The 100,306-nt window shown below is 44.3% G+C and carries 73 protein-coding genes, 2 rRNA genes and 1 pseudogene; 33 read left to right on the top strand and 43 right to left on the bottom strand.

What is annotated here, in order from left to right:
- The first annotated feature begins 236 nt into the window (after positions 1-236).
- Both rrf (L3V43_RS19910) and rrf (L3V43_RS19905) read left to right on the top strand, forming a co-directional pair.
- Positions 237-350 (top strand): 5S ribosomal RNA (rrf, locus tag L3V43_RS19910).
- 41 nt (positions 351-391) lie between these two features.
- A 5S ribosomal RNA gene (gene rrf / locus L3V43_RS19905) occupies positions 392-505 on the top strand.
- 332 nt (positions 506-837) lie between these two features.
- Here rrf (L3V43_RS19905) and L3V43_RS19900 read toward each other — a convergent pair.
- From L3V43_RS19900 to ettA, 8 genes and pseudogenes are all read right to left on the bottom strand, one after another.
- Positions 838-2,295 carry a HAMP domain-containing sensor histidine kinase gene (locus L3V43_RS19900; protein WP_235368991.1) on the bottom strand — a complete coding sequence of 486 codons (1,458 nt, stop codon included), beginning with the start codon at positions 2,293-2,295 and terminating at the stop codon, positions 838-840.
- The gene (locus L3V43_RS19895; protein ID WP_102056367.1) at positions 2,292-3,023 is read right to left on the bottom strand and encodes a response regulator transcription factor; all 732 of its coding nucleotides are present in this window, start codon (positions 3,021-3,023) and stop codon (positions 2,292-2,294) included. Before L3V43_RS19895 ends, L3V43_RS19900 begins: the two co-directional genes overlap by 4 nt.
- Positions 3,024-3,075: 52 nt before the next feature.
- On the bottom strand, positions 3,076-3,783 hold the full coding sequence (locus tag L3V43_RS19890) for a spondin domain-containing protein (protein WP_102056368.1): 708 nt from the start codon (positions 3,781-3,783) through the stop codon (positions 3,076-3,078).
- A gap of 10 nt (positions 3,784-3,793) precedes the next feature.
- The gene (locus L3V43_RS19885; RefSeq protein WP_235368990.1) at positions 3,794-4,492 is read right to left on the bottom strand and encodes a spondin domain-containing protein; all 699 of its coding nucleotides are present in this window, start codon (positions 4,490-4,492) and stop codon (positions 3,794-3,796) included.
- A gap of 239 nt (positions 4,493-4,731) precedes the next feature.
- Positions 4,732-6,699, bottom strand: coding sequence for an FAD-dependent L-amino acid oxidase (locus L3V43_RS19880; protein ID WP_235368989.1), 1,968 nt, complete (start codon positions 6,697-6,699; stop codon positions 4,732-4,734).
- 364 nt (positions 6,700-7,063) lie between these two features.
- Positions 7,064-8,227, bottom strand: a pseudogene (locus L3V43_RS19875) (glutathionylspermidine synthase family protein).
- 53 nt (positions 8,228-8,280) lie between these two features.
- Positions 8,281-8,646: a PilZ domain-containing protein gene (locus L3V43_RS19870; protein ID WP_010378318.1), complete on the bottom strand. Its 366-nt coding sequence runs from the start codon at positions 8,644-8,646 to the stop codon at positions 8,281-8,283.
- Positions 8,647-9,138: 492 nt separating this feature from the next.
- Entirely contained in the window at positions 9,139-10,803 is a 1,665-nt protein-coding gene (gene ettA / locus L3V43_RS19860) for an energy-dependent translational throttle protein EttA (RefSeq protein ID WP_010604458.1), read from the bottom strand.
- A gap of 462 nt (positions 10,804-11,265) precedes the next feature.
- Between ettA and L3V43_RS19855 the strand changes: the two genes are divergently transcribed.
- Positions 11,266-13,206, top strand: coding sequence for a LodA/GoxA family CTQ-dependent oxidase (locus tag L3V43_RS19855; RefSeq protein WP_237117249.1), 1,941 nt, complete (start codon positions 11,266-11,268; stop codon positions 13,204-13,206).
- Between the two features lie 11 nt (positions 13,207-13,217).
- On the top strand, positions 13,218-14,297 hold the full coding sequence (locus L3V43_RS19850; RefSeq protein ID WP_237117248.1) for a tryptophan 7-halogenase: 1,080 nt from the start codon (positions 13,218-13,220) through the stop codon (positions 14,295-14,297).
- Between the two features lie 156 nt (positions 14,298-14,453).
- On the opposite strand, the gene L3V43_RS19845 is transcribed toward L3V43_RS19850, so the two are convergent.
- The 5 genes from L3V43_RS19845 to L3V43_RS19825 form a co-directional block, all read right to left on the bottom strand.
- A complete protein-coding gene (locus tag L3V43_RS19845) occupies positions 14,454-15,749 on the bottom strand; it encodes an ATP-binding protein (RefSeq protein WP_237117247.1) in 1,296 nt (431 codons plus the stop codon).
- A gap of 8 nt (positions 15,750-15,757) precedes the next feature.
- On the bottom strand, positions 15,758-17,128 hold the full coding sequence (locus L3V43_RS19840; protein ID WP_235368985.1) for a sigma-54 dependent transcriptional regulator: 1,371 nt from the start codon (positions 17,126-17,128) through the stop codon (positions 15,758-15,760).
- A gap of 65 nt (positions 17,129-17,193) precedes the next feature.
- Positions 17,194-19,581, bottom strand: a complete 2,388-nt coding sequence (locus L3V43_RS19835; RefSeq protein ID WP_237117246.1) for an FtsX-like permease family protein — start codon at positions 19,579-19,581, stop codon at positions 17,194-17,196.
- Positions 19,578-20,285, bottom strand: coding sequence for an ABC transporter ATP-binding protein (locus L3V43_RS19830; RefSeq protein ID WP_237117245.1), 708 nt, complete (start codon positions 20,283-20,285; stop codon positions 19,578-19,580). Before L3V43_RS19830 ends, L3V43_RS19835 begins: the two co-directional genes overlap by 4 nt.
- Positions 20,286-20,303: 18 nt before the next feature.
- Positions 20,304-21,551 (bottom strand): HlyD family efflux transporter periplasmic adaptor subunit, encoded by a 1,248-nt coding sequence (locus L3V43_RS19825; RefSeq protein WP_237117244.1) that lies wholly within the window; start codon positions 21,549-21,551, stop codon positions 20,304-20,306.
- Between the two features lie 265 nt (positions 21,552-21,816).
- Here L3V43_RS19825 and L3V43_RS19820 point away from each other — a divergent pair, with 265 nt between their 5' ends.
- Positions 21,817-24,288: an ATP-binding protein gene (locus tag L3V43_RS19820; protein WP_235369030.1), complete on the top strand. Its 2,472-nt coding sequence runs from the start codon at positions 21,817-21,819 to the stop codon at positions 24,286-24,288.
- Here the strand turns inward: L3V43_RS19820 and L3V43_RS19815 are convergent.
- The 7 genes from L3V43_RS19815 to L3V43_RS19785 all read right to left on the bottom strand — a co-directional run bounded on the left by L3V43_RS19815 (position 24,285) and on the right by L3V43_RS19785 (position 30,050).
- Positions 24,285-25,343, bottom strand: coding sequence for a hypothetical protein (locus tag L3V43_RS19815; protein WP_237117243.1), 1,059 nt, complete (start codon positions 25,341-25,343; stop codon positions 24,285-24,287). The genes L3V43_RS19820 and L3V43_RS19815 overlap by 4 nt on opposite strands.
- Before the next feature lie 18 nt (positions 25,344-25,361).
- The gene (locus L3V43_RS23850; RefSeq protein ID WP_237117242.1) at positions 25,362-26,315 is read right to left on the bottom strand and encodes a tyrosine-type recombinase/integrase; all 954 of its coding nucleotides are present in this window, start codon (positions 26,313-26,315) and stop codon (positions 25,362-25,364) included.
- Positions 26,316-26,475: 160 nt separating this feature from the next.
- The gene (locus L3V43_RS19805) at positions 26,476-26,994 is read right to left on the bottom strand and encodes an ester cyclase (protein ID WP_237117241.1); all 519 of its coding nucleotides are present in this window, start codon (positions 26,992-26,994) and stop codon (positions 26,476-26,478) included.
- A gap of 12 nt (positions 26,995-27,006) precedes the next feature.
- Entirely contained in the window at positions 27,007-27,945 is a 939-nt protein-coding gene (locus L3V43_RS19800; protein ID WP_102056382.1) for a polysaccharide deacetylase family protein, read from the bottom strand.
- A gap of 2 nt (positions 27,946-27,947) precedes the next feature.
- Entirely contained in the window at positions 27,948-28,499 is a 552-nt protein-coding gene (locus tag L3V43_RS19795) for a YbhB/YbcL family Raf kinase inhibitor-like protein (protein ID WP_102056383.1), read from the bottom strand.
- The gene (locus L3V43_RS19790) at positions 28,496-29,617 is read right to left on the bottom strand and encodes an alkene reductase (RefSeq protein ID WP_102056384.1); all 1,122 of its coding nucleotides are present in this window, start codon (positions 29,615-29,617) and stop codon (positions 28,496-28,498) included. Before L3V43_RS19790 ends, L3V43_RS19795 begins: the two co-directional genes overlap by 4 nt.
- Before the next feature lie 13 nt (positions 29,618-29,630).
- On the bottom strand, positions 29,631-30,050 hold the full coding sequence (locus L3V43_RS19785; protein ID WP_102056385.1) for a lactoylglutathione lyase: 420 nt from the start codon (positions 30,048-30,050) through the stop codon (positions 29,631-29,633).
- A gap of 112 nt (positions 30,051-30,162) precedes the next feature.
- Between L3V43_RS19785 and L3V43_RS19780 the strand changes: the two genes are divergently transcribed.
- Both L3V43_RS19780 and L3V43_RS19775 read left to right on the top strand, forming a co-directional pair.
- Positions 30,163-31,089, top strand: coding sequence for a LysR family transcriptional regulator (locus tag L3V43_RS19780; RefSeq protein WP_102056386.1), 927 nt, complete (start codon positions 30,163-30,165; stop codon positions 31,087-31,089).
- A gap of 96 nt (positions 31,090-31,185) precedes the next feature.
- Positions 31,186-31,803 carry an HAD family phosphatase gene (locus tag L3V43_RS19775; RefSeq protein WP_102056387.1) on the top strand — a complete coding sequence of 206 codons (618 nt, stop codon included), beginning with the start codon at positions 31,186-31,188 and terminating at the stop codon, positions 31,801-31,803.
- A gap of 46 nt (positions 31,804-31,849) precedes the next feature.
- On the opposite strand, the gene L3V43_RS19770 is transcribed toward L3V43_RS19775, so the two are convergent.
- On the bottom strand, positions 31,850-32,062 hold the full coding sequence (locus tag L3V43_RS19770; RefSeq protein ID WP_010604115.1) for a hypothetical protein: 213 nt from the start codon (positions 32,060-32,062) through the stop codon (positions 31,850-31,852).
- Between the two features lie 32 nt (positions 32,063-32,094).
- Positions 32,095-32,277: a hypothetical protein gene (locus L3V43_RS19765; RefSeq protein WP_010604114.1), complete on the bottom strand. Its 183-nt coding sequence runs from the start codon at positions 32,275-32,277 to the stop codon at positions 32,095-32,097.
- A gap of 303 nt (positions 32,278-32,580) precedes the next feature.
- On the opposite strand from L3V43_RS19765, the gene ggt reads away from it, so the two are divergent.
- On the top strand, positions 32,581-34,323 hold the full coding sequence (gene ggt, locus L3V43_RS19760) for a gamma-glutamyltransferase (protein ID WP_237117240.1): 1,743 nt from the start codon (positions 32,581-32,583) through the stop codon (positions 34,321-34,323).
- 226 nt (positions 34,324-34,549) lie between these two features.
- On the opposite strand, the gene L3V43_RS19755 is transcribed toward ggt, so the two are convergent.
- On the bottom strand, positions 34,550-35,023 hold the full coding sequence (locus tag L3V43_RS19755) for a hypothetical protein (protein ID WP_102056389.1): 474 nt from the start codon (positions 35,021-35,023) through the stop codon (positions 34,550-34,552).
- A 6-nt stretch (positions 35,024-35,029) separates the two neighbouring features.
- Positions 35,030-36,184 (bottom strand): PepSY-associated TM helix domain-containing protein, encoded by a 1,155-nt coding sequence (locus L3V43_RS19750; RefSeq protein ID WP_102056390.1) that lies wholly within the window; start codon positions 36,182-36,184, stop codon positions 35,030-35,032.
- A 327-nt stretch (positions 36,185-36,511) separates the two neighbouring features.
- Between L3V43_RS19750 and L3V43_RS19745 the strand changes: the two genes are divergently transcribed.
- From L3V43_RS19745 to L3V43_RS19735, 3 genes are all read left to right on the top strand, one after another.
- On the top strand, positions 36,512-38,638 hold the full coding sequence (locus L3V43_RS19745; RefSeq protein ID WP_102056391.1) for a TonB-dependent siderophore receptor: 2,127 nt from the start codon (positions 36,512-36,514) through the stop codon (positions 38,636-38,638).
- Between the two features lie 109 nt (positions 38,639-38,747).
- A complete protein-coding gene (locus L3V43_RS19740) occupies positions 38,748-39,329 on the top strand; it encodes a hypothetical protein (RefSeq protein ID WP_102056392.1) in 582 nt (193 codons plus the stop codon).
- A gap of 14 nt (positions 39,330-39,343) precedes the next feature.
- Positions 39,344-39,880, top strand: coding sequence for a hypothetical protein (locus tag L3V43_RS19735; RefSeq protein ID WP_102056393.1), 537 nt, complete (start codon positions 39,344-39,346; stop codon positions 39,878-39,880).
- Positions 39,881-39,909: 29 nt separating this feature from the next.
- Here L3V43_RS19735 and L3V43_RS19730 read toward each other — a convergent pair whose 3' ends face one another.
- Positions 39,910-40,488: a TetR/AcrR family transcriptional regulator gene (locus L3V43_RS19730; RefSeq protein WP_102056394.1), complete on the bottom strand. Its 579-nt coding sequence runs from the start codon at positions 40,486-40,488 to the stop codon at positions 39,910-39,912.
- A gap of 108 nt (positions 40,489-40,596) precedes the next feature.
- Here L3V43_RS19730 and L3V43_RS19725 point away from each other — a divergent pair, with 108 nt between their 5' ends.
- Complete coding sequence (locus tag L3V43_RS19725; protein ID WP_102056395.1) at positions 40,597-41,796, top strand: MFS transporter; 1,200 nt, start codon at positions 40,597-40,599, stop codon at positions 41,794-41,796.
- 17 nt (positions 41,797-41,813) lie between these two features.
- On the opposite strand, the gene L3V43_RS19720 is transcribed toward L3V43_RS19725, so the two are convergent.
- From L3V43_RS19720 to L3V43_RS19710, 3 genes are all read right to left on the bottom strand, one after another.
- Positions 41,814-43,259 (bottom strand): metallophosphoesterase, encoded by a 1,446-nt coding sequence (locus tag L3V43_RS19720; protein WP_102056396.1) that lies wholly within the window; start codon positions 43,257-43,259, stop codon positions 41,814-41,816.
- An 89-nt stretch (positions 43,260-43,348) separates the two neighbouring features.
- On the bottom strand, positions 43,349-45,337 hold the full coding sequence (locus L3V43_RS19715) for a hypothetical protein (protein WP_237117239.1): 1,989 nt from the start codon (positions 45,335-45,337) through the stop codon (positions 43,349-43,351).
- A gap of 49 nt (positions 45,338-45,386) precedes the next feature.
- Positions 45,387-46,988: a hypothetical protein gene (locus L3V43_RS19710; RefSeq protein WP_237117238.1), complete on the bottom strand. Its 1,602-nt coding sequence runs from the start codon at positions 46,986-46,988 to the stop codon at positions 45,387-45,389.
- 368 nt (positions 46,989-47,356) lie between these two features.
- Here L3V43_RS19710 and L3V43_RS19705 point away from each other — a divergent pair, with 368 nt between their 5' ends.
- The gene (locus L3V43_RS19705) at positions 47,357-47,830 is read left to right on the top strand and encodes a hypothetical protein (RefSeq protein WP_237117237.1); all 474 of its coding nucleotides are present in this window, start codon (positions 47,357-47,359) and stop codon (positions 47,828-47,830) included.
- Positions 47,831-47,861: 31 nt separating this feature from the next.
- Here L3V43_RS19705 and L3V43_RS19700 read toward each other — a convergent pair whose 3' ends face one another.
- On the bottom strand, positions 47,862-49,478 hold the full coding sequence (locus L3V43_RS19700) for a tetratricopeptide repeat protein (protein ID WP_102056399.1): 1,617 nt from the start codon (positions 49,476-49,478) through the stop codon (positions 47,862-47,864).
- 227 nt (positions 49,479-49,705) lie between these two features.
- Complete coding sequence (locus L3V43_RS19695) at positions 49,706-50,596, bottom strand: DMT family transporter (RefSeq protein ID WP_102056400.1); 891 nt, start codon at positions 50,594-50,596, stop codon at positions 49,706-49,708.
- Between the two features lie 177 nt (positions 50,597-50,773).
- Here L3V43_RS19695 and metA point away from each other — a divergent pair, with 177 nt between their 5' ends.
- The 17 genes from metA to L3V43_RS19610 all read left to right on the top strand — a co-directional run bounded on the left by metA (position 50,774) and on the right by L3V43_RS19610 (position 74,073).
- Positions 50,774-51,721 carry a homoserine O-succinyltransferase gene (metA, locus tag L3V43_RS19690; RefSeq protein WP_102056401.1) on the top strand — a complete coding sequence of 316 codons (948 nt, stop codon included), beginning with the start codon at positions 50,774-50,776 and terminating at the stop codon, positions 51,719-51,721.
- A complete protein-coding gene (locus L3V43_RS19685) occupies positions 51,711-52,790 on the top strand; it encodes a homocysteine S-methyltransferase family protein (protein ID WP_010604097.1) in 1,080 nt (359 codons plus the stop codon). Before metA ends, L3V43_RS19685 begins: the two co-directional genes overlap by 11 nt.
- Positions 52,791-52,799: 9 nt before the next feature.
- On the top strand, positions 52,800-55,427 hold the full coding sequence (metH, locus tag L3V43_RS19680) for a methionine synthase (protein WP_102056403.1): 2,628 nt from the start codon (positions 52,800-52,802) through the stop codon (positions 55,425-55,427).
- Between the two features lie 475 nt (positions 55,428-55,902).
- The gene (locus tag L3V43_RS19675; protein WP_102056404.1) at positions 55,903-56,787 is read left to right on the top strand and encodes a hypothetical protein; all 885 of its coding nucleotides are present in this window, start codon (positions 55,903-55,905) and stop codon (positions 56,785-56,787) included.
- Positions 56,787-58,655, top strand: coding sequence for a GGDEF domain-containing protein (locus L3V43_RS19670; protein ID WP_102056405.1), 1,869 nt, complete (start codon positions 56,787-56,789; stop codon positions 58,653-58,655). Before L3V43_RS19675 ends, L3V43_RS19670 begins: the two co-directional genes overlap by 1 nt.
- A 76-nt stretch (positions 58,656-58,731) precedes the next feature.
- Entirely contained in the window at positions 58,732-61,242 is a 2,511-nt protein-coding gene (gene hrpB / locus L3V43_RS19665) for an ATP-dependent helicase HrpB (RefSeq protein WP_237117236.1), read from the top strand.
- A 76-nt stretch (positions 61,243-61,318) separates the two neighbouring features.
- Positions 61,319-62,122, top strand: coding sequence for an MBL fold metallo-hydrolase (locus L3V43_RS19660; protein WP_102056407.1), 804 nt, complete (start codon positions 61,319-61,321; stop codon positions 62,120-62,122).
- A gap of 64 nt (positions 62,123-62,186) precedes the next feature.
- On the top strand, positions 62,187-63,287 hold the full coding sequence (locus L3V43_RS19655) for a hypothetical protein (protein WP_102056408.1): 1,101 nt from the start codon (positions 62,187-62,189) through the stop codon (positions 63,285-63,287).
- Positions 63,288-63,605: 318 nt separating this feature from the next.
- A complete protein-coding gene (locus L3V43_RS19650; RefSeq protein ID WP_010604090.1) occupies positions 63,606-63,833 on the top strand; it encodes a DUF1496 domain-containing protein in 228 nt (75 codons plus the stop codon).
- A 324-nt stretch (positions 63,834-64,157) separates the two neighbouring features.
- A complete protein-coding gene (locus L3V43_RS19645) occupies positions 64,158-65,351 on the top strand; it encodes a biotin/lipoyl-binding protein (RefSeq protein WP_233525214.1) in 1,194 nt (397 codons plus the stop codon).
- A gap of 11 nt (positions 65,352-65,362) precedes the next feature.
- The gene (locus L3V43_RS19640) at positions 65,363-66,085 is read left to right on the top strand and encodes an ABC transporter ATP-binding protein (RefSeq protein ID WP_102056410.1); all 723 of its coding nucleotides are present in this window, start codon (positions 65,363-65,365) and stop codon (positions 66,083-66,085) included.
- The gene (locus L3V43_RS19635; RefSeq protein ID WP_102056411.1) at positions 66,085-68,511 is read left to right on the top strand and encodes an ABC transporter permease; all 2,427 of its coding nucleotides are present in this window, start codon (positions 66,085-66,087) and stop codon (positions 68,509-68,511) included. The genes L3V43_RS19640 and L3V43_RS19635 overlap by 1 nt, the downstream gene beginning before the upstream one ends.
- A gap of 40 nt (positions 68,512-68,551) precedes the next feature.
- A complete protein-coding gene (locus tag L3V43_RS19630) occupies positions 68,552-69,886 on the top strand; it encodes a sigma-54 dependent transcriptional regulator (RefSeq protein ID WP_102056412.1) in 1,335 nt (444 codons plus the stop codon).
- The gene (locus L3V43_RS19625) at positions 69,879-71,147 is read left to right on the top strand and encodes an ATP-binding protein (RefSeq protein ID WP_102056413.1); all 1,269 of its coding nucleotides are present in this window, start codon (positions 69,879-69,881) and stop codon (positions 71,145-71,147) included. The genes L3V43_RS19630 and L3V43_RS19625 overlap by 8 nt, the downstream gene beginning before the upstream one ends.
- A 111-nt stretch (positions 71,148-71,258) precedes the next feature.
- On the top strand, positions 71,259-72,632 hold the full coding sequence (locus tag L3V43_RS19620; RefSeq protein ID WP_010604084.1) for an MATE family efflux transporter: 1,374 nt from the start codon (positions 71,259-71,261) through the stop codon (positions 72,630-72,632).
- Positions 72,616-73,590: a helix-turn-helix domain-containing protein gene (locus tag L3V43_RS19615; RefSeq protein WP_010604083.1), complete on the top strand. Its 975-nt coding sequence runs from the start codon at positions 72,616-72,618 to the stop codon at positions 73,588-73,590. Before L3V43_RS19620 ends, L3V43_RS19615 begins: the two co-directional genes overlap by 17 nt.
- Positions 73,591-73,656: 66 nt before the next feature.
- Complete coding sequence (locus L3V43_RS19610; RefSeq protein ID WP_010604082.1) at positions 73,657-74,073, top strand: GNAT family N-acetyltransferase; 417 nt, start codon at positions 73,657-73,659, stop codon at positions 74,071-74,073.
- Positions 74,074-74,081: 8 nt separating this feature from the next.
- On the opposite strand, the gene L3V43_RS19605 is transcribed toward L3V43_RS19610, so the two are convergent.
- A complete protein-coding gene (locus tag L3V43_RS19605) occupies positions 74,082-74,534 on the bottom strand; it encodes a pyridoxamine 5'-phosphate oxidase family protein (RefSeq protein WP_102056414.1) in 453 nt (150 codons plus the stop codon).
- A 198-nt stretch (positions 74,535-74,732) separates the two neighbouring features.
- Here L3V43_RS19605 and L3V43_RS19600 point away from each other — a divergent pair, with 198 nt between their 5' ends.
- Positions 74,733-76,757, top strand: a complete 2,025-nt coding sequence (locus L3V43_RS19600; protein WP_010604080.1) for a methyl-accepting chemotaxis protein — start codon at positions 74,733-74,735, stop codon at positions 76,755-76,757.
- Between the two features lie 15 nt (positions 76,758-76,772).
- On the opposite strand, the gene L3V43_RS19595 is transcribed toward L3V43_RS19600, so the two are convergent.
- From L3V43_RS19595 to L3V43_RS19560, 8 genes are all read right to left on the bottom strand, one after another.
- Positions 76,773-77,162, bottom strand: coding sequence for a YbaN family protein (locus tag L3V43_RS19595; RefSeq protein WP_010604079.1), 390 nt, complete (start codon positions 77,160-77,162; stop codon positions 76,773-76,775).
- Positions 77,159-77,749, bottom strand: coding sequence for a biliverdin-producing heme oxygenase (locus L3V43_RS19590; RefSeq protein ID WP_102056415.1), 591 nt, complete (start codon positions 77,747-77,749; stop codon positions 77,159-77,161). The genes L3V43_RS19595 and L3V43_RS19590 overlap by 4 nt, the downstream gene beginning before the upstream one ends.
- Before the next feature lie 67 nt (positions 77,750-77,816).
- The gene (locus L3V43_RS19585) at positions 77,817-80,546 is read right to left on the bottom strand and encodes a TonB-dependent receptor (RefSeq protein WP_102056416.1); all 2,730 of its coding nucleotides are present in this window, start codon (positions 80,544-80,546) and stop codon (positions 77,817-77,819) included.
- Positions 80,547-80,630: 84 nt separating this feature from the next.
- Positions 80,631-81,596, bottom strand: a complete 966-nt coding sequence (locus tag L3V43_RS19580) for a FecR domain-containing protein (RefSeq protein ID WP_102056417.1) — start codon at positions 81,594-81,596, stop codon at positions 80,631-80,633.
- Between the two features lie 10 nt (positions 81,597-81,606).
- On the bottom strand, positions 81,607-82,077 hold the full coding sequence (locus L3V43_RS19575; RefSeq protein WP_010604075.1) for a sigma-70 family RNA polymerase sigma factor: 471 nt from the start codon (positions 82,075-82,077) through the stop codon (positions 81,607-81,609).
- Between the two features lie 208 nt (positions 82,078-82,285).
- Positions 82,286-83,488: an iron-containing alcohol dehydrogenase gene (locus L3V43_RS19570; RefSeq protein WP_010604074.1), complete on the bottom strand. Its 1,203-nt coding sequence runs from the start codon at positions 83,486-83,488 to the stop codon at positions 82,286-82,288.
- Between the two features lie 78 nt (positions 83,489-83,566).
- Positions 83,567-85,924 carry an alpha-glucosidase gene (gene ygjK, locus L3V43_RS19565; RefSeq protein WP_237117235.1) on the bottom strand — a complete coding sequence of 786 codons (2,358 nt, stop codon included), beginning with the start codon at positions 85,922-85,924 and terminating at the stop codon, positions 83,567-83,569.
- 76 nt (positions 85,925-86,000) lie between these two features.
- Positions 86,001-86,747: a transporter substrate-binding domain-containing protein gene (locus L3V43_RS19560; RefSeq protein WP_010604072.1), complete on the bottom strand. Its 747-nt coding sequence runs from the start codon at positions 86,745-86,747 to the stop codon at positions 86,001-86,003.
- 180 nt (positions 86,748-86,927) lie between these two features.
- On the opposite strand from L3V43_RS19560, the gene L3V43_RS19555 reads away from it, so the two are divergent.
- The gene (locus L3V43_RS19555; RefSeq protein WP_102056419.1) at positions 86,928-87,443 is read left to right on the top strand and encodes an acyloxyacyl hydrolase; all 516 of its coding nucleotides are present in this window, start codon (positions 86,928-86,930) and stop codon (positions 87,441-87,443) included.
- 169 nt (positions 87,444-87,612) lie between these two features.
- Positions 87,613-88,848 carry an MFS transporter gene (locus L3V43_RS19550; protein ID WP_237117234.1) on the top strand — a complete coding sequence of 412 codons (1,236 nt, stop codon included), beginning with the start codon at positions 87,613-87,615 and terminating at the stop codon, positions 88,846-88,848.
- 64 nt (positions 88,849-88,912) lie between these two features.
- Here L3V43_RS19550 and L3V43_RS19545 read toward each other — a convergent pair whose 3' ends face one another.
- From L3V43_RS19545 to L3V43_RS19530, 4 genes are all read right to left on the bottom strand, one after another.
- On the bottom strand, positions 88,913-89,983 hold the full coding sequence (locus L3V43_RS19545; RefSeq protein WP_237117233.1) for a hypothetical protein: 1,071 nt from the start codon (positions 89,981-89,983) through the stop codon (positions 88,913-88,915).
- Positions 89,984-90,058: 75 nt separating this feature from the next.
- Positions 90,059-91,111: a hypothetical protein gene (locus L3V43_RS19540; RefSeq protein WP_102056422.1), complete on the bottom strand. Its 1,053-nt coding sequence runs from the start codon at positions 91,109-91,111 to the stop codon at positions 90,059-90,061.
- A 191-nt stretch (positions 91,112-91,302) separates the two neighbouring features.
- Positions 91,303-92,541, bottom strand: coding sequence for an NAD(P)/FAD-dependent oxidoreductase (locus tag L3V43_RS19535; protein WP_174168504.1), 1,239 nt, complete (start codon positions 92,539-92,541; stop codon positions 91,303-91,305).
- A 128-nt stretch (positions 92,542-92,669) separates the two neighbouring features.
- Positions 92,670-100,289 (bottom strand): non-ribosomal peptide synthetase, encoded by a 7,620-nt coding sequence (locus L3V43_RS19530; protein WP_267135092.1) that lies wholly within the window; start codon positions 100,287-100,289, stop codon positions 92,670-92,672.
- Positions 100,290-100,306: the final 17 nt, after the last annotated feature.

Below are 100,306 nucleotides of genomic sequence, written 5' to 3'. Positions count from 1 at the left end.
TGAGGCATTAAGCTAACTCGTACTAATTACCCGTGAGGCTTAACCATACAACGCCAAAGTGGTTTATAAGCGACAGAAGTTAATAGACTAAAGTAGACAAAGAATTTAATAGCTTTTTCCGGATTTAAGAATTAAACAAGGTGACCAACCTCAGCGGTATCGCGAAATCGGTTCACCTTGCGCAAATGGAATGCTCGTGCGATGCACGATGTCATTAAACATTTGCCCCCAGTTTTCCTGGTGACTATAGCGTTTTGGACCCACCTGACCCCATGCCGAACTCAGAAGTGAAACAAAACAGCGTCGATGATAGTGTGGATTACCCATGTGAAAGTAGAACATCGCCAGGGCCAAATTTAATATAAAAATAAAAACTAAAAAACAGTATTTTCCTGATGACCATAGCGTTTTGGAACCACCTGACCCCATGCCGAACTCAGAAGTGAAACAAAACAGCGTCGATGATAGTGTGGATTACCCATGTGAAAGTAGAACATCGTCAGGGCCCAATTAAAGAAACCCATTACATTAATGTAATGGGTTTTTTGCATTTTTAGTTCAATACATCGCGAGATAAACTCGCTCCCACCTCTACATAAGCACAGTGCGACGTGGTAGGCGGTTTACCCGCCGATTTGTATGCATACACATCCAAGTCGAAAACGCTGAAGGCTTTCCCAATCTACAAAGTGATCACCTTCTCGAGATAAACTCGCTCTCACTACAGCATAAGCAAAGTGCAATATGGTAGGAGGTGGTTTATCCACCGATTTGTATATCTATACGTCTAGAATATGCTACTTTCCTTTAGGTACCTAAAGAAGGAGAATTAGCAAATCAAAGTGGCAGTGAAATTGTAAATTTACAACCTCGGTTTAGCTTGCTTGATACGCTAATATTTCCTTTTAATAATTTAACGAGCTCGTTTGTGATCGCAAGGCCTAGCCCTGCATTGTGTTTGCGGTTACTTAGGCTATTTTTGGCCTGAAAGCTAGCGTCGAATATATAGGGAAGATCAGCGGCGCTTATCCCAATGCCAGTATCATTAACACTCACTAAAGCAATATCTTGTTGCTGCTGTAATGTGAGCTGTATTTCGCCACCAGCATCAGTATGTCTGATAGCGTTATCGATGAGGTTTGATAAAATCCTGTCTAATTTCCCGATATCACTGTATACACTAACTTCGCTTGCTTTCGGGCTTATTGAGATGGTTATTCCGCGCCGTTTAGCTTGCAATGTAAATTTAGCCGCAACGTCATACATAAGTTCAAGTAGATTAAAGGGCTCAATATGAAGTTTGGTATGTCCAGCTTCTAGATGGGCGAGTTCAAAAATTTGCGCGATAAGATGATTGAGCTGATTTATATTTTTGCTGGCAATTTTGATGTGTGAAACGATATTTGTGTCACTCGTTTGTTTTTCTATCAGTTCGATGTAACCTTTAAGCGAGGCAAGTGGTGTGCGGAGATCGTGGCTTAGCTGTGAAAGTAGTTCTTTACGTTGTTCATCTTTGAGGTTAAGTGTGGTTAATTGCTGCTGAATTTTATCCAGCATAGCATTGACGCTGCGACCCAGCTGATGGATCTCATCATGTTCTTCGGGCCAATTTATTTGAGCATCACGACTAATATTAAACTGGTTTTGGCTGACATGATCTATATATTGAGTCAGTCTGGACACGGGCTTAGTGATTTTATTAAGTAGTAGCAGGACAACAACCAGCAAAAAGAACAAAGTGCCTAATAACCAACTTACACCAAGCATCACCTTGTCTGAATTTTTTAGTTGCTCAATAATGCTATCGTATTTTGATGAGCCGATGATGATATATAGATAACCCTGCAAAATATCTTGATTAAATACAGGGGCTACAGAGAAAATTTTACTGCCGTTAACGCTTCTCGGATCATCTCCAAATACAGGTAGTTGGCTATTGCTCTTTAGGAGTTTTTTTAAAGGGGTAACATCAATTTGCTGACGTTTAACCTCTCCAGGGGCGGCAGAGTAAGTTAATAACTTACCTTCAGGGGAGACGAAGTAAAACTCGAATGAGGGGCCTAAGATCATCAAGGTGTGAAATAGATTACTCAAACCGTCATAGTCGTACACTCCCTCTTTTATTAGGGGATTATCGTCAACAAGATGGGTTGCAAGTGCGAGGTGTAATTGTTGTTCTGCTTGAGACTTAGAGACTTGAGATAGCGCTTGGGTCCACCAAACAAAAATCGCTGCAATGACAACGAAAGTGACAAATAAGATCAGTGCGAGTTTTTTGTAGAGTGAGAGCTTCATACGCTTTGCCCGCAAAGAGAGGCTGAATTTAATTTGTAACCAACACCCCATACTGTTTCTATCACCGTATTATTTGAAATAGCTTCAAGCTTTGCCCTCAGACGATTAATATGGGAGTTAACGGTATGCTCGTATCCTGAGTGTTGGTAGCCCCATACTGATTCTAATAACTGGGTTCGAGAAAACACGTGATTTGGGTGTTTAGCAAAAAACTGCAGCAGCTCAAATTCGGTTGCAGTAAGGTCTAATCTAACATTAGCCAACGAAATTTCATGACAACAGGCATCGATAACTAAGTTTCCAACTGCAATTTTATCGCGTGGGAAGTCCGCATTTTCAGTCTGCATTGATTGCTTAAGTTGCCTGACATGACGTAGCTGCGCTTTCACCCTTGCTTGCAACTCTCTCGTATTAAAAGGCTTGCATATATAGTCGTCCGCACCAACTTCAAGTCCAATGATCCTATCGATATCGCTACTTTTTGAGGTGACGATGATGACACTACTCATAGGGTAAAGCGCCTTAAGCTCTCGACAAAGGGTTAGTCCATCCATATTAGGTAGCATTAAATCCAGTAAAATCACGGCAAAATCGTTCGCTTTAGCAGCCGATAATACTTGGCTGCCGTCGGCAACATGCGTTACCTCTAAAGCTAACTCCTCTAAATGCACTTGGAGCAATCTCGCTATGTCTAAGTCATCTTCAACTAGCAACACGGTTTCTAACATAAATAGCCCTTTATGAAAGCGCAAACGCCTATGGCAGACGTTTGCGCATAGGCTATTTAATTCTCTCGATAGTGACTGCAAGCAGCGGGTTATCAAATTTATGGATACTAGTGAGCGTTGAACTTTGGAGTCCATCATCACTACCAACTACACCACTGTGCATCGTCACCATGTTGTGATTATCGTTGCGCTCTGCGTTAAAGCCCTCACCGCTGTCTGCTGGGCCTGGTATGGTTCCCGCGGCTTCACTATTCAGCTCAGTGCCAGCATCGTAGGCAAGTGTTCGATACATTTGCACCTCACCTACGGGCAACGCAGAGACGTCTATAGCATTTAGACCGGAGAATCCATCATTGGTATTCACCATCATGGTTAATAGCGATAACTTAAGCTCAGAAAGGTCTGTAGTTTTGATGGAAAGGTTGGTTGTCGCACCGGGGCCTAAAGGTCCATCTGTTGAGACGGATGCTTGTGTCATCTCATCGGCTATAATATCGCTGTTATTTCCGCCCTCTGCAAGTTGCTCTAATGCTTCACTTGCTGGCATGCCGACAGTAAAGTAATGACCAGACTGATGAAGCAGCGCTGCAATTGGTGACATAGGCTGTGCGTGTGTAAGGTTCGTGATAGTGATGGCAAACTCATACTCAACTGGCTCCGGCTCAACCGGAGGCTCTGGCATCACCATATTATTGTCATTGTCTCCACATGCACTGAGTAGGAGCGCAGACATGGCAATTAATGCTAATTTCGCTTTCATAGCTCCCCCCTTATTTTACGGTTATTGTTACTTTTGCCACAGGATTTAACCAACGGTGCACGGTGTTATGCAGATCGCTATTACCGCCGACTTGCTCGTTGTCACCTACGTTGCCTCTGTGAATATGGACCATGGTGTTTTCTTCACTTGCTGTGACGCCAGCTCCTTGAGTGCCAGGAGCCGCACCTGGCGATGCTGGGATCCCTAAAATACCGGGTGCACCAGAGCCTTCGACAACTAATTCATTATTCGCTTCAGTACCTGCATCATAGGCATTAAGGTAAACTTCATAGGTGCCGGCAGCGCTTGGAATAGGCCACGCATTTAATCCTACAAATCCATCATTGGTAGGAAGTAGCATCGCCACAATTGAAAGATGCGTATTTCCTTCACTCGTTGATATCATCGCCATTGTAGAGCCTGCGGGTGCAAGTAGCCCCTCAGCTGGGTTGGCGACCATATTGGCGTTTGAGCTTTCGAGGATTTGTCCTAAAGCTGAAATGTCACCGCCTTCGGCCATGGCTTGCAATGCTTCAGAAGCTTGCTCGCCGAGTTTAAAAAGAGCGGTATCTTGATTATGAGCAGCCACCAGTAAAGGCGTATAGTAAATACCGTGAGTGAGGTTAGTGATTTTTACTTCAAGGTCTTGTGCCAGCGCAGCGCTTGATAAACACGTTGCGACTAATGTTGTCAGGATTTTTGCTTTCATGATGTACTCTTCTTATTAGGATTAACAGTCTCCTTATCATGGCCGCAAGATATTGAGATAGGCTCACGGAGTTATCACGTTTTTATCACAAAAGCGTAGAATACTTATCACAGGGCTCAGAGCAGCTTGGATTAACTTGAAATACGCCTGAACGGTTCTTGTTGATCGAAAACTATCAATTAGTTCTGCAAGGTAGGGATAATGAGGAGTAAAAAACTCCTCGTTACTAGAGAAGCGGGTTAGGGCTTATCGAAATAACTGAGGTTGACGCCAAGCACACTATTGGCATCAGCAAGCGTTACTTTGTCTTTAGTGTTTGGCGAAAAGTTAGGATCGATATATTCCATAATCATTTCATTAGCAATTTTTCGATAGGCGATTTGTATTGCTTCTGAAGAGCTACAGCCTTGGTCTGTTTCAAAGACTTTGCTTAGTGGCGCTAAGCCAAACCCTTTTTGTAGCACTAAATCTGTCGAACGTAATGCACCTTCTACCCAGCCCTGATAATCAGAGTAAGCTTCACCGCAGGTAAATAGATTTGGCAACGGCTCTACTAAACCTTCGATGACGTCTTTATCATTCGCTCCAATCGCCCATTGATGTACACCAAAACCAAATTGAAGATTTTCAGGGACATTGAAATTCACATTCCCTTCCCAAATTCGAGCGCTTGTGAGGGTGGGCTGTGGAACATAATGTGTATTAAAAATGTCTTTAAAGAATTGTGTCGCTTGTCGTACAACCGCTTCCGAGGCTGGAAATATATCACTGGGAATAGATTCAACGAGTTCCGACTCACGAGGGTGATGATAAAGCTCACCTTTATTTTGCAGTGCACTCCAAAAATTAATATTTAAATAATCACAGTAAATAGTCAATGCGGCTGGGCGACTGTATTTAGCTGCTTCTATCCCTTCGAGTTTGTGTTGGGTTTCAGAGTTAGGCTCGGCATGACGCTCGTTATACATAAGCGCGGCTGCGAGTTCATCATCTAAAGCATAAAAGGGATAAACAGAACCTGTTGGTAAATCGGCAAAGTTAGGTCCAAAGCTGACAGCTGGGCGGCCTGTCATGCCGGTTCCCCACCATGCAGTGTCGTAATATAAATTAATCTTCAGGAGCGGTTGGTTGCTTGTGCTTTGCAATGTATCCCATAACGCATCGCGCCGCTGCTTTGGTAGCTGTTTGAATACATCTGACGCTATGAACAACTTTTCAAGCGCGAGCCTTGGCAGCCCTAAAATAAGCTTTTCGGCTTTAAATGTTCCTTCGCTTATCTGTCCGTCTTGCTCGGTTTTGGTGTACTTAAGTACATAAAGATTGTCTGCTTTATCAAAGGCGATGCTATCGATGCTCGTTTGCAGGTAAATCTTCTCTTTACCTATTTTATCCACCAGCGCGTTTGGCAGGGTGCTAAAGCCGTCTTTAAAGGTTCTAAATTCGACATCTGCAGGAAAGTCTTCCAAAAGCTGATAGGCAACCCCCGCATTCATTTTCGATAAGAAGGTGCCATTAAAGCCCAAAACACGATACAGCATGGTGATACATTCTTGGCTATAACCCATATCAGTGAGTAAATCCCACAAAGACCAATTATATAGCGGTTCACCTTGCCATTGACATTGCAGACGGAAATCCTGCCAAAACTCTGGACCGCGAACCTCTGGCCTTGAATCGAACTGTGGATTCACTTGCAAGATACGATTAAAAACAACATTAATAATGTCTTTGGGATTAACACCTTGTTCGTTTGGGTCGAGGTTATAAAGTGCCGACCAAATATGATAGTCGTCTTGTTCAGCATCGTTTACCGAAAAGCTGGTACCGCGAAAGTAGAGCCGGTTATTGCCGCCGCTATTCATGGGGAACGGGACTATCTGATCTTCTAGGCCTAACTTTAGAAAGAGGGCCATTAGGTCATCCATACCCTCAAATAGAAACCGCATACCACCTTGTTCTTCTTTGACTGTAATGGTGCTGTCAGGCTTTGCTCCTGCGCGGTTATCTCTGAAATGGATAAGATCTGAGTCCAATCTTCCACCTGTGCGGTTGCTGCGCTCAAAAATGGCGAAGTCATCAACGTCTGTTTCGCACTGTAATCGCCAAGCGCTATACAAACCAGACATGCCAGCCCCTATCACTGCGACTTTGACTGCTTCTGGAATGGGTTTTTGACTAATGTCTGTACCTATTTTGTAGTGAGTCATGTGAGTTCCTTAGTCGACGATGTCTCACACTTTTGAGGCTGACTGCTTTTATACCAATTGGTATTACTTCCTAGCTCGCTAAGTGATCTTTAACGTATTTATGCACTCCAACCTGTTGAGTGCACTTTCCAAAAATTTGTTGCAACAAGCCAAGTATTGTTTTCTCAACTTGATGCAAAACCCAGTTACTACTTTAGTACACTAGTTAGGTTTGTGTTAATTTTTGCGGTGGTTTTTGCCAAGTGTTTGTCTAAAAAGTACGAATGGCATGAATTTAATAAGTTTTTATTCTCGGCTGAACATTAATTTGAGAGATGGAACACATTTGTTCCATACCGACTAAGTCTTTTAGTGTTCAAAGAGTTTAGCCAACAATTATATGGGGTAAGAAACGGCTAAGATCTTGGGTGATCAGACTTTTATCTTCACGGACACCAATTCCAACTGCTTTATCACCGACAATCCATGAGCCGATGAGCGTATTGAAGCCTGCAAATTTGGGTAAAGGTGAGTAAGCTTGATAAATATAACCTTCTTCGCCATATCCACCTGCAGACTGTGCAAACAGCTGTTGATCTTTTCGGATCTCAATATTCGCGCCTTCACGAGAAAATAGCGGCTTCTTCACATAGCCGGACTCGCTGCTTGCAATTTTATGCTTGTCCTGTTCAAAGTATGCCGGTAACAGATTTGGGTGATTGGGAAAGATTTGCCATAGCAAAGGTAAGATTGCTTTATTAGATAAAATCGCTTTCCTTGGAGGCTCTAGCCATTGCACTTTTGCTTCCGATAATTGTTCGCTATATTCATCTTGAAACATAAATTCCCATGGGTATAGCTTAAACATCCATTGGATTTTCGAATCATCAAGGTCGACAAAGTGTTGGTTATCAAATCCGATATCTTCGATAAAAACTTGTTTCGTTTTGAGTCCAGCTTCCATCGCGCAACTGCGCATATATTGAATGGTGCCCAAGTCGTCAAAGCTTTCTTTGCAGCAAGAAAAGTGTAGGGGAGCACCACGGTAGCATTTATGCAGTTGATAAAAGCGCTCTATCAGCGCTTCTTGAAGGTCATTTAATTGATCCGCATTACGTGGTAACTTACCGGCTTTTACCTGTTCTTCAAGCCACTACCAGTAATCCGTTTCGAATAAGCTGGTGGGCGTGTCGAAATTGGCCTCCAGCAGCTTGGCTGGTGACTTTCCATCGTAACTAAAATCAAAGCGACCATAGAGCGCTTGGTCTCGATGACGCCATGAGTGAGTCACTAATTCCCATTGAGACTCAGGATTAGCAAACGGTTGCAGAAGAGACTCGTCATTACACACTAAATCGACAAGGTGTAAGCGCATTTGGTGGAGTTCGTCACTTGGATCTTCCAAGTCTTGCTCAATTTGCTTTAACGTAAATTGATAATATGCACTTTCGTCTCAATACTTTTCACCATACATAGTATGAAGCTCAAAGCCGTGGGCTTTTGCTTGTTCACGCCAGTGTGGGTGTTCATCAACAGAAATTCTTAACATAAGTGTAAAATCGATCCGTCTAATATCAATTAGCTTAATTAAGCGAATTGGTATTAATCATCATCGTAGGTGAGCTGCTCTAGCTCGCGATGAAGTATATCATCATCTCCCAGGTTAAGTTCAATAAGGCGCTTTAAATGCGTCACACTATCGAGATCGATTTGGCGGCAATGTACACCTAGATGACCTTCTTCAACGTGACGAACCTCTACCTCCATTGTAATTTGAATATCACTACCAGGTAGATAAAAGTTTAAACTTGCAGGGTCGTTTTTAAGTGGCACATAGCCATCGGGCAGGGTGAGTAACGCGCCATTGAGCGACAAATCCAAGATTTCGCAGCTAAAATCACCGCTTGAGGCCATAAACTGTGCCTCGTTTGAAAAAATAACTCTGGAAAAACGTCGACGTTCTTTCATTACTGATCCTAATAGTCCGTATAGGTAAAGAATAGCTTATATCATTGTGCTCGCTACTAACAATGACAATAAATTACGCCGCTTGGATGGGATTGCTACTGCAATTTGATTTGCGACTTGCCTCCACAGTGCGGCATGAATAAAGCTAAGCAAGTATTAAAAAATAAAAAAGGCTCCTAACGAAGAGCCTTAGATTATCTATCGTCGATAGACTAGGGCTTGTTGACCTTTGCTGTTTGATTTTTGTTCTTCTGAGTGTGTTTTGGTCGCGACGCTCGACTTGCCGCCTAGTAATCTAGGCAAAAGTTGAGCAACAATGAACAAAGCGCACTCAGGTCAACCCAAAGGGCAGCGCTTGATTGGCATTTCTACTGCGTTATCGCCAGACTTACGTAGAATGACTACGCTACGCTGGCTCTGCCTTGTATAAATACCAATCAAACTGCTGCAAAAACAAACTTGAAAGATCAACAGGCCCTAATGTTTTAGTTATTAGCCAATCTTCTTATATTTGATACGTTTAGGCTCTGCCGCCTCAGCACCAAAGGTCTTCTTCAACCATTCTTCGTATTCAGTGTAGTTGCCATCAAAGAAGTTGATTTGGCCTTCATCACGGTAGTCTAGAATGTGGGTCGCGATACGGTCTAGGAACCAACGGTCGTGCGAGATACACATAACGCAGCCCGGGAATTCTAAAATCGCATTTTCTAGGGCTCGTAACGTTTCAACGTCTAGATCGTTGGTTGGTTCATCCAGCAACAGTACGTTACCGCCTGCTTTTAGTAGTTTTGCTAAGTGCAGACGATTGCGCTCACCACCAGACAGCTCTTTTACAAACTTTTGTTGGTCATTGCCCTTAAAGTTAAAGCGGCCAACATAGGCGCGGCTTGGTACTTCAAAGTTACCAATTTTAAGAATGTCTTGGCCGTTAGAGATCTCTTGGAATACGGTGTTATTACCGTCCATGTCATCACGGAACTGTTCAACAGTGGCGATTTCAACCGTTTCACCAATAGTGATGTTACCACTATCTGGCTGCTCTTGACCGCTTAGCATTCTAAACAGCGTTGACTTACCCGCGCCGTTTGCACCGATGATCCCAACAATTGCACCTTTAGGTACGTTGAAGTTCAAATCGTCAATCAACAATCTGTCACCGAAGCTCTTACGTAAGTTGCTCACTTCAATCACTTGGTCGCCTAAGCGAGGACCAGGTGGAATGAATAGCTCGTTGGTTTCGTTACGCTTTTGATAGTCGTTTTGCTGAAGCTCGGTAAACTGCGCCATACGTGCTTTAGACTTAGCTTGACGACCTTTTGGATTTGAGCGTACCCATTCAAGTTCTTTTTCAATCGACTTCTGGCGTGCTTTCTCTGATTTTTCTTCTTGCTTCAAACGTGCATCTTTTTGCTCAAGCCATGAAGAATAGTTACCTTCCCACGGAATACCATGGCCACGGTCAAGCTCTAAAATCCAGCCTGCTACATTATCTAGGAAGTAGCGGTCGTGGGTGATCGCTACCACTGTGCCCTCGTAGTCATGAAGGAAGCGCTCCAACCACGCAACCGACTCGGCATCTAAGTGGTTAGTCGGTTCGTCAAGAAGCAGCATATCTGGCTTTTCAAGTAACAGGCGGCAGATAGCAACACGGCGTCTTTCACCACCTGATAGGTGCTCAATTTTCGCATCCCATTCTGGTAAACGAAGCGCATCGGCAGCGCGCTCAAGCGCATTATCTAGGTTGTGACCGTCATGTGCTTGGATGATAGCTTCTAATTCGCCTTGCTCTTTAGCTAGCGCATCAAAGTCAGCGTCTTCCATCGCGTACTCTGCGTACACTTCGTCTAATCGATTCAGGGCGCGTTTTACTTCGCCAACTGCTTCTTCAATCGTTTCACGAACGGTTTTGCTTTCGTCTAGTACAGGTTCCTGCGGTAGGTAACCGATCTTAGTACCAGGTTGCGGACGAGCCTCGCCCTCGAATTCGTTATCCACACCCGCCATAATGCGAAGTAAGGTCGATTTACCTGCACCATTAAGGCCTAAAACACCAATTTTAGCGCCCGGGAAAAAGCATAAAGAAATATCTTTCAGAATAGTGCGCTTAGGTGGCACAACTTTGCTCACCCGCGACATGGTATAAATATATTGAGCCATGAGTTTCCAATCTCTTTTTTAAGTTAGATGTATTTTAGAGAAAGCCTTCCTGTGCTGCAATGTTGTGGACTACATGATATAAAAAATATAAGTTCCTTCGCTAATTAACTTGAGTTGTGGATAGTTAATACCTTTCTAGCAGTCAGTTCCAGTGCAAACGGTGTTTAATTACTAACCAATAGCTATATTGGTTAGCAAATTCGCCTTGCTTATAGGAAGCTGGCACCATAGCGAGAGCAGGATGCGGAAGCGGTGTTTTCCCTAAAATTCTCTGGTTAGACAAGGAGGTAAATTAAGTTGTACTTTAACAACAATGAGTTAGAACATTCCCTATCCAAATCTTAGATTAAGCAAAATATTTTCGTGTTTAAGTTGTAATTCGATGTAATGGTTTAAGTCAGAAATAGCTTCTACACTGCAGTAATGCTTCATGAATTGAACCACTGTAAAAAGGATTACAACATGTCACATCACTGCAATCAAAACCCCATTGTTTCAGCTGCCATATACCCACCCATAGGTGTAATGCGGGTTGGTAACAGCCCTGAAGAATTTTTTATTGGCCCTGAGGTCGATACCGCCATTCCAAGAGATATGAATTACTATCGCGATAGCACGGGGGCGTTGAAGCGCCAAGCCGCGCGTTTTCGTATTTATGGATTGGACGCCGAGGGCAACATCGTTAAAGAACTCACTTGCGACGATGGCGCTTCTATCATTTGGCATGCTCGCTTGGCTAATCAAAAAGCATCTTGGTATGAGTTTCAATTAGCGTTGGATATTCCAGAGGCGGCTGAAGCCGAGCCGAGTTTACTGCGCAACCTCAATGTAAACGACCGTGACAGCTTGCTCATTGATGGTGGGGCGCAGCAGATCAGTGGTATTGCTTCTGGGTGTGGTTGTAGTCGCTTTGAAGGATGCTTTGCCGGTAAAAAAGTGTACTTAGGCGAAATGCGTACCGATGATAAGGGCCGCTTACTTATGCTTGGTGGGCACGGGGTGTCAGAAAATCCTCAAGGCCACGAGGCGATCACGTTCGGTAATAATGAAGGCTGGTACGACGATACTTCGGACGGTCCTGTAACTGCTGAGGTGAAATATCAAGGCAAAGCACTTGATGTGAAACCTGCATGGGTTATTTGTGCGCCACCAGATTACGCACCAATGCAAAAATCTCCGCGAACCATGTGGGATTTAATGCGTCAGGTTGCAGTTGACGCCAAGATGCTACCTGCACCTAAGGGTAAGCCTTCCTTTAGTAAAGACATTCTGCCAATTTTCCAAAGGTTAACCGATTTACAATGGGTTAATGCGGGATTTGCCGCAGGGTTTGGCTGGAATAGCCCCTTTGATTTTACTTCAGAGACTTGGATCAGCCGTTTAAATGACAATTCACGTACATGGCAAGAAGCAAGACGTAATCTCTTTAATAACTTTAGACAGATAGAAAAAGTCACCACGGCGGATGAAAAACATAGTTGGAACCCTAAATTTGCCGCTACCGCACCGCAGTTGTGGCCTTGGTTGTACGGCGATGCGATGAGTGTAGATGCCGATGACTCGCCAAGGCAGTTTGTCACCCTGACAGAAATTCAGTTGAATATGTTACAGCAGTGGTCGAATGGCGAATTTGACTCTGATTACGACCCTTGTTATCGCCCCCCAACCAGCATTGATGAAATTCCGGTTGCTGAGCAACCAGAGATGTTAACTAAAGCGGCGATGGAGTTCTGTTTAGCGGATGCTTTCCACCCTGGATGTGAAATGACTTGGCCAATGCGTACAGCGGGCATGTATAGCGAGGCTTTCCGTCTTAAACATTCAGAAGATACTGCACCGACCCACGGCACCAATTATGGCGTGGAAATGACATCAGAAATCGCGCTGCATTCGAGCGGCCCATTAAAAACGGGGCAGGTTGCTGGTGGCATTACACGTTGGATGGCCATTCCTTGGCAAACAGACACCGCGAGTTGTCGCGATGGCTACAATGAAGCTTACGACCCTTATTTACCGACCTTTTGGCCTGCACGAGTGCCAAATAATATGCTTAGCGAGCAAAATTATCACCGGGTAGTCGATGAAACTAAACCATTTGCAGAGCGACAAGCAGCATTTAATGACCGGGAGCTGTGGCTAAACGATTTGCCGATAGGCCCTTCAACCAACTATATTGAGCAGATCAACAGTATGATCACTGGGTTTGGTCAACTGGCGGTGGTATTACCGAAAACAGAAAAAGGCGTAACTGGTTTTCCAACCACCATGCAAGTAGGATTAACACCAGCCAAAGCGGATCACAAAGCAGAAAAACTGCTGACAGCAAGTCGTAATGAAAGCATGCGAGATTGTCGTCCTGATTTGTCACAAACCGACAAAGCACACCGCCGGAATCGCAAATAATAAGGGCTAATATGGCTGAAAGGAAATCGGATATTGTAATTGTAGGTGCAGGCATTGCAGGATGCATTGCTGCACTTGCCTTGCATCCTCACTACCAGGTGATAGTAGTCGATAAGCTCGCCGTAGCTAAAGACAAAGTGGGCGAGTGTTTACCGCCAGCGGCGTCTAGAATTCTCAAAAAGCTTAATTTGTTGCACTTACTACAAAGCCCGGAACATCTCACTTGTCACGGTATGATTTCGTTTTGGGGTAGTGAATCGCCTACCATAGTGGATAACGTTAAAAACCCCGATGGTTTGGGATGGCACATTCATCGGCAGCATTTTGAACAGCAGCTTCGTGATCAATTAGTGCTTCGTGGTATCCCTTTGTTATCTTCTACAAAGCTTACTGATGTGGTGCAAACACAATCAAGTTGGCAAGTTAGGGTTGAAGGCCGCGACACTGACATGTCTATCACGACAACACTGCTTATTGATGCCACCGGTCGCGCCTGTCATCTGGCGAGGCGACTCGGTGCAAAACTACAACAGTTTGATAAGCAAATGGCACTGTGGCTTACCGCAGAGGTTGCCACGACGAAACAGTTTGCGGTGATAAGCGATGAAGAAAATGGCTGGTGGTATAGTGCGCCGAGCGCGGCATGCTCTTCACTCGATCCTAATATGCAGCCTCGGGTGTTTTCTTGGCAGGCTTGCGCTGATGCGATCAAAAAGTGCAACATCACCAACGCTCAAGATTTTTTAGCCAAAGTAAAGCAGGTGAGGGGATTTAGCACCTTAGTGGACTTGGTGAATATAGAAACAGCATACCTGCGCCCAATGGTAAGTGCAAATTCGGCCCGTTTGGATAGTTGCGCAGCAAAAGGCTGGTATGCGGTGGGTGATGCGAGCATGAGCTTTGATCCGCTCTCTTCGCAAGGTATGTTGCATGCCATGACCAGCAGCATGCAACTTGCGGATATGCTGCTGTTGCACGGTACGGATTACAAACATGGCGCAAAACTATATCAGTCGCAAATGGATAGAGTGTGGATGCGCTACCTTGAGCATCGACAGCACTTTTACGAGGGCTCAAAGTTAATCGGTTAACACTTATTATTACTTGTTTGGATTAAAGAAGTGTTTGGATCGAAAGAATGCGACAACATCTATAGTGGTGAAACCAATACCATTGCTGCTGGCCGTCAGTTGATTGCGATGCTTAAAATGTCTGAATAAATGTTGCCTAGCAGTGGCGGTGAACACTCACTTATTCGCTGCCACCAGTGGAAGCTGAATATGAGCAATTGCACCTTGTGCATCCTTACGATTGGTTAAGCTCAGTTTTCCGTTATGCTGTTCAACGATATTTTTAGCTAAGATGAGCCCAATCCCTTTACCCGCTGCTTTAGTGGTGTAAAAAGGTACAAATAGGTTGTCAGCGTTCTTTATGCCATGCCCTTCATCGAGTACTTCAATACCTGCGAATTTATGATTGTGATACGCTTTGACGTAAACAGCATTGCGCTCACCTCCAGCTTCCAAGGCATTTTTAATCAGGTTTACAAGTGCCTGCTCAAGTAAGCTTTGATCAATTTGCAGCGTAAAGTCCTGTTCAATGGTTAATCTCACGCGATTGTCAAAAAGCCCTACGAGCGGCGTTAGTAAGTCACTTATGGATATCGCTTCTATATGAAGTTGATGCTGTTTTGCAACGCTTGCATAGCGATTAACAAATGACATCAGGCCATCGCTGCGCTGCACAATCACGCCAAGCGCTTGTTCAAAATCGGCTTGATTTTCTTGCGTGGTGGGAATTTCTATCAAGGTTTGAGCAAGTGACTTAATCGGCGAGAGAGAATTATGAATTTCGTGGCTGAGCACTCTGATCATTTTTTGCCAAGCGTCGCGCTGAGCTTGACTGACAACCGCTTGCACATCGGTTAAGATCACTAAGTGCGCCTGCATGCCTGCAATGGTAAGCTCGCTATAGCGAAGTTGCCACTCATCACCTAAGGTGGGGTGGTTAAAGTGCCAATGTCCACTATGATATTCAAGGCTAAACTTATGCGCTTTTAATAAACGCTGGCTTTGCCATGGTTTGCCAATCCAATTTGAGAAGGCTTCATTGGCATGCACCAGTGCAGTGTCGTTATCGAAAATCGCGATGGGGCTGGGCAGTTGTTCAATGAGCCTAAATAGTAATATGGCTTGGTGGTCTCGCTCTGATTTGAATGATTGCAGCTGTTCACACAATTGCTGTGTTTCCTGCTGCAAACTGTGAAGAATGCCTGAGCTGTCAGAGGTGTACAAGCGCTGTCCATACTCTTCGTTTTTAATCGCCTCTATGGTGGTTGAGAGGTGATAAAAAGGTTGTATCAGGCGCTGTTTAAAATGATACAGCAGCAGTGCGAGCGGACAAAGGACAAGGATAAAGTAGGTGATAACACTGAGTGTTGAGACCTCAAGGATGACCATAAAAAAAGCGCTGAGCACGGTGAACAGCAACCAAATAACCAGACAAAAAATCTCGATAGTCTGTTCAAAGTTAGGCTTTTTCATAGGCAAGCTCATCGCGTTTTAATATCGAACTTATCAAGGCGACGATATAGGGCACTTTTACTGATCCCAAGTAAAACCGCAGCATCTTCCACATTATCATGGCATTGGCACAGCGCCATTTTAATCAATTTTTGCTCGGCTTGATCTAGCGTCATCATTTCAGGCTCACTCTGCTCTGTGGTTACCACAGATTTTAAAGAAAGCGCGCTTTCTTCAATTTCAGTGCCATCACACAGTAAAATCGCACGTTCCATCATATGGCTAAGTTCACGGATATTACCCGGGAATGCGTAACTTTGTAGTCTTGTTTTCGCTGCATGAGACAAAGGTTTTACGTCTAATTCATAGGCCGTTGCGTGCTTTTGAATAAAAAAGTCGGCCAGTGGAACTATCTCAGTGCGACGCAAGCGCAGTGGTGGGATCTCAAACTCCATTGTATTTAGTCTGAAATACAGGTCACTACGAAATTGACTTGCTTGTTGTTGCGACTCTAAATCTGCATTAGTTGCGCTAATGATTCTACAGCTTGCATGCTGCGTTTTGCTCGAGCCAACAGCTTCATATTCCCCTGTTTCTAATACTCGTAGTAGCTTCGCTTGTTGAGGCTCTGTGAGTGTGCCTACCTCATCCAAAAACAAAGTCCCTTGCTCAGCCATTGAGAAACGACCTTGTCTATCCTGTTTAGCGTCAGTAAACGCACCTTTCACATGGCCAAACATTTCGCTTTCAAACAGTGACTCTGGAATGGCCGCCATATTGGTGCTCACAAAGTTGCCTGTGATGTTACTTTGCTGGTGGATGTAGCTGGCAATTTGTGATTTTCCCGTACCATTTTCCCCTCTAAGCAATATATTCGCTTTGGTTTTGGCAATGCGATCAAGTTGGCTTTTTAGCGCTTGCATCGTAGGGCTTAACCAGAGTAACGCATCAGCATGGTCTACATTTGGCGCTATTTTAGCTGTGGTTAGTAGGGGGGAAGCCGATTGTTGTTTTGCAGTGATTTGCTTTAGCCCTAAATGCTTTTTCACCATCATTACTACAGCGTGGTTGTCCCAAGGCTTGGCAAAAAAGTCTTTGGCGCCGCGCTGCATGGCTTCGACGGCGAGTTCGACGCTAGACCAAGCGGTCATCGCAATAAAGGTTGCGCTACTTTGGCTTGCATACTGACTCAAAAAAGCGAGACCTTCATCGCCGGATGTCGTATCGAGCTCATAGTTCATGTCTAGCAGTACAATATCAATGTCGTGCGCATTGAGCTGCTTAGCGGCACAATCAAGACTACTACTTTGGAAAATGGTAAAACCGTGGTTTTTTAGTAAAAACTGTAAGCTAAGGCGGATATCGGCCTTGTCATCAACGATTAAAATTGAACCTTGCATAGTGTGTTGTAGGCAAAGAGCGTTTACACGCCACGCTTTGCCTACGCATTCCTGTTGTTATTAACTTATTCGTTTCTTAGCGCTTTAATGGGATCTTGCCTTATCACCCTTTGCACAGGTAAATAGCTTGCGATGAGCGCAATCAGCAGCATGATAGGGATTGTCACGATAACAGCGAACCAGCTCACGGAAATAGCTGTTGTACTTATCTTTGTCAGTATCCCATATCCGATTGCAACGGTTAATGCACTCACTCCAAGGCCAATCATTACCGGTGTTAGACTCTGCTTGAGCACTTGTGCTATCAGTTTGTGTGTATGTGCGCCCAACGACAAGTGAATGCCAAGCTCATAGCGACGCATTTGTACGCTGTAGTTGAGCACGCCGTAGATCCCAGCGCCAGCTAGGCTTAAGGTAAGGGCTAATAGAGCGACAGTCAACATTGCTTGCAGCCAAGTTTGTCTTAACCTCTGGGTTAGCATGCCATCTACAGGCTCAAAAAAAGCAAAGTTTAGACTCGGATGAATGACCTTGAGAGCATGAGTTAATTGGACTTTTGACAGTGCAGAATTCCCCTTGATAATAAAAGATGTGCTGCCTTCAGTGACAGGCAAGTAATAGCGCTCTAAGGTATAGCCTCGGTTGCCCGTAGGTACGTAAATATCACTCACAACCCCAACCACTTTTCTTGGCACCTCTCTGTCAGCATAGAGGGTTTGACCGATTGGATTTTCATCTTTGTACAAACGCTTAGCGAGTGAGGCCGAGAGAATTATTTCATTGTTGTCTGAGCCTGAGGCCATGATCGGTGTAAACCGGCTTCCTTGCTCAAGTGGTAGTGAAAGCGCAGTGAAACCGTCTTCGTCGTAAAAGGACAAACTGACGATACCGATCAGCGCAATATTTTGGTCATACAAATAATTTTGCCATCCCATTTGCAAAGGCGAAGCATAACTTGCCGATATCGATGTGATGCTCGCTTGATTGGCTAAAAGCTGTTTGATTTGCTTGCCAAGCTCAAAGTTATCGATTCCTGTGGCACTGCCGTCGATACGGACATAGTACAAATGCTCAGTATCAAACCCTGTGGGATGGGTCATTTGCGCGTATGCGGGAACTAATTTGTTGGCTGCAAGAAAGAGTAAAATACTGGCAAAGCACACTTGTAATGCCACCAACACTTGACGAGTACGCTTGGAAATTTGCGCGCCAGTGCCTTTACCGCTGCTGTGTAGCGCATCTGTCAGGGCATGATAGTTTATTTGTCTACTGGTAAACCAGGCGATGAGTAGCGCCATTATCAGACTCAGTGCACAGGCAACCACTATGGTCGGCCAATCTAGAGTTAAGCTCTGCATGCGACTAAATAAATAGCTCAAGTCGTTTGCTAACCAAACATTCAACCACTCGGCAAGCAATAACCCGAGTATAGTCGCTGCGCCCACTAACAGGACGCTTTCGCAAAACATACTGACAAAAATGTGAGTAGGCTTTGCCCCCAGTGCCGCTTGAATTGCCATGGTGCGCTGTTTTTGCGCAGCCCTTGAGAGAAATAAATTAACCACATTGGTCAGCGCAATGAGCACCAAAACCGCTGCTGAGAACAACAACGTAATGGCGAGCTCATCACTTCGTGCAACGATTTTGTCGCGCAGTGGTGTAAACTGAGCGCCAATTCGCGTGTTAGGCGCTACGTTTTCACGGGATTGGTAAAGCGTGTTAATCTGTTCGCCCAGCGCATGATTCATCTGCTCTATGTTTACACCCGCTTTCAGTCGAGCGATACCGTTAAACTGGCTACTGATGTTATTCCAGTGCGAGGTGGTGGTGACAGGCTCCGGAAAGCTACTAAAGCCGCTAACGGGAAAGCCACCAAAGATCTCAGGCACTTCAAACGCTTCTCCCGTTACTCCGATAATTTGATAGCGTTCACGATCTATGGACGTGTAGCTACCAACGATATCTGGATCGGCATTAAAGTGCGTTATCCAAGACTGGTAACTCAGTACCAAGACTTTTTGTTCGTCGCTGACACCTTCATCTTTTTTTAGCGTGCGACCAAGATGCAGTGGCGTGCCTAACAACTCAAAGAATTCGGGAGTCACTCGAATAATGTCTACCGTGGGCATATCCTTAATGTCCATAAAACGAGATGATACCAAGTGCATCATCGTCATTTTGTCGATAAATTGCTTATCTTGATATAGTCGAAACTGGGTGGAGAGCAGTTGGAATCCATATTGGGTTTCTCCATTAATGGTTTCGCTTTGATCGGTCACCCACAGCTTATCTGCATCAGGGTAGGGGAGCGGTTGCGTGATCAATCTATGGTTGATATTAATCACTACCGTTAGCGCTGCTAAGGTTAATGCTAGGGTGACAAGTACGGTAAGACTAAATCCCGGAAGCTTCCTCAGATTTGACAGTGCGAGCTTAAATTCCTCTTTTATCATCCCACCATCTCCAAATTCATTTCATCCACCATCACCCCATCTAACAAGAACAGTTTACGTTTTGCCATGTCTGCATATCTCGGGTCGTGGGTAACCATACACATGGTTGTGCCTTGGGCGTTTAGGTCGCTCAGTATGTTCATTACGGCATCGCCATTTTTTGAGTCCAAGTTCCCTGTAGGTTCGTCAATAAGCAGAATATCTGGCTGATTGGCGAGTGCACGGGCGATGGCGATACGTTGCTGCTGTCCGCCTGACAGTTGATTGGGCTTATGTTCTGCTCTGTGGGTCATTTGTACTAACTCCAAGCAAGTCATTACCCGTTCTTTTAACGCAGTATTTGAGAGTGCAGTGCTACTGTACTTGATAGGTAAGGCGATATTGTCAAAGACGTTCAATTCATCAATGAGATTAAATGACTGAAACACAAAGCCAATATGTTTATTTCTTAGTGTGGCTCTTTGGTTGACGTCAAGGTTACTGACATCGTTACCCGCAATTGTGTAGGTGCCGGTGCTTGGGCTGTCTAATAAACCAAGAATATTTAGAAGTGTTGATTTACCGCAGCCCGATGGGCCTGAAATTGACAGATATTCGCCCTGAGTTACATTGAGGTTTACGCCACGCAGTGCCAGTGTTTCCATTCCGCCGAGGACAAACTTTTTAGTGATGTTTCTAAGTTCAATAACGTGTTTATTATTCATTGTTCTTCCTTTGGTTTGTTATTTGCTCAAAGTCACTACGGGTGTGTCGGCATAAGATGCCATATCCGACAAAATAAACTGCTGATTTGTCGAAGCGCCACTGAGCAGCTGAATGTGCTGTGACGTTTCCGCGCCATAGTGTACTTGAATTGCACGGGCTTGTTGTTTTTCTTTATCAACAAGATATAAGGTTGCTTGACTATAAGGTTTTGCACCGACGGGTTTGTCGATGAACAGTGCGGAACTCAATTTGTCGATAGAGACTTTTCCCTCAATATTTAGCTCGGGGCGAGCACTCGCGGGCAGACTTTTAGGCAGTGTCACCTCAACTTCAATATTGCCATTTTGTACCATTGGATTAATGCGCGACACTTGGCCTTCAATTAAGTCGTTACGGGTATTGATGCTCACATGCTGAGCCAGCTTTATTTGCTGGGCATAGGCTTGTGGGATCTGCAATTGCGCATATAAATCTGTGGTGCTACCAACCAACACCAATTGAGTGCCAAGAGACACGCTTTGTCCAAGTCCCACATGAAGTTGCTGCAAGACCCCTTTGATCCCAGCCCGTACAGTGAGCTTATTCACCCTATCTTGCACCAATAAAAATGCTTCATTACTGGCATCAATATTTGACTGCGCAAGCTGCAGGTTGGCTTTGTGTAAGGTCTGCAATTGTGATATTCGCTGTTGTTCAATATTAATGCGACGTTTCAGCTGGCGATGGGTAAGTACCGCGCGTTGGTAGTCGAGTTTAGAAACAACCCCATCTTCAACCAATTCTCCTTGAGCGGTAACCTCCAGCTCGGCACTTTCTAACTCAGATCTCAGAATTTCCAAATCCGCCTGATGAGACAGCAGTTCTCGTTGTTGATTGATATCGAGCTGTAAATATTGGTCTTGCGATTGCGCCAAACTGCGTTTGGCATCTTTTAAAGATTGGGCCAAATTTGCATCTTGTAACTTCATAATGATGCTGTCGGGGTTAACTTGTGCACCTGGGCGCAACACAATTTCTTCAACCGTGGCATCGCTCGCGGCACTTATCAAACGCGGCGTTTTCGATTTAAGCTGACCATATCCAGATACACTGACCTCTAAATCTCCTTGCTGGACCTCCGCAATCCAGGTTTTTGCCACAGGCAAAGATGCCTGCGCTGAGGGCTGTATTAGCAGCCATATAATAACTACGGCGAAAATGGTTCCGCCAACAGCCCACAACCAGTTAACCTTGTTGCGCTTTTTATGTTCGACTTGTATATCCATGTTGATATCTCTGGTGGAATAAAGGTTGTTATTACTCAGTAGATAACAAGTCGCATGCCAAAAAGTTAATCAACTGAAATTATTGGTTTTTTTCTTTTGTCTGTTTGCAGGGAAGGAGTGCTTTTTGCGGTTTCGAAAATAAAAATTGTGGTTTTGGGATGAGTAAAATAAGTCTTTTGTTGAATTTATGTAATTTTTTGTTGCGATTTTTCTCGTGGTCTGGTTTTATTTAGGTTAGAACAAAATGTAAGGATAACTAGGAATTATGAAAAGTATTTCCTCTTTTATGAAGCATGATCATATTATTGAAGAAGCTTTGAAATGGCTATATGAAGATGGTGCAAAAGCTGCTCATATAAGTGGTCCGACAGGGACTGGAAAAACTAACATCGCTTTTGCAATTATAGAAGGGTGGAAGCGTTTTGGAGGAAAAGCTTTATTTTCTAGATGCGAGGAAAATCAACGAGGTACAGCATATGAAGCTTTGAGGAAGCTTAATGATTTCCAAAGCTTATCTCCTCATATTGAAACAGGAGCAAAAGAGGGGCTAAGAATCGCAGAAAAGCTTATTGGCTCATCAGGGATTATTAATAAAATATATGATGAATACTCTAAGAGTAAGATAGATAGGTATATAGAAGATTCAAAGTTTCAGATAACAGACACCGAAGCATCTATTATTCATGAAATAAAAAATCGAGTAAACAGCAATAAGTTCATAATTATAATTGACGACTCACAACACTTGGACGACTCTTCCTTAACGTTAATAAAAAAGATAAAAAAGAACTTTGAAATTTACAGCGGACTTGATTTTTTTAAAAATGCTAGGTTTATTTTCATTTCAACGACGTCAAACGAAATAAACCCTGTGATTGAGTCTATTAAAGCGCAAGCTGATAATAAATGGCGTACTAGGTACTGTACCGTTAGTGAGGTGCCTGAGGTACTGCGCATTCTAGGATTCAAAAAAGAGCTCCGCGAGGAAAATTATAAAAAGCTTCACGGACTGACATCAGGGCATTTAAAACTACTTAATGAAGTGGTTTCTTATATGAATAAAAAAGAAGAGAATATAGACTTTATACTCACCGCGGAAAACAACATTGATCTAGCAAAAATAGTTGTGGAAAGTCAGTTTGTAAATGAAAATCCAACTTCAGAATCTGAAGTTAACTTAACACTAAAGTGTGCAGCAACAATCGGTGAGTCACTTAATTACAAGGAGCTATTGTGCCTAGCAGCTAACTTGATCAAAGACACCAGTTTTTGCATAAGAAAAGCTGAGAAAATGTTACTTTTAAACCGTAATAAAGGTAAAATAGAATTTTCACATAGTTGTATACATAATTATTTTAGTAGCATTCAGGTTTTTAATTCAAAAGATTTGCACTTAAAGTTTTCTGAATGTTTAAGGGCCATAAACCCAGCAGATTATGGTGGAAGAGCTACTCACCTAGAGCTTGCTGGGAAAAAAAGTGAGGCTGAGGATTTATGGATAATGGAGTGGCTTAAAATCCTTAGAAGTAATACATCTGTAGATTATAAATTACTTCCTAATAAAATTTTATCACAAGAAAAGCTTTCATTATACTTTCTTTTAGCTAAAGCTATTGAACTATATCATAATGGTGAATTTCCAAGAATGAGAGGGCATCTTGAAGAAATTGACGTTCATAATTCTCATCTTCTTTGCTTCGAAAGAGATTATTTACTTGCTCTATCTTTAGCCCTTATTAAGATAAAGCATACTCGTTCTAAAGCATTTTCAATAGTTAATAGTTTAGCATGTAAAGTAACTGATGAATTTGAATTAAAGGCAAGAATCAGCTTATTGAATATATATCTTTTAGCTCACCAAGGGCTTTCAGAAGAAGCACTTGCATTAGAGGGTACTCTTATAGAAAAAATTGAAAAAGACTACAGTAATCAAGAGTTCGGTATAAACTTACTCAACATAATGTATCGAAAGTGTGAGCAGCTATACCCCACAGAAGTTGCTATAGCTAAGCTGAAGCAAGCTAGAAATTATTGGCAAGGTGGGACTCCAGGAGTCTTACCAAAATACCCACAAGAATACTACAGAACTAGTAATAATCTTATAGCTTCACTAATATACTTAAATCGTGTTCAGGAAGCAGAGGAAACAGCAAGAGAGCTAAAAGCTGGAGCTTTTTATAAAGAGTACCTTATACAAAGGCCTGAGTATATTGAGAATAATTTTCTTCTCTCATGTTTTATAAATAAAACTATGACGCCTAAAGAGTGTTTAAAAGCGCAAAGAAAAATTGTCGAAAGCCCAAGAGCTGAATATGATAACTTAATATCTAGTTCAAACATGTCTATTTATGCAGCGTATTCAAATGAATTAGAGATATCATTTAAGCTTCTTGAGGCGTGCTGGAAAAGGGTAAATGAAATACCTGACTTTGAAGTTTTCTTTAGGTATTTAATTGGCTCGAACTTATTCACATTATCACAATTCGCAAATAGAAATACACAAATAAGTTATGAAAAAATTCAATCACTGACCCAGGAAGTAGACCCCGAGGGAGTAGGAGTGGAGACATACAGAATGCCTTTTCTACAAGGTAAAGCCAATAGTGATACTAGCATACACAATATTGAAGAGTGGGATCTAACACCAATTAATTCTCACGGCTTTTTGGGCCCATCATGGTCTTTTTGGGGACGTCGATTGATGTTGTCAGGAATCCACTCTTGGATAGATATCTAACGAGTTTTGCTGCAAAAAAGCATTATAGAGAGGATGTCAGTAAAGCTAATATTCATCCAAGATGACGCTATTTGAACAGAACTTCCCTTGTATAAAACAGGAACTGCCCCGACATCTATTACAAATGCTCTCCCATCTATACATAGCTTAAAATCAATTCTACATATTCCTTTGAAGCCGAGAGCAATGGCGGCTCTCTCTGCTGCATCTTTCATTTTCATAATGGTGTAGTTGTCAATATTTTCTGCTTTTATTTTATATAATTTTTTAGTGTCAAACACCATTCTTTCAGTTAATAAAAAGTTTTCATTGTTGGACTTACTTATTTTATTTAAAACTGGCTCAAGAGACTTCGCAGATTTACCAACTATTACAGGTACTGATAGCTCCATTCCTGAAATATACTGTTGCACAAAAACAGGTTGCTCAATACAATTAATGACTTTATCTAAGCTGCTATTATCACCTTGGTATGTGAAGACTGAGCTATCATTAATACCTATACTACAGGATTCATAACTCGACTTTGCGATAATTACAGTCCCATTCGGTGGGTGGGAATCAGAACACCACTTATTATCACCGAAATACCACCAACTTTCAGGTATGTCGATATTGTTTTTACTGAGTACGCAATAAGAATGATATTTATGTCTACCCATAGTGCTGGAGTGTGGGTCTGAATTACAACAGTACAACCCATAAAAACGACTAACGGCCGAAATTAAAGAAACACCGCCTGCTCCAATACCTGACTCCGTCAAATTATAAACAAAATTATATTTAGAGCTATTTTTAGGGTAAAGTCCTGAGGCTAGACTAGAAATAAATTCTGACTCGTTGGAGAAAACTGTTGTATATATACCAAGCTTTCGAAACCCTGTAATAAACTGAGAAATAACTCTATGTGAAAAATAGCGCTCACTTAACCTTAAACCTTTATTCTTAAACTTTTCTTGTGGGCCAGGTTCCAAATTTGTCACTATCGCGATTGTTATGTTGTGCTTATTTTTTTCTATCCAATGGTTAGCTTCAAGCGCTACTTTACAATTCATAATTCCTAGTTATCCTTACTAACTAGCAATTCGTTTCCTTACATTGGCTTTAGTGATCTTCTTTTGCAGCGCGTTGTCGGTAACATGGGTATAAATTTCCGTGGTTGAGATACTACTGTGTCCGAGCAACCGTTGGACGAAGCGAATGTCGAGGCCAGATTCAAGTAGTTCACATGCTGCACTGTGCCTAAGCATGTGTGGAGTGACTTTGAGTTGGGTGTATGCTTGTTGACTAAGTTTTTTGATTAGTTTGCGTAAAAATTGCGTTGATGCAGGCTCCCCGCGGCTATTAATCAGTAAATGATCGCAATGTGGTGCGCAAATAGCGCGGCTTTCAATATAGTTCTTGAGTAATTTGGCTATTTCTTGGTCTGTGAGATACACAAACCTTTCTCTGGCTCCCTTACCTAAGATTTTAATCTTCTTTTCGTTGATATAGATGTCAGTTAAACAAATTCCAGCAAGCTCAGATACTCGGATCCCTGTGCTAATCATAAGTTCTAACGCGATGAGTGAAGTAAATTCATTTAGCATGCGCTTTTGACTGACGCTATATGTGTTTGATGATTCTACCCATAAGTTTTTACAGTTTTTTCTGGCTTGTTTGAGCAAGCGTTTCAAGTCTGAGTGTGGTACGTTTCTTGGCAATCTTTTGGGTAGCTTAATGTCTAGCTGAAATTTATGAAAAGGATTAAGCTCGATGAATTCCTCTCGCTCAAGCCACTGGAACATAGCCCTTACACACGCCATTTTGCGCTTTATTGATGTGTTTGATAGCTCTGCATCAACCAGAAATTGATGGAACTGTGATAAGTCTACTTTGCTAATATCTTTAATGCTTTTATTTTCATCAAGTGCCTGCATAAACTGCTTTAGGTCAATTTGATATGCTTTCAAGGTGTGATCTGAGAGTTTACGTTTATCTTTACACAGGGAAATGAACTGTTGAGAAAGTTGGTTTATTGATTGCACTGCGATAAATCTACTTTTGCTAATACCTAATTTAGTGACCGTATTAGAACAGATTGTTGATAAAAACTGTATATAATCAATTGATTTAAAGGAATGTAGAATACAAGCGTGTTGTTAAATAGGCTCCAAATTGGAGCCTCGGTATTATGACAATAATTGTTTATTCGTTAATCTGCATTTGTTCAAAGAGCGTATGGTAGTCTTCTAGATGCCAATTTTTAGTGATTTTTTCGCCATCAACGTAGTAAACATCGACGGCTCGAAAATCAATCGCTTGACCTGCTCCTCGGTGCACACCAAACTGGCCGCTGAAGTGTCCAAAGAAACGTAATCGTACCGTAACAAATGAACCACTGACTAATAAGTGCTCGACTTCTGCTTTCAGGTCTGGCACTGCGCGACGAAATCCTGATGAGGCTTCTAGCACGCCTTTCAAGCCTTGTTTTCTACCTCTTGGTAATGTCATATCAGTAAATGTGTTACTCAGTGCCTGTCTCGCAAACTTAGTGTCTCCACTGTCCCAAAAAGCAGCGTATTGCAAGGCGGCATTCGCGGCCGTTTGACATTGTCCTGAGTCACAAATTTGCGTAACTTTCGCCACGGGTAACTCTTCGTTAGATGCTGCTAATGCTGTAGTCACACTGACACTTAGCGCTAAAATTAAAGCATGCTTAATCATTACCTTGCACCTCTAAAACACGCGTTCTGGGTTGGTTGGTACGTCTTGCTGTTTTAGGGTCCATTTCGCTATGTCTATTTTGCGCATAAACTTAACCTTTGGGTGCGATTTAGCGTAGTGAATAAAGTCGTCAAGTGCTTTTACGCGTGCAGGGCTGCCTGCGAGTCTGTCGTGTGCACTAATAGACATCATGCGGCGCTGGGATTTTCCTTCTTCATAAAGCACATCAAACTCGTCCTTTAACTCTTGCAAATAGGCTTTTGCTGTCATTGCGGAGCTGCCGCCATAGCGCACGATATCGTTGTTTCTAAAGGTGTAGGGGACAACAACGAAAGGCTTGCCATTGACCGGTGTTAACGAAGGCTCATCCCGAGATAAGTCATCAATATGATAGACAAAACCAAGGGACTGCAAAATAGTTAGAGTTTGCTGTGAATGGCGCATCCAAAATGCGTTAAAGCCTTTTGGCCTTTGCCCGGTGATCTTTTCAAGCACATCTGCACTGTGAATATAAGATGCACGTTCTTCTTCGGGTGTCATCGAGTATTGTGGTGTCCAGTTTTGTCCATGACCTGAAATTTCATGCCCTTTTTCTGCCACCATTTTGGCAAGTTTAGGATTAAGCTCTGCAGCTTTTCCTACCATGTGGGACGTCACTTTGATGTTGTGCTTATCCCAAAGCTTAAGCAATCGTGGGATCCCTTCATTCATGCCATACTGATACCAAGTAGGAGCGACGGTGTCGGGGTAGCCCGCTTCTTGCTGAGGAAATGGCCCAGGATCGCTTGGGTCTTGCGCGGTTGCTTCAAACTGCATGGAGATAGAGATCACCAATTGAGCATCATCAGGCCAGTAATGGCCAGACTCTATTTCAGCGCCGTGGGCTGTGCCTGCAAGCAGGGCAGTTGCTGTTAGTAGCGCTCGAATACTTGTGGTCAACGTGGTACGCATGGTTATTCTCCTGCGGCTCTTGGGCCGGCATACACAGAAAGTGTTGCCTGCGCTAAGCTATGCTGGTGGATAAAAAATCCAGTAAGTGGTGCCGTTGCACCAGCTGGCACGGGGAGTGTATCTACATCTAGTGCATGCACGGTAAAGGTGTATTTATGTTTGCGGCCAATAGGCGGGCACGGGCCAAAGTACCCAGGCTTTCCTAAATCCGTATTACCTTCAATGGCTTGGCTTGGTAAAGTTTCTGCAAGCCGAGTCGTGTCTTTGGGCAAGTTATACACTTGCCAGTGCCAAAATCCGCTGCCGGTTGGCGCGTCTTGATCGTAAAACGTCACCGCAAAGCTCTTGGTTTGTTTAGGTGCATTTGACCAAACTAAGGTTGGCCGTGTGCTGTTTCCCTCGCAGCCAAATTGATCCCAGTATTGAAATGGTCGAATAGATTTTTCGGCAACAAGATCTGGGCTTTCTAGTGTAAACTCAGGTGCTGAAATTGCATTGGTTGCACCGAGTAATGCCATGGAGGCTAGGGATAAATGCAGTAATAATGGCTTCATATTGCACCTTTTGCTCTTAATTGTTGGAAATCTGCATAGTCGGTGTAGCCTTGCTCGCTACCACCAAACAAAGGCGCATCAGGGTTGATTGGACTCAAAGGCAATTGATGAGTTAGGCGGTATACGAGATCTGGGTTGGAGATAAACTTGCGACCAAAAGCCACAAAGTCGACTAGGCCTTGTTCAATAAGGGCTTCGGCTTGCTCTGGCTCGTAATTTCCCGCCACAATAATGGCGCCGTGGAATTTTCTTCTTAGTGCTTGCCTAAAACTCTCCGTCACGACCGGCGCATCATCCCAGTCCGCTTCTGCTAAGTGCACATAGGCAATGCCTAAGCGGTTAAAGTGCTCCGCGGCGAGCAAAATAGTATCAATGGCTTCTTCGTCTTGCATGCCACGTTGGGTAATAAAAGGCGCTAACCGGATCCCTACTTTTTCAGGCCCAATTGCTTGGCTAATCGCAGTGATAACTTCAACCGCAAAGCGAATTCGGTTTTCCTTCGAGCCACCATATTGATCATGGCGTTGATTAGAGCTGCGGCGTAAAAACTGGTCGATTAAGTAGCCATTACCAGCGTGGATCTCGACGCCATTAAACCCCGCCATCATGGCATTCTCAGCCGCATGGACATAATCTTCGACTATGCTCTGTATTTCTTGGGTTGCCAGTGCACGTGGTGTTGGGCAATCGACCATTTCACCCACTCCTTTTTCGTTGACCACCCACACTTGTGCGTCGGGCGCCAGTGCTGAGGGGGCGACGGGTTGGCCATCTTCATGAAAAGTGGAGTGAGACATACGACCAACATGCCAAAGCTGACAGAAAATACGGCCACCTTTTTGCTGGACTGCATGGGTGATTTCTTTCCATCCAGCAACCTGCGAAGCAGTATAAATTCCGGGAGTAAATGAATATCCTTTGCCCTGACAAGAGATTTGTGTGGCTTCACTAATGATAAGCCCTGCCGAAGCGCGTTGGGCGTAGTACTTTGCCATCAACTGGTTTGGAATATCTCCCGGTTGTGTTGTTCGAGAGCGGGTCATTGGTGCCATCAAAATGCGGTTTGGTAAGATTAAATTACCGAGTTTTTTCTGCGTAAATAACAATGGATCAGACATAGTATTCTCCTAATTATTGGACAAGTGAGTTGATGTGGCGTGGGAACAGCACTTCAATTTTTAGAGATTCAGGTGCAAAGATAAAAACTTGATGCTCATTGCTAATAGGGACATCTCGTTCCACGTAACGAACGCCAAAATGCTCTAGTCGGGCGATTAACCCGGGGTAATCGTCACCACGAAATGCAATATGATCTATGTTGCTAGTACTCATTCTTGTGTTTTGCACAGAACCAAGGTATTCAGCCTGTGCTTGGGTATGTGGTGATTGTTCAACCAGATGAATGAAAGGTTGCTGTTGGTCGCCATAAAACCACTTTCCTGGAAATGGAAAAGGTGGACGTAAGCCTTCTTTAAGCCTAAGCACTTGCTCAAAAAAGGTTGCCATTTTTGCCATGTCATGTGCTCTAAACAAAAAGTGATCTAACTGCATGGTGTGTTACCTCCATTGGTGTTAGCGATTTATGTGTTGAGAACAGTCTATTTGTTTATTAATATTTGATAATTGGCTTTTATATAAAATTACTTTTCATAAAAGGTGAATAATGAAAAGCAAAGCAGACGATATGGCGCTTTTTGTTCAAGTGGTGCGCTCTGATGGCCTGGCTGCGGCAGGGCGAGTATTAGGGCTTTCTCCAGCGAGCATGACCGCACGGATCAATGCACTTGAAGCGCACTATAAAACCCGTTTACTTACTCGAAACACCAGAAGTATCAAACTGACAGAAGCGGGAGAGCGGTTTTATCAGGGCTGTGTGCGAGTCATTGAGGAGGTCGCGGCGGCGGAGGCACTACTGCAAGATGCCGATCCCGATTTGAGAGGCACACTCAAAATTGCAGCAAGCTCAGACTTTGGCCGTCAGTACGTGGTTCCCGCCGTTGCGGAGTTTGCCACGCAGCATCCACAGGTGGTGGTTAACTTGAGCTTAGGGGAGGGCTTGGTCAAATTAGTTGAGTCTGGCACTGATATCGCCATTCGTTATGGTAATTTAAATGATAGCAGTTTGATATCTCGGCCTTTGTTAAACAACCGCAGAATGCTGGTGGCTGCCCCAAACTATCTCGAACGGTATGGTACACCAGATTGCTATCAAGCATTACAGCGTCATCGCTGCTTAGTACTGGAAAGAGCAGGACAGGCGCTAAACGATTGGTATTTTATCGACAGAGACACGCAAGCAACCATCATTGAAACCGTGCCTACCTGTTTAGTGAGTTCAGATGGAGAAGTATTGCGAAACTGGGCTATTCAAGGGCTTGGGATCACCATTAAGTCATGGCTGGATGTTCACAAAGATATTAAAGCGGGGCGATTGGTAGAGTTGTTGCCAACTCAAACATTGGGATTTAGTCCAACGGACTCAGATAAAGTCGCGCTGCAAGCTATTTATCCATCTAGGCAGTTTCAACCTCGCCAAGTCAAAGCGTTTCTCACCTTTTTTAGCGAGTATTTACAACAAATACATGATTGATTTTATTTCAATGAAGTCTAACGAATTAGCCGTGCGTAAGTGGTAAAGATATGCATAATAAACGCTCATATTTAAACTAACTAAAGAGGTTCAAGGATGGCAATTGGCAATATTAAACACGTAATTTTTGACGTCGGTAACGTATTTGTGAGGTGGTCACCAGAGGAGATAGTTCGGCTTACCTTTGGCAACCAATGCGACGTTGAGAGTCTAGCTAAGCAGCTGTTCCACAGTGAGATTTGGTTTGCGATTAATCGAGGCGAACTGACAGAAGCAGACACCAAGGACGCTTTTATACGAACCTGTCACTTAACCTCTGAGCAAGCTGACGAACTGTTCTTTTATATCAAAGAATCGCTGATCCCACTTTATGGCACGCTTTCACTGATGCAGCGCCTAAAGGCGGCTGGATATAGTGCTTATGCCCTGACCGATAATGTGCACGAGATTGTGAGCCACCTAAAAGCGCGTCATACTTTCTGGCAACACTTTGACGGAGAAATTATTTCTGCTGAGCTTGGATGCATGAAGCCCGGCAAAGCTATTTTTACTCACTTACTGGAGCGCTACCAACTAGCGGCAGATGACTGTGTTTTTCTTGATGATGTCTTAGCGAATGTTGAAGGTGCAAAGCAGGTCGGATTACATGGCATTCAGTTCTTTAATGCGGCTCAAGCTGAACGCGAGTTACGTGAGCTAGGATTAGTGTTTTAAGTAGGTCGAGACTCCAAAATAGGCCCAAGTACGGGCCTAAAAAGAATTAATCGCACATATACTGTCTATTTGTGAAAGCACAGTCGTGATCACCGTAACAAGAGATAGCACCTGTACGACAATCGTGGCGGTTAGTCGGTACACAGTCCAAATCAGTCAAACGGTTTACACCACCACCAATTTGGGGGGTTGCTTGTGGTGCAATAGCTTGAGCATTGTTTAAGTTTTTAAGCGGCTTTTTATTCAGTTTAATTTTCATTTTTCATTTCCTTTGGGTGGTAAGAAAGCGTATTAACAGCGAAGAGAGCCACAGTTATAGCAAGAACCAAATGCTTTCGTGTTGCATAACTCGGTTATTTCTCTGTCACAACCCGCGGTTAAATAACCTCCCGCGATGTTTGGTGTTTGGGCTTTTTCCAAGCCTGCAGTATGGTTCAGTTGTTTTATCTTTCTTTTTGTTAGAGTTAATTTCATCTTATTTTCCTTATTGTGAAAGCTTGAATTGTCGTACAAAAAACAAACTACATTATTGACTGTACCCAGCGTAAATTATTTGTCAAATATGTTTTTTAAAGGTTAAATTTGTGTTTTTCTCAATTGCCTTATTTCAACCCTGTGTAACTTCAATGCTCGATGACAAGCTGCTTTTTAGCCTTGAGTGCAGTAACTATGGTGTAACGTAAATTTGCACTGTCAGTCGCCCAACGCATCGATATTGTTTGGTCTTTTTAATCATGCAACACTGCAACATGAGAATAATTAAAAAACGGGATGAAGATGCGTAAATTAACAGCCTTGGTGTGGACTTGCTCTGTTTCCTTATGTACGGGTGTTGCGTTTGGTAACACGGCGCAAGCTGACGAGTCACCAATATTTAGTTCTAAAGCCACGGCACAGCCAATATGGGCTGAACACGGCATGGTATCTAGCCAAGAGGCACTTGCTAGTCAGGTTGGTGTAGAGATTTTAAAGCAAGGTGGCAATGCCGTTGATGCGGCTGTTGCAGTAGGTTTTAGTCTTGCCGTGACTTTGCCAAGGGCCGGAAATATCGGCGGTGGTGGCTTTATGCTAGTGCATCTGGCAAAAGAGAATAAAACCATTGCGATTGATTATCGCGAAATGGCGCCGAGCCGTGCGCACAAAGACATCTTTATTGATGAAAACGGCGAGGTAAACCCAAAGCTAAGCCTTCAGCACGGCCTTGCCGTGGGCGTTCCCGGAACTGTTATGGGGATGGAGTTAGCACTCGAAAAATACGGCACCATGACACTTAGCCAAGTTATTCAGCCTGCAATAAAATTGGCGCGTGATGGCATTAAAGTGACCTCTGATTTAGCTAATTCGCTTTCTCATAATTATATTAAAGAACGAATGCTCGATGTACCGGCGTCTAAGGCCGTGTTTTATAAAAAAGATGGTAGCAGCTATAAGCCAAATGAATGGCTGGTGCAGGCTGACTTGGCTCACTCTTTGGAACTTGTTGCCGAAAAAGGCAGTGCAGGCTTTTATCAGGGCGAGACAGCAAAGAAAATTGTTGCTGCGGTAGAAGCAGCAGGTGGCATTATGTCGCTGGATGATTTAAAAGGCTACAAAGCGGTAGAGCGTGAACCAGTAAAAGGTACATATCGCGGCTACGACATCGTTTCTATGCCGCCTCCTTCATCTGGTGGTGTGCATATCATAGAGATGCTCAACATGCTGGAGCAATACCCTATTGGTGAGCTTGGGCATAATAGCGCTGCTACCGTCCATTTAATGGCTGAGGTCATGAAGCGTGCGTATGCTGACCGCAGCGAATATTTGGGCGACCCTGACTTCTACGACGTACCCGTTAAAGCATTGGTGGATAAGCAATATGCAAAGCAGCGTAGTAAACAAATTAATGCAGACAAAGCGACGCCAAGCCGCGAGATTAAGCCCGGTAAATTATTACCTTATGAGAGTAACCAAACCACGCATTATTCTGTGGTAGATAAGTGGGGCAATGCGGTGAGTAACACTTACACGCTCAATTTTAGCTATGGCTCAGGTATTGTCGCGGCTGGCACTGGCATTCTACTTAACAACGAAATGGATGATTTCTCGGCAAAGCCCGGCACACCAAACGGTTTTGGCTTGGTTGGTGGAGAAGCTAACGCCGTTGAAGGCAAGAAGCGCCCGCTGAGCTCAATGACACCCACGATTGTAATGAAAGAGGGTAAACCCTTTTTGGTAACGGGTAGCCCTGGTGGCTCACGTATTATCACCACCACGCTGCAAATCATTATGAATGTTATTGATCATGGCTTAAACATTGCTGAAGCAACCATGGCTCCGCGTATTCACCACCAATGGTTACCAGATGAAATTCGTATTGAACGTAGCTTAAATGTGGATACTCGACGTCTACTAGAAAACAAAGGACACACACTTTCAGAGCAGAATGCGATGGGCTCAACCCAGTCAATCATGCTTACCGATAAAGGTCTATTTGGCTCCTCAGATCCAAGGCGTGCAGATAGCGCTGCGGTGGGGTACTAATACCAATTGAATTAATTCTCTAATAAATTTGAAGGGTGAAATAGCATATTAGCTTCGTTAAAAATTTCTCATTTAGAACAACTAAATAGCAAAATTTTTGCCTTGCTACTAAAGCTATTTCCCCGCTTCAAGATAGATCATTTACTTAATACAACTGGTATAATATCCTGATTTCCATTGAGTCTTAAGTGTAATTCAAATCGAGTAGGGGCGAGATGCCCCTTTTCTATGCGCTTTCTTTGATTAAATACTCTGGCAGTGGCCAATTCATGACGATGACTTCGCCTTGCCAAGTTTCAATCGTCAGCCAAACCTTGTCGTCTTTTGATAATGTTTTCTTTGCTAAAGCATGTACGTGTTGACCGTGTTTTGTGCCGTGAAGGATCCCGAGCTCATGCTTCATAAGCTGTGCAAGTGGCATCGCGTTGGGGCCGATATTGAGATAGCCTTGGCGCACAGATTCAACGTCACCTTTATTGAACAGTAGTAAGAAGTCTTTGACGTATAAGTTATCGTGGATGTATGGCGGCTTGTCGTCAAAAGGCATTGGTGTAATGCTGTACTTTCCAAGTGTTTGCTCCGCCAATGGAGCGGGAAATTCTGGATGTAATGATTGATAATAAAACCAAGCTGGCAATACCAGCAATAGAGCATTTAACCAATATTTATTGTGTTGTATAAAGCGTTTGACTGCATTCATGGCGATTTACCCTTGTTGTGCTTTTAGTTGTCTTGCATTGCTTCGTTCTTGGCTACGCGCGCGTTTGGTCCGAAGCTGATACATGATAAATCCGGTAACTGACATCCCGGATAAAATACAGCCAAAAATAAACCAGATGACTTTTGTCCAGATCCCTCCAATGGTGCCGTAGTGCAGTGGATCTGTGATGTGCATAACCGTTTGTAAGCCTGTCATTGAATCAGGGTTTGCATGATGAACGACTGTATCATTCCAAGTGTTGTAGGCAATATTAATGCTGTAATCGTCATAGAGTACGTAGTCGTTTGCGCCACTGATTTTAAGCGTATCGCGGTTATGCTCAGGTAGCATGATGTAACTTGGGCGAAAGTCAGTGTACTGTTGTTGGATTTCAGCGAGCGCTAGATCAACACTGGTCTCTACTGCATTCGCGTTTATTGTCGAGTTGGGTATATCCGCAGCATTTAATGTTTCATGATGTTCTAGTTCAACACCAGCATGCCACAGCACCGCTTGCGTTAAATACCACAGTCCGGTGAGGCTCATTACGGTCATAAACCAAAGCGACCATACTCCACTGAGTTTATGGATGTCAGCGGCAAGGGTACGACCTCCTTGTGATTTACGCAGCTTAAACTGAAAAAACGCTAACCAAAACTTTTTGTATACCACCAGGCCTGTGATCAACGCGCCCAATAGGATCAGTGACATAAACGCCACTAAATAGTAACCAACACTGTAGCCATTTTGCCATGGAAATAGCAGCCAGCCATGTAGTGAACGCATAAAGTTAATAAACGTATTGCCGTCATTTATTTCCTGAACAGCCCCTGTGTACTGGTTTACATATGCAAGCGCATAGGGCTTGTCGACGTCGGTAAACATCACCACATAGGTCAAATAGGGCTCTCTCACATTGAGCCCCATGACATCTGCACTTGGGTACTCATCTTTAAACGTGCGTAACACTGAGCCCGCTGACATCTCACTTACCTGACTGGGGTTATATGCCCGAGAATCAGGGTTGGTAAGCCATGTAAGTTCATGGCTGAAAACGGAAATGGTACCTGTGATACAAATAAAGCAAAACAGTAGCCATATTGGCAGTGAAAACCAACCATGCAACTGAAACCAAAACTTGTTGCTTATTTTCTTTGCCATTGTGTGTTCCTAGTTCTTTGAATGACGGCGACAAATGAAAGCTGAGGGAGTATTTGCGCAAAAATGTAAATAAAGTATATCTTTTTAAAAGTGTAAATGGCAATTATATTCATTTGGATGTGCGTTAAATAGCATGTTTTATTCGTTTAGCGGTTTATCTTTCTTGTTTCTTTTATAGGAAAGTTGTTTTAAATTAGTTAGTTACTTATTTTGGGAACGTTCCTTAAATCGGGTTCGAAACTGGTTGTAATTTACCTTAATGTTATTGCTAATGGTTATCATCTGCATTATGATCGTTTCGATTTTTACAATATTAGGATGAACCCAGTGAACACTCTGCCTCTCAAAACGCTCTCATTTGCTGTTATGGCAGCGCTCGGCACGTCAGCATTACAGGTGCAAGCAGCACAGCAAGATAAAGAAGAAATTGAAAAAATAGTTGTGACGGGAAAATACACCGTCAATGAAGTGATAGACACCGCAACTGGCTTAGGGTTATCACTTCTTGAGACGCCGCAATCTGTTAGTGTTATTACCGCTGCACGGATCAAAGAGCAAAAACTCGATACATTAACCGATACTGTGTTAAATGCGATTGGGGTGTCAGCGAAAGAAGTTGATAATGTTCGTAATACGTTGCAGTCACGTGGCTTTGACATTACCAACTATCAAATTGATGGCGTTCCTTTGTCATGGAGTTTGGCAGGTGATTCAGGTGAAACCATCGCGGATGTTGCGATATACGAGCGCGTGGAGTTTGTGCGTGGTGCAACCGGGTTATTAACCGGTGCGGGCGATCCTTCAGCTTCTATTAACCTAGTACGCAAACATGCAAATAGCACCGACCTCACAGGTTTTGCCAGTGTCTCTTTGGGAAGCTGGAACAATAAAGAAGTGATGGTGGACGTTGCCAATGGATTAACTAACGATGGCAGTGTGCGTGGACGAGTGGTCGCGAAGTATGAAGAAGGTGACTCGTATCTAGATCTCTTCTCTGACGAAAGTACCGTGCTTTATGGGGTACTAGAAGCGGATTTAAGCACGCATTCGACGATCCGCGTTGGTGCAAGCTATCAGCGTAACGACCCTACCAGTCCAACTTGGGGGGCATTACCTACTTTCTTTACCGATGGAAGTAAGACAGACTGGGAAGTCGAAAAAACCACAGCTGCAAATTGGACTGAGTGGCAAACTACTGGCACCAATGCTTTTGTGAACTTTAGCCACAACTTTGCAAATGGTTGGGAACTGGTCGCCAATTACAACAAGCTGAAATACGAGCAAGATACAGAGCTGCTGTATTTATTCGGCACGTTGGATAAAACAACAGGTGAGGGCTTAGCGTCTTGGCCCTATAAAAGTACAGGTGAAAGTAACCAAGACAGCTTTGATATCCAGCTTAAAGGTTTTTATCAACTCGCCGGTCGTGAGCATGATTTCGTAACTGGCGCGCTTTACAGTGAGCAGAGTGCCGATACACTCACTTTCGCTACGCTCGATAATGCCTTTTTGCCAGTTGGCAATTTTTACGAGTGGGATGGTAATTTTCCTGAGCCGACGTGGGGCACAGAAACCTCAGTTGCTCAAGATATGGATACCGAGCAAAAAGGGTTTTACGCCGCAACAAGGCTAAATCTTAGCGATGAACTTAAAGTAATAGCGGGTGGTCGGTTGTCGAGCTGGCAGCGCGAAGGCGAAAGCTATGGCGTCATCACTGATTTTGGCGACAATGGCGTATTTATACCTTACGCTGGTGCCTTGTACGACTTGTCGACAACGCAGCGAGTGTATGCAAGTTACACTGAAATATTCCAGCCGCAAAATGCCCAAGACCGTAATGGTGATTTCCTTGATCCAATCAAAGGAAAATCATACGAAGTGGGGCTAAAAAGTACCTATCTAGACGACACGCTGCAAACAACATTGGCGATTTTCCAAATCGAACAAGATAACCTAGCTCAAGATGATGTTGGATACATAGTTCCTGGTTCGGTAAATACAGTCGCGCAATATGCTGCTGAAGGCACAACCAGTAAAGGTTTCGAATTTGAAGTGGTGGGTCAGTTAACTGACGGTTTTGATGTGCATTTGGGTTATTCACAATTCAAAGCAGAAGATGCCAACGGCGTTGAAGTAAATACGGATAACCCAAGAAAGCAATTTAAGTTGTATACGACTTACCAATTTGTGAATGCTTTACCTGAGTTGACGATTGGTGGTGGCGTGAACTGGCAGGATGACACTTATTCAGTAACGGGCAACGATAGGCTAGAGCAAGATGCCTATGCATTGGTTAGCTTGATGGCAAACTACGCACTGGCAGACAATATGGCGCTACAACTCAACGTAGAAAACCTCTTCGATGAAAAGTACTACAGCCAAATTGGCTTCTTTGATCAGTATCGCTATGGTGCGCCGAGAAATTACAGCTTAAGTTTTAGCTATGATTTTTAGTAAATTGTAAACTAACTAGGCGTGGCTGATAGGCCACGCTGTTGTTCATTGTCTATTTATTGCAAGAACTGTAGGCTTGGGGGTAGTACAGTCAAAAAGGAATTTTACAATGAATTTATCCCCTGCTTTTTTGGTCGCTGGCTTTATAGTAAATATGAGTACAGCGTCCGCCACTCCGGACTATCAAAATGTGCTTAACCAGCTACCGCTGCCACCTAATGAACTTACCACTTTACTGCATGACCTAGCGCTACATAGCCTTGAGCAGCAAGCTATGGCTGAATTAATTAAGGGCTATAACCGATTACACAACAAACGGATAGAATGTGCCAACGTTGCGACTGTGTTGAAAAGGTCGCAATTGGACTCACTCAAAATGGATGTAGAGTACTACACCACTGTGCTTTTTTATGTTGATGGTTTGAACAAAAATCAGTGTGAATCTGCGGAGTTTGGCGCTTTTACAAGGACAGTCGCTATCAATTATGTGATGCATAAGAGCCCGAGGGAGCTTAAGCTGGTGAAAGCAATGAACGTGCTATCTTCTGGGCGTTACGCAAATTTTATTGAGTTTGAGGCTGAGTTCAACGCTTTACCTGAGACCGTTAAAATGGCCGCGCTAAGAGCGGATTTTCTTCGAGATAACTTTAATTTGTTTCAAAGCTTGGAGCAAGTTCACGGACACGAGTGATAAAAGGAATATTTGTGAAACCCTTGCTATTAGTTTTGATATTGTTTGCGTTTGCGCCGCAAACTAACGCTGAAACAATGTCAGTAGATCTTACGCCGACTATTGAGTATCCAGTTGAACAACTTGAACCTGTTCAAAAGACGCTGCTTAGTGAGCTATTAAATAGCGTAACACAACTGGGTGATAGAAAAGCGGCATGCGAAAATGTGCGTGTTATTACACCAAAACAATTACACAGTCTTAATATTACCCCGCAGCAGCGAGGTATCGTTTTATCTTATTTTTATATTCACCAAAAAAGGGAATGTGAAGCCGAAGAATATGGCGAATTCGCCAGACTTGTTGCCGCGAATTTAGCGGTGCAAAAGCAGTCAGGAGTCTTAAGGTTCGTGAATGCGCTAAACACGGTAAGCTCCAGCGTTTATTTCGATTATGTTGAAACGGAGTTGGAGTTTAACCAGCTACCAGAAAGTGTTCGCAATAGAACCTACCAAGCCGAGTTTTTACAGCATCCGTTTAGTCTTATGCATACGCTAGAACAGTTCGAATGATTCGGCGTGATGTTCTTATTAAGTAAAATCTAAGCTGGCATAATACGGTTTAATAATTCGTATGCGGTACGTTTTGCATCATCTACGGCTTGATCGGGTACTTGATGATTTGCAATCCAAAGTGCGAGACTCGTTAATCCACCATTGATAAATTGAGCGCTGGTTTTATGCGCTTGAGAACTCTGTTGCGGTGCGATTGCACTTAGTAACTGTGTGATTGATGCCACACACCCTGAAGCTGCTTTTTCGAGTTGTTCAGGCTCTAATACCGACTGCGCATCACGTAATATGATACGCTGTATCTCGGGCTCCGTAGCCATATCCAAGTAAGTTTCTGCACGTTTCAAAAGCGCTTGCTGAGGTGAGGTTTCACTACGTTCAATATCACGGAGCCGGAGATCCATTTCACTATCTAATTGCTGTACTACCGCGTAAAACAACCCTTTTTTGTTGCCAAAGTGATGATACAGCGCTCCTCGAGTGAGTCCTACATCCGCTGTTAGCTCTTCTAATGCAGTCCCTGCAAATCCTTTACTTGCAAAAAGCACTCTGGCTTGGGCCAATAGCTCGCTGCGGGTTTTCTCCATCATGCTGCTTCTTGTTGTCATTTTGCGATCCTTATTGAAAAGCTACGCAATTTATAATTGACATACAGTGTGTATGTCAATTATTTTTACATACACACTGTATGTGAAAATAATCTCAAGGAGAGATCAATGAATAATCCTTACTCCGAAATTTTTAAGATAAAAGGAACTAAGCATTTTAGCTGTGCTGGTTTTATTGCTCGTATGCCGCTCTCTATGATGGCGATTGGGTTAATCACCATGCTTTCGCAACTCTATGACTCATATTGGATTGCAGGTTCCATTGCTGCGCTATTTACCTTTACCATGGCATTTGCTGCGCCGCAGTTGTCGCGACTGATTGATAGGGTAGGGCAACGCAAGGTTGTGATCCCTGCGGCCTTGTTTAGTGCAGTATCTGCGCTGGCATTGTTGCTATTAAGTCACTTGCAAGCGCCACTTTGGAGCCTCTATGTTTTAGCCATGTGTGCGGGCATTATGCCAAGTGTTCCGGCTTTAGTTCGGGCTAGGTGGAGTGCGATACAATCAGATCAAGGCTTACTTAATACGGCATATTCTTTTGAGTCGGTACTGGATGAAATTACCTTTGTGATAGGACCTCCACTTGCGATTGCATTGAGCAGCTTGCTCTTTCCTCAAGCCGGTCCGTTGCTAGCGGTTATTTTGTTTGTGATAGGCAGTATTTGGTTAGTGTCGCAAAAGGACACTGAGCCAAAAATAGAACAAAGTGAAAATCAGACCCGAACTTCCGCACTGGCTAACTCCACGGTTAAGTTGCTTAGTTTGGTGTTATTGGCGCTCGGTGTAATAGTTGGTGCTATCGATGTATTAAGTATCGCTTTTGCTCAGCTGCAAGGGATGCCAATTGCGGCCAGCTTAGTATTGTCGATGTACGCGCTTGGTTCTTGTATCGCTGGGTTTGGATTTGGGGCCGTTAAGTGGCGTGTGTCTATGCCAGTACTGCTTGTACGTTTTGCGATATTTACATTGATCGCGAGCGTACTATTACTCAGTGTTAACCACGTTTATGGCTTGGCGGTAGTGATGTTTATTTCGGGACTCGCGTTTGCTCCAACCATGATCATTGCCATGGGTCTGGTTGAGCAAAGCGTACCAAAACGCTTACTCACTGAAGCCTTAACTTGGCTAATTACCGGGCTCGGTGTGGGGATTGCAGGTGGGGCTGCGTTGACCGGGTGGGTCGTTGAACACTTTACCGTGGATCTTGGATTTGGGGTTGCAGTGGTCGCTGCTGCTACCGTGGTGCTACTCGCTTGGTATCAAAAACAGGGCGGTACCAGGCGAGTAACTCAAGTTGTCAGTGATTAGGATGTATAAAGTCGCGCTTACTTCGCGCGACATACCGCTTGTTTATCTATAGTTTCGCTGCTGCAGGTTAGAAAAGCGGCACCACTTTCATCCAAAAACTCTCCTTGCCACGCGCCATCTTTGCCAAGCTTAATGGATAAAAAGCCGAACTTACCTTGTTCGTTAACGATTGCGTTTTGGCTATCAAGTGCATAATCAAATTCGCTAAAGGCATTGGTATCACTGAGGCTGACGCCGCTATTGCCGACAACGATTTGCGCAGGACGTGCGGTACTGGCAGCAAAGGTGGAAGACTGATAAATATGCATATGTCCAGCGAGTGATAAAGTGACGTGTTCAGGCAACTTACCTTGTCTGGTGTTCTTCAGCGCGGTTTGCAACATCACGTTTAGCGTGTCTTTGGTTGTCGGGTCTTCAACGCCCCAGATGGGTCTGTGGCTCATAATCCACATGGGTTTGGCTTTGAGTAGTTCGCTTCTGACATTAAGTCGTTGATATTGCTGTTGGTAGACTTTTGTTAGGCCATTGTCTGCACTGGCATCACAGGCATTGGCGCTATCCATTACCCAAACACTGAGCGGTTTTAAGTTGATGGTATAGGAGTTTTGCACAATGATATGGGCACTTGCAGATTGCGGCGGTTGATTATAATCCCCTTGAGATGGACATTGCTGTTGCTCAACGGCATCAGGAAGATTGGCTCCCGGGCCAAAAAAGTAAAACCAGCCAATTCCTGCGCGGCTACAAAGTTCATGATTGCCTCGTGCAAAAATCCATGGTGCGGTTGCTGAAAGATCCGTTGTTGCGGCAAAAAAGTCGGCTTGCCAGTTGCTCCATGTATCTGGTCTTGGGCTATTTATCGCGTTTTGACTGTAGTAGGTATCGTTGAGACCGCAGCTAGTACCACCATATCCACCATCGCCTGCGTCATAAGCATAGGTATCACCGGAAATCGCACCTCCGGTACCTCGATAGTTGAAATCCCCCATATGGAGCAACAATTGTGGTTGTTGCTTTGCCCCTTGCTCTGCGAGGGTTTTAAACGGCTCGGCAGCAGTGTTGTTTTCGCAAACTGATGACTTACAGCCAGTGTCGCCAAAAACCGCAATTTTATTCGGATCGAATGTCACGGGCGCTAACGAGAATTGACTATCACTGACGGTATAAGCCGTGTTTGGGGAGATTTTCGCTTCGCATACAGAGACTGGAAAATGTGTTTGGTTCGGACGCATTGCTCGCAACTGCATCGGCATAGATTTTTTACCAAAGAGCAAGCTTGGGCATTGGTTGGCGTCGCTGAGCACGCCGTCAACAACGACGCGCGCGTAGATATTTGGGGCTTCTGTAGTGGAAGGCGCGAACATTGAGTAAGCGCCTAATACTTTGGTATTCGCTTGTTGGACTGCAAACGTGCTGCTACAAGCAATTAAATTGAGCGTCGCAATAGCGATGATGATGCGCATGACTTCATTCCTTTTTGAACAGTTGAATGAAGTTTAATGCATTGTTAACAATTTGCGAGTTTCGAATACGAATATCTTGCTTCTGCTGGTTATTGGTGGCTACAGCGGTAGAAGCCGGTGACTGTGTCTTGGCTAAAGCGTGTGCCGTTAACATAGGTGTCTTGGTTGATTTTACCAAACTGCGCTAGGTTAAATTGCAATCGTGCAAGCATTTCAGCACTCGAGGCCTGTTCAAAGGTTTCTGTTACCGGTGGATCGCCAACAAAGTTGGTATACCAAGGAAACCAAGAATTATCCTGCCCACTGACTGTTTGGTTCGGATAATAATTCCCTCCTTGCCAACGGTCGAAGGTAAGGTCTTCGAGGCTAAATAGGCCAAAACCTGGCTGTGTCATACAAGCATCAGCCGCCTGATACTCAGGGTAACCTGAGCTGGCAGCAAAATGATTACAAACATTATGTGGCAAATTACTGCTATTCGCTGCTTGATATTCCACCTTTCTAAACATCACAGGATGTGCGGGGCTTCCTGATGGGTAGACGATATTTGCCGCGACAGGTGAACCCCAGCGATAATGGTACATGGCCACAGCCAATCCTAAATCTTCCTTACTGGTGGCAACATTATCTGGATGAGTCCACACTCCACCCGGATCGGTTGGCGTTGCCCCATTTTTAAAAATAATCCCATATTGATTGTTTTCTAATTGATTCATTAGATTTGGCGTTGTGTTGTCAACCACCGTCGTTGGGATCATTGTGCTTGCGGCATTGGGAGTATAGGTGAGTGTTGGGTTATTTAACGCCTTCCAGCATAGCAGGCCATAACCATAGCCATTGGCTATCATCGGGCAGCCAGACATTGCTGATGCCGATTGGTTGCTTTCATATGTATGTGTTGTTGAACGTGCCGAAACTTCGCCGGAGCTAACCAATATTCCCCACGCATTGCGAGTAATGCGAATATCAGCAAACTCGGTGTCAGGAATAAATACCGTTGTGGCCGAAATAACCTGTAGCCCTAAATCTAGTTCTAGTAGAGAGGTGGCAACGAGGGCGTCTTCATGAAGCTTTGGATACTGCGTCATAATCGTTTGCTGCGATGGTTTAATCACAGCGTCTCTTGGTGCTAACCCTAATAAATATAAGCGATCATTATCAAGATAGCTTGCCAGTAAGCGTGATAGCTCAAGTTGCGCGATTGGACGCTTGGCTTGTATATTTGAGTTGTTATCCGTGAGGGTGAGGTCGGTATTTTGAAGCAGCAACCAATGCTTATCACTTAGACCCACAACCTGAGTTTGGTTAAGTATGTGACGAGATACGCTATCAGCTTGGCGAGTAACAATTAAACTATCGTCATTCAACGAATAGCTAGACTGTGTGGTGTCATTGTGGTGATGACGCAGCGCCGGTGGCTGATATTGTCCGATTAAGGTGGTAAGTTCAATGCGAATGGCGTCGCGAGTACTTTGAATAAGCCAATTTCCGGTTTCATCTCGAACAAAAATAGCCGGACTATATTGACCAGATTTATCCACGCTAAATGCTTGCCAAGTGGTATTACAGGCTTTGGCGCAGGAGGAGAAACTTCGAGTAAGGGATGACTTATCTTTTGCCAGAGATTCGTCATAGTTATCATTAAATACAAAGGGTAACTCAGCTTTACCCGACGCGAGTTGTAACGTGAACAGTAAGCGCCGTTGATTGCCGCTGGCATAGAGTCTGTTTTCTTTTAGATAACCGAGCTGGAGTTGAGAGTAACTCTCTAACTTTTTCATGTTTCCAGCTTCACCTTGATAGCTGGGCTCATACGTCTCGCTATTGAATGGTGCAGTTTGCTCTAATTGGGGAAATTGCAGCGTTTGTTTGCAGGCATCTTCTGCGCATGTTTGTAAGGTGATCCTTTGGTTCTGATACTGAAAAGAATACCAAGGTGAAAGGGCTTGATAACCTTGTTGTCCTGCGTGAAATAATAGCGGTAGGGTTGATGTATCGTAGTGCTCTGACTCTGCTGAGGCGTTAACACTCAAAGACAAAGCCCAGCAGGTAAGCGTGGTGGCGATGAACTTATTCATAATCTTTCCTTATTGGAGTAGGGCAGCGCATGGCCACCCTTAGCAAAGCCTAGTGAATGATGCCTTGGCGTTGGCCTGCATTAACGGGTTTGTTGAGCTGCACAGAGAGCCAGTTTTCAACGTCACTACGTAACGACGCGTCGCTATCTGGACCGGATTGTGACGAATAGAACCATAACCCTGTTGGTGCTGGGGCATTGACATTGCTGCCGCAGGTAAAGTGATTTGCTGCATACATCACCGCGCCTGAGCTACCATATTCGTAATGACTGTCCGAATAACCACCGTAGCCTCTGGCTTGCACCCGACCTTTCGAATCAAGGGTAAAGTGATACACCTCATTGGGTTGCAACAAGAAAGGGCTGACGTCGGACGAATCAAAGCGCGCGCGCATTGTGGTGGTAACACTGGCTTGATTACCCGAACGCGTTATCATGCCTGCCAAGTTGGTGATGAGCGCATCGGCCAATTGACCATCAAGCAAGCTGCCAGGGTTGCCATTGACGATTGCAGAAGTAATGCCAAGTGCGGCTTTAACGACTCCAATGGTGGAGTTTAAATTCCATGTGGTGTTATATCCCATGGCTGCGCCACCGGCTTTATTAAACAAGATGACTTCAGGTGCAGCTCCTGGCAAATCGACCGCAAATTTTGCGCCGTCGGTTGCGTGTGAGTTGGTACCTTTTGACCAGATTTTTTTAGCTTGCCCAGTTACATGGTAGCGAGCTGAATAAGTGCCTCTGACTTCTAAATTGCCCGAACAGGCATTACTTTGATTACATGCAAATCCCCCGGTGTCTGCACACAACATTTTGACGTGGAACTCTGTCGAGTTATGGGCTGAGGTGTTATCGAAACTGAGCGCTTTATTTTTTGACCAACGTTTCCCCTTAGCTGAGTGAAAGGCGCCGTAGGCTGAGGTATTGACATAAGCATGGTGCTTAGAAAAACCACTACCATCGCTGGTGGATGTGCTCCAAGGCGTTTGGGTTGATGGGTAGTTAGTGACTACTTGGCCTGTGCTGGTTGAAGGGGTCACCATCTGACATGAGCATTGTGACTTAGGCCCGAAGATGGGTTTTTTAGTCAGCAATTCTTTTAATTCGGCAAGAGTATCTGACGGTAGCGTCCTATCGTATTCAAGTACCGAGAGCCCTTTACGTTTAGGAGCTGCGTACTCCTTGTGCCAAGTGCTGTAAAGCTGCGATGCATTTCGCTCTAAATGTTGGCTGAGCGTTGGCACTTTTTGCTGTTGTGTCCATTTTTCGAATACCGTCGGTTTAAATTGAATAAGATATCGAGTAAAGAAAAAGTTATCTTCAGGCGTTTGCTCGGTAAAAGCATTTTCCCATGCTGATAACACGTTTTGATCTAAAGCTTTTGCTTGGCTTAGCATCTCTCCATCTCGATAGTCGCGGATCAAGCTATCGACATAGCGGTCTAATTCATATTCTTCGTCGTTGTCAGATATATATTCAAGCAAGGAAACACGGTCTTGAGACCAGTTTGAAATGGCTTGCCACGCTTCTGGGCTTACTTGAGAGGGGGCCATTTCTCCATATTCTTCTGCGGCTTGTAGCGAAATACTACCCAGTAACAACGTGCTGGTAACTAGGCTGACTAACTTTGGGGTGAAATTTCTCTGTTTCATTTTTCTATTCCTTCATCGTTGTGCTGAGTCAACATGCCTCATGCATTGTTAACTTGCCTTGTGATGTTGGAAACTTTTTCAGCGATTGAATAGGAGGTTGTAGGGCCAGTTAGGGTCAACTTGGGTAAAACCTTTGATATTAAACGGACGCATTGGGTTAGGTAAGTTTTGATATCAAGCTGTGGTAAATAAAAACTTAAATATCAAAGGTCTGCTTATATTTTTACCCGAATTTACCCAATTGCCCCGTAACTTTTGCTGCAATCAATATTCGCTTGAGGCAGGATTTTGCTATCGCCGTTATTGGAGTCTCAGCGTGAGTACATTCGCAATCGAGTAACGGTGTCATAACCAATAAGGAGACAGTTATGAGACGAGTAATAGTAGTATTGGGAGCAACTTTGATTGCGAGCTTTGTACAAGCCCATAGCCCAGAAATGATAGCGCAGCTCGAAGTTGCTGATGGGGCGAAATGTCCAAAGCGGCAAACGATTTTGCTAGGTAAAATGACATTAACTGCTGGCACCTTTAAATATTTACATAGTGAAGGAAGTAACGTTTGTACCAGTCCTAAGCAGAGTATTCCTGGTCGTATTACACCACGACTAGATTGTGGCCAGTTTGATGATTGGCGACTTGCTTATGATATGGGTAATAAAATGTGTCAATCTCTACATCATAATATGAAAGGCTTTAGTAATAGCCTAAAACCTGATATGACAGTGTATCCACGCTTTGAAGGACCTTTTGAATTCAAAGGAGACCGTCATCACCAAGAGTATGATGCCGGTATGGGCGTGACTTTAGCATGCTATTTATGTGAGACCGCGACGGATAACTAGAGAAGGGGCAAAAGCCCCTTTGTTGTAGATATCAAGTAGCGTTGGAGCACGCTATGATTTGCTCCAGTTGTGCAACTTTTTGAGAAAGGGGCGCAGTATCGAAATTAGCGTCTTGGCATTGAGTGAGTACATATTGTGCCGTGGTAACAATATTTCGAATACGCGGCTTTTTGGGCAGCGTTTTGATATTAAGATAGCGTTCAAGAGTGCGCACTCGTAAGCGACCATCATCGATATTCACTTTCCACACTTTGCTTTCTTCCGCTAATTCGACACGAGTTTTGCCACTACTTTGCTCCCAAAGCGTCAAAGTGAGTGTCATTACCTCAACCATTAATTGTCTAGCGGCCTGTTCATCAATGCTCGTATGTTTACTGTGCACGCCATGAGTATCGGCGCGGGCGGTATTGCGAATAAAGCAGTAAGTAACCAAAACACCTGCTAAAAATGTGATAAACCCGACGAGTACATGAGACAACATGCTTGTCTCTGTTTGGCGCTTAGGCGCGGTCAAGACGTTAGCGCTTTGAAGGCGAAATTGATAAAGGTTTTCACTCTGTACACGACTACTTTTAAGCATGTCATTATAACGCTGTGCGGTCTCTACTGCTTCTTTATAAGCGTGTGTTTGTAGCTGGGACTGCAATAAGGCAATGTAAAATAATTCGGTAAGCTGACTATTTTGCTGATTATGTGCTTCAAGTCCCTGTTTAAGTAACGTTTGTGCAGTTAGGTTATCGCCCTCAAGCTGCTTGAGTTTGGCTTCAATAAGCAGTGCTCGCTGATCCACTTTACCGTGTTGAATTAGTTGCCGAGTACGTTTAAATGAAGCAAGTTGCTGTTGTGCCTGAGCGATATGATTTTGAGCAATGGCAATTTCGGCCAATAATAAATAGGCTCGAGACAATTGGGTATAGGCGCCACTTTGTGTCAAAGGTTGAAGTAAATCTTCAATGATTTCAGTTGCTTTGTTGTAGTCGCGCTTTTTGTAGAAGACTTCCGCTATGCTTAGCAAGGTGTGGTTCGCTTTGACCTGGTCGCCGGCTTGTTGGTGGAGCGCATGGGCTTGACGAAATGAGAGAATGGCATCATCCAACTGATTAATATCCCTCGACACATTCCCTAAATTATTAAGTGTGATCGCTTGTCTCTGCAGGTCATTTGTTGCTTTCGCTATTTGGTAGCTTTCTAAAAATAAAGTAAGGGCGGTATCTAGATCTCCGAGTGCCTGATAAGCATTAGCTAAATCGTTTGCCGATTTACCCAGGAGTTCGTTTTGTTGCAACTTAGCCGCAAGCGTTTGCGCTTCGTGGAAGCTCTCCAGCGCTTGAATATAATTGCGCTGGCGGTAACGATTAATACCACTTTGTCTTAACACCTGAAAGCGCTGAAGTGTGGTTAACTTCCATGCCATCAACTCATCCAGTATTTGATTGCTGAGCTTTATGTCACCCGCTCGACGATACAAGCTCACAAGCTCAAGATGTGCATCAAAAGCTTGAGCACCGTTGGGTTCAAGCGTTTCAAGATGTTGCTTACAAGACAAAATTTGGCTTGTGAGGTTAGCATTATTAGCACTTGGGCATTCTGAACCATGCGCCGGTAACACAACGAGCAGTAATGCGAAAAACAAAGCAAGCAAAGGCATAAATATTAGTCTAGATACATTGTTTTTACATATTAATATAGTGATAACAAAAAGTCGTGTCTGCCTTTAATAAATCTTAGGTAGACTACTTTTTGAGATTTCACAACTGGTTAGCACCAAATGTTTAAATTTATCAGTATGACCAGATTGCACTTGATACGGTCAGGCGGTTGCATACAACTCATTAGATAGAGGCCAATATGCACACATATTAAGTGTGATATTGGCTATCCTTTTAGCAATAAAAATACCCCAGCCAAAGCAATTAGGCCTCCAAACATCATAGATTTAGTAATCGCTTCTCTGCGCAGTAGTCCAATCGTCATCACCATGAGCGGTGCCGTTGCAAAGATGGTTTGTGCGATAGCGGGATCGGTATGATTAACGGAAATCAACTGTAGCCACAGTCCAATAAAGGTGCCAAAAAACACTGCAATGAATAACCAGTTTTTACCGTCGATTTGTTTAAGTGTGAGTGCTTTAAACAGGCTTTGTGATTTCAAATAAACAACAATAAAGGCCACAAATAGGGTGCCGGATCCCAAGCGGATAAGTGCCGCCCACAAACTACTAATACTTTCGTTATTTAGCGCACCTTTGGAAAGCACCATACCCGCAGCTTGGCAAATGGCAGCCGTGAGTGCAAAGCAGACTCCCAAGAGATAATGTTTTTTGTCTAATACTGGCTGGCTTCTACTTGGCTTAATCGCCAGCATCACGCCAACGGTTGTCACTGCAATGCCGAGCCAAGCGGATGCGCTGAGATAAACACCAAGGAGCACAATGTTTAAGATCCCCGCGATGGCAGGTGCAAGACTTTCAATAACCAAAGTGCGAGCAGGACCTATATTTCTAAGTGCGGCAAAGTAGGCACTGTCACCAATCGCTATGCCCAGTACCCCACTTGCTATCAGCCAGCCCCAGCTCGAGGGTAAGGTCGGGTACATTGCATCACCTGCGATGAGCAAACACAAGATCATCAAAGCTGAAGCGATGACGCCTTTGCTGACGTTCAACTCAAATGGACTAAGGTGATGGCTAAATCGTTTGTACAGTATGGTTGAGCCAGCCCATACCCCAGCCGCTGCAATCGCTGCTGCTTCGCCAATACCAATCATAAATCTCAAGTTTCTTGTGTTTATTAATATGGTGGCAAGTATACATAAATTGAAATAATCAGTGAGAGGTAAGGAATCAAATTATTACCACTAATGTTTAGACGTCCATACATCTAGAGGTTGAAATTTTCTAGTTTTTGTCCATAATAATGCCATTCGATTAGTCTGGAGCAGCGCATGCCAATCACCGTCACCGACGAACTCCCAGCCATTGCCCAATTGCGTCATGAAAATGTGTTCGTGATGCCACAAAGTCGTGCATCAACTCAAGAGATCCGCCCAATGCGGCTCGCGATATTAAACTTGATGCCGAATAAGGTGGAGACTGAGGTGCAATTTATCCGATTACTGGCAAATACCCCTTTGCAGGTGAATGTTGATTTGTTGCGACTAGACACCCACCGCAGCTCTGAAAACTCAGAACAACATCTAGATATGTTTTATCGCTATTTTTCGGATGTGAAAGATCAAAACTATGATGCTTTGATCGTCACTGGCGCGCCGCTGGCGCATCTTGAATATGACGATGTGGTGTATTGGCAGGAATTGCAAGCATTTTTTGATTGGGCTGAGCACCATGTTACTTCAACCCTGTTTTCCTGTTGGGCCGCACATGCTGGCTTGTATCACCATTATGGGTTAAAGCGAGCGCTCAAAAATGACAAACTTTGCGGCGTATTCAAACACCACTGTTACTTTGACCACGGGGCGCTCACTCGTGGTTTTGATGATGAGTTTTTGGTGCCACACTCACGCTACGGCCACATCGACATCGATAAAATTAATGCGTGTAAAGACCTAGTGGTATTAGCAGGCTCTGAAAAAGTGGGCGCTTACTTAATTAAAAATCACTCAGGCAGCCAAGTCTATATTACCGGTCACCCTGAATACGACGCCGATACGCTACAAAAAGAATACCATCGTGACTGTGAAAAAATGGCCAACGCACCGCAGCCTGAGAACTATTTTCCTGAGAATGACACCAGCAAACGTCCATCTAAGACATGGCAAAGCCATGCATTCTTGTTATTCTCAAATTGGTTAAACTACTATGTTTACCAAACCACACCTTATGATATTAACTTAGTTAGCCAAGATGTAAGGACTAACAATTATGCCGAATAATGTAGCCGTAAACGGTGAGCAAATAGCAGAGCAGCTTAAGCAAGCAATGCAGCAACGTATTCTGATCTTAGATGGTGCAATGGGAACCATGATCCAAAAGCACAAATTAGAAGAACAAGACTATCGTGGTGAGCGCTTTAAAGATTGGCATGTCCTTATCAAAGGCAACAACGATCTGCTAAGTTTGACGCAGCCTGAGATAATCAAACAGATCCATCGTGATTATCTAGCTGCTGGCGCAGATATCATTGAAACCAATACTTTTAACGCCACCACCATCTCGATGGAAGATTATGACATGGCAAGCCTAAGTCGCGAGATTAATCTTGAATCGGCGAAGCTTGCACGTGCGGTATGTGATGAATTTACCGCCAAAGATCCCAGCAAGCCTCGCTATGTGGCAGGTGTACTTGGCCCAACGTCAAAAACCTGTTCGATTTCTCCAGATGTAAACGACCCTGGTTTTCGCAATATCACTTTTGACAAGTTGGTTGCAGCCTATGTCGAATCAACGCTTGCCCTTATTGAAGGCGGTGCGCACCTTATTTTGATTGAAACGATTTTTGATACGCTCAACGCCAAAGCCGCGTCTTACGGTGTAGAAGAAGCGTTCGAGCAAGCGGGCGTCACTCTGCCTGTTATGATCTCGGGCACAATTACCGACGCTTCCGGTCGCACGCTTTCAGGGCAAACCACCGAGGCGTTTTATAACTCCATTCGTCATATTAAGCCAATCTCTATTGGCCTCAACTGCGCGCTAGGCCCAGATTTATTAAGACAGTATGTAGAAGAGCTGTCACGGGTTTGTGAGACCTTTACCTCTGTACATCCAAACGCAGGGCTTCCTAACGAGTTTGGTGAATACGACCTAGAAGCCGATGACATGGCAAAAGAGATTATCGATTGGGGCAATGAAGGATTTATCAATATTGTTGGCGGCTGCTGTGGCACCACGCCCGAACATATTCGCGCCTTCGCGAGAGGCCTTGAGCAAACCCAGCCGCGTAGCTTGCCTAACATCGAAGTGCGGATGCGTTTGGCAGGTCTTGAAGCCTGTAACTTAAATTAGGAATTCACCATGACACAAACAGCAGTATTTACCAATGTCGGTGAACGTACCAATGTAACGGGATCGGCAAAATTTAAGCGCTTAATTTTAGAAGAAGATTACGAAACCGCGCTGGATGTTGCCAGAGAGCAGGTTGAAAGCGGCGCGCAAGTGATCGATATCAACATGGATGAAGCCATGTTGGACTCAAAAGCTGCGATGGTGAAGTTTCTTAATCTGATAGCGTCAGAGCCGGATATTTCTAAAGTCCCCATCATGGTCGACTCGTCTAAATGGGAAGTCATTGAAGCGGGTCTGAAATGTATTCAAGGTAAAGCCATTGTAAACTCAATCTCCTTAAAAGAGGGTGAGGCACCATTTATCCACCAAGCCAAAATCATCAAGCGCTTTGGTGCTGCTGTGGTGGTGATGGCATTTGATGAAGTTGGTCAAGCGGAAACCGCAGAACGAAAGTTTGAGATCTGTCAGCGCTCTTACAAAATCTTGGTTGACGAGCTTGGGTTTCCACCTGAAGACATTATTTTTGACCCTAATATTTTCGCGGTCGCTACGGGTATCGAAGAACACGATAACTACGCCGTAGAATTTATCGAGGGCACGCGCAGAATTAAGCAAAACCTGCCACACTGTAAAGTGTCAGGGGGTGTATCTAACGTATCCTTCTCATTCCGTGGTAACAACCCGGTGCGTGAAGCGATCCACTCTGTGTTTCTTTACCATGCGATTAAAGCAGGCATGGATATGGGGATCGTCAATGCCGGTCAGTTAGCCGTGTATGACGATATTCCAAAAGAGCTCCGTGATGCCGTTGAGGATGTGATCCTCAATACCGACGCCGGTGCTGGCGAACGATTGGTTGAGATCGCGCCTAAATACTCGGGCATGGCGCAAGCCGAAAAACAGGAAGATTTAGAGTGGCGTTCTTGGCCAGTTGAAAAACGCTTGGAGCACGCCTTAGTTAAAGGGATCACCGAGTTTATCGACGAGGATACCGAGGCCTGTCGCCAACAGTTTGATAAGCCAATTCAAGTGATTGAAGGGCCACTGATGGATGGCATGAACGTGGTTGGCGACTTGTTTGGCGCGGGCAAAATGTTCCTGCCTCAAGTGGTGAAATCTGCTCGAGTGATGAAGCGCGCGGTTGCCTATCTTGACCCTTACATTGAGGCCGAAAAAGAAGAAGGCTCTAGTAACGGTAAAGTGATCATGGCCACGGTTAAGGGCGATGTACACGACATTGGCAAAAACATTGTGGGCGTGGTACTGCAATGTAACAACTACGAAGTCGTGGACTTGGGTGTGATGGTGCCAGCAGAGAAAATTCTGCAAACGGCCATTGACGAAAACGCTGATGTCATTGGTCTGTCTGGCCTTATTACGCCATCCCTTGATGAAATGGTGCATGTTGCGAAAGAAATGACGCGTCGCGGCTTTGATATTCCTCTACTCATTGGTGGTGCAACCACATCGAAAGCGCATACGGCGGTTAAAATTGAACCTCAGTACGATAAAGGTGTGATCTACGTCAATAACGCCAGTCGTGCGGTTGGTGTGGTATCTAGCCTGCTAAGTAAAACCCAAAAGCCAGAGTTTTTAGCAAAAACAGCGGACGAATACGTCAAAGTACGGGAGCAGCAGGCGCGCAAAAAGCCACGTTCAAAACCGGTTACTTTGGCGCGTGCGCGCGATAATGCGGTAAAACTTGATTGGCAAAGCTACACGCCACCGGTGCCAAATAAGTTGGGGATCACCGAGTTTAAAGACGTGAGCATTAAAACGCTACGTGATTATATTGACTGGACGCCATTTTTTATGACCTGGTCATTGGCCGGTAAATATCCACGTATTCTACGAGACGAAGTGGTTGGTGAAGAGGCGCAAAAACTGTTTCATGATGCCAATGCCATGTTAGATCAGTTAGAACAAGCGGGCACTTTACAGCCACTGGGTGTGATTGGATTGTTCCCTGCTAACCGCGTGGGTGATGATATTGAAATTTATACCGATGAGTCGCGCAGCGAAGTCTTGGTTACGTCATGTCAGCTGCGTCAGCAAACCGAAAAAACCGATTTCCCTAACTATTGTTTGTCGGATTATATTGCACCTAAAGGCACACCTGATTATTTCGGTGCATTTGCCGTCACTGGTGGTCTTGAAGAAGATGACTTAGCAGATGCATTTGATGCCAAGCAAGATGACTACAACAAGATCATGATTAAAGCGGTCGCAGATCGCTTAGCCGAGGCATTTGCTGAATATTTACATGAGCAAGTGCGTAAAGTGTACTGGGGATTTGCAGCGGATGAAGCGCTAAGTAACGAAGAACTTATCCGTGAAAACTATCAAGGGATCCGTCCTGCGCCAGGGTATCCAGCGTGCCCTGAACACACCGAGAAACAAAAAATTTGGCAGTTGTTAGATGTCGAAAACCGTATCGGTATGAAGCTGACTAGCTCATACGCCATGTGGCCGGGAGCAGCGGTGTCGGGTTGGTATTTCTCACATCCAGATTCTAAGTACTTTGCCGTTGCCAGTATTCAAAGAGATCAAGTAGAAGACTATGCTGCGCGTCAAGCGATGTCGCTAGAAGAAGCGGAGCGTTGGCTTGGTCCTAACTTAGGATATGAAACGGCATAATAGCTGAATTGAAGCCTAGCTTAACTTAATTCAAGACTAGGGCCTGTTGACCTTTGCTGTTTGATTTTTGTTCTTCTGAGTATGTTTTGGTCGCGACGCTCGACTTGCCGCCTAGTAATCTAGGCAAAAGTTGAGCAACAATGAACAAAGCGTACTCAGGTGAACCCAAAGGGCAGCGCTTGATTGGCATTTCTACTTTGTTATCGCCTGACTCACATAGAGCAACTATGCTACGCAGGCTCTGCCTTGTATAAATACCAATCAAACTGCTGCAAAAACAAACTTGAAAGATAAACAGGCCCTAAGTTAAGCTGGGCTTTTCATTGCTTTCACTTTGTGAGTTTTAACGTTTATTGGCGAGCTGATAAATTTCAAATCCAAATTCATTAGAATATGTTGTTTAGTAGTTAACAGAGCACGCTAAATTCAAGTATACTGAGTTGAATAACTGTTAATAATAAGGCTTTACTCAACAATGAAGATGAAGTGGCTGTTTTCACTCCTTTTTATTTCCAATCTCTGTTGGGGGAGCAATCAGCTGGTTGTTGACATTATCAGTAGCGAAAATTTCAGTCAGCGTTATGAGCACTTTCTTGCTGGTCGTGACGTTTTAGACGTTGATTCTTTTTTTCCAACCACCAAAGGTTCGCATATTGAAATCATCGAAATGGTGTTACTACAGCAGGCCTTGTTTCTTGGTGGTGAGACGCGCAAAGTTGTATTTAATCCAAAACCTTCGGTGAATATTTTAGAGTTTTCCGATCTGATCGCTGGGGAAAGTTTAATCCTTGCTCGCAGTGTTTGGCATGAAAATATCGTGGACTATCGCGGCTCATTATTTATCTCAGATCCGCTTGTTGAAGTAGGAGATTACGAAGCTGGGCTTTACGTCACCAAGCGTAATGTCGCACTGCAGCAAACGCCGCTTTCACAGCTTCGGCAGCTGAATGTGGTATCTAACCCGCAATGGGAAGTGGATTGGCGTGCCTTGATGAATACAGATTTACACATGGTGAGCTTTATTGGCCCGTGGGAAACTATGTTGGCAATGGTAGAAAGTGATGTCGTCGACACTATGTTGATTAATTTTAGCGTGAGTGATTCTTTAACTTTAAATTTTGAAGGTAAAGAATATGTCCCAATCGAAAATATTAAGGTTGTCTTGCCAGACTCTCGGCATTTTGTCGTCAGTAAAAATCATCCTGAAGGCGTGCAAATATTTGCGGCACTCAATCGTGGGTTAAAAATACTTAAACGACGAGGCGTGATCAAACGGGCATTGACAGAATCTGGTTTTATCAACAAAAAAGTGGCGAATTGGCAGGTGGCTAACGCTGAAATGCTGGTGGGGGGGGACTAATGCAGCCAGCTGTGGTATCGCTTTGCATATTGGTAAGTGCGCTAATTACATTTTGTGGTTTTGCTTACGAATCATCGGAACAAATACAGCGCAACTTAAATGCGCTACAAATGTCGGCTGAACAAGATTATGACTTGTCTTTATTACCGGACATCAGAGCTCTTCGAGAGCAAGCGCGTGCGCAAGGTAATAAGCCGTTGCAAATCAAAGCATTACTGTTAGAGGGTAGTATAGTTCAACACTTTGGTGAGTTTGAGGATGGTTTGGACTTGCACCAACAAGCGTTGCAGTTGGCCGAAGCCGATAATAATACATTTTTAAAGGCAAACACCTATCTCGCCATCGCTCACCTTGATATTGACTTAGAGAGCTATGAGTTAGCGCAGCGCTATTTAGATAAAGCCTCATTGCTGGCTGAGCAAATTGATGATAATGCCCAGGTAAAAGCCGATATCAGTTTATGGCAGTCGCGCTTGAATATGGATAAGGGCGCTTATCGTTTAGCGCTTAAGTCTTCTTTCGTACCAGAGATTTCAGGCATTCGGCAGGAGACGCTTGCGCAGTTAAAGCTGACGCGTTCTTGGGCTCATTTACAGCTCGGGGAATATTTACCAGCCAAGCAAATTCTAGATGAATTAGACAATGCGGGTTATTTGGTTCAAAACCAAAGAATGCGGATTATGTCGGCAGTGCAGCGTGCCAGAGTGGCTTTACAAAGTGGCGATTTTGCAACTTCAATTGATTTAGCTCAGGCTGGGCTGAGAGATACACTCGGCACACGTTTTTTACTTTTTCAATCTCAGTTGCAGTGGATACTGGCCTCAGCCTATGCTCAGCTTGGAGACTATCAGCAAGCGCATCGTTATTTAAAACGCTATGCCGTTACCGAGCAGTCACTGAATTTGCAAAAGCGTAATAACAAACTACTTAAGCTAGAAGCGCAATATTCTCTTGCCCAACAAAAGCAGGCACTTAATGAGCTTGAGCGAGACAATGCCCAGCAGGCAAAGCAGATTATGGCGCATCAGCAACAGATAGAAAATGCAAGATTAAGCCAGCAGCGTTGGTTATTGATAGTCCTGCTTGTATTTACCTTAGCGCTGGTCTTTTATTGGCGTTGGCAAAATCGCCTTTACACCAAGCTGTTAGAAAGTCAGGTTGCGCAGCGTACTGAGGAACTCGCAGAGCGAAATAAGCGGTTACAAACCCTTAGTTTCACCGATAGCTTGACCGGTCTGAGTAATCGGCATCATTTTTTTAGCGTGATCGATGGCACCATTGAAGTGTACAGGCAAAAGTGGCAAATTCCGCAAACACAACAGAATGCCGATCTAATTTTTGTGATTATTGATATCGACCACTTTAAAAATATCAATGATAGTTTTGGCCATGCCGCAGGAGATATCGTGTTGCAAGACTTTGCTGAAATCCTCAAACAATGCACACGAGAGTCAGATATATTAGTGCGCTGGGGTGGGGAAGAGTTTTTGTTGGTGATGCCGGATATGGACAGAGCGGCTGCGCACGAAGTGACAGAACGGATCCGTCGCCAAGTGGAGAGCTATCCATTTGTGGTGAACGATCAAACTATCAACTGTACTTGTTCAATTGGCTTTGCTCCATTCCCGTTTGACCCAACACAACCAGACAAGCTTAACTGGGAACATGTGTTAGAGTTAGCCGACGGTGGCTTATATCTTGCGAAAGAATCTCATCGTAATGCCTGGGTTGGCGTGCACACTGGAGACGAGGAAGTACAGAGTCCGGCAGAGCACATGGTGCAAAATCTACGCTCATATTTACAAGCAGGCAAACTAAAAACGTGGTCAAATCTATCCGATCTTATTTATGCTTGTAATACTCGTTAAGCGAATTCTGCTGTTTGGAGACATCCAGTTTAGGTGTATCATATTGAACAAGATAGAATAATAAAGCGCTATAGTTTTGCTGCCGATTGAAGCCTTCATCCCCGAGATTATTTCCACCTTAAACAATGATAACCGTCTGGTATTACAAGCCGAGCCCGGCGCAGGTAAATCGACCTTAGTGCCGCTGCGTTTACTGCAAGCTGATATTTTTTCAGGTAAAAAAATCATTATGCTTGAGCCACGTCGTGTGGCTGCAAAATCTATCGCGACTTATTTAGCCAAACAGCTGGGGGAATCGGTCGGTGAGCGAGTCGGTTATCAAATCCGAAACGAGCAACGTGTTTCATCCAACACCCGCTTGGAAATCGTCACCGAAGGCGTATTGACTCGCCGTCTTCAAGCGGATCCCGAACTCAGTGATGTTGCACTTATTATCTTCGATGAATTCCATGAGCGTTCTATTCATGCGGATCTAGCTTTAATGCTCGCGTTTGAAGTGCAACAAGCGTATCGCGACGACCTCAAATTACTGGTGATGTCTGCAACGATAGACACCGAGCTTTTATCGAATTATCTGGATGGTGCACCAAGGTTATCTTGCCCCGGTAAAACCTATCCTGTTGAAATTGAATATGTCGGTAAAGCGAGTCGTTACTTAGCGGAGCATGTATTAAGTGCGCTGCGTCACGCTTTCACTCTACAAAGCGATGGTGATGTATTGGTTTTTCTTCCTGGGCAGGCTGATATTCAGCGCTGCATTGAGGCGTGCCAAGTGCTTGACCAAAGTAATATTGAGCTTCTGCCTTTGTACGGCGGGTTACCCTTATCTGAGCAAGAGAAAGTACTCAGTAAAAGCGCCAGCGCATCAAGACGTATTATTTTTTCGACCAATATTGCTGAGACCAGTTTGACTATAACCGGGATCACTATGGTTATAGATTCTGGCCTTGAAAAACGCTTAACCTATGACGTTAGAAGCGGTCTCTCGCGGCTCGATACGGTGATGATCTCAAAGGCATCAGCAACACAACGTGCAGGGCGTGCGGGTCGTCTACAAGCGGGCCATTGTTTACGTCTTTGGCGCGAAAGCGAGCATAATAATTTAAGTGACTTTCAGCCAGAAGAAATAACCACCACTGACCTTTCTGACTTAGCGTTAGAGCTCAGCGCGTGGGGAGTGACACAATACAAGGACGCGAATTGGCTAACATCGCCACCGGTGCAACATTTTTCGGTGGCCTGTCAATTGAATCAGTCGCTTGGCTTGGTCGATGCGCATAATAAAGTGTTAACTGCTGGGCAGCGTGCACTACAACTGGGGGTTTCGCCTCGTCTTGCCAGCATGCTACTGCGATGTGAGTCGCTAATTTCGCAACAACTTGCTTGTTTTTTGGCGGCAATATTGAGCGAGCGAGATATTTTAGTACAAGCTAACACAAGTGATGTATGTGAACGAGTATTGGCATTGGTAGAGTTTGTGCAAGACCGTACCCGTGCCGCCAAAGCATATCGCTTGCACAGAGCTGTCGCAGAGCAGGCCGTAAAATTGGCCAAATCATTTGCACACAGACTGGGAATTAGTCTCAAGAGTGAAGCAATCACCCTTGTAGATATTCAAACCTTAGCACCTACTTTATTGCTCCATGCCTTTCCTGACAGAGCTGCACAAAAACGTCCTTTAGGGGACAACCGCTACTTACTTGCGAATGGTCGGGGGGTGACATTACGTGACGGCGATCCGCTGCAAGGTCAGGCTTATTTGATTGTTTGTGATGTGGATGGCAAAAATAAGGATGGCTTGGTATTTCTAAGCTGCGCAATCGAAAAGAGCACATTACTTGAGCAGCTAGCGCCATATTTGAGTGAGGTGGTGCAGTATCAACTGGATAGTAAAAAAGAGGCGATTCAGGGCCGGCAACAAGTTAAATATCATGCTCTGGTATTAAAAGAGCAAAACCTGAGTCAGATCCCCAAAGAAGCGTTTGCCCAATGTGTGAAGGATATTCTCACATCGGAAGGACTTGGTTTGCTCAATTGGTCGGTAAAAAGTCACGCTTGGCTCGCTCGAGCTAAATGGTTAAGTGAACAATTGAATACCTTCCCACAGATATCTGAGTCAAGTTTGATAGCGCAGCTTGATACTTGGTTATTGCCCTATTTGACGGGCGTAAACACTATCAAACAACTGAAGCAACTGGATATTTTTAACCTGCTTCAAGCGACACTCACTTGGGAGCAGCAACAGCAACTCGAAGCGCAAGCACCTGAGTTTTATGTTACGCCAAGCGATAAGCGAGTCGCGATCCGCTACGATGAGCACCAAGGGCCAACCGTTTCTGTGGTGTTACAAGAAATGTTTGGTCAATTGACGTCGCCAACGCTCGCCAATGGTCAAGTCGCAGTGCGATTTGAGCTGTTATCTCCAGCGAAAAGGCCAATCCAAACCACCAGTGATTTAAGCAACTTTTGGCAAACTTCTTATTTTGAGGTGGCCAAAGAAATGCGTGGTCGATATCCAAAACACCGATGGCCAGATAAACCGCTTGAGGAAAAGCCCGGCCGCTCCATAAAAGCGAGAGGAAAGTAGGCTGGTGGAGCAACAGGCTTGTAAAGAAGTCATAATGGCTATAACGTGAACAGTCTAATGTAGAAAGGAGTGTGAAATGCGGTCTATTACGGGGTTCATCTTATTGGGCTTAATTGTTGCTCAGCCAACTTATAGCGGTGAGTTTGAAGTGCTTTATCAATCTGACACAGCAAAAGTCGTTAGAGATAAAAGTTATGGCACAAACATTGGGATCTTTGCAACGAAAAGGGGAGTGGTGATCATTGACCCCACAGCTGAAGATGCGGATTTGCCAAAGCTCAATGATTTGATACAGAATAGCTTTCAGACCGAGAAAAAATACCTGCTAAATACGCATAGTCATTCGGATCACACTGGTGGTAATGCTTTTTTCCAACAACAGGGTTTTACACTTATTGACAGCCCACAAGGGTTAAAGGAGCTTGGGGTGATAAAGCATACTCAAGCCGTTTCACATACCGCCAATGACAACATTCTCTATCACCCCACGAGCAATATTTTATTCACCGGGGACATTTACACCACAAACTGGCATCCAACATTTTATGCTGGGGGCTTAACGGGTTTTAATAAAGCGGTAGACTTACTTTTATCGATTGGCGATCAAAATACGTTGATTGTGCCAGGTCATGGCAAACCTACATCGAAAAGAGAACTCGAAGAACATAGAATTCAAACATTCGCTTTGGTTGAGCGGGTGAAGATTTTGAATCAAGCGGGTAAGTCGGTTGAGCAAATAAAGAACGATGAGGAGATTAAGCGCTTATTATCACAGTTTAATCTTGAAGGGCGACAACCCTTTCTTCCAGAGCGGGCGCTGAATACATTTGTAAAGCGGACATTATCTGTGGTAGCCAATTATCCAGAAAATCACAAGTAAGATCAGTTTTAGTTAAGCTTTGTTCATCAATACTAAACCTTTAGCATTCTAGGTGTGTATGTAGATGGTCTGGGCTAAAATAGGTAAATTTGTATTACTTACTATCTTGGTGGTATTAAGTTGGTCATCAGCTTTCAATCTCACCATGACGGAGTTCATTGATGGAGCGCTGCTACAATCTTCACTCGTCTATGCTTCAGCACGTACAGTAAATGGCGCTATTTCTTTGTTGCAATCTGCCGAGGTTGGGATTGGTGTTGCAAGCATTCAGCCTGCGCAGCTACTCGATCCTATCAATGATTTAGCTGAATACATTTCTGATGTGATGCAACTAGCCATTGGCTCTTTGTTTATACAACGAATTCTCTACACCATTTCTACTCATGTATTGTTTAGTGTCGCTTTTACTGTCACGGTAATTGGATATTTCGTGTGCTGCTATCTAGGGCTTTGGCAAACGGTTAGAACTAAAATATTAGCCACGATGCTATTGATCCGTTTTGTGGTTCCCTTTGTAATTCTATCGACAGGTCTCACTAGCCAACTCTTACTGGACCAAGAAATAAATAAACAAAGTGAAGTTGTGTCGAGCAGTGTTGATCTCTTCCAATCTCAAGCAACAAAGACCAGTGCGCAAAGTGCAAAAATAAAGGCCCAAATCACCGGTCAAAAGCAAAGCCATAGTGAACAAATAGCGTTATTGACAAAACAACAGATCCGTCTTCATGGTGAAGCTACCGAGCTACATGCTGAAATTACCGCGCTGGAAGGTGATATTGAAGCGGCTCAAGCAAACCGTAGTTTATCCGAGTGGCTAACATTTACCAAAAGTGAAGAGGCTAAGCCACTGATTGAAAAGCAACAACGATTGGCTAGTGATAAGGCTAAAATTGATACTCAAATTGCACTTATTAATAGAGAGAAAGATCAACATCAACAACAAATAGAAAGGCTCAATGAGCAGCTACACGGTAGTAATGAGGGGACGTTAAGTCGAGCAATTAAAGCCGTTTCTAGTGGTATTAACGATATGCTCGACGCTGCTGAGTCACTCTTTATCGACTTCTTAAACGTGGTATCGCTTTTGCTACTGAAGTTAGTATTGATGCCGCTGTTATTTTTCTATTTGGCGAGCAAAACCTTTAAAGCGATTTGGCGATTATAGTATTAGAGTCTAAGAATACCTCCACGTATATAGACATAAAATATAGTTCAATAGGGCCAGTGTTAATATGATTAGCATCATTCTTAAAGACTTCTATAGAGTTTTAGAATTCGGTGGTCGGTGTTAAATAATTGACATTGGAATTGAAATAGGTACGATTTAAAATTAGTCAGTTTTTATTGCTTTTAAGTTGTTTTAGGTAATTTCTGAGCAGGTTGAAATGTAATAAGAGCTTGGCTGTTGCGGTTGATATACCCGTCTTAACATGTAAATGAAACACCCCATAGGCTTTGTGGGCTGAATAAAAAGGAAATTAAAATGATAAAATATATTTTTTCAGTTTTGCTATTAGCACCTGTTTTTTCAATTGCTGCTGAAGCGAATAATGTTGAAGTAAATAACAAACAAGCAAAAACTTACGACTCAACAAAGTTTTGCTACTACGCAGATAAACAATTCTCTGAAGGCGCAAAACACTATATCGGCGATGTCGTGCAGCGTTGTGTTAGACGTGGGGACAATATCTTGGTCTGGAAGACACTCTAGTTTGCTGTAAACTTCGCGACCTATCATAGGTGTGTAGCTTACATCGGTTATACACCTCTAACTATGACCAAGTTAAAGCGTAACTAAGAGTTACTTTCTAGACTTCCAATTCATTATTTACTTCAAAAATTCCCAGAAAAGCTCTGCCACAGTCCCACTGTTGGGAAAGAAACACAAACAAAAAATCAAAAAACACAATAAATCAATTGCTTAACTTTGGCATGGATGTCGCTTTTACGTATAAAAAATTAATACAGTGAAGCGATGGATATTAAAACGACTCTGACAAAACCACCTGTCAAGGCTTTTAGGTGGCGATTAATTGTGACTGTCACCCTAATTATACTCTTTGGTATGTTGTTCTTACCGGACAAGCACCAGCTAGATGTAGAAACACTCAAGTTTGCCTCTATTCAATCCGGGCCAATAGAATTTAGTGTTAAAGGCTATGGAAGGTTACGCTCAAAGATCAGTAGAGAGATCACGACCGCATTTGCAGCTCAAGTTGAAACCATACTGCATCTTCCAGGCAGTAGGGTAGAGCCAGACACCGTTATTTTACAGTTAACCAATCCTGAGTTAACTCAGCAACTCCACCGAGAAAGACTAGTACTCGCTAGGCAAAAGGCCAATGTTGAAGCGTTAAGGCTAAGCCAAGAAAGTGAGCGACTAGTATTGAAAGGACAAAATACCCTACTCAGCAGTGAGCTTGAAAATGCCAAATTGCGAGAACAGGCTGAGCGCCAATTAGTTACTCAAGGCATAGTTTCAAGCTTAGATCATCAGCGCTCAAGCTTAACTGTTGCTCAGTTAAGCGAGCGAGTAAAGCTCGCTCAGCTGCAACTTAGCCAAACCAGTGCATTACACAAGCAAAGAATTGAGATTGAACTAGAACTATTAAAAGAATATGAGCTGAGCTATCAGGTCGCGCTTCAGGCGGTGGAGCAATTACAAGTCACTGCGGGGATCAGCGGCATGTTGCAGCAAGTACATGTTAGTCAAGGTCAAGCAATTACACGCGGGCAGGCGCTAGCTGTGGTGGGCAGTGAGCGAACTTTGGTAGCCGACTTACTGGTGCCAGAGCGAGAAGCAAGCGAGATTATCTTAGGTCAACGAGCAGTAGTAGACACCTTTGTTGGTCAGGTTGAGGCAAAGGTTAGCCGCATTGTGCCCATCGTACAAGACGGGCGTATTGCGATAGAGCTGGCATTGCTTGGGGAGCTGCCAAGCAATGCTCGCCCACTTTTGACTGTTGAAGGGCAAATTTTTACAGCAAAAAAGACCGCCGCACTTTCACTTATTAAGCCACCGCGTGCAACTCCACAATCTCAGAGTCAATTATTTGTTTTAGATAAACAAAACAACATGCTTATCAAAAAAAGTTTCAAGTTTGGTAAACTAGCCGGCAATGCCATAGAAGTACTCGAAGGCGGTGTATCCGGTGAGCAAGTGGTGGTGTCAGAAATGTCTGACTACCAGCACCTAGAAAAAATAACAATTAAATCACTCAATCGGTAAAGGAAGAACAAATGGACAAGACAATTTTGGCATTACATCAAGTGAGCAAAGTGTTCTTTGGCGAGGATGTTGAAACTCACGCCATTAGCAACATTAACCTTGAAATTGAAATGGGCGATTATGTTGCGATAACTGGCCCGTCAGGATCGGGAAAATCCACTCTATTGAGCATTCTTGGACTATTAGATGACATCACGTCGGGCAGCTATCGCATCCAAGATATAGAAACCAGTACGCTAGACGCAGACACGCAAGCAGAGCTGCGTAATTTGCATATCGGTTTTGTCTTTCAGTCATTTAATCTACTGGATGGGTTAACGGTATTTGATAATGTGGCTTTACCGCTTCAGTATCGAGAGCCTGCGCTTGCGACTGACGAAATTGAGCGCCGTGTGATGGGCGCGCTTAAGCAAGTTGAAATGTCTCACCGAGCAAAACATAAACCAAACCAACTATCTGGTGGACAGCAGCAGCGAGTGGCTATTGCGCGTGCGCTTGCAGGCGAGCCAAGTATCTTATTAGTTGATGAACCAACTGGAAACCTCGATTCTAAAAATGGGGATGCGGTAATGGCCTTGCTGGGAGAGTTGAATAGGCAAGGCACAACCATTTGCATGGTGACGCACGATATTCGCTATGCAGGTTATGCCAAGCGGCAAATTCAGCTTTTAGATGGTGTACAGGTTTCATCAAGCGTTGCAAAACGCGATATTTGTACTGCGGAGGTGGTGTAATGGGGTTTTTGCAACTTCGGCGTCAACTAGGGCTGGCAATCAAAAGTTTGCTTCAAGTACCGAATTTTTGTATCACGCTAGTACTAACGTTGGCACTCGCGTTAAGCTGCTTTTTTGTCGCATTGAGTCTGTTTAGTGGCTTTTTTATTAAGCCGCTTGAGATTGAAAATGAATCGCGATTTGTGGTGGTAGAACAAAAAAACGTATACCAAGACAGGGCGTCTGAAGGGTTGCAAAGCTTTCAAAATATGCTGAACTGGTATCAGATCCCCTCCATATTTGAAAAACGAGCTTTGATCAGTAGCTTTTCCGATGTGGTTGAAAATCTAGCTGGCAAGCCAAAGCTTACGCTGACTTTTGCAAGTTCGGATTATTTTAGTATGGTGAAAATGCCGCTAGCACTGGGGCGATACCTAACGCCGACGAAAAGTATTAGCCAGAAAAATCCAGAGGTCATTATTTCCTATAAACTTTGGCAACAATACTTCAATGGTGATGACAATGTGCTTGGGGAGAGTTTGCGGATTGTTGGCAGACTGTACACCATCGTCGGTGTTGCTGCGCGTACGCATATTGACCCTTACTTTTTAAGTGAAGGAAATGGGGCGCTGTGGCTTAGTTTTTCTGAAGATGAGCGATTTTTTGGTGATCAGCGCGGCGAGTATCATCCGTGGAGTAGCAGACTAAACAACTTGAAGTTAATGGCGATATTACCAGTCAATAGTGGTCAGGATATCCTCGCAGAGCAGCTATATCAAAATGCTCAACTGCACCAAAGCGAATGGAAATCGGCTGACGAAGCGTTACTTGATATTGAACCTATAGTACGTTCGTACCGTGACGTAGAACTGGCGGGACATGACAAGCTTGCCATTATCGTGTTGTTGAGTGTGTCATGCTTGGTACTCATCGCAATTTTTAATGTGAGTAATTTGTTTATCTCTCGAGCTCACACCATCCAGCAGCAACTGACCTTACAAGCTATGCTCGGTGCGAAGCGTAAGCTGTTGTTTCGTGGAATTTTGCTAGAAGCGCTGTTATTGGTGTCAGGCGCTGTGCTGGTGGGGTTATTTATCGCCGCGTGGGAGCTGAGGTTAGTTAAATCGCTCACCAGTGGTTATTTGCCGCTGATTGATACCTTAACCTTAGATACCACTGTACTGCTCAGTGCTATCCTAACCGTACTGTTATTGGCTTTATTGTTTGCGTTTGTCACCTCACGCATGATTGATTTTAGCCAGCTTAAGCAAAGCATGCAGTCGTCAGGTAAAGGCAGCGTAAAAGCGGTACGCATAGCGACGACAAAAACACTGGTTGCGGTACAGCTGTTTTTTACCACTGTGTTGGTGCTTGGGGCGACCTTAGTGTTGTGTAAAAGCGCCGATACCTTGCTTAGACCGCTCGGAACAAAGTTGGACAATATGTATAGCGTGATGCTACATATTCCCGCAGATCCCACTCCATTTCCCGCGCGTTACGCCAATATTGAAAGATTCAAACTCGCGCTGACTAACATTCCGGGCGTGTTAGGCGTAGCCCATGGAGAAAGTCCATTACAAAGCGATGTCCCTGTGGTTGCTATGCAAGATATGGCGGGTGAATGGACACCGAGCATGGTTAGAGGTAACGTTGGGCCGGATTATTTTGCATTAACTGGGCTTGAGCTCGTTGCCGGGCGCACTTTTAGCGAAGCTGCAATTCGAGGCGAAAAGGAAGAGGCTATTGTTTCTTGGGCTGCGGCACAGGCGTTAAAACCAGATGGGGATGTGATTGGTGAAACGTATTTTATTTTTAACCCAGATGTACCTGCTGAAATCGTAGGTATTTCAAAAAACTTCAATTACCCTAAACGTCATCATGAACTTCAAGGTAAAACCGTTTGGCTACCCGCGCTGCCTTTGGGTTATCCATTTATGATAGAAATGGAACCGGGAGCATCACTTACTCGCGCTCAGATCCAAAATGCCATCAGCGCCGTGAATGGTCAGGCGGGAATATGGCGTTTTTTAAACTTAACAAAGACATATCAGAGCATTACCTATTTGGAGCGCCTGACTTTACTGCTAAGCTTTGCGCTTTGTGGTTTTTGTTTGTTGTTATCTGGGGTGGGCATTTACGGTGTGCTTAACTATAGCTTTCAACAAAGACGCTACGAGTTTGGGATGCGAATGGCACTTGGTGCCAAACGACACCGCTTATATCGGTTGTTATTGTCAGATACCATCGCGCCGATGCTAGTGGCGATGTTGGCTGCCATTATGGTTGTTGCGGGATTTTATATAAGTGTTTCGTCAGATTGGTTGTTGGCAAAATCCAGCTGGTTGTTTGTAGTGATTGTTACCATGTTGGCTTTTGCGTTAGCCACGGCGATTTACCCAATGAGACAGTTAATAAACTCGACACCAATGCGAGCATTAAAACATTAAAGTTTGGGCGTAAGCCCAAACAGAATATAAGTAGGAAGTGATGACGCCAGTTTTAATCATCGACGACAACCCTGACGTGCGAATGTCAGCCACCATAGTGCTACAAAGTCATGGTTTTATGAGCCTTGAAGCCGCACACCCTGATGAAGCTAAAGCTATTTTATCGCAGCAGCCCGTTGCGCTTATTTTGCTTGATATGAACTTCAATAGAGATACAACCTCAGGAAAAGAAGGGCTGCAATTTCTTAGTTGGCTGAGACAAGCGCAAATGAGTGTGCCTGTGGTTGTTATTACTGCGTGGGCCAAAGTTGAACTTGCGGTCCAAGCAATGCAGTTGGGCGCATGTGACCTCATTGAAAAACCTTGGCACAACCAGCGACTGCTGAACACCGTTAGACGTTACACCAAAAGTGATAAAGCGCTATCGTCATCACATGAACCACACACAGACAATAACGCAACCACTCAGTTGTTTCAGCAAGCTCAGCGCGTTGCAAAAACCAATGCTAACGTACTTATTTTGGGAGAAAATGGCTGCGGAAAAAGTCAGTTGGCTAAATATATTCATGATAATAGCGGTCGCTCTGAGCACGCTTTTGTGAGCGTGAATATGGCCGCTATTCCAACGGAATTATTTGAAAGTGAGTTATTTGGCCATTGCAAAGGCGCATTTACCGATGCAAAAGCAAACCGCACTGGACGGTTTGAAATGGCTGAAAATGGCACTTTGTTTTTAGATGAAATCGGCAGTTTGCCGTTGTCACTTCAGGGCAAGCTATTACGCGTGCTCGAAACGGGTGAATATGAAGTCGTGGGAGATTCTGAAACGCGCCGCAGTAACGCGCGGATTGTTTCTGCCACTAATACGGATTTGTCAGAAGCGATTAACACCGGGCAGTTTCGTCAGGACTTACTCTATCGCTTAAATACGGTGGTGCTAAGGGTGCCACCACTCAGAGCGAGATTAGCAGAGCTTCCAAGCTTAGCAGCCCATTTTTTAACAAAGCACACCCTACGCCATGGTAATGATACTGGACGGGAGCGCTCGCTAACTGCTGCGGCGCTAGACAAATTATTGAGTTACAGTTGGCCTGGGAATATTCGTGAGCTATCTCATGTCATTGAACGGGCCGTGATCTTAGGACTTCAGCCTGAGGTAACCGCGGATGATATCGAGCTTGAGGAAGGTGTACTAGAGCAAGAGCTCCCACTTTTGAGCCTGGAAGAAGCCGAAAAACGCATGATTGCAAGAGCGATCCGCCATTTCGATGGCAATGTAGTGGCCGCTGGAGAATTTTTAGGTTTGAGTAAATCTGCAATTTATCGACGCCTAGAAAAGTACGATATTAGCCCAAAGGCAGAGCTTGATGGCTAAGCTGGCATCACTTGAGCACAAGTTACTTGTTGGCTTTGCGATACCTATAATCACACTTGCTATGCTCGCGCTTGGGTTGATCTGCTATTTTGAGCTTACGTTGTTAAGTGCAATCACTTTGTTGCTCGGTGTGATGATCCCCTCTGTATTAGCACTGAGTTACGGCTATCAATCAGTAATGCAGGTGCTTGAAAGTTTGGCGGTCCAGTTGGACGGTGTAACCAATGAAGAGTTTGGTGTATGGCAGTTAGCGCAATACCGCAAGGGTCGGGTTGAATTGCTCAAGGCTGAGCTCAAAGAAGCTGCCAAGCGATTACAGCAAAAGCGTCAAGAATATGGTCAGAATGAAGCTTTTGTATTTAATTTTATGAGCGAACTCACCCTGCCAATCGTGGTACTTGATGCGCATCATCATGTGTATTTTGCCAATCATGCCATGAATACAGTGTATCCAGAACAGGTGTTACATGGTGCACATGCTAAAGCTCTGGCGCTTCAGTATGTGGATGAACAATGGCAGCATACGCAGCACATCTCTCGATTTAGCATTGCGGCTCATAAACTATATCGGGGGCAGCGAGCCTATCAATTATTGGTGTTTTTCTCGGTGGAGCAAGCGCTGCGAGATAATGAAAAGCAGGTATGGCAAAAGCTACTATCGGTACTCAATCATGAAGTGCGAAACGCCTTAACTCCGGTGTACTCAATGGCGCAATCCCTGCAACAAGATGGCAATATCATTTCACCTGAGATGCAGCAAACTATGCTCGGTGTAATAGAAAGTCGTGCAGCTCATTTACAGCAATTTGTTGCAAACTACGCACAAGTAGCGCAGCTTCCACCCGTTGATATGCAAAACATTGAGGTGGAGTTGCTGGTATCGCGCTGGCAAGCTTTATTTCCCAGTGTTGAGATAAAGGCGCTTAATAAGGGCTTGGTTTATTGTGATGAAGCTCAGCTAACGCAGGCTATGATCAACCTTGTCAATAATGCTGAGCAAGCAAATCAATCTGCGGGGAATGATGGCATAACACTAACCATAGATAGACCAAAAAATTGGCGCTTTACCCTAGAAGATAACGGCGCTGGTATCGCCAATCCAGATAACCTTTTTGTACCATTTTATTCTACTAAACCAAAGGGATCGGGTATCGGCTTGGTGTTGAGCCGGGAGCTTATTCGTAATCAGCAAGGGGAGTTGCATTTAGCGAATTTACCGGACAATAAAGGGGCTCAAGCTGTGGTTACTTTGCATTTCTAGTAAATTTAGAAAAACTTCGCAATATTTGAATATTTATCTTTCTTTGGAATTTGTAACCTCAGGTTAAGTAGTTTTACCTTGCCATATTATGGCAACTGAGGAGTAGTTTACATGAAAGATAAAAATCAATTAGGGCTCGTGCAGCTCGCCGAGATGCCCATATTAGTGCTGTTTATTCGAACCTGTATTCCCATTTGTATCGGTTTACTCGTTGTGGGTTTATATGCCTTGGTTGACGGCTGGTTTATTAGTCGCTACGTGTCAGAGATGGCATTTGGTGCCGTGGCTATGGTTTACCCGCTGCAGGTGTTAATGATAGCGCTAACCGCTATGGTATCTGCAGGTATGGCGGCCACAATGACAAGATTAATCGGAGCAAAGCAAGTAGGTAAAGCCGCAGAGGTTATCGGTCATGGACTGATAATTGGCGGTATAGTTAGCGTGGTATTCTTGGTACTTGGTTGGCTTTATCCACTTGAGCTCTTATCACTTTTGCAAGTGGAAGCGGTTTTTGTAAAGGATGCGCTTAGCTACATACAGCCGTTATATCTTTGTGCCATTACCGGAGTTTTATTACCTATCGTGGCTGATATGTTCCGTGGTCAGGGTAAACCGCAGTTGATGATGCTGTTGTTATTAGTCTCGGCTGTGCTCAATATACTGCTTGATTATCTATTTATCGCGCAATTTGGTTTGGGGGTTGCAGGTGCGGCATATGCGACAATCGCAGCGCAATTGGGGGCATTGATTATTGCGCTTCAGCTAAAAAGAAAGCGTACTGACTTGCTTGCGGTTAAGGTGTGTTGGAAACCTCGTGCTTGGCTACCGATCCTCGCAATCGGGATGCCTATCTTGATCACGCAATTTTGCCTTGGCGTGCAAACTGCGGTGGTTAACTGGCAGCTGTTGTCTTTTGCAAACGAAAATTGGGTAGTCGCCCACGGCATGCTGGGACGTATCATTAATTTTGCAATTCTACCCGCGATTGCAATGTTGATCGCATTTCAAACTATCGTCGGCTATAACTTAGCGGCAGGACATAGTGGGCGAGTAAGAGCGTGTACGCGAGTTGCTTTTTTGGGTATGACAGGATTTGCACTGCTATTGACGCTAGGGTTGATGGGATTGCCGAGGCTATGGCTGAGCCTGTTTACCGAAGCGAGTGAATTTCTCGAAATAGGAGAGCGCGTTTTTCGCTCAGCCCTTTGGGGGATGCCGCTATTTGGCGTGGTAATTTTAGCATCTGGATTTTATCAAGCAAAAGGTGATGCCAAACGCGCTTGTTTTTACAGTGCCTTGAAGGTGATGTTTATTCTAGTTCCATTAATCGTTATTGCACCGCACTACTTTGGCTTAAATGGTGTATTTATGGCACTTGTAGGGGCTGATTTTATAGCCGCAGGGTTAACATTTATACTGTGTTGGCGGCACTATCAACAGGCTAAGAGCCAATCGGGAGAGATACAGCTTGCATCAATCAACTGAGCAAAAGTTAAGCGCTGAAGAGATATATTTAGGGCGGTTACAACCTGTCATTGAGTGGGTGCATAGTAATCCAGAGTCGCCGCTTTCGTTACAGCAAGCGGCGAGCCTGAGCCATTTTTCTAAGTTTCATTTCCAGCGCATTTTTGCAGCTGTGATTGGTGAATCTTTGAGCCAGTACACTAATCGCGTGAGGTTGGAGCGCGCGGCCAATATGTTGTTGCTAGCCGAAGAGTACAATGTGACAGATATTGCGCTACAGTTTGGTTTTTCTGGTAGCGCAAACTTTTCGCGAGCGTTTAAAGAGCACTTTGGTGTGACTCCTTCAAGTGTGCGAAAAACAGAACAACTACGTAAATTGGTGACAAAAAATAACATTGAGCCGGCCCTTAACACGACACAACTTACCCGAATACACGCATTAAGAGCTGAGCGACACAGTGTTATCCAGCCGGTTAAACTACACTCCATTTCACAGCTACCCTTATGTACATTACGCGCGTCACAAGGCTACCAATTGCAAGGAATTAGCGCCTGTTGGCAGCAGCTTGCAGCGTGGGCTAGTGCACATGGACTGGATTATAGCCAAGTACAAAAGTTTGGTTTTGGTCATGATAACCCCGTTTTTACGCCACTAGATAAAGCGCGTTACGATGGCGCAATTGTGATTAACGACGAGTTAAAATCTGCGGTGACTCGGCCATATCAACTCAATGTGCTCAGCGCGGGAATATACGCAATTTTTGATTACCGTGGAGCAATTAAAGACTTGTTGAGTTTCCAATTAGATATTTTCGCAAAGTGGCTGCCACAAAGCGGATACGAGCCAGAAGATGCGCCCTTAATTGAACATTATCCTGAAGTAATTTCACAAGAAAATGGAGGCTCGCCAAGTGAAAAGGTGATTGCGCTGGAAATTTGGTTAAAGGTCAAGCCGCTAAAATTTACTAAATCAATCTAAAAACTTCACAATTCGCCCACAAACTTTAAGCATGATCAACCGTACACCAAGCGGGAGATTAAAAAAGTGGTTGAACTAGAGTTAATTCGAGTTGATAAATACAGCGAGCAGACTTTTACACATTTGCTAGAAGCGAGCCATTATCAAAAGCAAGTGGGCTCGTTTGAACTGTGTAGCGCAACCAATATCGCTTATCTTTTTTATGCAGATGGTAAGCTGGTTGGCTTTACCGTAATAGGTATTTCAAACCGCCGAGAGTTTGAAGTCTGTGCGCTTTATATTACTCCTGCCGAGCGCAGAAAGCGTTACGCCACCGAGTTTATGGCACACATTTGGTCAGTATACAAAGGTCGTTGGAAAGTGCGTATGCAAGATAAGCTTGAAAGTTCGTGCGGTTTTTGGCGCAAAACCTTGGCTGAGATGACCAATCAACCGCAATCGCATAGACGAGAAAGCGAGTTTGAACACGCTTTTGCAGTGTAACACCTACGTTAGTACCATTCCTGTTTTTCTAGCCAAAATGCACGGCCAAAACCGCCTACATATCGAACCCTAGCCACTTCAATTCGCCATAGGTGGAAGTCACAGAGCATGGCATATTGCTGAGCTTTTTCGTGCTTTATTACGAATTGTGCAATCAGGCTTTCGCTATCCGCTCTTGGTAGTTTGTGTGCATGCCCAAGAATAGTAACTCGCGCATTTTCAACGTCTTCAACCGCACCATCACCGAGCACCATAAACGAAAGTGCCGGGTGCTTGGCTAAATTCTTGGTGTGCTGGGCGATATCACTAATAAAGAAGTAAAAGTGATTATCTTCAAGAAAAACATATTGAGCGATAGAAGAAAAAGGAAAGCCCTTTTGGTTGTTAGAGAAGGTAGATAAAAATGCGCTCTTATGGTTTTGGCATAAGGCCTTTGCTTCGTTGATTGCGGTTTCTCTCATCTTGTTATGCTCTTAAATAATAAAAGACCTAACCGCAATGATCGCTAAAACTAAAAATAAAATCAAAAACTAAGTAAGCAAAACCGCAAATTTGAAGCTACATTTTTAAAAGGTATGTTGGTAATTTTTAGAGTATTTACTTGGTTTTTTATCCCATTTGTAACATAGTTTGTTTACTCAAAATAGAGCAATGACATTATGCTAAGTAAACTAACAATAAAACAAAAAATTACTTTAGGCTTTAGTGCATTAGGCGTGCTGCTGTTACTTGCGTGCGTGCTTGCCTATTTAGCATTGGCGCAAATAAAGTCCGCTAATCAAAATATGGGGCAAATTACTTTGCCTATTCAGCGCAGTGCTGACGCCTTGCAACTTGAACAGCTTAAGCTCAGCAAGTTGGTTTCTCAAGCTTATACCCTCGAAAGCGAGCAAGATATCAATCGGGCTCGACAGCAATTTACCACACAGCAGCAACTGTATGTTGAGCGCCAGCGGCACTTAACGTCATTGACGCAAGCCATGCCTGAATTTGTCACACCATTAAAGCAAACTCTGGCGCTGGGTGAGCAGCTCAGTCGTGCCGCAGAACAAATGTTGCAGGCTAAGGCTGATGTTGTACAAGCGCAGCAACGGATCCAATCACAATATCAAGCACTTAAACAGGATAAAGAACAGGCCAGCAATGCCATGCTGGATCTTGAGTTAATCGAGACAGACAAAACACGGCAGTTGGAAGAAATGGTCGGGACTGGCGTTCGTATTGATGACATGTTGTTTACACTGGAAAACAACAGTCAGCGGATCAGCGGTTTAACGCTAGAGCAAGTAGATCAGCACCAGCAAGATATGTTGTTTTTGTTAGATAATATTGAAAATAACCTAACGTTTTTGAAGCGCCAAGCCTATGGCATGGATGCAGATGATTTGTTAAATCAGTTTAGTGAGGGCATGACTAAGCTCAGGGAAAAGCTGGGTGAGCCCGGTCATCTTTATGTCGCGGTACAAGAGAAACTGCGTCAGCAACAGCAAGCTGCAATGTTATATAAGCAATCAGAGCAGCATGCGTTTGCCATTTTAACCGAGCTTGAGAAAATGCAGCAAAGCGCTAATGCGGCGTTTAATCGTTCTCAAAATAATGCTGAAACCCTTATCGAGCGAGCGCAAAATACCGCCATTTTATTGGTGATTGTCTTTATTGCTTTAGGTGCGTTTATCTCGGTTTCAACTAGCCGGGCAATGCTTGGGCCGTTGGCTGCGGTGAATAAAATGCTCAAATACCTTGCTGCTGGAGACTTTTCGAAGCAAATGAGTAAGCGCAGTGATGATGAATTTGGTCAGTTAATTGATAATATTAATCAGGTGAAAGACAATCTCCGTGCTTTGCTAGAGTCAATCAATAATCAGGTTCATGAGTTAGAAGGACTATCGGAATCATCATTAAGCGAAAGTAAACAAATAGCCAATAATGCGACTGAGCAAATGCGCCGCATGGATAATGCCAATCGCTTAGCACAAAGTATTTCAGCTAGTGCTTTGGCGGTTTCCGAACGCTCGTCAGATAGCCTCGCGAGCATCCATACCGCTAACCAGCATAAAACCGAGGTCAGTAAATACACACAAGACAATAAAGAACATATTCTATCGCTCAGCACGCGCATGAGTGAAGCGGTAGAGAGTATGACCAAATTGACCACACATAGCGAGAATATCGGCAGTATCTTGGATACCATTGTTTCTATTGCTGAGCAAACCAATCTGTTGGCGTTAAACGCAGCAATTGAGGCGGCTCGAGCTGGTGAGCAGGGAAGAGGGTTTGCGGTGGTCGCCGATGAGGTTAGAACGCTTGCGTCAAGGACGCAAGAGTCGACTAATGAAATTAACCAAATGATCGCAGCTCTGAGACAGGATACACATAGCGCCTCTGAGGCCATTAACTCCGGCCAACGTGATGTTGCCTCATGTGTTAAACAAAGTGAGGCGCTTGCCAGTGCCATGGATGAAATTGCCAACGCTATTTTACAGGTTACGCAGTTGAGTGAAGAAGTCAGCCAAGCCGCTGATCACCAAGCGACGGATTGTCAGCAAATTGAGCAGGTGATGCTAGATGCACAAAGTACCGCAAATGAGAATGCTCAGGCGATGCAAAGCTTGGCTAAAGGCAGCGAGTCGCTCAGTAGCTTCTCGCATCGTCTAGCAACACTGGTTGAGCGTTTTAAATTATAAGAATGTAAACTGGTATTACACACGCTTTGATGGTCTGGAATAAATATAAGACATTACTGCGATCTTTATACTGCCAACTACACAGGCCAACCAGGCTGCTGGTGAGAGCAAAATAAGTAAAGCATAGCTCGCTGTCATGCCCACTGTTGCCATGACTTTGGCCTTGAGCGGAATAACCCTGTATTGCTTCCATTGCGTTAATGAAGCGCCAAACCTTGGGTGATTTAGCAGCCACAAGGCAAGCCTAGGAGAGGCTTTTGAAAAGCACGCCAAAGCCAGAATAAAAAACACAGTGGTTGGCATGACGGGCAAAACAATACCAATAACACCGAGGGCTACAAATAGATATCCGCATAGCAGTAGGGCTATTTTTTTATAGTTGGCTAAGGCGGCTTTAAACATCATGAATAAACGTGTGCCTGGAATGCTTGGAAACGGGTGAATGCCTGACGAGCACCTTCAATTAGCGCCTGTTCTTGCTGTTCGCTCAATTCAATTGCGTCTATGATTTGCACAAGCTCTCGCCAAGCGCTGCCGCGACCGGCTCCTGGGCCTGCTAAATATCGAGCGCCGTGCTGCGCATCAAAATTGAGCTTGGCCCCAACTTGTTTACCCAGCATGGCTGCACCGACCTTTGAGCCCTCAACCACATATAGCCAGCCGAGCGCTCTGGCGACGTCGGTATTATTGGTTACTTCTGGCATTAAGTAGGGAGTAGGGATGGTGGTTTCAAGGTCGATAAAGTCTTGCTCAAGCAAACCTAAGCGGCGGCGCGTGGCCAAATCAGGAATAAGCGCTAATAATTCTGGGTGTTCATAAAGAGCGCTCACATCTTTTAAAAAATAAAACTGTAGTCGTAAGAAATCGAGATAGCTTTGTGTATTGGCGAATGGGTCTTGCGCCATAATGGATTTGTCTACATTGTCGTGGGTATCTGCAGTTGCATGTTTTAAGTTTTGCGCTCGAGAAAGTGCAGAGGTAACGGTAGTCATTGATGCTCCAAGGTGATGTAAAAATATAGCGCTGTCTTTAAGCAAAAGTACAGCGCCTAAGTGTTGATTAAAGTTTGAGTTCTAAGCCAATCGAAATGGTTTGGCCAGGTTCTGGCATCGCGACGATTGAGCCGCTTGAAACTTTATACTGATCGGTCAAGTTGGTGATCGCTAGGTTGCCTTTGATGCTGTCGCTAAAGATATAATCAAGATAAAAGTCGAGCTGATAGCCTGCTGGAATATACTCAAGCGCAGTTACTCCAGTCCCTGCCAAAAAGCCGCCCGGGTGATGTTTCTCAGCGTGTTTTTTGTAAGTAAAACCCGTATCAATTGTGTCGTTAAAGAGTGTCATACCAAGCGTTGCGATATAGCTTTTTTCAGGAGGCACACGAAGTGGTGTTAAACTCCCCGCAAAGCCGGTCGTATTACAAGTATCGACACCTGCAGCCTCGGCCATTAAGCGTGAGCACATTTTGACGTCGGTGTACTTTGTGTAAGATAACCTGCTGTAAAATAAGTCGCTTTGGTAATGAAGGCCAAATTCCGTGCCGGGGAGTTCAAACTTATCATAGTTGGTAAAGGTGAACTTTTGATCCCATGAAGGTGCGTCGGGTTTGGGCAAGAAGCCTGTTGCCAACATACTTTCAATATTCGTGTAGAAGTACTCCGCCGAGATAATTAGCTTATCCCCGTGGCTGAGTAAGTTGCTAAAGTCACTCTCAAAGCCAATATCATACGATTTCGTTTTTTCAGGGGTGATCGGGTAGTCACTAGAGTAGGAAAACACCTCATTAGAAACTGTTGTTTCGTACAGGTTTGGCATTCGATATGCGTTGCTATATTTGGCTTTAATAACTGTATTATCAAGCAGTTGATAATTTGCTTGTACAGTCACATCCGCTTTGGCATCAAATGTAAGTTTTTCGCCTGTTTGATAGTCCTCGTTGACCGAGTCATGAAGGTTTACGTTCAGTGCAAACTCTACAGGCGCAAGATCGATATTGGCATTGGCGAATAATGCACGTTTTGTTTGTTTGCCATGTCGTGAAGTGGCTTTTAAATTGAAGTCAGCAGGGTACCAGTCTCGATTAAAATTATCTTTCCAGTCTTTATGAGGGCTTAATTTTTCAACCTGCCAGGATAGGCCGTACGTCAAAGTAATCGGTGTATTTGCCAACGATAATGCAGAGGTATTGAACGCACTTATCCCATGACGCTTATTGTTATAACGGTGAAAATATTGCCCCGCATTTGCTCCTAGGTTACTGCCAAGCGCATTATATTGCTGTAACCTTGCGCTGGTACGCCAAACGTTAACACTGAGGTCGACTAATGAGTTATTACTCGGTAAAAAACGGTATAACGCACTGGCACTGTTTACCAGAGCAGAGCCTGGAGCCCACTGCGGCATGGTTTCTACGCCTTCTGGAATTTCTTCGGACATCCATTGTTCTTGGCCATTTTCATCTATCACCTTCCAAAACTTGGTGTCACCGGCTCTTTGTTTATACCAGTAGGTGGCCAGCATTTCTCCCGCTTCTTGCTTATGGTAACGTGTATTCACCTCTAACGATTGTTCGTCCGTAAACGCATAAGTTAGTTTGGCAAGATATGAGTCGCTTTCAAAGCTTGTATTGACGACTTCGCCATTTTGGTTAACTGGAGGTGGGATCTGGTCGACTACTGTTACTTCGTCATATTGCCCCTCATGATCAGTTGAAGGCACCCAACGCACGTACTCCACGGTTTCAACAAAGTCGTCAAAGCTATTTTTACCAGCAAAGTAGTTACCAACCTTTTTCTTACTATAAGCGAGTACCGCTTGTAAGTTATCCTGTTGATAAGCGGTTGCTAGCGTAAACCCGCCGCCTGCAAAGTCGAGTGTGTCATTGTGGTTGCTGATTTCATAATAACTTTGCAGGCCAAAGCTCTCTGGTACTTCAGGTGTTTTATTGTTGTTATGCGTATTTACCTTAACTAAAGCGCCAAAACGCTTACCGTCTTGGAGAATATCTTGCGTGCCCAATGTTCGGATATTGACTGTTCCGCCGATTGCACCTGAGCCAAAAGGTGATGCTTTGGCCGATGCGCCTTTTTCGACATTAACCGAGCTTATCAAGTTTGAATCGATATAGGTTCTGTCAGACGAGCCCATATAGCCGCGGTTTGTGTGCGTTGATTGCAAACTACCGTCGATGAAAATCGGCACTCGACCTTCGCCTTGCATGCCGCGAATACCAATATCAAGTGCGCCAGCTTCGTTTCGAATATTGTTTGCCTCTATACCAGAAAACGTTGAGAAAATATCCGAGTTAGATAAACCCTTGGTTCGAGCAATCTGTTCACGATTAAGATTGAGTTTATCGCCTTTGACCGTGATAACTTCAATATTATCTTGCGGATTTGGTGTTTGGCTGTGCTTTGCCTTTTCCTGAGTATTATTGGTTTTGCTTTTTACAGGCGCTGACCCGTTAATCGCCGCTTTAATAACGATGTTGTTGTCGATAATGCTCGCTGTTAGCTGGCTACCTTTTAGTGTGCGTTCTAGTGCCTCGGTTAAACTTACCTCTCCTTTAAGTGCTGGGGCTTGCAGGCCATTTAATAGTTTCGCATCGGCAATTAGATTCATACTCGCAGCTTCAGCTACCTGCGTTAAGGTATGGCTAATAGGTTGCTGCGTAAGATTAAATTGATATAAAGCAACATGACTCTGCGCGGTTGCAGGCAGGCTCAGGCTAAGCCCGAGTGCAAATGCTAAGGGAGTGAGTCTTGTGTTTAAAACAGAGCGAGTTCTCATTGTTATGCGTCCAAATAAATTACCTAAGATGAAAACGAATGAGAATGAGAACTCCTCAATAAAAATTTGAATATTTTTATCTCATCATCGAGAATTAACTATAACTATATGATTGTTATACTCTTTAACTTCTACAGGGAGAACATGTGGAAGTAAGTTTAAAAAGCTTTCGAGCTCTGATGCTACAAAAGTACCCGAAATAACCAATTGCTCAGTTGATTGAGCGCTTAAGGTGTAACTTATCGCATGATGTCGTTTAAATTCCTCAAGTGCTTCGTTAAGTGGTGTATTGTCGAACACGAGTCGTCCTTGCTTAAACGCATCAACGAGATTGAGGTTTGGATCAAACTCAGCCTTGACAATGCCGTCACTGTCCACGACCGCCATTTGACCTTTTGTCAGCGTTATTTGCTGATGTTGGCTTTGCACGTTTACACGGCCATGATCCACCACAATGCGAACGCTATTGGGTTTTTTATCAACAGAAAAGCGGGTACCTAATACGGTAATTTTTGTGCTACCGGCGCTGATAACAAATGGACGGCTTTTGTCACTGGCAACGTCAAACAATACGCGTCCACTGAGTAGTTTATTACTACGCCGATTGCCATCAAAATCAATAGCGAGGGAAGTTTTGGCATCTAAGGTCAGTCGAGATTGGTCGGGCAGTGAGATATTGCGTAATTCGCCTCGTGCTGACTGATAGCTGGCGTGAAAGGTGTCTTTGTTTACTTGAAAGAACCACGTTTGATAGCCAAAGAAACTCAACGCAAAAAGTGCAAAGCATGCAGCAATGGCGAAGTACCGCTGAGTTGTCTTTGATTTAAGCTTCGAGTGTGTAATTGGATTCTCTAATTGTGCAATGTCTTGATCTGAAAATTGCGATAACAGTCGCTCAATCTGTTTACTTTCTTGATAGGCTGTTTGGTGCGCACGGTTCTCACCAAGCCAACGATTGAGCGCTTGCTGCTGCGTTTTACTGAGCCCTTGCCTTTCGAGTTCCAGCCAGTGGTTTACTTGCTGCTGTATTGATACATTATGACGGTCCATTGCGATTCTCTTATTGTTTTTGTAATGCGTTACGGCAAGCGAGCATGGCAGTTGCCAAGTGTTTTTCGACCATGCTGACAGATATCCCCATTTGCTCTGCTATTTGTGGCTGGCTTAAGTTTTTAAATTTATAGAGCACAAATGCTTGCTTAGTTTTTAGGGGTAAGGAGTCGATACTTCGATTAAGTAATGCCAGTTGTTGTTGACTTGCAAGCTTAGCCTCAGGCTCATAATAACTTGGCGCGACTAATTCGAAGTCGTCGGGCTCAGCAACGGTTTGATTTTTGCGATACTGATCAATCACAATGTTTTTTGCGGCTTTAAAAAACAGCGCGCGCTCTTGCGTGTTATCCTGCTTTGGATTGCTGCTTTTATAACTTAGTATTCGGGTATACGCCTCTTGGACTATATTTTGAGCCTTATCTTTGCACCCCACTGAACGAGCGATATAACTTAATACTTCTGAGTAATAACGTTCCAAAATACACCAGTTTGCTTTTCAAAAGTCGCGCATACTAGCATTAAAAATTGTTATTGAGAATTGTTTTTGTTTGCGTTTGTCGGCTTTTAACTGTTCGTTAATAGGTTTTATGTTTTTAGTGCTTTCACTTGATGGTTTTTTATAAAGCTTTGAAAAGTTTGGGTTTATTTTAAATTTCTTTGAGTCCAAACACTAAACGAAGTGCTTATTAAGGCGTAGGAGCGATACCTTTTATAATGCGTTGGCAGGCGCAGGGATCCATAAAATGGGGCACCGGATAATCTGGATGTGCTTCTTTTAGCGCCAGCTCTGCGAGTAGCGCGGCATCATCAGGAAGTACTTCGGCGAGCGTGGTTTGGATCTGTAAATCAAGCAATAAGCGCTTGATGTGCTCCAACAGGTCATCCGCTTGGCGTTCGACGGGATAGTCTAACGAGGTTAATCCACAGTATCTGGCGATGAGCGCGAGTTGCTGGTTAATGCGCTCGCCATACCAGGTTAGCACGGGCATGAGTAACACCGCATTGGCAAGCCCGTGTGGCGTACCATATTGAGCGCTCAATTGGTGTGAAATTGCATGTACGTAGCCGACAGAAGTTCTGGTAAAAGCTTGTCCTGCGTAATGGGAAGCGAGTAGTAGTTGCGCCCTTGCTTCTAGATTTTGTGGGTCTCGTTGTGCTTTGGGTAAATATTCAAAGATGGCTCTACAGGCCTCAAGAGCACGGCCGCGGCTAAACTTAAGACAGTTAATGCTCAGTAGTGCCTCAATGGCGTGGGTTAGTGCATCAATTGCCGTAGTCGCGGTGATATGTGCAGGCATACTTGTGGTTAATTCCGGTAATAATACGGCATGGTGCGGCACTAAACAAAAATCAGTCGCGGCATACTTGGCGTGATTGCTAGGATCGTTAACAACGGCGGCAACGGTGGTCTCCGAGCCGGTTCCTGCGGTTGTTGGGATCGCGATATTCGGCGGTAGGCGTTTTAAGACTTTAAACAACCCTTTGAGTTTAGTCACCGGTTTGTTCGGCTTGACAGCCCGAGCACCGATCAGCTTGCCCGTGTCGAGTACCGAGCCACCGCCAAGCGCGATAATTGCTTTACACTGATGCTGTTGGTAGACCTTTAGACCATCTTCAACGTTTGTTATGGTTGGGTTGGGTAAAACATCTGCGTAATAATGCGTGACTAACTCTGACTCACGTAGTGTGTTTTCCACAACCTGATGCAAGTTGAGCTTGAGCAGCACTTGGTCGGTCACGACTAAGACGTTATCTCCATTTTTTAACCCCAGCGCCTTAATGGCGTCTAACAGCCCCGTTTTTCCCTGATGTAATTTGGGATTCGGGATCCCGATAAAAATAACAATGCACTTTAGGGCAAAATGGTAAATACGGTAAAACCAACTCATTGCGATCCGTCTAATTTTGTTTTTGTATCATTTAAAAAATGTAGACGGATCATCACTGAATTGCTAGCAAATTTTCGGCTAGTTTGTAGTGATTTGCTGTGAAACTGGCTTTTCTTCTTTAATTGGTGCTTTGGGCTTGTCCATCTCAAATGCTTCTATCATCAGCAAAATATGGGCCGCGCTCCATGAAAAGTTCGGTGCACCTTGCTGCTCGCCGGTGAGTGGATTGTAGTTTTCGCGAATAGGCGCGTTTTGCAGCAGACCATCCGCATTTTGCATAAATCGATCAAGCAAAGTGTTCGCTTCAGTTTCATAACCATAATAACTTAGTCCCATCAAGCCAAAATACAATTGGTCAAGCCAGACACGACCACGCCAATAGATGTTTGCACCAAATGCAGGGTTGGTCTGGGATGCAGAGCCTAGAGGAATATAGGTGTTGAATTCACTGGGGCTGAGCATTACTTCAGAGACGCGTTTAGCATGATACGCTGTTGCGACCTGATTAAAGAGCGGAGCCCAACCCTCGGGGCCGCGACCACGTTCAATGATTGGTTTCCCTGCACAGCCATTTTCAAGCGGTGACGGGGCAATGCGAATATCGTAGTAGTATCCGCTGTTATCGTCGAACATGCAGCGGTTAATATAATCGGCGATTTGCTTTGCTTGTGCTGAAAAGGCTTTGGCTTCCTGTGGCTTAGCCAAGATATTGGCGATGGTACTCAAGTTTTTGGTGTCAGAATAAAAATAACTGGCCCCATCAACCGACTCTTGCATCAAAGAGTAGCCTAGCAGATGGCCTTGGGCGTCCATATTGCTAGCAAATTCGACTTGCCAGTCTTTAGCATCGCCACCTTGTTTCACATAGATCTCAAGCTGCTGTGGTGAGATAAAACCAAAGTTAGCAGCATCGTCTCTTCCAGATTCCCATGACGCTGCGGTCTGTGCGGGAATACTTATCTGTTTACCCTGTGCCTGCGCATCGCGATAGGCTTTTAGCCCAAAATGGGCATGCTTTTGCTTTCCTTCATGTAGATAAAATAACAACTCTCCCGCTTGATTATTATGGTGTTTATCTATGGTTGCACCAAATTCTGGAATACCATTTTGGTTGTGATCACGGTTGCGCAGCCACCAATCACGATAGGCGACAAGTTTAGGGTAAATTTGTGCAAGCCAAGCTTTGTCTTTGCTGGCATGGTAGGTATTCAACACCGCCCAAGCGGCCAGCGAGGGTTTTGAATTCCGTTCGCTCCAATTACCCCCATCGCCACCGCGTTCTGGTGGCTGGTTATAACCAATTAAATCGGGTAATAAGCCTTTATCTTGGGGTCTCACAGGATCGTTAGCTGCTATTTGATAGGAAAATACGGCATCAATGTTGGCCTTGGCTAAATCTGGTGCAAATAGTCTCAGCGCTGACGCTTGTTTCCAACTGTCCCAAGGCCAAGTTAAATTGCCGGAAAACCAGCGAGCAGTGACCGAAGGCGATACGGTATCAAACACGATTGCCCCTGCAGGAGATCGCCAGTTACCAATGAGGGTTTCAACGGCTTTTATCGCCAATGTTTGTTTATCTCGTGGTAAGGTTTGATAGCGTGCTAAATAGCCCATCCAGCGAGCTTTAGAGCGTTGCCAATACGTAACAGGGGATGAGAGAATTTTGGCAACGGCCTTTGCTGTTTGTATGCGTTCCTGTTGATTATGGACATAACTTATGGCGGTATAAAACTGCAGATCACCAGAGATTTGTGTCTCGCTATAATAACGGTCATTTTCCACCACATTTTTGAAAGGGATTGTGCGGGTGATTGAGTACTCGTTGCTACCAGAGGTCAGAAGCGCCCACGGATCGCGAACACGACCAAAAGTGGTACTGATCCCACTTTCGCTGGCAACCATGGTTGGAGCGAGCTTAGGGTATTGTTGGTCCAGTGCTTGTTGTTGATTAAGTTGGTGGAGTAATTTGCCGTCCAATTTTAAAGTAAGTCGTTGCTTAGTATGAATAGTGGTTTGAATAAGAGAAGTGCGCTCGCTAACAAAGCGTAAGCGGATCGTCACCGTCGCGAGCTCATGTCTGAGCGTTTGTACCAGCTCTCCTGGTAGGCTGTACTGCGCTGCATCAAATTGCAATTTGATATCACCGTGAAAAACCTGTAGACGCTCAATACGTTCAAATAAATAGGTTAAATACTCTTCGGTGATAATCGCGTTACCCGTAAAACCACCAAATTCCGCCGCGCTATCAGGAAGTAAGTGACCATGCCATGCGCCGTTGTCAAACAGTGGTGAATAGGGACTATGGCCAAACTTGTCTGCGGGCTTCATCACCTGAGGGTGGCCAAAGCGTGAAACTGCGTTGATGATCTTTGGGCTTGCGTGTGTTTCGCATGCTACAAAGAGCACGAGTAATACCATTCCTGTGAGTACTTTCATTTGTTTTTTTGAATAAAGTATACAATTTTGAAAATGCTATCACAGCGACGTACAAAGTTCAGTAGCAAACGATGAATTACTCGTCAATGGGGCAGCCGACATCAACCTTTTTGCGTTGCATCTGCACTCGTTCAGCGGCGGCGCGTAGCCGATTTATATACTCTGGAGGGGCGCTCGGGTTGGCGGTTAAATAGAGGGTTTTACTTAACTCAGGGACTTCTAGCACTTTGTCCCATTGCTCCACTAAACCCATTCTAGCAGCCATTCTATCTACAAAGTTTTCGGCACCAAAAATAAAGTCTATTCTGCCTCTTTCAAGCAGCTCACCTGCACGACTAAAACTGGTTACTGATAGCATATTCTTATCGGCGACAAAGCCTTGTGCTTTTAAATAGTTTTCGGAGAGCTGATCAGCCGCAACAGCGACAACATGTTGTTTGATTTTCCATATTTCCCACACCTGCTGATCGGCAATATCAGCACGCTTATAAAAGGCGACCTTTAGCTCACAAAGTGGCGCAATCCAGATATGGTTTTCTTCACGTTGCTCCGTTCTGGCGATCGAGTAGAGCAATGAATAAGGGGATTTTTTGGAGAAGGCTTTTGCGCGAGTCCAAGGCAACATATAAATTTGATAGCTTAGCTCTGCTTCCCACATAATGAGGCGCACGATATCAGTGGCAAGCCCAGTAATGGTGCCGTTCTTTTGCTCTATCTGGTACGGAGGAAAATGCTCGGTATAGATATCTACTTTTGTTGGTGCTGCGGCTAAGGCACTGAATACACTAAATATCCCTATAACGCTCCCAATTATATACTGCATACCACATTCTCAAGATCGTTTTTAATAGTATAACTCATAATTTGTTATTGGTTTTAGTTAAATTAATGTACCGATTAAAACTTCAAATTGGTGCTTAAATGGCAATTATTATATGGTCTTTTGGTGTCTTTTAAGAATTAAATAACGGCGTAGAATTGCTCTTGTTGTAGAGGAGTCGTTATGCGCTTAGTTTTATTCTTGCTTATGTTGTTTGTGTCTACTTACTCACATGCTAGTGAAGTTGCAGTTGATTATGTGATGGGAGAGGGGGATGTAAAAGGACTGCGGCTTGGGTATCGTCCCTTGCATTATAGTTTAGCGGATTATGGTTTTGGAGAAGGTGCCTATGTTTATTTTGAGCTGAGCACCAACTATTGGGAATACGGCAAACCAAAACGCTCAGACACGACGTTTGCTATTGCATTGTCACCAGTGCTTAGTGTTCCACTGAATGAGTTTGCTGGAAAGCCGGTAAATTTTGAGTTTGGAATTGGCATGACCTACGTCAGTGATACTCGATTTGCGGGTAAAGACATTGGTGTTCACTATCAGTTTGAAGACCGCATTGGACTTAGTGTTAATTTGAACCCCAGTACTAAAGTTGGGATCCGATATCTACATTATTCTAATGCTGGTTTGAGCGACCACAACCCCGGTCTTGACTTTTTTAATGTGTTCTACGTTAAGCGGTTTTAACGCTTAATTTCATTGAGTTAGTTTTATCTCCCTTTGTGATTTCAAGGATGAAATTTTTTCTTCATAAAATTCCAGTATCCAAGATAATAGAATGCAGTTAAACGCTTGACCTAAACTAAGGTTTAGGAATTAGGGTTCTGTGTAAACCAATAATAATCAAGGAACATCAATGGAGAATAGCTCTGCAATTGAGCGGTTAAAGCGCTTTACACCTTTAGTTTGGGTAATGCTTGTTGGTAACTTTTTCGTTCGCGCTAGTTACTACATGGTATGGCCTTTTTTGGCTGTTATTCTTTACGAAAATTATGGACTGAGTGCAACAGAGGTCGGTTTATTGCTGACGGTGTCAGCGACTTTCGCCGTATTTTTGGGGTTTTATACGGGGAATCTCGCTGATCGCTTTGGTCGCACCAAAATGCTCTACACGGCAGTGTTTGTTGGTGTGATTTCTTTTTCTCTGTTGGCTGTGGCTGAGTCGTTGTGGTTGTTTGCAACCTCAGTGTTTTTAGCTTGTCTACCTAGGACGCTTTGGGATGCGCCTAGTAAAGCGTTACTTACTGAAGAACTTGCCGACGCAAAAGACAGAGAGCTTGCACTGCATTTACTCTATTTTCTCGTGAATGTGGGAGCGGCTTTAGGACCATTGTACGGGCTATGGGCGGGGCTTAATGGTGAGCAGTTTAGCTTTATCTATACTGGCATTTCGTATATTGGTTTGTTGCTCGCGCTGCTTTACTTTAGACCTAAACTGAGTGAAGCGCAGACTTTCGCTTTGCAGTCTGCCGCTCAGTCGGTACCCAAGTTTGCAAAGTGGCTGAGGATCTTACGAAAAGATAAAGTTTTTTTAATTGTGCTCATCGCTACAACTTTAGTGTATTTGGTTTATGCGCAATGTGACTCTAGCTTAGTGCAGTATTTGACGCGTGCAGAGGTCCCCGATCTAGCTTGGCTAATTTCTAGCTTAATCATCGCAAATTCTAGTGTGATCATCGTTTGTCAGTTTCCATTACTACATCTGATGCGTAATTGGCGCATTGAAAATAGGCTTTATGCGGGTGGTGTGATATTGATTATTTCACAAGTCATGATGGCCTTGAATGATGTACACAATATTTGGGGATGGATTGCAGCCATGATGGTGTTGAGTCTGAGCGAAGCAATTATGTTTACTAACATCAATGTCTATATTGACAGGTTGGCACCAGATAACCTGAAAGCTAGCTATTTTGGTGCTGCTGGCTTATGTTCATTGGGGTATGCATTAGCGCCCATTTTAGGTGGGCTTATTTTAGATTTTTACTCCGGTATGATGCTTTTTATCACCATGACCTTAGTATCTATCACCGCACTTGGTTTTTATCGTATTGCTGAGCTGAGGCCTAAGACGACGGCTGAAGCGATATAGCTTAGCTAACTCGGTGACCTAAAAAGGGTCACCGTTTAATTATCCAAAGCAAAGGTTAGTTGCTTTACTTACCGGCCATTTTTTGCAAGTAACCCAGACGTTGACGCTCGGCAGCCGAGGGCTTATATGGGCGCTTCTCCAGTGCGTCAAAGTAGAAATCAGTGATGTGGTATTCGGTTATTTTGCTATCACCAAACTGCGCAAGCTCTCCCGGCATTGGCGACATTCTCTCAATCACAAATGTCTTTAACGTGAACTGGGATGGGCCGGATTTAGCTGAAAAAGGAGCAAGCACCGACTGATGTGCTTTTAAGTTGAATACCTGTTTCCCTTCGCTTAACTTTTGCTTTTCAACCAAATGACTGATTGGTGTGCCATCGGGAGTAAATAGGTTTGCACGGATACGATAAGTACCACTTTGCTTTACTTCAAGTTGCAATGGAATTATCAAGTCAGCTTGCTCGGGGTAAGGTTCAGCAATGGCGAGCAGTGTGGCGCTGGGTTGGTAATAGCGGATACTTGCTGTTAATGCAACGGCCTTAGCCGAGTTTGGTTTAGCACGCACAACAACATTCAGCTCTTGAGGCCATGTTGTCTCGCCATCGATTGCACCAAGCCAAATACCATTAGACTCTTTGAGGCGGGTGGTAGATAAGGTTTGCTGCGATGTAGGGTCAAGTATCGTTGCGGTTGCATTAGAAAATTGACTACCAGATAAACTTATCTCGATAGTAGCGGGGTGTACAAAGCGATATTGATTCAGCGACAAAGACACTTGTTCGTTGTTTTTTTCAATTGGCATTTCGATGGCATAGAAATGATTTGGATTGAGCCTATCAAAATCACCTTTGCCAAGGGGCTGTGAATAAGGCGGTAGAGAAATAGTATATTCATAGTGTGCCGCAGCTGATTGCGCAGCTTGTGCCAGTGGTAGCGATTCGATCAGTGATTGTTTTTGTGTTATCGCAGTTTTAGGTGTGACTGGTGGTGTTGTTGGTGGTGTCAAAATAGGTGTGGTGACTTGTGGTGTTGCTGCTAACTCAGGTGAGGGCAGAGCTTCGCGCTGCAAGGCAAAATATCCTACAGTGATACAGATCACAATAAGAATGGCGCTAATCAACAAAAACTTTTTCATAGCAATACTCGGTTAATATAAGGAACTGCATGGAGCAGTTCCTTGGGTATAGAAATTAGCAAAATAACCGTTAAGTTACAGTGAGTTTAGTATTAACTGTGAAAAACTTTGTGAGTTAGACTCGCTAACATAACGGTAAGTTTTTTTCCAAAACCAGCTACCCGTTGTTTCTTCATAGGTGTTGTAGCTAATCGTTTTATAACCCGCGTTAAACTGAGTACGAGCCGCTGTTACTTTGCCTTGGTATCCAGCATCTGGCAGGTTACCGTGGCTATATTCCGCGCTCATTAGTAGTGGATAGTGATATGGCATAAAGCTAGTTACTGCATCATCTTGGGAGGCTAACTGACCGTTGATAGCAACGCTTGTACTACAACTACCAAAGTCACCTTTTGCTGATGCACCACAAGAAGAGTGCGTTGATACAACACCATCGTCGTTACCTGGTAAGAAGCCTGAAGTTAGGCCGTAATAGTCGCTTGCATCAGCAACAAAGCGTAGGCGAGGCGCATTGTCACTCGGATACTGAGCAACTTGTCGCGCATTATTTACTTTTAAATCCCACATGATACCAAACTCTTCAGGCATGCTGCCCAGCCATGCCTCAACTGCTTGGCGAGTTAGTTCACCTACTACACCACCAGAAGTCGCAGCGTTGATAGCTGTGTCTGCGAGTTCGCTTCCGCCACCCGCGCCTGCAAGGTCGAAAGTAGCAACGATATTAAGTGGTTGAAGGCCCGCATTTTCAAGCCAAGTTGCTTGGTTATCTAAGATATAGCGCGCGACTAAATCACCCGTTGAGTGGGTAACAAAGACACAGCCAGGATTACAAGTGCCATTTTCTGCAAATGCTTTTAGCTTTGGCCAAATATAATCTGTTGCGATTTTGCCTTGCAAACGCTCATAAGAAGGCCAATCAATACGCTCATCAGCGTGGTTTATCCAAAAAGATGACCAGTATTCTTCACCTTCAAGTTCGACATTGGTGCTGTTAGGGCGGTTAAGTTGGTCTGCTTGAAAGCCATGAATTAGAATTGTTTTATATTCTGAGGCCTGTGCGGGAGTTGCAAGTGCAGTGCCTGTTAATAACGCTGAAAGTGCAGCAGTGTATACAAAGTTAGTTTTCATTGTCTAAGTCCTTTAAAGCGCCAAGTGCCACATCTATGGTCGGCCTACAACAAAATTCCCCACTTTGTTTAATCGCAAATAAGGGAAACTATAGGCATCGCACAACTACTTTCACTACTACTGAAACGCATCTTTGTTAGTATATTATGTGGCGTGAGAAGCTATTCCCACGCCGGTCTCAAAAGCTAAAATCACGCCATTTCAGGGTTATTATGGAGATCAGATAGCAAGTTCAAAGTTTTCTCGCTGCGGTTCACAAATGGGTTAGTCTCATCCCATACATAACCCGCAAGCACAGAAGTGATTTGGCTCTTAATTTTTTCAGGCTTGTTGTTTGAGAAAAATAAACGGCGCAAGCGCCCGTCGTACCAGCCTTCAATATAGGTGCGCATGACAGCAATCCCTTTAAGCATATGCGCTTCATATTCTTGCTGCCAATTTGCTTCTTCGCCATTTAACTGCGCAACAATGAGATCAGCAGCGCGTGCGCCTGACTCAATGGCAAACATAACACCGGCTGAAAATACGGGGTCAATAAATTCGCTGGCGTTACCGGTTAGGACAAAGTTTTTACCAAACAGTTGTTTGATACCTTTAGAGTAGCCTTTGATCTCCTTTGGTTCCATACACAGCGCCATTCCTTCCAACATTGCTGATGCATGTTGGTCGCGAGCAAGGTAGGTTAAAAAGCGCGCTTTAGCATCGCCTTCTGCACTCTCCAAATACTCAGGGTTACCAACAAAGCCGACTGAAACACGACCGTCAGAGAAAGGTATTAGCCAAACCCATACATCCTCTTCGTGAACCAGAATCGTTACTTTATTGTTTTCAGCCCCAGTTTCTATGCCATCAGCTGGTTTAAATTGCGCGAACAAAGTTGCCCGAGTCGGTGCTGACGAAGGTTCATTTAAGTCAAGTAGATTTGCTAGTACTCGGCCATAGCCGCTTGAGTCAACAACAAATTTGGCTTGGATCTCCTGCTCGTCGCCAGCCTCATTGACTACCTTAATGATAGGTTCTTCTAGATCCATGTTGGCATCGACTACGGAAGTGCCAAATTCGATGGGGGCACCCATTTTTTGCACTTCTTCAGCCAGTACATTGTCAAAGTCATCTCTTGGAACTTGCCATGTCCATGTCCAGCCATCGGTATAATTTTTAGAGAAATCAAAAAACTCCTGGAAGTCATCTTGTTTAAAATTAGCACCGATTTTCTTTTGGTAATTGCGTGCGACTAACGCATCCATAAATCCAGCATCTTCTAAATGCTGCATACTTTGTGGTAGAAGACTTTCACCGATAACATAGCGTGGAAAGTGGCTACGTTCAACGATCTTCACGGTTAACCCTGCTTGAATTAGCTTTGCAGCGGTCATTGTCCCAGCAGGTCCAGCGCCGATAATAAGTACATCTACATTTTCCTTAGCCATTTTGTAATTCCTTAATCATATATTGTGAGAAAATGTGGCAATTAATTAATTCTAGAGTGAAGAGGGGAGCTCCCTTTAATGCCTCACTCTAGAAAATATAATTTAACATTATATTAACGAATAAAATGTTAAAGAGTGTTCATAATTTCTGACATTTTTATTAAGTCTTCCGGTGTTTTTACCCAACTGTTGTGCGACCCTTTCATGGTGAACACTTGAACCTGACTGGGTTGTATTGCTTCTTCGATAAGATTTTGATTCTTATCAAGGTATTGGTTGATTATATGACTGGAAAGTTGCAACTCTAGGCTATCTGACTGAGCCACTTCAACCGCACAACCAGCACTAAATAGCGTCACCTTTGCGGTGCTAGAAAATGCCGGATCATTTTGGTAGTGATAATTAATTCTATCGGGCTCAAGATGACTGAACTCTGGGTGTAGAGCAAAAACTTCATCATGCATCGTGGCATAGTCAAAACAAGGGTCGACGAACACCAAGTGTTCGACTGTGTCCCCCTCATTTTGCAGCAGTTTGGCAACCTCAAGTGCCAGCGTTGCGCCAAAACTCCAACCAAAAATCCGATAAGGACCACTAGGTTTTAGCTTTTTAAGATGAATAGCATACTGCAACGCCAATGTTTGGAACTGATAATAGTCATAGGCGAGCGAGCCCTTTGGTTTTTCCTGTGCGGCATAGATGTTATTGAAGCAATAACAAGGCGCGGAAATCTTGGGAGCAATGGATTGCAAGTAACTCTCAGCACCACCGCCACCCGGAGGGAAGAAAAACCATTCAATAGGAGCATCGGCTTCATTCACCAATACGCCGATCTCAATATCGCTTAGGGTTTTTATGCCTTGGGGGCTTGCTGCTGTAATCGAATGTGAAACGACGGCTCGAAGGGCAGCATCGAACTGCTCTATGAATGCGGCGGTTTGCATCTCATCTAACTGACTTGCAATGCTCACTTGTAGTTTCATTTGACGCACTTCGGCATTAACGATGAGTGCCATTTCATCCTGATTATCCTTGCTGCTGGCATCGCCTGAGTGTGCATTTAGCATTCGTATGCCCTGATCTTGTGCATCATTGTTGCTATCAAGTTGTCCCAAGTAATTAAAGCTAACTTTAGGTAATTGATTGAAGGAAAATTCCCCACGTCTGACCAATTCGCTGAAACCTAAACCTTTATCTGGAATGGCACGAAGCGTTTCTTTGCTTTGAATAATCAGCGTCGATAAATCCGTGTCATTTTTCAGAGCAACCGGAAACATACTAGTAAACCAGCCTAGTGTTCTTGACGTATCAATATGGTCACTCAGATGTTCTCGGCCGTGGCCTTCTAACGTGAGGTGGCAATAGTTTGTAGCAAAGGTATTGCACCAAGCCCGAGTAAACGCACTCATTAAGAGATCATTGATTTCTGTGTTAAATCCAGCAGGAGCAAGGCGTAGCAATTGCTCAGTAAGCTGAGTATCAAATTGATGCGTAAGACGCTGTTGTGATTTACCGTAAGGTATGTTTTGTTGTGTGCTTAGCACGTTTTGCCAATACGGTATTTGTTGTTCAAAAGGATGCTGGGCCACAACGTCTGACCATTGGCGATAACTGCTGGTTTTGTCGCTTAAGGTGTCGCCTTGTAGCAAGCGGCTTAAGTCTTCGACCAAAATACGCCACGAAACACCATCAATCACAAGGTGGTGAACGATAAGTACGAGTCTAGTTAGCGGCGTATCATCGCTGAGTAAAACCGGTTGCCACAAAGCACCTGAACCGAGTTCAAAACGGGCGTGTATTTTGCTCAACGCCAGTCCAGTTTGCTGCTCATCAAGCCCCAAGGTGTCCAGATGGATAAGCTTTGGTGCTGGGCACGCTTCAATACTTTGATATTGGGATTGCCAAGTCTCGGTTTTGCTAAACTGAGCACGCAACATGTCATGTTGTTGATGCAGCTGCACGAGTGCACGCTCCAAAGTATCTAGCGCGGTATTGTGCGGAAGTGCGAGCATGACCGACTGATTAAAATGCGCTTTATGACGGTAGTGGGAGTTGAGGAACCATTGCTGGATAGGTAATAACTTGATTTCTCCGCTGAGCTCACCTTGTTCAGCCACAATTTCTACCTGTTCATTATTTGCCAAAAATGCACAAAGCGCTTCTAGGGTTGGATACGTAAATATGTCTTTGGTCGACAGCGAATAGCCAGCACGTTTGAGAGCCGACATGAGCTGAATACTCATAATTGAGTCCCCACCGATATGGAAGAAGTTATCTTCCAAGCCAACCTGCTTAATCCCCAAAACAGCACACCAGATTTTAGCGATATGCCGTTCCAGTTCTGTGTTTGGAGCATGGAGGGTCTCAGTTTGGCTAAAATCGGGCTGCGGTAGTGCTCGGGCATCAATCTTGCCATTAACCGTAACGGGTAGGGCGTCTAATGTGACGTAGGCACTTGGCAGCATATAACTCGGCAGCATGTGAGAGAGTGTTTGCTTAAGCTTTGCCTCATCCAGTGACTCAGTATTTGCCATGACCAAATAGGCCACGATACGTTTAATCCCATCTTGTTCATTCACGTTTACAAACGCAGTATGAATTTGCGGTTGTTGTTTAATCGCAGTTTCAATCTCGCCAAGTTCGATGCGGTAACCACGAATTTTCACCTGAAAATCATTACGACCAACATACTCTAATAAACCATCTTCACGCCATTTAACCAAATCACCCGTTTTATACATTTTGTTCCAACCGCTTGCGAGATACCTATCCGATGCGAATGGATTAACTAAGAATGCTTGTTCGGTTAAATCTGACCGGTGTAAATAGCGTCTTGCCATACCCGCGCCGCCAATATAAAGCTCTCCTGCCACGCCCGGTGGAAGTATTTTGCCGGCAGGCGACAACACGTAGGCAGATTTATTGGCAATGGCACGGCCAATAGGTGCTCCGTGATTTACAGTGTTGAGTAAGCAGCAAGTCGCATAAACGGTGGTCTCTGTTGGGCCATAGGCGTGGTAAAGCATCAGCTCTGGCGCTTGATGCTTTACTCGCTCAACCATAGCTAAGTCGACTGCCTCTCCACCAAAATTAATCTGTTTAAGTCCGGCGTGTAAGAAGAAGTCTTCGTTAGCTAAACGATTAAATAGCGCAGTGGTTACAAAACACGTATCAATCTGCTGTGCTTGGCAGTATTCAATCAGTCGTTCTGGATCAAGTTGAGTCTGTTTATCTATCAGGTGTAGTGCTGCGCCATTACTGAGTGTGACAAAGCAGTCAAAAATAAACGCGTCGAAGCTAATACTCGATAAGCTAAGGACCTTGCTCAGTCGTGTGGGATCGATAAAGTGGTCGTCAGTGGCATAGTTTAATAGTGCCGCATGGTTGATTTCTACGCCTTTAGGGTTACCTGTGGTACCAGAGGTATAGATAATATAAGCCAAATCAGACGTGCTCACCGATACCGCTTGGTCTAAGCTTGTTTCCTCCATTGGTGCATCGCTGAGTACATGTGTCAGTGAGGCAAGTGTTGTACTCGCAACTCTATCCATTAATCCCGATTGGGTGACCACGATTTTCGCACCACAGTCCTTGGCAATATATTCAATCCTTGAGTCAGGAAATTCCGGTGATACAGGAACATAACCACCGCCTGCTTTAAGAATAGCGAGGATCGCAACGATAGAGTCCAACTGTTTTTCATGCAGCAACAAGACTGGAAAATCACCTTGATACTCGTTGCCGTAAACCTCAGCCTTAATCACCAATAATTGCTGGGCAAGCTGGCAAGCCTGGCGGTTGAGTGCTTGATAGCTTAGTGCTTCATCTTGCCAGAACACAGCGGTTGCATCCGGGAATACGGCGACTCTTTCACTAAATAAGTCGTTGAAGTTCTCGAAGCCACATGACTCGCGCTCGGTTTTATTCCACTCGTTGAGAATACGGGCCTTTTCCACTGTATTAGCAATTTCAATGTGCTGATGAGGTAAGAGAGTATTGTCAGCGACTTGCTTGAGGATAAGTAGCAGTTGAGATTGCAGTTGTGCGGCACGTGCAGGCGAAAGCAAGCTGGCGTCGTACATCAGCTCGAGTTGCAACTCTCCTTGCTCCTTTGCTATCAATGCAAGTGGGTATTCAACTTGCTCTGGTGCGGCGTCAAACTGCCAGCGAGCTTGTTGTGCCTCTGCTTGTTCATTTTCAAGGCTTGGGTAGTTTTCGAAAACGACTAGGCTTTGGAATAGCCGATTACCACCTTGTTGCAGTGACGCGAGTGACACATTCGCATGGCTATTTAAGTCCAAAATGGCAGTTTGGATCTTCTCGAGTTGTTGCGCGATGGTAGCATCTGTAGGCCAATCAAGATAAAGCGGTAGCGTATTGATGTAAGCTCCAACACTTTGCTCTATGCCGTCAATTGGTAAGTCGCGACCTGCGATAGTTGTACCTACTAAAGTAAATTCGTCGCGAGTATAGATTTGGATAAGCTTATGCCAGGCAAATTGTACCGCAGCATTGAGCGTGACAGAATGTTGCTGACATGCTTGCTGCAACTTACTTAACATCTCGTTTGGTAGGGCAAAATGCAGCGCCTGCGGGTCATGATTATGACGGAGCGTTTCTAAATCTGTTGAGTGACTAAACAGGGTGTTAAGATCGTTTGCTTGTGATAAATCAGCGACATGATATTGCCAAAATGCTTTGGTGGCGGCCTGATTATCTCTTAGGTAAGCATGGGCATCTAAATAGGCGTTGTCCACCTGTAAAACAGGTTCTTGACCTTGTAGTAATTGCGTATAGTTCTGGTGAACGGTCTGCATAACTAACGGGCCACTCCAGCCATCACAAATGCTGTGATGCTCTGTTTTTATTAGGTGATAATGCGCTTCACCGCGTTTTACCAAATGCAGTGTAAATAACCCCGGTCTTGCAAAATTAAATGGCTGATTTAGCACTTGGTTTGCAAGCTTTTCTATGTGTGCTTGTTGTTCTGCTTTTGAATATTGACTGATATCAATCACGCTAAAGTTATCTTCATCAACACAGGTGTGATCCACGATAAGTTGCAGCATGGTTTCTTCAACATCAAAAGCACAGCGCAGCGCTGGATATTGCAGCGAGGTTAGTTGCCACGCACGACAGTAAAGCGCAGTGTCAATTTTATCGAAATACTGCATCTGTGACTGCACCCGATAGGCGGTATCTTCTGGACTATTAAGCTGGTGGAAGATAAAACCTTGCTGCAAGTTTGTTGCGGGATAAACCGCGGCTAGGTCGTAGCGTGTGCGCAGTGCATCTAAGTGGGCGAAGCTGACGCCTGTCAGGTTATAGTCGCTCGGCGTTTGTTTGGCGCCAAGCGCTTTGGTATGTAATGCCGTGTCCAGCACCGCTTGTAGACTGGCAGTGAACTGACTTTGGAATAGGGCAAATTCGGTTTCAGACAACGCCGTGGTGCAATTTAAGACAAGCTGACCTTGAATAATTGCCGCGTTGATATCAAGAACGTAATGACCATTATTTTCGCTTGCGACTGGTTGACCTGTAATGGCTTCAGTTAAGTAGAAGTCACCACTGGGTTGCTGCGTTTTTGTGCCACCGATTTGGCCTAAATAGTTGAATGCAACGGTTGGTAAAGTCCCCGTCACTTGTTTGGAAAAATAGAATTGACCAAAACCAACGCCATTGTCTGGCAATTTACGCAGCTGCTCTTTGGCATTGACAATAGCGCTTTCGAGACTAGAACCCACATGGAGTGCTAGTGGATATAATGACGTAAACCAGCCCACGGTGCGTGAATGATCTATATCTTCGGCGATGTGTTCACGACCATGTCCTTCAAGCGCAATAACCTGATCATTACTACCAGTGATATGAGCGAGAGTTAGTGAAAGCGCAGCGACGACAAGGTCTCGAGGCTCTGTGTGGTAGCCTTGATTAGCATCAAACAGCAACGTTTGTGTAAATGCAGAGTCAAGTTTAATCACTTGGTTTGTCGGTGTGTTCTTCGCTGTTAAGTGTGTTTGACAAGTATCAAGTACTTCTTGCCAGTAATCGATTTGTTCGGCTTGAACATGTGCGTATTGGTTTAAGGTCTCAACCCATTGACGGTAGCTTGAGGTTTTTTGCGCCAATTTTTTGCCTTGATAAAGGCTATTTATGTCCTCAATTAGGATCCGCCAAGAGACAAAGTCAATGATCAGGTGGTGGAAGGCCAGTACCAATACATCTTGGCTTTGGCGTTTGACACGAATTGGCTGCCATAAAGGGCCTGAATTTAACTCAAACTGTGACTGCAAGCGGGTTAATTGCTTGGCAAGCTCGTCGTCACTAAGTGTGTCTGCATCAAGTTTAACTAGAGGTGCCATGGTATTATTTTGTTGGTACTGCTGGGTAATGTGCGCCGTCTTTTGATTGAAAACAAGGCGGAGCACATCATGTTGCTCAGCAAGCTCGGACAATAGCTCAACTAATCTCTCATCACTGATTGCGCTTGGCATTACAGTGGCAAAAGTTTGGGCAAAGTGTGCGGGGTTAGCAAACTGATTTGCGAAGAACCACTGCTGGATAGGCAGTAGATCGAACTCGCCTTCAAGCTGGCCTTGTTCAGTTTTTATCGTAACCTTCTTGTCGCCATTCGCACTGATAAGCTTTGCCAGCCGCGCGGGAGTTGGGGCGGCAAATATTTCTTTAACTTGTACCGTTAATCCTGCTTCTCTTAAGCGTGAAACCAGCTGAATACTGACAATTGAATCGCCGCCGATTTGGAAGAAATTATCCTCAATCCCCACTTGCTCAAGGCCAAGTACCTGTTGCCAAATCTCACAAAGTTGGGTCTCTAAGGCATTGCGTGGTGCCACATAGAGGTTGTCAGCTTGAAGCTCTGGCACGGGGAGTGCTTTGCGGTCAAGCTTACCGTTACCCGTGAGTGGAATATGCTCGATTAGAGTAAAGTGGCTGGGCACCATGTATTCAGGTAAAGCAGCACTTAGGGCGAGCTTTAACTCGGTAATTTCAAGGTCAGGCTCTGCGACAAGATAAGCGGCCAGCGCTTTGCCTTGCGGTGCAGGCACGTCAATCACCACAGCGTTTTGTACGCCTTGTTGGTCGACAATAGCAGCGGCAATCTCGCCTAGTTCGACACGATAACCACGAATTTTCACCTGCTCATCGTTACGACCGAGATACACCAAGTCGCCGTTGTCTAGGAAGCGGGCAAGGTCACCGGTTTTGTACAGCTTGCTATGGGCGGGGTCGTGACTAAATGGATTATCAATAAAGCGCTCAGCATTGAGTTCAGGGCGGTTTAAGTAACCCCGGGCAACCCCAAGGCCTGAAATATATAACTCACCCGGCGCACCAATGGGCATGGGCTGCAGCGACTCAGACAACACATGAAGATTAACGTTAGGGTAGGCTTTACCTATGCCTTGATGAAGACGTGGGTAGGCCTGTGCTAGCATCGCACCGACTGTGGCTTCCGTTGGGCCATATTCATCGAAAATAGCGTTTACATGGTCGCTTAATGCGGCAATGGCCTGCTCAGTCAGTGCCTCACCACCGAGCATTAGGGCATCGACTTGTGCGTCGCTGCCAGGCAATAGCGCCATGGCAAGACTGGGTGTGGTTTTCACAAAGCCAACGTTCGCGGCATTTAGATGAGCTCTAAAGGCGGCGGCATCAAGAATATCGCCTTCATAAACACACACCGTTTGTCCAGCAAGAAGCGGGCATAAGGTGGTGGTCACCGACAGGTCAAAACAGTAGTTAG

This window comes from Pseudoalteromonas sp. L23 (genome assembly GCF_021728455.1).
GTDB lineage: Bacteria > Pseudomonadota > Gammaproteobacteria > Enterobacterales > Alteromonadaceae > Pseudoalteromonas.
Note: the sequence above shows the minus strand (reverse complement) of the source record. Positions and strands in the feature narration are given on the sequence as shown.

Coding starts and splice junctions, on each gene's coding strand:
- L3V43_RS19570 (WP_010604074.1), bottom strand. CDS start 83,488: ATGAGTTGGTTTTACCGTATTTACCATTTTGCCCTAAAGTGCATTGTT.
- L3V43_RS19830 (WP_237117245.1), bottom strand. CDS start 20,285: ATGAATAATAAACACGTTATTGAACTTAGAAACATCACTAAAAAGTTT.
- L3V43_RS19655 (WP_102056408.1), top strand. CDS start 62,187: ATGGTCTGGGCTAAAATAGGTAAATTTGTATTACTTACTATCTTGGTG.
- L3V43_RS19845 (WP_237117247.1), bottom strand. CDS start 15,749: ATGAAAAAGCCTAACTTTGAACAGACTATCGAGATTTTTTGTCTGGTT.
- L3V43_RS19540 (WP_102056422.1), bottom strand. CDS start 91,111: ATGAAAACTAACTTTGTATACACTGCTGCACTTTCAGCGTTATTAACA.
- L3V43_RS19535 (WP_174168504.1), bottom strand. CDS start 92,541: ATGGCTAAGGAAAATGTAGATGTACTTATTATCGGCGCTGGACCTGCT.
- L3V43_RS19730 (WP_102056394.1), bottom strand. CDS start 40,488: ATGACAACAAGAAGCAGCATGATGGAGAAAACCCGCAGCGAGCTATTG.
- ygjK (WP_237117235.1), bottom strand. CDS start 85,924: ATGAAAGTACTCACAGGAATGGTATTACTCGTGCTCTTTGTAGCATGC.
- L3V43_RS19805 (WP_237117241.1), bottom strand. CDS start 26,994: ATGATTAAGCATGCTTTAATTTTAGCGCTAAGTGTCAGTGTGACTACA.
- L3V43_RS19555 (WP_102056419.1), top strand. CDS start 86,928: ATGCGCTTAGTTTTATTCTTGCTTATGTTGTTTGTGTCTACTTACTCA.
- L3V43_RS19750 (WP_102056390.1), bottom strand. CDS start 36,184: ATGGCAAAGAAAATAAGCAACAAGTTTTGGTTTCAGTTGCATGGTTGG.
- ggt (WP_237117240.1), top strand. CDS start 32,581: ATGCGTAAATTAACAGCCTTGGTGTGGACTTGCTCTGTTTCCTTATGT.
- L3V43_RS19825 (WP_237117244.1), bottom strand. CDS start 21,551: ATGGATATACAAGTCGAACATAAAAAGCGCAACAAGGTTAACTGGTTG.
- L3V43_RS19785 (WP_102056385.1), bottom strand. CDS start 30,050: ATGCAGTTAGATCACTTTTTGTTTAGAGCACATGACATGGCAAAAATG.
- L3V43_RS19590 (WP_102056415.1), bottom strand. CDS start 77,749: ATGACTACCGTTACCTCTGCACTTTCTCGAGCGCAAAACTTAAAACAT.
- L3V43_RS19880 (WP_235368989.1), bottom strand. CDS start 6,699: ATGACTCACTACAAAATAGGTACAGACATTAGTCAAAAACCCATTCCA.
- L3V43_RS19740 (WP_102056392.1), top strand. CDS start 38,748: ATGAATTTATCCCCTGCTTTTTTGGTCGCTGGCTTTATAGTAAATATG.
- L3V43_RS19660 (WP_102056407.1), top strand. CDS start 61,319: ATGCGGTCTATTACGGGGTTCATCTTATTGGGCTTAATTGTTGCTCAG.
- L3V43_RS19625 (WP_102056413.1), top strand. CDS start 69,879: ATGGCTAAGCTGGCATCACTTGAGCACAAGTTACTTGTTGGCTTTGCG.
- L3V43_RS19635 (WP_102056411.1), top strand. CDS start 66,085: ATGGGGTTTTTGCAACTTCGGCGTCAACTAGGGCTGGCAATCAAAAGT.
- L3V43_RS19820 (WP_235369030.1), top strand. CDS start 21,817: ATGAAAAGTATTTCCTCTTTTATGAAGCATGATCATATTATTGAAGAA.
- L3V43_RS19890 (WP_102056368.1), bottom strand. CDS start 3,783: ATGAAAGCGAAATTAGCATTAATTGCCATGTCTGCGCTCCTACTCAGT.
- L3V43_RS19815 (WP_237117243.1), bottom strand. CDS start 25,343: ATGAATTGTAAAGTAGCGCTTGAAGCTAACCATTGGATAGAAAAAAAT.
- L3V43_RS19780 (WP_102056386.1), top strand. CDS start 30,163: ATGAAAAGCAAAGCAGACGATATGGCGCTTTTTGTTCAAGTGGTGCGC.
- L3V43_RS19895 (WP_102056367.1), bottom strand. CDS start 3,023: ATGTTAGAAACCGTGTTGCTAGTTGAAGATGACTTAGACATAGCGAGA.
- L3V43_RS19720 (WP_102056396.1), bottom strand. CDS start 43,259: ATGCGCATCATCATCGCTATTGCGACGCTCAATTTAATTGCTTGTAGC.
- L3V43_RS19755 (WP_102056389.1), bottom strand. CDS start 35,023: ATGAATGCAGTCAAACGCTTTATACAACACAATAAATATTGGTTAAAT.
- L3V43_RS19630 (WP_102056412.1), top strand. CDS start 68,552: ATGACGCCAGTTTTAATCATCGACGACAACCCTGACGTGCGAATGTCA.
- L3V43_RS19605 (WP_102056414.1), bottom strand. CDS start 74,534: ATGAGAGAAACCGCAATCAACGAAGCAAAGGCCTTATGCCAAAACCAT.
- ettA (WP_010604458.1), bottom strand. CDS start 10,803: ATGGCTCAATATATTTATACCATGTCGCGGGTGAGCAAAGTTGTGCCA.
- L3V43_RS19695 (WP_102056400.1), bottom strand. CDS start 50,596: ATGATTGGTATTGGCGAAGCAGCAGCGATTGCAGCGGCTGGGGTATGG.
- L3V43_RS19550 (WP_237117234.1), top strand. CDS start 87,613: ATGGAGAATAGCTCTGCAATTGAGCGGTTAAAGCGCTTTACACCTTTA.
- L3V43_RS19840 (WP_235368985.1), bottom strand. CDS start 17,128: ATGCAAGGTTCAATTTTAATCGTTGATGACAAGGCCGATATCCGCCTT.
- L3V43_RS19685 (WP_010604097.1), top strand. CDS start 51,711: ATGCCGAATAATGTAGCCGTAAACGGTGAGCAAATAGCAGAGCAGCTT.
- L3V43_RS19650 (WP_010604090.1), top strand. CDS start 63,606: ATGATAAAATATATTTTTTCAGTTTTGCTATTAGCACCTGTTTTTTCA.
- L3V43_RS19600 (WP_010604080.1), top strand. CDS start 74,733: ATGCTAAGTAAACTAACAATAAAACAAAAAATTACTTTAGGCTTTAGT.
- L3V43_RS19900 (WP_235368991.1), bottom strand. CDS start 2,295: ATGAAGCTCTCACTCTACAAAAAACTCGCACTGATCTTATTTGTCACT.
- L3V43_RS19580 (WP_102056417.1), bottom strand. CDS start 81,596: ATGGACCGTCATAATGTATCAATACAGCAGCAAGTAAACCACTGGCTG.
- L3V43_RS19700 (WP_102056399.1), bottom strand. CDS start 49,478: ATGCCTTTGCTTGCTTTGTTTTTCGCATTACTGCTCGTTGTGTTACCG.
- L3V43_RS19870 (WP_010378318.1), bottom strand. CDS start 8,646: ATGAAAGAACGTCGACGTTTTTCCAGAGTTATTTTTTCAAACGAGGCA.
- L3V43_RS19855 (WP_237117249.1), top strand. CDS start 11,266: ATGTCACATCACTGCAATCAAAACCCCATTGTTTCAGCTGCCATATAC.
- L3V43_RS19640 (WP_102056410.1), top strand. CDS start 65,363: ATGGACAAGACAATTTTGGCATTACATCAAGTGAGCAAAGTGTTCTTT.
- L3V43_RS19800 (WP_102056382.1), bottom strand. CDS start 27,945: ATGCGTACCACGTTGACCACAAGTATTCGAGCGCTACTAACAGCAACT.
- L3V43_RS19790 (WP_102056384.1), bottom strand. CDS start 29,617: ATGTCTGATCCATTGTTATTTACGCAGAAAAAACTCGGTAATTTAATC.
- L3V43_RS19675 (WP_102056404.1), top strand. CDS start 55,903: ATGAAGATGAAGTGGCTGTTTTCACTCCTTTTTATTTCCAATCTCTGT.
- L3V43_RS19545 (WP_237117233.1), bottom strand. CDS start 89,983: ATGAAAAAGTTTTTGTTGATTAGCGCCATTCTTATTGTGATCTGTATC.
- L3V43_RS19710 (WP_237117238.1), bottom strand. CDS start 46,988: ATGAAACAGAGAAATTTCACCCCAAAGTTAGTCAGCCTAGTTACCAGC.
- L3V43_RS19620 (WP_010604084.1), top strand. CDS start 71,259: ATGAAAGATAAAAATCAATTAGGGCTCGTGCAGCTCGCCGAGATGCCC.
- L3V43_RS19705 (WP_237117237.1), top strand. CDS start 47,357: ATGAGACGAGTAATAGTAGTATTGGGAGCAACTTTGATTGCGAGCTTT.
- L3V43_RS19560 (WP_010604072.1), bottom strand. CDS start 86,747: ATGCAGTATATAATTGGGAGCGTTATAGGGATATTTAGTGTATTCAGT.
- L3V43_RS19595 (WP_010604079.1), bottom strand. CDS start 77,162: ATGATGTTTAAAGCCGCCTTAGCCAACTATAAAAAAATAGCCCTACTG.
- L3V43_RS19835 (WP_237117246.1), bottom strand. CDS start 19,581: ATGATAAAAGAGGAATTTAAGCTCGCACTGTCAAATCTGAGGAAGCTT.
- metH (WP_102056403.1), top strand. CDS start 52,800: ATGACACAAACAGCAGTATTTACCAATGTCGGTGAACGTACCAATGTA.
- L3V43_RS19715 (WP_237117239.1), bottom strand. CDS start 45,337: ATGAATAAGTTCATCGCCACCACGCTTACCTGCTGGGCTTTGTCTTTG.
- L3V43_RS19850 (WP_237117248.1), top strand. CDS start 13,218: ATGGCTGAAAGGAAATCGGATATTGTAATTGTAGGTGCAGGCATTGCA.
- L3V43_RS19770 (WP_010604115.1), bottom strand. CDS start 32,062: ATGAAAATTAAACTGAATAAAAAGCCGCTTAAAAACTTAAACAATGCT.
- L3V43_RS19795 (WP_102056383.1), bottom strand. CDS start 28,499: ATGAAGCCATTATTACTGCATTTATCCCTAGCCTCCATGGCATTACTC.
- metA (WP_102056401.1), top strand. CDS start 50,774: ATGCCAATCACCGTCACCGACGAACTCCCAGCCATTGCCCAATTGCGT.
- L3V43_RS19765 (WP_010604114.1), bottom strand. CDS start 32,277: ATGAAATTAACTCTAACAAAAAGAAAGATAAAACAACTGAACCATACT.
- L3V43_RS19585 (WP_102056416.1), bottom strand. CDS start 80,546: ATGAGAACTCGCTCTGTTTTAAACACAAGACTCACTCCCTTAGCATTT.
- L3V43_RS19775 (WP_102056387.1), top strand. CDS start 31,186: ATGGCAATTGGCAATATTAAACACGTAATTTTTGACGTCGGTAACGTA.
- L3V43_RS19725 (WP_102056395.1), top strand. CDS start 40,597: ATGAATAATCCTTACTCCGAAATTTTTAAGATAAAAGGAACTAAGCAT.
- L3V43_RS19670 (WP_102056405.1), top strand. CDS start 56,787: ATGCAGCCAGCTGTGGTATCGCTTTGCATATTGGTAAGTGCGCTAATT.
- L3V43_RS19885 (WP_235368990.1), bottom strand. CDS start 4,492: ATGAAAGCAAAAATCCTGACAACATTAGTCGCAACGTGTTTATCAAGC.